The organism is Xanthomonas protegens (assembly GCF_038442435.1).
GTDB lineage: Bacteria > Pseudomonadota > Gammaproteobacteria > Xanthomonadales > Xanthomonadaceae > Xanthomonas_A > Xanthomonas_A sontii.
This window is the reverse complement of record NZ_JAQJCQ010000007.1, coordinates 1-114172: the sequence shown is the minus strand read 5'-3', so window position 1 is coordinate 114172 and position 114172 is coordinate 1. Positions and strand designations below refer to the sequence as shown.

Genomic DNA, 114172 nt, shown 5'->3' with positions numbered 1-114172 from the left:
CTGGATCCGCAGCGCATGTGCGTGCTCGGCGCCAGCTACGGCGGTTACTCGGCGCTGGTGATGACGATCCGCTGGCCGCAACGCTTCCGTTGCGCCGTGTCGATCGCCGGCGTGGCCGATCGCATCCTGTTCTACACCGCCAGCGACAGCGCGCGCAGCGCCGAAGGGCGGGCGAATCTGGAAAAGCACCTGGGCGATCCCAAGGCGGAACTGGCACAGATGATCGACACCTCGCCGCTGTACCACTACGACGTGATCAAGGTGCCGGTGATGCTGGCGCACGGGCTGGAGGATCGGCGAGTGGACTACGAGCACACCCGGCGCATGCTGCGCATGCTGGACATGGCCGGCAACGCGCCGGTGGGATTGAGTTTCAAGGACGAGGGCCACGGTTTCGGCGACGTCGAGCACCGCGTCGCCTTGTGGAGCGGCGTGGCCGGCTTCCTGCAGACGCATCTGTCCGGGCCGGCAGCCGCGCCGGTGCAAACGGGGGCGGCCGCCAGCGCACCCTGATCGCCGTGGCGGCGTCTGCACGCCGCCCGGCAGCGCCGGCTGCGTCCAGCCCACGGCTGCGGCGCAGAAACAAGACGCTCCCGTGTCCGCTGCGATCGCTCGCGTCCGCTGCCGACGCGCAGCGATGCGGCGCACCGCTCATGCGGGCTCGGCGCGCACCGCGGCATACACCGCATCACGCAGGTGTGCGACGAATGCGCCGGACATACCTTCGTAGAGCGTGTTGGTCAGCGCCACCACACTCAGTTGCCGCGCCGGATCGACGAACCAGCTGTGCCCATAGGCGCCGCCCCAGCGCCAGGTGCCGGGTGTTTCCGGGGTCGCGGTCGGTGCCGGGTCGCGCAAGACTGCAAAGCCCAGGCCGTAGCCCCAGCCCGGTGCGTCCGGCGGACCGTGTTCGCCGGCCTGGGCGCGTCCCATCTCTGCGACCAGCGCAGCCGGCAGCAGCGGCGCGCCACCGCCCCGCAGCGTCTCCAGCAGGCGCAGCACGTCGCCGGCAGTGCCGACCATGCCGGCGCCGGCCGACGCGAACGCGGTGCGGTCCAGCGCGCGCGAGGGATGGAAGACGATGCCGGCGACGTCGGGAACCGGCGCGACCACGTCGCCTTCGCCCAGACGGTGCGGTGCAGGCTGGCAGTTGACGTAAGGCACCGCCAGGGTGGAGGCGTCCTCGGCATGGAAGGCAGTGGCGTGCATCCCCAGCGGGGCGGTGACCAGATCATGGACCAGCTGCGCCAGCGGCTGGCCACCGGCCGCCTGCAGTACCGCGCCGGCGACGTCGATCGACAGCGAATAGCTCCAGCCGGTGCCCGGCGCATACTGCAGCGGCACCTGGGCGAGACGGCGCAGGTTCTCCTCCAGGCTCAGGCCGCTGGCGTCCATGCCATCGGAGACGCCAGCGCGCGCGAGCGGGCCGCCGGCGGGTTCAAGAAAGCGGTAGCCCAGCCCGGCGCTGTGGCTGAGCAACTGGCGCAGGCTGATGTCCGGCACCCGGCCGTCGGCCAGGGCGGGACGGAACCATGGCAACCAGCGTGCGATCGGCGCATCCAGGCTCAGGCGGCCCTGCGCCACCAGCGCCAACGCCGCGCTGGCGACGATCGGTTTGCTGACCGAGGCCAGGCGGAACCGGGTCTGCGCCTGTATCGGCCGCTGCGCCTCGCGGTCGGCCCAGCCGGCGGCGCGGCGGTAGACGCAGGTGCCCCGGTGCGCGACCAGCACCACCGCGCCGACCAGCCGCTGCTGCTGCAGGGCGGCGTCGATCGCGGCATCCAGCGGCGCGGCCTGTTGTGGCGACAGGGGCGGTAGCGCAGGGGACGGAACGGCGGAGGCGGTGGGCATGGGGGCAGCGCTCGGTGGAGGGGAACGACAGCGTGGACGCCTGCCGATTGCGGAAAAAGATGGGTAAAGTTCCTCGCTGCGAGGACGCGAATGTCCGCAATCGATGGCGCTGCGATGGACAGTCTGGGGAGCCTGCGTGGCTTCGTACAGGTGATGGAGAGCGGCGGCTTCGCCGAGGCCGGGCGGGCGCTGGGCCTGTCCGCATCGGCGATGGCCAAGAGCGTGGCGCGGCTGGAACAGTCGCTGGGGGTGCGTCTGTTTCATCGCAGCACCCGCAGCCTGACCCTGACCGCCGAAGGCCAGCTGTTCCTGCCGCGCTGCCGGCGCATCCTGGCCGAGGTCGAGGCGGCGCGCGGCGAGCTGGGAAGCCTGGCGGCGACGCCGAAGGGGCGGCTGCGGATCAGCCTGCCGATGAACAACAACGTGCTGCTGCCGGTGCTGGGCGACTTCATGCGCGCCTATCCGCAGGTGCAGTTGGACCTGGATTTCGACGATCGCCTGGTGGACGTGATCGAAGAGGGGTTCGATGCGGTGTTGCGCGTGGCCGAGCCGGACGATTCGCGGCTGGCCTCACGCCGCCTGGGCAGTTTCCGCCGCTGCCTGGTGGCCTCGCCCGATTACCTGCAGCGCTGCGGCACGCCGTTGCGGCCGGCCGACCTGCTGACACACCAGTGCCTGCACTACCGCTTCCGCAGCAGCGGGCGCCTGGAAGCCTGGCCGCTGGGTGCGGCGGCGGCTGACCTGTCGTTGCCGGTGTCGATGGTGTGCAACAACATCGAGACGCGGCTCAGCTTCGCTGTGCGCGGCTGTGGCATCGCGTTCCTGCCGGAGCACTCGGTGCGCGCGGAACTGGCGGCCGGCACGTTGCGCACGTTGCTCGACGACCATGTCGACTCCACCGGCACCTTCCATTTGCTGTGGCCGTCGAGCCGGCACATGCTGCCGAAGCTGCGCGTGTTCGTCGATTTTCTCGGCGAGCGATTGATGTTCTAGGCTACAGGAATCGCCCAATGGCGTTGGCAGCGGCATGGCCGGGTGCCGCACGCAGATCCGATGTGCGCGGCCTTGCGACTGCAGGCTGCGGCACCTGTGCCGCAGCCTGCGCAGCGGGTTCAATCCAGCGTCGGGTAGTCGGTGTATCCCTTGGCACCGCCGCCGTACAGCGTGTCGGCGTCCACCTGGTTCAAGGGCGCGTCGCGGCGCAGCCGTTCCACCAGGTCCGGGTTGGCGATGAACGGGCGGCCGAACGCCACCGCGTCGGCGCGGCCGGAGGCCACGGCGTCTTCGGCCAGTGCCTTGTCGTAGCCGTTGTTGACCAGCCACGGACCGTGGAACTTGGCGCGCAGCGCCGCGTAGTCGAAGGCGATGTTGTCGCGCGGGCCGCCGGTGGCGCCCTCGATCACGTGCACGAAGGCCAGGCCCAGGGGGTCCAGGCGTTCCACCGCGCGCTCGAACAGCGGCTGCGGATCGCTGTCGCGCGCATCGTTGGCCGGAGTCACCGGCGACAGGCGCACGCCGGTGCGGTCGGCACCGATCTCCTGCGCCACCGCCTGCACCACTTCGAACAGCAGGCGGGTGCGGTTCTCGATGCTGCCGCCGTAGGCGTCGTCGCGGTGATTGCTGCCGTCGCGCAGGAACTGGTCGATCAGGTAGCCGTTGGCGGCATGCACTTCCACGCCGTCGAAGCCGGCGGCGATGGCGTTGCGGGCGGCGCGGCGGAAGTCCTCGATCAGCGCGGGGATTTCGTCCAGGCGCAGTGCGCGCGGGGCGGAGACGTCGGTGAAGCCCTCGGCGGTGAAGGTCTTGGCATCGGCGCGCAGCGCGCTGGGCGCCACCGGCGCGGCGCCGCCCGGCAGCAGGCTGACGTGCGAGATGCGGCCGACGTGCCACAGCTGCAGCACGATCTTGCCGCCACGGCGATGCACTTCGTCGGTGACTTTCTTCCAGGCCGCGACCTGCGCGTCGCTGTAGATCCCCGGGGTGTCCTTGTAGCCCTGGCCCATCGGGCTGATCTGGGTCGCCTCGGCGATGAGCAGGCCGGCGCTGGCGCGCTGGCCGTAGTACTCGGCGGCCAGCGGCGAGGGGATGCGGCCTTCGCCTTCGGCACGGTTGCGGGTCAGGGGCGCCATCACGATGCGGTTGGCCAGTGCGATCGCGCCCAGGCGCAGCGGCGTGAACAGCGGGGAAGCGGTGTCGGTCATCGGTGGGTCTCTTGGTGGTGGGGTGGGGCGGCCGACCCTACAGCGGGGCGCTGCAAGGCGGCGTGCGTGCAGGACATGGGGGCGCGTGCGGCGGTTTCGCGGCGGTGCGGTGGGACAGTGCGTTGCTGCGGCGGCACCTTCGCGAGGGCATCGCCGCCCCGGGCGCCGCCAGCGGCACCACGCAACGCGGCGTTGCGCAGGTGGGGCTGCAGGGCTTGCTGCGATGCACAATAATGGGCGGCCCTTTCCTTCGGGACGTGCGCATGACCTCATCCGCCACGGCGCCGCTGTCGCGGCGCGGCTACGTGCTGATCCTGTTCGCGCTGGCGATGGGCGGTTTCGCGATCGGCACCAGCGAGTTCTCCACCATGGGCCTGATGCCGTACATCGGCCGTGGCCTGGTCATCGATGCGCCGCAGGTCGGGCACCTGATCAGCGCCTATGCGCTGGGCGTGGTGGTCGGTGCGCCGCTGCTGGCGATCCTCGGCGCGCGCTGGTCGCGCCGCGATCTGCTGCTGGCGCTGATGGGCTTCTATGCGTTCGGCAATCTCGCCAGCGCGGTGGCGCCGGACTATCACAGCATGCTGCTGGCGCGCTTCGTCGCCGGCCTGCCGCATGGCGCCTATTTCGGTGTGGCGACCCTGGTGGCCGCGTCGATCGGTCCGCCCGACCAGCGTGGCGCGGCGGTCAGCCGGGTGCTGCTCGGCCTCAACCTTGCGGTGCTGGTCGGCAACCCGCTGGCGACCTGGCTCGGCCAGGTGGCGGAATGGCGCTACGCCTATGCCCTGGTCGCGGCGATCGCGGTGCTGACGGTGGTGCTGGTGTGGCGACTGCTGCCGGCCGATCCGCAGGAGGCGCGGCCCTCGCCGTTGCGCGAACTGCGCGCCTTCAACCGCACGCAGGTGTGGCTGGCGCTGGGCATCGGCGCGATCGGTTTCGCCGGCATGTTCTGCGTCTTCAGCTATCTGGCACCGACCCTGATGGAGGTCACCGGCGTGTCCGAACACTGGATCCCGGTGGCGATGGGCGCATTCGGGCTGGGCGGGCTGCTCGGCAATCTTGCCGGCGGCTGGCTGTTCGACCGGATGCAGTTCCGCGCGGTGCCGCTGGTGCTGCTGTGGTCGCTGGCGGTGTTGCTGGTGTTCCCGCTGGCGGCCACTTCGCCGTGGGCGGTGCTGCCAGCGGTGGTCGCGGTCGGCAGCATGGGCGCGCTGGCGCCGGTGTTGCAGACCCGCCTGATGGACGTGGCCAGCGATGCGCAGACGCTGGCCGCCGCCTCCAACCATGCCGCGTTCAACCTGGCCAACGCGCTGGGGCCGTGGCTGGGTGGCATTGCGATCGGCGCCGGCCTGGGCTGGACCTCCACCGGCTATGTGGGCGCGGCGATGGCCGTGGGCGGCCTGCTGATCTACCTGTGGGCGCGCCAGGCGGCACGGCGTGGCGCCTGCGCGCACGCGGCCGGCTAGGCGAGGACACGCCCTGTGCTGCGCTAGCGCAGCGGCCGCGCGGCCGAGGACAGCCGCCGCAACGCGTCCAGCTTGCCCTGGTAGCGGGGTTGGGTCGCAGGATCGGCGTGCGCCATGGCCTCGCGCAGCGCCGCGGTGGCGCGGCGGGTGTCGCCGCTGTGCAGGTAGGCGCGGGCCAGGGCGAAGTACAGCAGGTGGGCGCCGTCGTACAGGTGCAGCGCGTGACGGTAATAGGCGATGGCCGCGGCGTAGTCCTGGCGTCGCTCGGCGTCGTTGCCGAGCAGGTATTGCTGGAACGGATCGCGCTGGCGCACGCGTTCCATCTGCCGCTGCAATGCGGTCTCGCGCGCGCCGTCGCCCAGGCGCCGGGCCAGGCCGACCGCATTGGACAGCGCCGGCAGATGCTCCGGATCGATCGCCAGCGCCTTGGCGTAGTCGCGCGCGGCGGCGGCGCTGTCGCCATCGCGCATCGCCAGCACGCCCTGGTTGTTCCAGGCCCCGGCAAAGCGCGGGTCCATCTGCAGCGCCATCGCCAGATGCGCGCGCGCGCCGGTGAGGTCGCCGTCGACCAGCAGCTCGGCGCCGCGGTTGTTGTAGTAGTGGGCGAGGGCGCGGCGATCGGAAATCGGCTGCGGCCCGCGCCGGTCCATCAGCACGCTGCGGTCCAGGTCGATGCTGCCGCGCCCGCTGTCCACGCGCACGCCGGCGTTGACGTGGCCGACGTTGTACAGCGCATTGCCGTCCTCGTACCAGCTCAGTACGCGGCGCACTTCCTGGACCTGCGCCTGCAGCCCGACGTCGCGCGCCATCGCCACGAACAGCAGGGTGAAGGACAGGCAGTTGACGTGGCGCGTGGCGTAGCTCTCGGCGACGCTGTGGGTGGCCTTGGGGTCGTACTGCAGGTCCAGGCCGTTGGCATCGAAGGCCAGCGCCACCAGTTGCTGCAGGCGGTGTTCGGCGTCGGCGCTCCGGTCGATGCGTTGCTGCAGCAGCGTATGCAGCGCCGGCGGCAGCTGCATGATCTGCTCAGGGGTCGGAACGGCGGCTGCCGCGGTAGTCGTCGCCGGAACCGGCGGGGTCGCGTCTCTCTGGACGGTCGCTGCCGTGTGCGAGGAAGGCCGCGACGGTGTGGGCGGCGACGGGGCGGCCGTGGCGGCGGCGAGCAGGGCGAACGCGGTCCAGGCGAACATGACGCACCTCGCGGTGCCCTGCAGTGGCGAGGGCTCGCCTGCACTATAGGCCCTCGCTGGCGAGACAGGACGGTCACCGTGACGGTGCCGACGAGCGGTCTTCGGCCGGCGCGATCGATGGCGGCGGTCATCCACAGCCGCTGTGGACGAACGTGGGCAACCATGTGGATAAGTCGCTGCCGCCCAGGCGCCGCAATACGCGCAGACAGGATGGTGAAAACTTCACCACATATCTGACTGCGCACTGCGGCCCATGAACGCGTGTTCACCACGGGCAATGCGGCGTGACGAGCGAGCGCCGATGGCTCACGTGCGCTTTATGCCGTTCTGCCCAGCATCGCCAGCACCACGCAACGCGGCAATCCTCTCGACCGCGCCGTGCGATATCCAGGTTCACCCCCGTGTGCCCGTTGCGCGATATCGCTGGCCTCGCCACAGGAGTTCCCCATGAGCATTCAGAGCAAGACCACGCATAGCCTCAACGACCTCATCGCCATTTCCCGCGACGGCAAGGACTTCTACGAAGAAGCCGCGAAGAAGGTGGGCGACGCCGAGCTGTCCGCGCTGTTTCTGCGCATCGCCGGCGTCAAGTCGGACATCGTCAGCAGCCTGAGCGCGGTGGTGCAGTCGGTCGGCGGCAAGCCGGAAGAGCACGGCACCATGGTCGGCAGCATGCAGCAGATGTACGGCAAGGTCCGTGCCGCGCTGGGCGACACCAAGTACGGCTATGTCGCCGAGCTGGAAGAGTCCGAAGATCGCCTGCTGAAGGCCTTCAACGAGACCATCGCCGACGCCGACACCCCGGTCGCCGCGCGCGATGCCGCCACCCGTCTGCTGCCGGAAGTGCGCGCCTGCCACGACGTGATGCGCACCCGCAAGCACGCGATGAAGAACGCGGCTTAAGCGCCGCCCGCCGCTGGCCCGGCGCGCCGCATCGCGGCGTTGTCCGGGTCGGCGCGCCGATGGTCTGCAGCGGGACGGTGCGCTTGCTACCATGCGTGCTCGACCGCTGCCCGACCTGATCGCGGCGTTTGCCGCTTCTGCCCATGTGTCCCGATGCTGCGCCTGCCGGCGCCCAGTTTTCGCTCGGTTTCGATGCGCCTGCCGCACGCGAAAGCCTGTTCTTTGCGCTGCTGCCCGACACGCAAACCGCGCAAGCGGTGCACGGCCTTGGCCAGCAACTGTGCCAGGCGCATGGTCTGCATGGGCGTGCGCTGCCGCCGGAGCGCCTGCATGTCACCTTGCACTATCTCGGCGAATACGCCGGCATCCCGCCACGACTGCTGCAACAGGCCTGCGCTGCCGGGCAGGCGCTTGCGGCCGCACCGTTCGCACTGGCATTCGACCAGGCAGTGACCTTCGACAGCCGCGCGCGCAGCCGGCCGCTGGTGCTGCGCGGCGATGGCGAACCCGCTCCGCTGCTGGCCTTGCGTCATTCGCTGCAACAGCAGTTGGCCCGACAGGGCGTGGCGCCGCGCGCCGACGGCGCCTATCTGCCGCACATGACTCTGGCCTATGTCGATCAGGCGCTGGCGCCGCAGCAGGTGCCGGCGCTGTATTGGCAGGCGACGTCGCTGAGCCTGATCCGCAGCGTGCAGGGTCAGGGCCGTTACCTGCACGAAGCCAGCTGGCCGTTGCGCACCGACCCTGCGCAGCGCGACCCATGAACGCGGCGCCGCTCACCCTGCCCGAGGCGCAATGGGCGCTGCTGCGCGCGGCCTACGCCGAGCCGCCGCGGGCGTACCACCATTTCGGCCACGTCGAGGCGGTGCTGGCGCACTACGCCGAGGTCGCCGCCGACACCGGCTGGCGGCAGCCGCGCGAGGTCTACCTGGCCGTGCTCTATCACGATGCGGTCTATCGCGCCGGCCGCGGCGACAACGAAGCGCAGTCCGCGCGCCTGGCCGAGGCGGCGATCGCGCAGTGGCTGCCGGACGCCGGGGTGGAGGCGGCGCGGGTGGCCGCGCTGATCGAACTCACCGCGCGCCACGGGCAACTGAGCATCGACTCGGTGGATGCGGACGCAGCGCTGTTCCTGGATTGCGACATGGCCATCCTCGGCGCCGCGCCGGAGGCCTTCGCCGCCTACGACCGCGCCATCGCCGAGGAGTACCGCGGCGTGGTGCCGGGCTGGTTGTACCGACGCAAGCGCCGCGCTTTCCTGCGCACCGTGCTGGCGCAACCGCGCATCTTCCTCAGCGAGCGCTTCCACGCGCGCTACGACGCGGCCGCGCGCGCCAACCTGCGTCACGCCATCGGCTGACGGGCCGCGGGCCGCGGCTTGCGCCGCCTTCTTCTACACTGCCGCGCCGGTCTGCCCCGGCCGCCACCACGGAGCCTCATGTCCGACCCTGCCGCCAACGCCGATCCCCGCCCGCAGGCGCCGCTGCCGCCAGGCCCCAGCGACTGCTGCGACAGCGGCTGCCCGCTGTGTGTCTACGACCTCTACCACGAGGAGCTGGAGCGCTACCGGCAGGCGCTGGCCGCCTGGCGGCTGCGCCATCCCGGCGCCGACGCGGAGGCCTGACAGGCCTGCCGGTGCAGGCGCTGGCGCAGGTCCGGCGTACCTGGCATGAACCGCAGGGCGCGCCGCGCTTCGCGCCGCCGCCGTTCGGGATTATCTTTACACGCCTTTTCAGGATTGCCGGATGATGCAGAAGCGTGGCGGTTGGATGTGGGGATGTGCATTGGGCGGACTGCTGGCGGCCGGTGTCGCCGGCGCAGCACCGGGCGCTGCGGCCACCGCCGCGCCGCGTGCCGGCGCACCGGCCGCGGCGCCGGAAAAGCTCAGCCACGGCCGCTTCGAGCAGGTGCCGGTGCTGTTGCCCAAGGGCAACGCGCAGCGCGTGGTGCTGTGGTTCGCTGGCGGCAAGCACGCCGACGCCGAGCGCATGCGCCAGATCGAGGCGCTGCGCGACGACGGCGCCATGGTCGCGGTGATCGACAGTGCGCACCTGCAGGCGGTGCTGGCCAAGATCGACGGCACCTGCGGCTTCTCCGCCGGCGACGTGGAGAATTTCTCGCGCTACGTGCAGGCCTATTTCCACGTGCCGACCTACCACCTGCCGTTGCTGGTAGGCGATGGCGACGGCGCCGCGCTGGCCTATGCGGTCGCCGCGCAGGCGCCCAAGCATCTGCTGGCGGGCCTGCTGACCGAGGATTTCTGCCCGGTGCAGGTGCTCGACGACCAGATCTGCGGTGCCGGCATCACCGCGCCGGCGCGCGCGCTGCAGCCGACCGGGCTGCCGGTGCCGTGGCTGGCGGCGCTCGACGCCAAGACCCGCCGCGACCGTTGCACCCAGCAGAGCGATGCGTTCCTGCAGAAGGTGGCGCAGGCGCGGCAGTTCCGCCGCAGCGCCAGCGGCGATGCGCTGCCGGGCCTGCGTGCGGCGGTGCGTTCGCTGGGCGACCGGCCCGGCGTCAGCCTGCCGCCGACCCCGGCCGACCTGGCCGGGCTGCCGGTGGTCGAAGTGCCGGCCGCCGCGGGCGCGGGCGATGCCGACAACGGCAACGTGTTCGCGATCTTCGTCTCCGGCGACGGCGGCTGGGCCGGGCTCGACCAGCAGGTCGCCGGCGCCCTGGCCAAGGCCGGCATCCCGGTGGTGGGCGTGGATTCGCTGCGCTATTTCTGGAGCGAGCGCACCCCGCAGGGCTTCGCCACCGACCTGGACCGCATCTACCGCCACTACAGCCACCTGTGGCAACGCGGCCGGGTGGTGCTGATCGGCTTCTCGCAGGGCGCCGACGTGCTGCCGGCCGCCTACAACCAGTTGCCGGAAGCGATGCGCGACCAGGTGCAGCTCACCGCCTTGCTGTCGGTCGGCAAGACCGCCGACTACGAGTTCCACGTGTCCAACTGGATCAGCTCCGGCGACGACGGCCTGCCGATCGCCCCGGAAGTGGCGAAGATGCCGCCGGCGCAGACCCTGTGCATCTATGGCGAGGACGACGACGACGCGCTGTGCCCGGACCTGCCCAAGGGCGGGGTACAACTGGTCAAGCTACCCGGCGACCATCATTTCCAGGGCGACTACGCGACGCTGGCCAAGCAGATTCTGCAGCGGATTCAGTAGGAGCCGGGATTGGGGAGGCGGGATTGGGGATTGGTGGGCTGGTCGTGGGTGCGGGCTTGCGCGCTCGCGTCGTTGGCCGCCGTACCCTCACCCCAACCCCTCTCCCGGGGGGAGAGGGGCTAGCGCTGTTCCTTCTCTCCTCGGGAGAAGGTGCCCCGAAGGGGCGGATGAGGGTACGGCGCGAAGCCTCGCAATGCCCGGGCAAACGGGGTAGCTGGGCGAATCCCCAATCCCAACTCCCCAATCCCCGCCTCACTCCGGCTTGCGTGGATCCAGCGAAATCAACCGGGTCACGTCCAGCAGGGCGGCGGGCAGGTGCATGCCGCCGGGGGCGGCGAGGTAGCGGGTGCGCCAGGCGGGGGCGAACTTGGACTTGAAGCGGCGCAGGCCGGTGAAGCCGTAGAAGCGTTCGCCGTGGCGCACGATCAGGTTGCCGAAGCGGTTCCAGCGGCCGGCCAGGCGGTGCTGGGCCAGGCCCGACAGCGGCGCCATGCCCAGCGAGAAGCGCTTGTAGCCCTGGTCGCGGCCCCACAGGAACAGCTCGATGAACAGGAAATCCATCGTGCCCTTCGGCGCATCGGCGATGTGCCGCATCAGGTCCACCGACAGCTCGTGGCCGGCCGGGGCCTGCCACAGGTTGGCGAAGGCCACGACCTTGCCTTCGAACTCCACCACCGCGATCGGGAAGCGGCGCAGGTAGGCGGGGTCGAAGCTGCCCAGCGAGAAGCCCTTCTCGGCACCGGCCTTGTCTTCCAGCCACTGCTGCGAGACCTCGGCCAGCACCGGCATCAGCGCGTCCACCGCGTCGGTCTCGACGATGCGGAAGCTCAGCCCGCTGCGCTTGCCGCGGTTCCAGGCCTGGCGCAGGTCGGCGCGGTCGCGGCCTTCCAGGTGGAAGCCCTCCAGCGACACCATCGCTTCCTCGCCGAGCTTGACCAGGGTCAGGCCCAGGTCCAGGTAGGTCTGCCAGTGCTGCTCGCCGACCTGGTAGAACACCGGGCGCAGGCCCATGCGGTCGGCTTCCTCGCGGAAGCGCCAGATCAGCGCGCGGGCCACTTCCGGCGCGCCGACCGGGTCGCCCATCGCCACCAGCGAGCCGCCGTAGCGCTGCATCATCACGAAGCCGGGGCCGTCCTCGGCCTGCAGCAGCGCCTTGTCGCCGGTCAGCACCAGGCAGGCCTGGGTGTCGGTGGCTTCGGCCAGCACCGGCGCCAGCGCGTCCAGCTGCGCGCCATCGGCCGGCGGCAACGGCGAGCGGGTGCTGTGCAGCAGCCGCGCCAGCCCGAACACCACCACCGCCACGCTGACCAGCAGCACCGCGCGCAGCGCGCGTGGCGCGTTGGCCGAGGTGGCGAACTCCCACCACAGCTCGTTCTGGTATTCGACGTGGCTGTAGACGAAGAACAGCAGCCAGATCGTGGCGATCAGCACCAGGCCGAGGTTGCGCAGCCACGGCCACGACCAGGCCTCGTCGAGCAGGGCGCCCTCGCGGTAGAACTCGCGGCGCGCGCCCCACAGGCCGACCGCCACCACCAGCGAGGACAGCGCCACCGAGACGTGGCCGCCGCGCAGCCAGGCCGGCAGCGGCAGCAGCACGCAGATGCCGATCGCCAGCACCCAGGCCGCATGGCTGCGCCGCTGCAGGCCCTGGCCGATCAGCAGCAGCACCACGCCGCCGAGGCTGGCCAGCAGGTGCGAGGTTTCCATGATCGACAGCGGCGCCATGTCCTGGCGACGCTTGGGCGTGGGCAGGGTGCCGTCGATGACCAGCGCCGCGCCGACCGCGAACACCGCCAGGGCGATGATCTGCGGCAGCCACGGGCGCAGCGTGCGCCAGGCAACGCGCACGCCGCCGGCACTGGCGGCCAGCGGCCGGCGCAGGCCTGACAGCGACGCCATCAGCACCGACAGCAGCAGCGGCACCACGTAGTAGGTGATGCGGTAGATCAGCGCCGCCGCCAGCACCGCCGCCGGGGCCACGCCGGGCAGCAGCTTGAGCAGGCTCCACTCGAACACGCCCAGGCCGGCCGGCACGGTCGAGACCAGACCCGCCACCACCGCGACCAGGTACAGGCCGACGAAGCCGATGTATTCGATGCCCGATTCATTGGGCAGCAGCACGTAGAACGCGGCGCTGGCCAGGCCCAGTTCGACCACGCTCAAGGCGGTCACGCCCAGGGTGGTGCGCCGGTCCGGCAGCCACAGTTCATGGCTGCGCCAGCGCAGGGTGCGGCCGTCGCGGCCGGCCAGCAGCAGCATCGTCGCGAAACCCGCCAACAGCGCGATGCCGATCACCCGCACCGCGGTCGCGCCGACCGGCAGCGCCAGCGCCGCCGCGGCCGGCTCCAGGGTCAGGGCCAGCGCCAGCAGCAGCCACGCGCCGAACACGAAGCCGAGCGTGCTCATCAGCACCACCTGGCCGATCTCGGCCAGGCTCAGTCCGACCCGCCCATAGCCGCGCAGGCGCACCGCGCCGCCGGTCAATGCGGCGAAGCCCAGGGTCTGCCCGACCGCGTGCGCCAGGAACGCGGTGATGCTGATCCGCATCGGGTGCAGCTTGCGCCCGCTGCGGCGCAGGCCGACGGCATCGAAGCCGATCAGGCAGGCGTAGCTGCTCAGGCCCAGCAGGAGCGTCAGCACGATCTGGCTGAGGCTCAGCTGGTTGAAGGCGTGACGGATCGCACTGTAGCCGTGGGTGCTGAACTCCGTGGCCAGCGCATGCAGCGCCAGGGCCAGGATCGCCAGGCTGGCCAGCACCGGCAGCGCACGGCGCCAGCCGGGAGTGGGCGCTGCAGTGGAGGGCGCGGCGTCGGTCATTGCGGACGGACGGCGGCGAGGCGCGACGGCGCACGGTGCGCGGTGCGCGACGCGGCCGGAGCGGAAGTGCGGGTGAAACGAAGACGGGCCATCGCGATACCGGTTGGGTGGGAGCGTGTTGCGAACATTGACAAGGCTATGGACAGGTGGCTACGACGCGGTGTGTGAGGTCCCGGGGCAAGGCGGGTTGCTCCGGCCTGTCGCGCAATCCCTCGATGCACGCAACGTGCCACGTCCCGGCAGCAGAGCGATCAGCGGCGCGAAGCCGGCCCTGCGCGGGTTGGCTTGGTGCCATCCCAGGCCGCGCGTCGCAGCGCATACCGATTCCCCCATCACCATGCCGCTCCTCTCACCGTGCATCACGCGCTCTAGGCTATACCGGCCGTGCCGGCGACGCGCATGATAGTGGAATCGCACGTCGCCACGGCGTCGGGACCGCGGCAGGGGCCGTGGCCGGTGCATGTGGCGACGGTCTGTGTCGGTTCCGGAGCCTGTCGATGCCGTTGTCCGCATCTCCCTTTCCCGCGCCGCCGCGCTGGACGCGCTTGGCCGGTGCCGCGGCGCTGCTGCTGGCGCTGCTGTTCCTCGGCGTGGCCATGGCATTGCAGGTCGTGCGCGCCGATCTGCACTGGCAGCAGGCCACGCTCAGCCAGTACCTGCATGGGCCCGGCGGCCTGCTGCTGCGCACCGTCTACGTCCTGCTGGCCGTCGGCGTGGTGGCGCTGGCGGCCGGGCTGTACGCGCAAGCGCCGCCACGCGCGCGCAGCGGCGCGCCGGTAGTGCTGTTCGGCTGCGCCGCGCTCGGCCTGTGCGGCGTGGCGATCGGCGACAGCTATCTGCCGCAGCGCGCGCCGCTGCTGGCGCCGCTGGTGCACGGGTTATCCGCGCAGACCGCGTTCCTGTGCGTGACCACGGCAATGTTGCTGCAGAGCGCGTGGCTGCGCCGGCAGGCAGCGTGGCGCGGCCGCGCCGGGCCGCTGTTGCTGCTGGCGGTGCTGGCGTTCGTGGCCCTGTGGGTGCACGTGCTGTGGCGCGCGCCGCCACGCGGGCTGACCCAGAAACTGCCGATCGTGCTGATCCTCGCCTGGCTGCTGCCGGTGGCGTACCGCGTGTGGCGGCCGGTGCCTGCAGCCGCGGCGCAATCGCGCGACAATGGCGCGGTCTTCCCACTACAGGACAGCGCATCATGATCCAGCGTTTCGATACCGGCCCGCGGATGTCGGAGATGACCGTGTACAACGGCGTGGCCTATCTGGCCGGGCAGATCGCCGACGATACCAGCGAAGACATCGCCGGCCAGACCCGCCAGGTGCTGGCCGCGATCGACCGGCTGTTGGCGCTCGCCGCCACCGACAAGAGCCGGATCCTGCGTGCGGAGATCTTCATGACCGACCTGGCCGAGTTCGCCGAAATGAACAAGGTCTGGGAAGAATGGGTCAGCCCGGGCAACACCCCGGCCCGCGCCACCGTGCAGGCCAAGCTGGCCGACCCGGCCTGGAAGATCGAGATCGTCATTACGGCGGCCGCCTGAGCGGCCGGGATTCGTGATTGGGGATTCGTCGTGCCCACCACGACGTCGCCTGCATATCCCCTGATCCTCGTAGGAGCGGCTTCAGCCGCGACGGGCATTACCGGTAAGGCCGGTCGCGGCTGAAGCCGCTCCTACACGCGGACGATCAGGCGGCAGCACGCCGCCTTTGCCAATCCCCACTCCCGACTCCCCAATCCCGGCGCCTCAGCGCCTGACGAACCGGTAATGCGCCACGCCCCACTGCTGGCCCTGTTCGTAGCCGAACAGTTCCGCGCAGGCCATCCAGAACATGCGCCAGCGTTGCCACCAGATCTTGGCGTCGGCGCCGTAGGTGGCCTGCAGCACCGGCATCAGCGTGTCGCGGTGGCGGTCCTGGTTGTGTAGCCAGGCGTTGGCGGTCTTCTCGTAATGCTGGCCGGACAGCAGCCAGCGGCGTTCGATCGCCAGGTCGTCCTGGAACTGCAGCAGGGTGTCGGCCGCCGGCATCAGGCCGCCGGTGAAGAAGTGCCGGCCCATCCAGTTGTCCTCGCCCTGCACCTCGAACGGGTAGGCCAGGTCGCGATGGCAGAAGATGTGCACGAACAGTCGCCCGCCCGGCACCAGCCAGTGGCTGACCCGCTTGAGCAGTTCGCGGTAGTTGCGCATGTGCTCGAACATCTCGATCGAGACCACGCGGTCGTAGCTCTCGGTCGGCAGGGTCAGGGTGTTGGCGTCGTGGGTGATCACCTTGACGTTGCTCAGCCCGCGCGCGCGGCACTGCGCTTCGATGTGCTCGCGCTGCGGCCGCGAGTTGGAGACCGCGGTGATGCGCGCGCCGGGGAACTGCTCGGCCATCCACAGCGTCAGCGAGCCCCAGCCGCAGCCCAGTTCGAGGATGCGCTGGCGGTCGCGCAACTGCGCGCGTTCGGCGTACAGCTGCAGCATGCGTTCTTCGGCCGCGTCCAGGTCCGGCGTGGTCGCATCCCAGTAGCAGCTGCTGTACTTCAGGCGCTTGCCCAGGCACAGCTCGAAGAAGCGCGGCGGCACTTCGTAGTGCTGGCGGTTGGCTGCGTCGGTCTCGATCGCGATGGCGCTCTCGCGCAGCGATTCGATCAGCAGGCGCTGGCGCTCCCAGGCCGCGTCGGCGCCGTCGGCGCGCTCGTCGCGCAGGCGTTGCGCGCACAACCGGCGCATCGCCGCGCGCAGGACGGCGTCGGGCAGCACGCCGGATTCGGCCAGGCGCGTGGCCAGCGGCTCGGCCGGCGCGGCGGGCGGGGAAGAGGTGGCGAAGGTGCTGGACATGGCGGATCTCCTGGCGCGGCTCAGTGCCGCGGCGGCATGGGGAAGAAGGCGCTGGTGCTGCGCTGGTAGTCGGCGTAGTCGTGGCCGCGCGAGCGCAGTGCTTGCTGTTCGGTGTAGGGAATGCCGGTGACGCGATAGAGGAAGGCGAACATCAGCAGCGGGCCCAGCGCGGCCACGCCGACCCACAGCGCGCCGCTGCCCACTGCCAGGAACACGTAGGCGAACCAGTGCACGAATTCGAAGAAGTAGTTCGGATGCCGCGAATAGCGCCACAGACCTTGGCGGCAGGTCTTGCCCTTGTTCGCGGGGTCGGTGCGGAACGCGGCCAGTTGCCGGTCGGCCAGGCTTTCCCCGCCCACCGCGATCAGCCAGGTCGCGACCGCCAACGCGGTCCACACGCTCCACTGCGGCTGCGGATTGTGCGCGGCCACCGACAGCGGCACCGCGAACGCCAGCACCACCAGCGCCTGGCCGAGGAAGAACGCCAGGAACTTGCGCTGGTCGCCGTGCCAGTGCTCGCGCAGGGCACGATAGCGGCCGTCTTCGTGCGCATCGCCGAACACGCGTACGCCCAGATGCCAGGCCAGGCGCGCGCCCCACAGCCCGCCCAGCACCGCGGTCAGTACCCGCGGCAGCAGCGCGCCATCGGCGCGCCAGGCGCAGTACACCGCGGTCAGCGCCATGCAGGCCGACCACAGCACATCGACCACGCCGGCATTGCTGGTATGTCGCTGCCAGGCCCAGCCGGCGAGCATGACCAGCACGGTGAAGATGCCTACATGCAGGAGCGGCCAGGCGTTCATCGCACCGCTCCGGTGGCCGGCAGCGCCGGCGTGGCGACCAGCAGGCGCCGCGTCGCCAGGCTCAGCAATGTCAGCGCCGCGGCCCAGCCCACAGCCAGCGCCAGCAGCGGTTGCGGCATGGGCGCCACCAGCGTCACCGCCTGCCAGCCGCGCGCGGCCAGCACATAGCCCAGCGGGCCGGCGGTGGCGCCGAACAGCGCCGCGCGCCAGGGATGGCGCATCACCCAGGCCAGCGAGTGCTGGAAGGTCAGCGCGAAGCCGGCCCACAGCGCCAGGATCCACAGCGGCGGCCACGGTGCCGGCGGCGCGGCGGCGTAGCGCACCCAGTCGCCGGCGCGCATGGCGGCATCGACACCGGCGCCCAGCGGCAACGCCAGGGCGATCAGCGCGGCGTCGCCGCGGGCGCGGCGGCGCGGCTGCAACTGGTACAGCGCGAACAGCGCCAGCGCCGCCGGGCCGGCCCAGGCCAAGCCGTGCGCGGCGCCGACGACGGCGGCCAGCCACAGCCCCTGCAGGGCGAGGTAGTTGATCAGGTTGCTCATGCGTCGCCCGCCAGCGCCGGCGCGAACTGCGCCGGCCGTGCGCGCGGCTTGCTCAGCCACAGGTGCACGTCGCCGATCGAGCGCTCCAGGAAGCCGCCTTCGCAGTAGGCCAGGTAGAACTCCCACATGCGGATGAAGCGTTCGTCGTAGCCGAGCGCGCGCACCTGCGGCAGCCTGGCCATGAAGCGCTCGCGCCAGGCGCGCAGGGTCAGCGCGTAGCTGGGGCCGATGTCTTCGAGGTTGAACAGGCGCAGGTCGCTGGCGCGGCCGATCGCACCGGTCATCGCCGCCACCGAGGGGATGAAGCTGCCCGGGAAGATGTGGCGCTTGATGAAGTCCACCGACTTCAGCGCCTGCGCGTAGCGGTGATCCTCGATGGTGATGGCCTGGATCAGCGCCTGGCCGTCGTCCTTGAGCAGGCTGCCGACCTTGCCGAAGTAGGTATCCAGGTATTGATGGCCGATCGCCTCGATCATCTCGATCGAGACCAGGCGATCGTAGCGGCCGTCGAGATCGCGATAGTCGCGCAGCAGCACCTCGACCCGGTCCGACAGCCCGGCGGCCGCGATGCGCTGCCGGGCCAGTTCGTACTGCTCGCGCGAGATGGTGGTGGTGGTGACGCGGCAGCCGTGGTGCTTGGCCGCGTGCAGCGCGAAGCCGCCCCAGCCGGTGCCGATCTCGACCAGGTGGTGGTGCGGCTGCAGGTCGAGCTTGGCGCAGATGCGCTGCAGCTTGCGTTCGGCGGCGCGTTCCAGCGCGGCCTCGCCCAAGGTGGCGTCGGCGTCGCGGAAGATCGCCGAGGAGTACATCAGGTTGCGATCCAGGAACAGCTCGAACAGCTGGTTGCCCAGGTCGTAGTGCGCGGCGATGTTGCGGCGGCTGCCGGCACGCGTGTTGCGCGCGAACGCGTGCAGGCCGCGCATCGCCAGGCCGCCGAGCCGGGCCAGGCCGGTTTCCATCGCGTCCAGGCGGTCGCGGTTGCGCACCAGCAGGCGTACCAGTGCGACCAGGTCGTCGCAGTCCCACAGGCCGTCCATGTACGCCTCGCCGACGCCGACGCTGCCGTTGAGCGCGGCCTGGCGGTAGAAGCGCGGGTCGTGGATGCGCAGATGCGCCTGCAGCGTGTCGGCGCCGACGCTGGGATCGCCCAGCGTGGTCAGCGTGCCGGCTTCCTCGATGCGCAACTGGCCCTCGCGCAGGCCATCCAGGGTGGCGAGCAGGCGCTGCCGCAGCAGGCGGTCGAGCCCGCGCAGCGGCGGTGCGGCAGGGGCCAGCGCGGCGGCGGAAGAGGGCGCGTGCGGAGCGTTCATCGGCGTTCTCGCGGAAGGGAGTGGTCGGGGTGGTCGTGCACCGGGTTGCCGCGCAGCCACAGCCGCAGCGCCTGCCAGTGGATCTTGGCCATGACTTGCAGGGTCATCGCCGGATAGCGCAGCAGCGCCTGCGCCAGGCTGGCGCCATCGAGGGCACGGCGTTCGAGCACCAGGGTGGCGTCGAAACGCCGTCGCGTCGCCGCCGGCGTGGGATCGAGCACGTCCATGTGCACGCGCAGTTGCGCGCCGGGTTCGCTGAAGCGCCAGGCGTACGTGTGCGCCATCGCCATGAACGGCGAGACGTGGAAGCGCTTGGCGAAGCGCCAGGCGTGCGTGGTGCCGTGACTGCGCGCCTCGGCCATCGGCAGCACGTAGGCGTGGCGCTGCCGCCACGGCGTGTTGGTGATCTCGGCGACGATGCTGTGCAGGCGCTGCTGCGCGTCGTGGCAGTAGTAGAACGTGACCGGATTGAAGCAGTGGCCGAAGTAGCGCAGGTGGGTGAGCATGCGCACCGGGCCCAGCGGACGCTCGCCGGTGTGCTGCTGCACGCGGTCGCGTACCGCTTCGTCCAGCGGCTGCGCGGGGTCGCCCAGGTAGTCGCTGCGGCGGAACTCGGCCAGGTTGCGCCGGTTCACCGACCACAGCCAGCGCCGCGCGAACACCTGCTCCAGTTCGTCCAGGTCCAGGTACAGCAGGAACAGCGGATAGCGGAACGCCAGCGCTTTCGGCGCGTAACGGCGATGCCGCACCCAGCCGGTGTACACCGCGCTGTGCAGGCCATGCAGGGTCGCGCCCGCCGCCGCCGACGTTGTCGAGACGGCGCCAGTCGGCGGGGCGGGCACGGCAGCACGGCGCATCAGCGTCATGACCAGGGTACCCCCAGCGCGGCGGCGACGTCGACCGCGCTGCGCAGGCCATCCTCATGGAAGCCGAAGCCCCAGCCGGCGCCGGCGAACCAGGTATTGCGCTGGCCCTGGATCTCGCCCTTGCGCGCCTGCGCCGCCACCGATGCCTGGGTCTGCAGCGGATGCCGGTAGCGCATGCGCCGCAGCACCTTGGCCGGATCGATCGCATCCGTGCGGTTGAGGCTGACGATGAACGGCTGCGGCGCCTGCAGCGACTGCAGCGCGTTCATCCAGTAGCTGACCGTGCACGGCGCGTCCGGATCCGCCGGTACATGCGCGTTCCAGGCGGCCCAGGCGCGGCGGTCGCGCGGCAGCACGCGCGCATCGGTGTGCAGTACGGTCTCGTTGTCCTGATAGCCGATCGCGCCGAGGATCGCGGTTTCCGCGTCGCTGGGGTCGGTCAGCAGGCGCAGCGCGTCGTCGGCGTGGCAGGCCAACACCGCATGGTCGTACTGCTGGGTGTCGGCATCGCAGGCGATCGCGACGCTGCCGTGGGCCGTGCGCTGCAGCGCGCGCACCGGCGTGCCCAGTCGCTCGCGCACGCGCCAGCGGCTGCGCAGCGCACGCACGTAGCTGTTAGAGCCGCCGCGCACCACCCGCCACTGCGGGCGGCCGCTGACCTGCAGCATATGGTGATTGGCCATGAAGCCGATCAGCTGGCGCATCGGGAAATCGAGGATCTGCCGCGACGGCGAGGACCACAGCGCCGAGGCCATCGGCACCAGGTGCGCGTCGCGGAAGACCTCGGAGTAGCGGTGGCGCTGCAGGAAGTCGCCGAGGGTGAGCTGCGCCAGCGAGGCGTCGTGCAGCACCTGTGGCGCCTCCCGGTAGAACCGCCGCAGATCGCGCAGCATGCGCCAGAAGCGCGGCGACAGCAGATTGCGGCGCTGGCAGAACAGCCCATCGAGCGTGCCGGCGTTGTACTCCAGCCCGGTGCGCTCTTCGTGCACAGAGAAACTCATCGTGGTCGGCTGCGACTCGACGCCGAGCCGCGCGAACAGCGCGCTCAGCAGCGGGTAGTGCTCCGGATTGAACACGATGAAGCCGCTGTCCACCGCGTACTCCGCGCCGTCCAGTTCGATCGCATGGGTATGGGTATGGCCGCCGAGATAGTCGGCCGCTTCGTACAGCGTCACCTCGTGGCGCTGCGACAGCAGCCACGCCGCGCCGAGGCCGGCGATCCCCGAGCCCACCACCGCGATCCGGCTCATCGGGCACGCGCCTGCGCACGCACCAGCCCGGCCGGCACCGGCTTGAGCTCGCGGATCACGCGGGTCCACGACAGCGCCTTCAGGCCGTACCAGGTCAGGTCCAGCTCCCACCAGCGGAAGCCCTGGCGCGCGGCGCCGGGGAAGAAATGGTGGTTGTTGTGCCAGCCTTCGCCAAAGGTTAGCAGCGCCAGCCACAGGTTGTTGCGGCTGTCGTCGCGGGTGTCGAAGCGGCGGCTGCCGAAGCGGTGCGCCAGCGAGTTGATGGTGAACGTGGCATGGAACAGCGCCACGGTGGAGACGAAGAAGCCCCACACCAGCAACTGCGGGCCGTCGGTGCCGAGCTGCGGCACGTGCTGCTGCAGCCACTCGCCGAGCAGGAACAGCGCCAGCGCCAGCAGCACCGGCAGCAACAGGTCGAAGCGGTCGAGGAAGCGCAGTTCGGGGAAGCGGCGCAGGTCCGGGATCGCCTCCCAGTCGGTGCGGAAGCCGCGTGGGGTCAGGAACCAGCCGCTATGGCTCCACCAGAAGCCATGCTGGCGCGGCGAATGCGGATCGGCCGGGGTATCGGTATGGCGATGATGGTTGCGGTGGTGGGCGGCCCACCACAGCGGCCCGCGCTGCACGCAGGTGGCGCCGATCGCGGCGAACAGGAACTGCACCGGGCGCGAGGTCTTGAACGCGCGGTGCGCGAAATAGCGATGGTAGAAGCCGGTGAGCGCGAACATGCGCACCGCGTACATCGCCACCGCCATGCCGACGGCGAACCACGACACACCGACCCAGAACACGCCCAGGCACGCCAGGTGCAGGCCGATGTAGGGCGCGGCACGCAGCCAGTCGATGCGGTCGGCACGCGCCGGATCCAGCTCGATCTCGGCACTGGTGTCGAACCAGCGCCGCAAGGTGCGCAGGATGCGGCCACGCGGCGCAGGTGGCGTTGTGGAAGGGCTGGGTTCCGGAACGGGACTCGGCACAAGCGCGTCTCATGGGGGGACTTGGGAGCGATACGGGCGAAACCGGAAGACGGATGCACCCGCGTCGCATTTCCCCTGCACGGCTGCGGGCGCGGCATGGCGGCCACGACGGCGCAGCGCAGGCGTCGCACGAATCGGAAGATCTGGCTGTCGTGCGGATGCGCGATGGCGGCGGGGATGTTGCCTGCGCACGAGTGGTGGGCGGGTGAATGCGCGCCCGGTTCTTGTAGACGAGCGCGGCATAGCCTGACCGCGGCCCGATCTCTCCGCGGCGCGTGCAAGGTGCGTGGTGCACTGCCCCTCTCCCATCGGGAGAGGGGTTGGGGTGGGGGTACGGAGCGAAGCCCTCGCGCATCCAAGTTGCGCTGCCGGACGCTGTACGAGGCTTCGCCCGTCCCCTCATTCGCCCCTTCGGGGCACCTTCTCCCGACGGGAGAAGGGAATCCATGGTCCCGATGGGAGAAGGGTTGTCTACGGCGCCAGCTGCAGTGTGCTGAGGCGTCATTGCCCCTCTCCCATCGGGAGAGGGGTTGGGGTGAGGGTACGGAGCGAAGCCCTCGCGCATCCAACTTGCGCTACCGGACGCTGTACGAGGCTTCGCCCGTCCCCTCATCCGCCCCTTTGGGGCACCTTCTCCCGACGGGAGAAGGAAATCCGCGGTCCCTATGGGAGAAGAGGTTGTCTACGGCGCCAGCTGCAGTGTGCTGAGGCGTCATTGCCCCTCTCCCGGCGGGAGAGGGGTTGGGGTGAGGGTACGGAGCGAAGCCCTCGCGCATCCAACTTGCGCTGCCGGACGCTGTACGAGGCTTCGCCCGTACCCTCATCCGCCCCTTCGGGGCACCTTCTCCCGGCGGGAGAAGGGAGAGATGTCTACGGCGCCAACTGCAGCGTGCTGATGCCGCCCTTGGCCACGACCGGACCGGTGGCCACGCCGCCGGGCGCGCCGCCGGGCGGTTCCATGGTCACCGCCAGCACCGCGCCGTCGCTGAGCAAGGGCATCAGCGCATCGGGAATGCGTGCCACGCGCGCCTTGGCCTCGTCGAACACGCCCATCGAGCGCGCCTTGCCGTCGGCCGGGATCAGCCACAGTTCCGGCACGCGGTCGGCGTCGCGGGTGCCGGCCAGCGGGGTGAGGGTGATGCTGCGCTTGTCGGCGTCCATCAGCGCCACGTAGCCGGGCTTGCCGTCGTCCTGCATCAGCGTGGAGGTCATCGCGATGCCGCTGGGCTTGGGCGTGGTGGTGGTGGCGACCGGCGGCGGCTGCGCGGCCGGCGGCGGCACCGGCGCACGCGCCAGCAGCAGCGCCAGCAGGCAGGCCGTGGCGGTGGCGAAGCCGCCGGCGCTGAGCCAGCGCCAGGTCCGCACGCTGTCCCAGAACCCGGGTGCGGCGGGGCGCGTGCGCGGCGCCGGCGCATCCAGGCCCAGCGAAGCGCGGATGCGGACCCATACGCGCTCGGGCACCGCCACCGGGGCGATCTCGTCGGCCAGCGGCATCAGGTGTTGCTGCCATTGCAGTACGGCCGCGGCGAATTCGCGGTCGCTGTCGATGCGTGCTTCGGCGGCGCGGCGCTCCTGCGCGTCGAGCACGCCGAGCACGTACTCGCCGGCCAGCACGTCGCGCGGCGGCGGGGTTTCCTGCGGATCGGGCACGGAGGCGTTCATCGTTCCAGGCACGCTTTCAGTTTGGCCAGGCCGCGACGGATCCAGCTCTTGACCGTGCCCAACGGCGTGCCGCTGCGCTGCGCCAGTTCTTCGTAGGTGATGCCTTCGAAGAACGCGGTGCGGATCAAGTCGCCGCGCGGCGGCTCCAGTTCGCCCATGCACACGTCCAGGCGCCGACCGGCCACCCGCCACTCGGTATCGGCGAGCGGATCGCGGCCTTCGTCCTGCAGTTCACCGGCATCGTCCAGCGCCACCGACTGCCGCGCCGGTGCGCGTGCGCGCAGATGGTCAATGGCCTTGTTGCGGGCGATCATGGTCAGCCAGGTCAGGCCGCGCGCGCGCTGCGGGTCGAACTGCGCGGCCTTGCGCCAGACCGAGGAGAACACTTCCTGCAGCACGTCCTCGGCTTCGCCGCGCTGCGGCACGATGCGCAGGCACACGCCGAACAGGCGCGAGGAGGTGGTGCGATACAGGCGTTCGAACGCGGCGCTGTCGCCGGTGGCGGTGGCCACCAGCAATTGTCCTGCTTCGTCGTGATCGGGCGACTCGGTCATGCCGGGAGACGGTGGCGAAGGTCGGCGCGATCCTACAGGCTTTCGCCGCGCCCGTCGCTCAGGCGCGCTGGCGCCGCCACAGCACGAGTGCGGTGAGCAGCAGGACGATCTCGAACGCGGCCAGGCCGGTCGTGGTCGGGCCGACCGGCCACAGCCGCAGCAGGCTGGCGCTGCGGTAGAGCACGATGGGCACGTAGAACGCCAGCGCCAGGAGCAGGCCGGTGCGCAGTTGTCCGGTGCGGGCGAAGTAGCCGAACAGGAAGGCCATGCCCAACTGCAGGCCGCCGTAGATGACCAGGTATTCGGACTGGCCGGAGCGGTCCAGGCCGACATAGCCCACCGCCGCGGCGGTCTGCGCCGGCAACAGCGTGCACCAGACGGCCAGGAGCGCGTACAGCGCGGCGTTGAACCACAGGTAGGCCTTGGCCATGAGGTGTCCTCGTCGATGCGCGGGCGATGCGCAGGCATGGTTGTAGCGGGTGCGGCGGGGGCCGACGTGAATGCGCTGGCGGCGCGGCTCAGCGCGCGCTGCATTGCGCGACCAGGGGTTGCTGCAGCGCCTGCTGCCAGGCGCCATCGTCGGCCTGGCCGCGCAGGCGTTCGGGAAAGTCGATGCGCACGCTCGGGTAGCGGCCGCGCGCGTCGCGGATGTTGCCGACACCGCGGAATTCGAGCAGACGCCGGTCCTTGCGCGTGTAGGCGACGCTGAGGTCGGGCAGCAGCGTGCCATACCAGGCGGCCAGGCTCAGGGTGTAGCGCTGCACCTCGGCATCGGCCGGGCCTGGGGTGATGCGGAAGTCGAGCGTGCGCAGTTCGCTGGGCAGCACGAAGGCGATGCGCTGCGGCCCGCCGCTGCCCAGGCTGTCCCAGCGCTGGCGCAGGTAGGCGTCGAAACCGGCGTCGATCACCTGCGCATCGGGGCTCTTGGGCAGCGGCGCGCGGCGCTCGGCCTGGCCCTTGGCCTGACTGAACATCTCGCGCCCGCTGCCGCTGCGGCGCACGCCCTCGCGGTAGCCGCTGCGCGCATCGATCAGTTCGAAGTCCGGCGCGGCGCTGCCGTCGTCCACGCGCTTGCGCGCGAACGCGGCGCCGTCGGTGCACTGGTACAGCACCAGGCGCGCGCCATCTTCGCGGACCCAGTGGCTTTCGCGGTACAGCACCTGTTTGCCGTCGGCGGCATAGGCGATGCCCTCGTAGTGCAGCATCGCCTGCGCAGGCGCGGCGGCGACCAGGGCGGCGGTGCCGAGGGCCAGGGCCAGCGGCAGGTGCGCTCGGATGAGCGGGAAGGCGGCGGTCGACGTCGGCATGCACGGCGCTCCGGTGGGATGACACCAGGACATACGCGGCGGGTGCCGATCCGGATGCGCCCGCCGTGGCGGCCGCGCTGAAGCGGCTGTCTCAGCGCAGGACGATGCAATCCACCGGGCAGGCCGGCAGGCACAGTGCGCAGCCGGTGCACAAGGGCGCCAGCACCGTGTGCATGTGCTTGGCGCCGCCGACGATGGCGTCCACCGGGCAGGCCTGGATGCATTTGGTGCAGCCGATGCAGTCGGCTTCGACCACCCAGGCCACCTGCGGCGGCGCGTGCGTGCCGCGGCTGCGGTCGTAGGGCAGGGCGGGGACGCCGAGCACCCGCGCCAGGGCGCGCGCGCCGGCATCGCCGCCGGGCGGGCAGCGGTCCACCTGCGCCGTGCCGGCAGCCATCGCCTCGGCATAGGGACGACAGCCGTCGAACCCGCACTGGCCGCATTGGGTCTGCGGCAGCAGGCGATCGAGGCGTTCGAGCAGGGCGGCGTGGGCGGGCGTCATGGCGGAGGCGGCGCACGGTAGCGCACGGCGAGGAGCAGGGGTGGAGAAGCGGAAGCGCCGGCGTGGCCAGCCGGCAGAGTGTAGCGCGGCGTCCGCTGCTGCCCGAGCCTAGCGCGCGCTGTAGGTGTCGATCACGACCTGGACCGCGATGCCCGGTTCCAGCCTGGCGGGCGCGGCCTGCGCGCGGTCCAGCACGATCCGCACCGGCTGCCGCTGCACGCGCCGGACATGGTTGCCGGCCTGCGCTGTCGTGTCGAGCGGCACGTCCGCCTCCTGCACGGTGGCGCCGATCGCCTGCACGTGACCGACCCAGGTCATCCCCGCACCGTCGGCCAGGCGCACCTGCGCGGCCTGGCCGACCCGGATCGCCGGCAGCACGTCCTCGCGGAACCGGGCGATCACCGTGATCGCGTCGTCCTTGGGCGCATGCGTGGAGACGGCGGCCGGCGCGCCGGGCATGGCGCCAGCGGGGCGCGACGCCGGCCTCGCCACCCAGGCATCGTCGCTGCGCGCCGCGGGGTAGGCGCGCCACCCCCACACGCTGATGGCGAATGCGATGCCGAGCAGGATCGCCAGCGCCACGATCGACAAGGCGATGACCGCGCTGCGGTCGCGCGGTGGCGTCGCCTCGGCGTCGCGGCGTGCCGCGGAGGCGGCCATGCGCTGCGCAGCGGACGGCAGGGGCGGCGGTGGCTGGCGCAGCGTCATCGGCTCAGGCGATCCGGCGCCCGCAGTACCAGCGCTCGTGCGCCAGCGCCAGCATCGGCCGATCCTCGCGGCTGTCGCCGTACGCATAGATGCGCCGATAAGCGTTCAGGTCGTACTGCATGCGGATCAGCGCGGCCTTGCGGGGGCCGCAGTCGCCGTGGCGATAGCGGCCGGTCAGGCGCCCATCCTGCACTTCCAGGCGGTTGCAGATCAGGCCCAGCCCATGTTGCGTGCACCAGGGCCGCAGATACAGATCCAGCGAACCGGAGACCAGCGCCACGCTGTGCCCCTGGGCCTGGTGCCAGGCGATCCGCTGCATCATGTCCGGTCGCAGCAGCGGCGGCAGCGCCTGCTGCGCATAGTGCTCGGCCTCGCGGGCGATCTCGTCTGCGTCGCGGCCGGCGAACACCAGCCGGGTGACCCGCGTGCGCAACGTCGCCGCCGACACCAGGCCCAGCCGATAGCCGGCCAGCCACGGCCCGACCGCCCAGCGCGCCCGCGCCTGCTGCGCCGGCGTGGCCACACGGCGCAGGAATCCCGAATAGGTATCGGCGGTGGTGACCGTGTGGTCGAAATCGAAGAGAGCGAGGGATTGGGGATTCGGCATTGGGGATTCGTCACCGCGTCATGGGCCATCGGCGCCGAGAGTGGCTCAACCAATCCCCAATCCCGACTCCCCAATCCCCGCCGTCAACGCACCGGCATGCCGGGCTGCGCGCCGCTATCCGCGTCGAGCAGGGCCAGGGCGCCGCCGTCGAAGCCGGCCGACAGGATCATGCCTTCGCTGAGGCCGAAGCGCATCTTGCGCGGGGCGAGGTTGGCGATGAACACCACGTTGCGGCCGACCAGCTTTTCCGGTTCGCCGTAGCTGCCGCGGATGCCGGAAAAGATCTGCCGCTTGCCCAGCTCGCCGGCGTCCAGTTCGAAGCGCAGCAGCTTGTCCGAGCCTTCGACGAACTCGCAGGCCAGTACCTTGCCGATGCGCAGGTCGAGCTTGGCGAAGTCGTCGATGCCGATGACGCCGGGAGTGGGGAGTGGGGATTCGGGATGCGCAGCGACCTTCGTTTCGGTCTTGGCCGGTGCCGGCTTGGTTGCGGCCGGGGCGGGTGCGAGGGTGTCCTTGGAGGCGTCGGTCATGGCGTCGAGCAGCTTGGGGTCGATACGGGTGAACAGGGGGGCGTAGGGTTGGATCACGTGCGCCAGCAGCGGGGCGTCGAGGTCGTCCCAGGCGCCGAGCGGGGCCGACAGGAACGCCTCGGCCTCGGCGCAGGTGCGCGGCAGCACCGGCTTGAGTGCGGCGGCCAGCACCCGGAACAGGTTCAGGCCCTGCGTGCACACGGCCTGCAGTTGCGCCTCGGCGCCGTCCTGCTTGGCCAGCACCCAGGGCTTGTGTTCGTCGATGTACTTGTTGGCCTCGTCGGCCAGGGCCATGGTCTGGCGGATCGCGCTGGCCGGGTCGTTGCGCTCGTAGGCCTCGCGGATCGGCGCCAGCGCGGCGACGAAGCGCGCGTACTGCGCCGGGTCCGGCAGCGCGTCGGCGAGCGTGCCGCCGAAGCGCTTGTCGATGAAGCCGGCGCAGCGGCTGGCCAGGTTGACGAACTTGCCGACCAGGTCCGCATTGACCCGCGCCACGAAGTCGCCCAGGTTCAGGTCGAGATCGTCGACGCCGCCGGACGACTTGGCCGCGAAGTAATAGCGCAGCGCTTCCGGCTCCAGGCCCACGTCCAGGTAGGTGCGGGCCATGACGAAGGTGCCGCGCGACTTGGACATCTTGGCGCTGTCGACGGTCAGGTAGCCGTTGACGTGCAGCCGGGTCGGCGCGCGGTGGCCGGTGCCGTGCAGCACCGCCGGCCAGAACAGGCCGTGGAAGTTGACGATGTCCTTGCCGATAAAATGGTGCAGCTCGGTGGCGGTGCCGGCGGCCAGGTGCGGCTCGAACGCTTCGCCCAGGCTCGCGCACAGGGTCTGGAAGCTGCTCAGGTAGCCGATCGGCGCGTCCAGCCACACGTAGAAATACTTGCCCGGCTGGCCCGGGATCTGGAAGCCGAAGTACGGCGCGTCGCGGGAGATGTCCCAGGCGCGCAGGCCGCCTTCGCTGTCCAGCCATTCCATCAGCTTGGCCTTGACCCCGGGCAGGGCGACGTCGCCGGCCAGCCACTGCCGCAGGAAGCCGTCGAAGCGGCCGACCTCGAAGAAGAAGTGCTCCGAATCGCGCAGCTCCGGCGTGGCGCCGGAGATCACCGACTTCGGCTCCTTCAGTTCGGTCGGGGAATAGGTGGCGCCGCAGACCTCGCAGTTGTCGCCGTACTGGTCGGCGCTGCCGCAGTTCGGGCAGATGCCCTTGATGTAGCGGTCGGGCAGGAACATGCCCTTGGCCGGGTCGTAGAACTGCGCCACCGAGCGCCGCGCGATGTGGCCGCCGGCGTCGAGCTTGGCGTAGAACGCCTCGGTCAGGGCGCGGTTGGCCGCCGAGTTGGTCGAATCGTAATGGTCGAAGGCCACGCCGAACGCGGCGAAATCGCGCTCGTGGCTGGCCTGGATGGCGGCGATGAAGCTCTCCGGGGTGACCCCGGCTTTCTCCGCGGCGAGCATGATCGGCGTGCCGTGGGTGTCGTCGGCGCACACGAACCAGGTGCGGTCGCCGCGCAGCCGCCGCGCGCGCACCCAGATGTCGGCCTGGATGTAGCCGACCAGATGCCCCAGATGCAGCGGTCCGTTGGCATAGGGCAGGGCGGTGGTGACGAGAGCGGTGGTCATGGCGGCCGGCGATGCTGGGGGCCGGGGATTATTGCATGGAGCAGGGATTCGGGATTGGGGAGTCGGGATTGGTCAAGCGCTTGGTCGGCGTCTGCAAATCCGCGCGCCCATTAAAAAGGCGCCCTTGCAGGCGCCTTCAATAGAGTGTTTGCAGAATGGAAATCAGGCAGCGACACCGCTTCTGCGAATCCCCAATCCCGACTGCCGAATCCCGGCTTCCGTCACTCCCTGATCCAGGTCTGCGTCCGGCCCAGGGCCTCAATGCCGATATAGCCGCGCATCTGCAGCTTCTTGCCGCCATCGGTGAGGGTGACCTTGGCCTTGTAGGTCTTGCCCTTGGCCGGGTCCAGGACCGAGCCGCCGTCCCACACCGCGGTGCCGTCGGGCTTGAGGCCCCACAGGATGGTCATGCCCTTGATCGGCTTGCCCTTGCGTTCGCCGTCGCACTTGTCGCACATCGGGTTGGGGCCGTGGTTGGACTGCAGGATCTCGACCACCTTGCCGCTCAGCGTGCCGTTGGCGGCCTGTTCGATCTGCACGATCGACTTGGGCTTGCCGGTTTCGTCGTCGATGGTCTGCCAGCGGCCGACCGGCGAGGTGTCGGCGGCGTGCGCCATGAATGCCGCCGCGCTCAGCGGCAGGGCCAGCATCAGGGTCTTGAAGGTCGTGCGCATGTTCCCCTCCCGAGGGATGTCCGGTGCGGCCGGCGCGATGCCGGCCTGATCCGACTGTATACCCAAGCGTATGGTGCTGGGAATCCGCACTGCGGCATGCGGTTCAGCGTGGTCGGCCGCCGGCGTTCAGCCGTGCTCGTACAATTCCAGCGGCAGGTCGTCGGGGTCGGCGAAGAAGGTGAAGCGGCGGCCGGTGTACTCGTCCACGCGGATCGGTTCGACTTCCACGCCGTGCGCCTGCAGGTGCGCGACGGCTGCGTCCAGGTCGCGCACGCGCAGCGCCAGGTGGCGCAGCCCGCAGGCTTCCGGACGGCTCGGTCGCGGCGGTGGCGCGGGGAACGAGAACAGTTCGATCTGGCTGCCGTCGGGCAGGGCCAGATCCAGTTTCCAGGAGTCGCGCGCGTCGCGGTAGACCTCGGCGATCACCGCCAGGCCCAGGATGCGGCAATAGAAGTCCTTGGACCGCGCGTAGTCCGACGCGATGATCGCCACGTGGTGCAGGCCGTCCAGGGTCAGGCTCATCGGCACAGCGCCTGGCCGAACTGCAGTACATGGCCGTCCGCATCGCGGATCGCGAACTCGCGCATGCCGTAGTCGAAGTCTTGCAACGGATAGACGATGCGCCCATGCGGATGCAGCCGCTGCCACCAGGCATCGACCTCGTCGGTGCGGAAGTACAGCGAGCAGGCGGCGCTGGCAATGGAGGTGTCGGCCTCTGTGTGGTGCGCGGCCAGCATCAGTGCCAACGGGCCGTGCCGCAGCGACACCCAGCCCGTCGCCACTGCGCCGCCCTCGAGGCGAAACGCCAGGGTTTCGGTATAGAACGCCAGTGCCGTGGTCAGGTCGGCACAGCGCAGCATCGGGGTCAGCGTCGTGAAGGTCATGCGCTGAGTCGGGGCGAGCGAAACGGGGCAATCCATGGAAGAAGCATAGCGCAGCGGTGCGGCCGCACCGCTGCGCGTGCCGTCTGCGACACTGCGCATTCCGTCGCTGCGAGGCCGCGCCATGCCGCACAACCCGCTCGCCGCGCTGCTGGCCGAGGACCGGTGCCTGGTGCTCGACGGCGCGCTGGCCACCGAACTGGAGCGTCGCGGCTGCGATCTGCGCGATCCGCTGTGGTCGGCGAAGATCCTGCTGGAACAACCGGACCTGATCCGCCAGGTGCACCAGGATTATTTCGCCGCCGGTGCGCAGTGCGCGATCACCGCCAGCTACCAGGCCACGCCGCCGGGCTTCGCCGCGCGCGGGATCGACCTCGCGCACTCGCAACGCTTGATCGCGCGCAGCGTCGAACTGGCGCAGCAGGCACGGCAGGCGCAACTCGCGCTGCATCCGCAGGCGGGCCCCTTGCTGGTCGCCGGCTCGGTCGGTCCGTATGGTGCATATCTGGCCGACGGGTCCGAGTACCGTGGCGACTATGTGCTGACGCCGGCGCGAATGCGCGATTTCCATCGCCCGCGCATCGCGGCCCTGGTCGCGGCCGGCGTGGAGTTGCTGGCCTGCGAAACGCAGCCGTCCTTTGCGGAAATGGCGGCCTTGCTGCAGGTGCTGGAGGAGTTTCCTCGAATTGTCGCCTGGTTCGCCTGCACCCTGCGCGATGCAGCCCACCTCAGCGACGGCACGCCGTTGCGCGAGGTGGTGGCGTTGCTCGAAGGCCACCCGCAGGTGGTCGCGCTCGGCGTCAACTGCGTCGCGCCGTCGCTGGCCACTGCGGCGTTGCGTCATCTGGCGACGCTGACGCGCTTGCCGCTGGTGGTGTATCCGAACGCGGGCGAGCGCTACGACGCCGAGCGCAAATGCTGGCAGGCCGACAGCGCCGATGCCGGCACCCTGGTCGACCACCTCGCCGCCTGGCGTGCGGCCGGCGCCCGCCTGATCGGCGGCTGCTGCCGCACCACGCCGCGGGACATCGCGCAGCTGGCGCGGCGTCTGGCATCGTCTTAGAGAGGGCGGGTCGCCTTGCACGCGACTGCCCGATGGCTTCGCCGTCGGTTTTCAGTGGGTGTCGGCGCTGGTCAGTCGCCTTGGCCGTTTGTGGGAGGGACTTCAGTCCCGACGCCCTTCACTGCAACGCGTCGGGACTGAAGTCCCTCCCACAAGGGGTTCATGCGCCCAGTGCCCTGATGGAACGGGTGTGCGATCCGCACCGAGTGGAATGGGCGCAACGGGATGGCCATTGCATCAACGGGACATCGCTGCAGTTCCCACTGCCGTCGCGCTGCACTTGCAGCAGCCGGCATGCCAGGGAACTGCACTGTGGGAGGGACTTCAGTCCCGACGCCGTTCACTACAACGCGTCGGGACTGAAGTCCCTCCCACAATGGGTTCGTGCGCGCTCATGTCCTAGTGGAACTGGCGTGCTATCTGCCTCCCTGCGGCTGCTGCTTTCCCGTAGGAGCGGCTTCAGCCGCGACCGGGCTTCACCAGGAAGGCCCCATCGCGGCTGAAGCCGCTCCTACCACGATCCCGCGACGTCTCAGGTCGCCTATTCCGCGGGAGGAGCGGCTTCCCGCTCACCCCTGCTTCTTGCTCGCCACCCAGCGCTCGATCTTTTCCTGCAGCACGTTCAGCGGCACCGAGCCGTCCTTCAGCACTTCGGCATGGAATTCGCGGATATCGAACTTGTCGCCGAGTTGCGCGCGCGCGTAGTCGCGCAGCTGCATGATCTTCATCTCGCCGATCTTGTAGGACAGCGCCTGGCCGGGGATGGCCATGTAGCGCTCGGCCTCGGCTTCGGCGTCGGTGCGGCTGGTGGCCGAGTTCTGCAGCATGTAGTCGATCACCTGCTCGCGGGTCCAGCCCTTGCTGTGCACGCCGGTGTCCACCACCAGGCGGATCGCGCGCCACAGCTCGTTCTGCAGGTAGCCGAAATAGTTGTAGGGATCCTGGTACAGGCCCAGGTCCTTGCCCAGCGATTCGGCGTACAGGCCCCAGCCTTCGATGAAGGCGGTCTCGCCGCCGAAGCGGCGGAACTTGGGCAGGTTGGTCAACTCCTGCTGCAGGCCGAGCTGGAAGTGGTGGCCGGGAATGGCCTCGTGCAGGTACAGGTCTTCCGCATCCCAGGTCTTGCGGCTGGGCAGGTCGTAGGTGTTGACGTAGAAGATGCCGGGGCGACCGTCCTCGCTGGGGCGCATGTACGAGCCGCTGGCCGCCGACTGCGCGCGATACGGCTCCACCGGGCGGATCTCGAACGCGGCCTTGGGCTTGAGCGAGAACATGCGCGGCACCGCCGCGTCGACCCGGCCTTCCAGCCCGCGGTAGTAGGTCAGCAGCTCGTCCTCGCTCTTGAAGGTGAAGCGCTTGTCGGTCTGCATGAACTTGAAGAACTTCTGCATCGAGCCGCGGAAGCGCACCTGCTTCATCACTGCCTGGATCTGGCCTTGGATGCGCGCCACTTCGTCCAGGCCGATCTGGTGGATCTGGGCGGGGGTCAGGTCGGTGGTGGTGCTCTGGCGCACGTTCCAGGCGTACCAGGCATCGCCGCCGGGCAGGGCGCCGACGCCGGCGGTGCTGCGCGTGGCCGGCAGGTATTCGGTGGCGATGAAGCCGCGCAGGGAGCGGTAGGCGGGCATGATCCGGTACTCGATCATGCGCTTGTACTCGGCGGTGATGCGCTGCCTCTCGGCCTCGGGGATGTCCGCCGGCAGGTTGCGCACCGGGCCCCAGAACAGGCTCTCCTCGGCGGTGGGCTTGATGATCGCATCCAACTGCGGCAGCACCTTCTCCATCAGCGCGCGCGGCTGCACCACGCCGGCCTTCATGCCTTCGCGCATGTTGGCGATGGCCTGGTCGAACAGCGCCGGAATGCCGAGCGCGCGCCGCGACCAGTTGTCGTAGTCCTTGACCGTGCGGAACGGCTGCGCGCCGGTGCCGGAGCCGAGCATCACCATGATGCTGCCGACGTTGTAGAACTGGTTCACCGGCTGCATCCAGCTCGGGTACTTCTCCGCCTCCAGCGCATTGCGTGCGTCGCCGACGAAGATCTCGTAGCTGAGCAGGTCCTGCCCGGTCAGGCCATCCTTGCCGATCGCCTCGGCCTTGCCCAGCCACTCCACGGTGAAGTCGTGCGACTGCTGGCGGAACGCAGCCGAGAGGAAGTTCGGCAACTGGTCGTTGTAGCGGCTGTCGCCCTGGAAGGTCGCCTGCAGCGGATTGAGCTTGAGCGAGGCTTCCCAGTAGTCGTCGTACAGCCGGTTCAGTTGCTGCGCCTTGGTCAGCACCACCGGGGCCGGCGCCGGCCGCGCCTTGCGGGCCTTGCTCGCCTTGGCGCGGGTCTGCGCGGTGGTCTGCTTGGTGGCCTTCTTCTTGGCCGCGTCCGCCGGGGCCGCCAGCGACAGGCTCAGGGCGGTGGCGATGGCCAGGGACAGCAGGCGGGAAAAGCGGGGCGGCATTGCGGGCTCCAACGACAAGCGAGCGGGGAGCTTGCCCGATCCGCACCGCCGAGGCCACCCATGGCCGCTGCCTGCGGGCGCCCAACGCCCTGTCGCGGGCGGGCGCCGTGCCGCGACGGGCCAGGCGGCACCGGCGTCTGCGGCGCTGCACGACGGCCGCGCGCAAGCGCGTGCGGGGCGCTCGCGCGTGTGCCGGCGTTCAGTCGGCGGCGGCTTCCTCGCGCAGTTGTTCGGCGCGTTCGGGGCTCAGGTAGTCGGTGATCAGCCGCCGCATCAGGTACAGCAACGGGATCAGCAGCACCGCCAGCAGCATCTTGCAGATGTAGTTCAGCGTGCTCACCGCCAGGAACAGCGGCATCGACCAGTGCTGCGGGCCGAGCACGAAGGCGATGTAGATCACCACGAAGCTGTCGATCAGCTGCGAGACCGCGGTGGAGCCGGTGGCGCGCAGCCACACGTGCTTCTCGCCGGTCACGCTGCGGATGCGGTGGAACACCGCCACGTCGATCAGCTGGCCGGCCATGAACGCGACCAGCGAGCCGGCGATGGTCCACATGCCCTGGCCGAACACCGCGGCGAACGCGGCCTGGTAGTCGGGCACGCCCTGGTGTTGCGCCGCGGTGATCCAGAAGCCGGCCGGGGCCAGCGCGATCGCGGCGAACGCGAACAGGAAGCCGTAGCCGATCAGCGCCACCGCCAGCCAGGAGATGAAGCGCACGCCACGGCGGCCGAAGAACTCGTTGATGGTGTCGGTGAGGATGAACACCAGCGGCCACAGCAGGGTGCCGGCGGTGAAGTTCATCGAGCCGGTCTGCCCGAACAGGTTCCAGTTCAGCGGCGCGATGCCCAGGGTGTCTTCCAGAGCGAAGATCTTGACCCCGATGAACTCGGCCAGCGCGGCGTTGACGCAGAAGAACGCCGCCAGGGCGATGAACAGCCGGACCGCGCGATCGTCGAGCGTGCCGCGGCGCATCGGCGTCAGCGGTCCACGGTGCGGGTGAAGGGCACGCTCTCCGGCGATACCGCGCCGCCGGAGATGATGAAGCTCATGGCCTGGTCCACGCTCCAGTCGGTGGGCGTGAGCAATTCCACCGGCACGATCTCCAGGTAACCGGAGGTCGGGTTGGGCGTGGTCGGCACATACACCGCTGCCAGCTCGCGGCCGGTGCCGTGTTCCTTGATCACACGCGTCACCAGGCCCACCGACTTCATGTCCCGGTGCGGGAAGTCGATCAGCACCACGCGCTGGGTGCTGCCGGGCTGGGTCTGCAGGATGTCCACCAGCTTGCGCACGCTGTCGTAGACCACGCTGGCCAGCGGGATGCGGCGCATCACGGCCTCGAACCAGCGCAGTAGGCGCTGGCCGATCATGCGCCGGCTGAGGATGCCCACCAGCAGGATCACCGCCAGGGTGGCGATCAGGGCGATGGTGTTCTGCACCCATTGCGCGGTGGCCCAGCCCAGCTCGCGCGGGAACGAGGCGGCGATGCGCGCCGACAGCGGCACCACCCAGGGGCTGCTGATGCCCGAGAGCAGCACGAACACGAACTTGACCACGACCCAGGTCAGCCAGATCGGCAACAGGGTCAGCAGGCCGGTGAAGAACAGCCGTTGCAGGGACGGGCGGGGGGCGGGAGCGGAGAGATCGGGCGACATCCGCGTAGTGTAGCGGCGCGTGATGGCCGTTGGTGCGGCGCCGCATGGTCTCGCGGCGCGGCCGTGCAGCTGCGATTGGGCCGGGCCCCGCCCATGCGGCCCGCCTCGCGGCGCCGCGCACGCTGACGGCGCGGCCGGGATCGCATGCGATGTGTGTCGGCCTGCGCGGAGGCGGCGCCGGCCTTGGCGAACACGCGGGCGGCAGGCGCGCTAGCGCGGCGGCTTGCGCTTGACGTACAACTGCTTGCGCGTCCGCGCCACCACCTCGCCCTGGGCGTCGACGACGTCGGTCTCGAACCAGCGCAGATGCTTGTCGCCGCCGGCGGTGGCCGCGCGCAGTTCGTCCAGCAGCGCCTGGTCCAGATCGAACTGTGCGCTGACCGTGCCGCGGCCCGGGCGCACGAACTCGATGCTGCCGGCCTTGTCCCAGACGTAGTAGTCGCGCCCCAGGTTCTGCATGGTCAGCAGCATCCAGAACGGGTCGGTCATGGCGAACAGGCTGCCGCCGAAATGGGTGCCCACGTAGTTGCGGTTCCACGGGCGCATGCGCAGTTCGACCCGCGCGTGGCGGTAGTCCGCGCTCAGTTCGGTCACATGGATGCCGGCGCACAGGAACGGCGGCCACAGGTTCAGGCCCAGGCGGAACAGCGATGGCTTCATTGCGTGGCGGTGGGTGGATCGGAGTGTGGCAGGGTGCCAGACGCATGCGTATGGTGTGCTGTCGCGTCGCTGAGCGCGTAGCCGTCGCGTCCGTCGCGCTTGACCCGGTACAGCGCCGCGTCGGCGGATTCGAAGAACGCGCGCTCCGACGTGAGCGTTGTCGCCGTGGCGCTGTGCACGCCCAGGCTGGCGGTGATGGCGACGCTGCCGTTCGGCGCGCGCAGCGACAGCCCGCGGATCTCCTCGACCAGCGCCGCGGCGATGCGGCCGGCATCGGCGGCATCGGTGGCGGGCAGGATCATGGCGAACTCGTCGCCACCAAAGCGCGCGGCGACCTCGCGCGGATGTCGCGCATGCCGCGCCACCGCGGCGGCCACCAGCTTCAGCGCGCGGTCGCCGGTGCGATGGCCCAGGGTGTCGTTGTAGCGCTTGAAATGATCCACATCGACGATGATCAGCGTCAGCGGCCGGCCGCTGCGCCGCGCCTCGTCCAGCGCCTGCGCGAACGCCTGTTCGAAGCCGTGGCGGTTCACCAGCCCGGTCAGGGCGTCGCGATGCGCCTGGCGGCGCCAGCGTGCCGCGTGCAGGTACAACTGGCCGGCGGCGAGGATGGCCAGGGCGACCAGGGCCGCCCCTGGCGCGAACCAGCGGCTGCCGAGCAGCAGCCACAGCAGGCTGCCGCCGGCGACCACCGCCATGCTCGCCAGCGGCACCAGCCAGCGCCGTCGGCGCCCACCGGCGCACTGCGCGCCCAGGCAGGCCAGCAGCACCAGCAGCGCGGACCCGGCCACCTGGGCAGTGCGCGACGACGGCAGGATCGGGTCGCCGCGCAACAGCATCGCTGCGACGTTGGCCTGGTATTCGGGCGCGCTCATCCAGCGCGCATCGGACATCGGCGTCATCACCCGCTGCCCCAGGCCGGTGGCGGTGACGCCGACGATCGCCAGGCGTCCGCGCAGCGACTGCAGCGGAATCCGGCCCTGCACGACGTCGACGTAGGACACCTGCGCGAACGGTGCCGACGGCGCGGCGAAACGCAGGCCGACGTAGTCCGCGCGATGCCAGGCATAGGGCGCGTCGGTGGTGGCCGGCGCCGGCGGCAGCACGCGGCCGGTGAGGGCCGCGGCCAGCGCCGGCCAGTGCGCACTGCCCAGCCCGGCGCGCAGGTAGACGCCGCGCGCGATGCCGTCGGCATCGACGGCGAGATCGGTGTGCGCCAGCGCCGCCGCGGCGGTGGCGATGGCGGGGGTCGGCAGCAGCTCCTGCGGCATGTCCGCACCGCTGGCGCTGCCGATCACCGGCAGCACGGTGCGGCCATTGCGCCGCAGCGCCGCGGCCAGGCGCGCATCGTCGTCGGCGTGTTGCAGGTCGGGTTCGCTGAACAGCAGGTCCAGCGCCACCCGCTCGGTGCCCGCTGCGCTGAGCCGGTCGAGCAGGCGCGCGTGCAGGTCGCGTCGCCATGGCCACTGGCCCAGTGCCTGCAGGCTGCGGTCGTCGATGGCGATCAACAGCAGGCGCGGATCGGCCGGGCGCGGCGCCTGCGCGATCGCCGCGTCGTACAGCGCGTTGTCCAGTCGCGCGGTGACATCGCCCAGGCTCAGTGCCGCGGCCAGTGCGGCCGCGGCGAGCGCCACCAGCACGTGTCGCAACAGCGCGCCGTTCACAACGCCAGCCACAGCAGCAGCGCGCCGCCGGCCGTGCCGAGCTTGCAGTAGCGGCAGGGCAGGTCCAGCGTCTGCGGCGTCGAGAACGGCGCGGCCTCGCCGTCGGCGTCCAGGGTCTGGATGCGTACGTACCAGGTGCCGCGGCGCGGCCGCGGCAGCGCGACCTGCGGCTGCGTCACGGTGCGTTCGAGCAGGCCGCGGCGGAACCCGGGATCGCGCGCCAACTGCACCCGGTAATGGCGCGCGTCCGGATCCGGCTGCCAGCGCAGGGTCAGCGTGCCGCGCTCGGCCTGCGCCGGCACCAGCCCAGGATCGACCGGCGTATCGCTGAGATGCAGCGTCAGTGCCTGCCCGAACGGGCCTTGCCGGCCTTGCGCATCGCGCGAGGCGAGGCGCCAGAAGTAGGTGCCGGGCGGCAGGGGCTGCGGCGCGCGCAGATGGGTCGCGTCGGTCTCCTGCTCCAGCAGCAGGTCTTGGAACTGCGCATCGCGCGCCACTTGCAGCACGCTGCTGCTGGCCTCCGGGTTGCGGGTCCAGGCGAAGCGCGGCCGCGCAATGCGCAGGTGCTGCTCGTGCAGCGGCTGCACGGTCAGCGGCGGCAGCGGCGTGGCCGAGACCTGCAGCGGCTGCTCGGCGTCCTCGCCTTCCACGCCGCTGGCGGTGACGCCGCGCAGCAGCAGCCGCAGGTCGCCGGCCGGCAGCGCGTCCAGCGCCAGTGCGGTGGCCTCGGTTTCCTGGGCGAAGCGCAGCACCTCGCGTTGCTGCGCGTCCACCGCCTCGAGGCGGTAGTGGCTGGCGCCGGCCAGCGGCGCCCAGGCGAGCAGGTAGGGCGGGCGCTGCAGGCGACTGTGCGCCAGGTCCAGGGTCGGCGCCGGCAGTAGCGCTTCCTGGCGCGGCGTCGACCCGGTGGCGACCCGCGCCGCCTCGCCTGGCTGCAGCAGGCGCTGGCCGCCCTGGCCGGCGACGCGTACCGCGCCCTGCAGCACCTCGGTGCTGGCGAACGCGCTGTCGCTGCCGGCGCCGACCCGGAAGCGGGTGCCGCGCACGCTGCTGGTGCTGGACGGGGTCTGGATGATGTAGCGCGAGGCGGGCCCGGTGGCGGGGATGACGTCGTTGCTGGTGCGGCCCTTCTCCAGCCGCACCCGGGTATCGACCATGCCGGTGGCGCCGTAGCGGACGAGCTGGTCGAAGCGCACCAGGCTGTTCTCGCGCAGCTGCATGCGCGAACCGTCGGCGAACTGCACGGTGGCGCTGGCGTCGGCGCCGGTCTGCAGCGCGCTGCCGATCGGCAGCGGCATGCCTTGCTGCGCCGACAGCGTTGCCTGGTCGGCGGTCTGCACGCTGATCTGCCCACGCAGAGCGACCAGCCGCGCCGGCGCCGGTTGCACGCGCAGCCAGGCGATCGGAAACCGCAGGCGCGATCCCGGCACCAGCCGCTGCGGATCGGCGACCTGGTTGTGCTGGCCCAACCGTGTCCAGTCCATGCCCGGACGCAGATACAGCCGCCCGAGATCCCACAGCGTATCGCCGGGGCGCACCCGGTAGTGCCAGTCCTGCGCCATCGCGGTGGGGGCGAGCAGCAGGCCGATCCAGCACAGCAGGCCGGCCAGCCTGCGTGCGCCTGCCCACGAGGTGCGGGTGGGCGAGGCCATGCGGCGATCGAACTGGTTCACGGCATACATCCGGCAAAAGACCAGGCCGGCGCTGCCTGCGGGGCTGCAGGCAGCGTTCGTCCCTGATCGCGGCATCCTGGGGTCAGGCCGGGTCGCGTCCGTCCGTCGCAGCGGCTGGAGACGCCGTAGTCAGCCGCTGGACCTGAGATTGTAATCTCAGAACAACAGGGCGGACATCTTGCGGCGGTACTGCCCGACCAGGTCCTCGTCCTCGATCACCCGGAACGCATCGATCAGCGCCTTCTTGGGCAGGCCGTCCTCGAACGTGCGGTCCTGGCGCAGCATTTCCAGGAACTGCTCCAGCGCGGCCGCGTCGTCGCCGCCGACAAGGTGGCGCACGCCCAGCAGGTAGCGCGCCTTCAGGTCGCCCGGATCCTGCGCCAGCGTGGCCTGCAGGGTCTCCAGCGGCGGGGCGGCCTGCAGCGCGCCGACAAAGCCCAGCCGCGCCCGTGCCCGCACCGCGCGCTCGTCGGTGGCCAGGTTGGCCGGCAGTGCGTCGATCAGGGTCTCGGCCTCGGCGGCGGCGCCGACCTTGACCAGGGCCAGGGCCAGATCCAGCTTCAGTTCGTCCTTGTCCGGCTCGGCCGCCACCGCCTCGCGCAGGCGCTGCACCTCGGCCTGCGGATCCAGCGGCGCCGCCGGCACGTCCTCGGCCGGTTCCTGCGCCGCCAGCGGCGCGATCCCGTGCTGGGTCAGGAACTCGCGCAACTGGCCCTCGGGCAGGGCGCCGGGGAAGCCGTCGACCAGTTGCCCGCCCTTGACCAGGAACACCGTCGGCACCGAGCGGATCTGGAACGCCGCGGCGATCTGCTGCTCCTGGTCCACATCGACCTTGGCCAGCACGAAGCCGCCGTTGTACTCGGCCGCCAGCTTTTCCAGGATCGGGCTCAGGGTCTTGCACGGGCCGCACCAGGGCGCCCAGAAGTCCACCAGCACCGGGGTCTGCAGCGAGCGCTGCAGCACGTCGGCTTCGAAGGTCTCGGTCTTGGCGTCGAAAACGTGGGGCGTGTCGGACATGGGCAGTGTCATCGCAGGCGAGAGGACGCTCTGTATGGAGGCGCGGCGGCGCCGATGCAAGGGCGGCGGCGTCGCGCCACGGATGCTGGCCGCGGCCGCAGCGGCGACAATGCCGGGTTTCAGGCGCCGTGGCGGCGCGAAAGGAAAGTAACGGATGGGCGAGGTGAGCGAACGGGGGGTGCGCTGGATCGGGCCGCTGCTGGCGGTAGCCGCGGTGGCGGCGATGCTGGGCTTCGGCGCGGTGCTGCCCGGCTATCTGCCGTGGTCGCATCCGCTGGCCCTGCTCGGTGCGCGCGGCATCCCGCATGCCTGGGCATTCAACCTGCTGGCATTCGTGCTGCCCGGGTGCCTGGCGCTGGCGCTGGCGCTGCGGCTGCTGCGCCGCGCCGGCCGCCATGCGCCCTGGTCGCTGCGGGTCGGTGGGCAGTTGCTGCTGTTGGCCGGCCTGGCGTTCGCCGGCATGGGCCTGCTGCCGCTGGACCCGACCGACCTGGACGCGCGCTCAACCCAGTTGCATGCCAGCGCCTGGTTGCTGTGGGTGGTGGCCCTGGTGGCGGCCGCGGCCCTGCTGGGGCTGGGCGCGCGCCGCGATCCGGCCGCGCGCGGCTGGGCCGCGCTGGCGCTGGCGATGGCGCTGCTGGTGACACTGGGCGCGTTCGCGCTGGATCGGCTGCTGTCGCCGGCGCTGGCGCAGCGGCTGGTGTTCCTGCTGTGGTGGGGCTGGCTGGCGTTGCTGGCCTGGTGGCCGGGGCCAACGAGGGTCCCGCACCGCGGCTGACCCGGTCGGGCTTGCGCAGTCGGCCGTCGAGGCGGGCTGCGGCAGGGGCGATGCCGGCGTGCGCCTCGGCCGCGCCAATCGCGTTGCAGCCGCGGTTCCGGCGCCTGTCAGGCGCCGCCGCGGCGTCCCGCGCCTTTGCCGCCTGTCGCCGGGATTGGAGCGGCTTGCCGCGCTACGGTACCCTTGGCCGCTTTGTTGCCGCCTGGCCCTTGCCCGTTTCCATGTCCGCCGTCGAGCCCACCGCCTACGACCCGCAGCAGGTCGAATCCTCCGCCCAGCAGTTCTGGGACGCCACCCGCGCCTTCGAGGTCGACGAGACCTCCGACAAGCCCAAGTTCTACTGCCTGTCGATGCTGCCGTACCCGTCCGGGGCGCTGCACATGGGCCACGTGCGCAACTACACCATCGGCGACGTGATCAGCCGCTACCAGCGCATGATCGGCAAGAACGTGCTGCAGCCGATGGGCTGGGACGCGTTCGGCCTGCCGGCCGAGAACGCAGCGATCAAGAACAAGACCGCGCCGGCGAAGTGGACCTACGCCAACATCGACCACATGCGCAGCCAGCTCAAGTCGCTGGGCTATGCCATCGACTGGTCGCGCGAGTTCGCCACCTGCCGGCCCGAGTACTACGTGCACGAGCAGCGCATGTTCACCCGGCTGATGCGCAAGGGCCTGGCCTACCGCCGCAACGCGGTGGTGAACTGGGACCCGATCGACCAGACCGTGCTGGCCAACGAGCAGGTCATCGACGGCCGCGGCTGGCGCTCCGGCGCGCTGGTGGAAAAGCGCGAGATCCCGCAGTGGTTCCTGCGCATCACCGACTACGCACAGGAACTGCTGGACGGCCTGGACCAGCTGCCGGGCTGGCCGGAGTCGGTCAAGACCATGCAGCGCAACTGGATCGGCCGCTCCGAGGGCCTGGAGATCCAGTTCGACGTGCGCGACGCCGACGGCAGCGCGCTGGATCCGCTGCGCGTGTTCACCACGCGCCCGGACACGCTGATGGGCGTGACCTTCGTGTCCATCGCCAGCGAGCATCCGCTGGCGCTGCATGCGGCCAAGTCCAATCCCGAGCTGGCCGCGCTGCTGGCCGAGCTGAAGCAGGGCGGCGTCTCCGAGGCGGAGCTGGAAACCCAGGAAAAGCGCGGCATGGCCACCGGCCTGACCGCGGTGCACCCGATCAGCGGCGAGCAGGTGCCGGTGTGGGTCGCCAACTTCGTGCTGATGGGGTACGGCACCGGCGCGGTGATGGCGGTGCCCGGCCACGACCAGCGCGATTTCGAGTTCGCCAGCAAGTACGCCCTGCCGATCCGCCAGGTGATCGCGCTGAAGGCGCCGAAGAACGACGACGAGCGCAGCTACGACCCGACCCGCTGGCAGGACTGGTACGGCGACAAGACCCGCGAGCTGGAACTGGTCAATTCCGCCGAGTTCGACGGGCTGGACTTCCAGGGCGCGTTCGAGGCGCTGGCCGAGCGCTTCGAGCGCAAGGGCCAGGGCCAGCGCCGGGTCAACTACCGCCTGCGCGACTGGGGCGTCAGCCGCCAGCGCTACTGGGGCTGCCCGATCCCGGTGATCTACTGCCAGAGCTGCGGCGCGGTGCCGGTCCCCGAGGACCAGTTGCCGGTGCTGCTGCCGGAGAACGTGGCCCTGAGCGGCACCGGCTCGCCGCTGAAGACCGACCCGGAATGGCGCAAGACCACCTGCCCGCAGTGCGGCGCGGCGGCCGAGCGCGAGACCGACACCTTCGACACCTTCATGGAGTCGAGCTGGTACTACGCGCGGTATACCTCGCCCGGCGCCAAGGACATGGTCGACAAGCGCGGCAACTACTGGCTGCCGGTGGACCAGTACATCGGCGGCATCGAACACGCGATCCTGCACCTGATGTACTTCCGCTTCTTCCACAAGCTGCTGCGCGATGCGCGCCTGGTGGACAGCGACGAGCCGGCGACCAACCTGCTGACCCAGGGCATGGTGATCGCCGAGACCTTCTACCGGCAGAACCCGGACGGCTCCAAGGACTGGATCAACCCGGCCGACGTGGACGTGCAGCGCGACGACAAGGCGCGGGTGATCGGCGCGGTGCACCGCGGCGACGGCCAGCCGGTGCTGATCGGCGGCACCGAGAAGATGTCCAAGTCCAAGAACAACGGCGTCGATCCGCAGGCGATGGTCGGCAAGTACGGCGCCGACACGGTGCGTCTGTTCTCGATGTTCGCCGCGCCGCCGGAGCAGTCGCTGGAGTGGAACGAGGCCGGCGTCGACGGCATGGCGCGGTTCCTGCGCCGGTTGTGGGCGCAGGTGCACAAGCACGTCGCCGACGGCGCCGCCCCGGCGCTGGACCCGGCCGCGCTGGACGCCGAGCACAAGGCGCTGCGGCGCAAGACCCACGAGACCATCGGCAAGGTCGCCGACGACTACGGCCGCCGCCACAGCTTCAACACCGCCATCGCCGCGGTGATGGAGCTGACCAACGCGCTGGCCAAGTTCGACGACACCGGCGCGCAGGGCCGCGCGGTGCGCCAGGAAGCGCTGGAGGCGGCGGTGCTGCTGCTCAACCCGATCACCCCGCATGCCAGCCACGCGCTGTGGCAGGCGCTGGGCCATCCGGCGACGCTGCTGGAGGACGTGCCGTTCCCGCAGCCGGACCCGGCCGCGCTGGTGCGCGACGCGGTGACCCTGGCGGTGCAGGTCAACGGCAAGCTGCGCGGCACCATCGAGGTCGGCGCCGATACCCCGCGCGAGCAGATCGAGGCGCTGGCCCAGGCCGAGCCGAATGCGGCCAAGTTCCTGGAAGGGCTGAGCATCCGCAAGATCATCATCGTCCCCGGCAAGATCGTGAACCTGGTGGCGGCGTGAGCCGGCGCGCCGCGGCGGCCGCATCGCGGCCGCGCGGTGCGGCATCAGGTCTCAACCCGCGTTCACGCGGCGTACGGCAGGCTAGCCGCCTGTTGCCGCGCCCAGCCGGCTCCTCCAGACTGTGTCCATGACCCGACTCCTGCTCGCTTTCGTCTTCGCGGCGTCCCTGACCGCCTGCGGTTTCCATCTGCGCAACAAGCTGACCCTGCCGGCGGATACGCCGTCGGTGAAGGTGGTGTCCTCGGCGCCGTACAGCGAGCTGGCCAAGCTGCTCGAGCGCGGCCTGCGCGCGGCCGGTGCGGAGATCGCGCCCAAGGACGTCAACACCGGCGTGGCCCGCCTGGAAGTGCTGTCCGAGCGCTGGGGCGACCTGCCGATCGCGCTCGATGCCGAAGGCCGCGCCCAGGAATACAGCCTGCGCTACGCAGCGATCTTCCTGTTCCGCCGCGCCGACGGCAGCGTGCTGGTGCCGCAGCAGGTGATCGAGCTGTCGCGCGACTACGTCTCCCCGCCGACCGACGCCACCGGTACCTCCACCGAGCGCGAGATACTGGCCGACGAACTGCGCCGCGAGATGTCGGCCTCGATGCTGCGCCGGATCGACAGCGTGGTGCGCGCGCAGGTGCGCGACGGCAAGGACGTCAACGCCGCGCCGCCGTCGACCGACGGCACGCCGGTGGAAGGCAAGCCGGCCGACGGCACCCCGGCCGCAGGCAAGCCGGCGACCACGCCGCAGCCTTGAGCGTGGCCCTGCTGCCTTCGCCGCCGCGCGCGGCGGCCATGCCGTTCGCTGCTGGCGCGTGGCGTTCGCCGTCTCCGCCTGCAGCAGCGTAGGCTGTCGCCATGGAACTGCGTCCCGAACAACTCGCCACCCAGCCGGCGTCGCAGCCGCTGCAGCCGGTCTACCTGATCGCCGGTCCGGAAACCCTGCGCGTGCTCGAAGCCGCCGATGCCGTGCGCGCCCGCGCGCGCGCCGCCGGCATCGGCGAGCGCGAGGTGTTCGATGCCGACGGTCGCGATTTCGACTGGGGCCAGCTGTATTCCAGTTTCAACGCGCCCAGCCTGTTCAGCGCGCAACGCCTGATCGAACTGCGCCTGCCCAGCGGCAAGCCCGGCAAGGAGGGTGGCGAGGTCATCAGCGCGTTCTGCGCCAACCCGCCGCCGGACGTGGTGCTGCTGATCACCTGCAACGAGTGGAGCAAGGCGCACCAGGGCAAGTGGGCCGACGCCGTCGCGCGCATCGGCACCATCGCCGTGGCCTGGGCGATCAAGCCGCACGAACTGGGCGACTGGATCGAGCGGCGCCTGCGCAGCAAGGGCTTGCGCGCCGACGCCGGCGCGGTGCAGCGCCTGGCCGAACGGGTGGAAGGCAACCTGCTGGCGGCGGCGCAGGAGATCGACAAGCTGGCCCTGCTGGCCGACGGCCAGGGCCTGGACGTGGCGGCGATGGAGTCGCTGGTCGCCGATGCCGCGCGCTACGACGTGTTCCGCCTGGCCGAGGCCACGCTCGGCGGGCAGGCGCCGGCGGTGCGGCGCATGCTCGCCGGCCTGCGCGCCGAGGGCGAGGCGGTGGCCGCGCTGCTGCCGATCCTGATCAAGGAACTGCTGCGCACCGCCGCGCTGGCCAAGGTGCAGGCCGCCGGCGGCAACCTGGCGGCGGAAATGAAGGGGCAGGGCATCTGGGAATCGCGGCAGGCGCCGTTCAAGCGCGCCCTGCAGCGCCACGCCGAGCCGCGCCGCTGGGAACGCTTCGCCGCCGAGGCCGGACGCATCGACCGCATCGCCAAGGGCCGCGCCGACGGCGACGCCTGGATCGCCCTGGAACGCCTGCTGCTGGCGATCGCCGAGGCGCGGGCGGTGCGGTTGTTGGTGGTATGACGGCCGGGAATGGGGAGTCGGGATTGGGGATTGGCAACAGCGGCGATCCGAGGATGCAGGATGCGCGCGCAGAGCTTCCCGCCGTTGACGAATCCCCAATCCCGACTCCCGAATCCCGTCCTCTCACCCTCGTCTACGGCGGCACCTTCGACCCCATCCACAACGGCCACCTGGCGATCGCGCGGGCGGCGCGGGATGCGTTCGGGGTGCCGGTGCGGCTGATGCCGGCGGCCGATCCGCCGCATCGGCCGGCCCCCGGGGCCGATGCGCAGCAGCGCTGCGCGATGCTGGCGCTGGCCATCGCCGATACGCCGGGGCTGGTCCTTGACCTGCACGAAGTGCGGCGCGCGCAGGCCCGGCCCGGCGTGGCGTCCTACAGCATCGACACGGTGCGCGAGCTGCGTGCCGAACTCGGCGCCGACGCGCCGCTGGCGCTGCTGATCGGCAGCGACAGCTTTGTCAGCTTCAGTGGGTGGCGCGAATGGCGGGCGCTGCTCGAGGCGGCGCACCTGATCGTCGCCGACCGCGCCGGCAGCGGCTGGGAGCGGGCGGTGCCGGCGGAACTGGCGCAGGCGGTGGCCGGACGCTGGGCCGAGACGCCGCAGGCGCTGGCCCGTGCGCCGGGCGGCCGCCTGTGGTGCCTGCGGCAGCCGCTGCGCAGCGAATCGGCCAGCCTGGTGCGGGCGCGCATCGCCGCCGGCGAGGACTGGGCGGCACTGCTGCCGCCGGCCGTGGCCGCCTACATCCGCGACCACGGTCTGTATGCGCCCGGCGCGGCCGCGGCTGGCTGAATACGCGTCCTGCCGGGGTCGCCTATAATTCGCCCCATTCCTTCGAGTTCGCCGCTTTGTCCAGTCAAGCCCACGTCATCAAGACCCAAGTCCCCAATCCGCCGCCGCCGCTGCCGGTCCTGCTCGCCCACGTCCGCGAGGCAGTCGAGGAACTCAAGGCCAAGGACGTGGCGGAAATCGACGTGCGCGGCAAGTCCAGCGTCACCGACTACCTGGTCATCGTCTCCGGCACCTCCACCCGCCACGTCAAGTCGATCGCCGACGAAGTCATCAAGTACGCCAAGCGCCTGGACGTGATGCCGCTGGGCGTGGAAGGCGAGCGCGAGGCCGAGTGGGTGCTGGTCGACCTCGGCGACGTGGTGGTGCACGTGATGCTGCCGCGGGTGCGCGAGTTCTACGCGCTGGAGCGGCTGTGGACGGTCGGCGACCAGCCGCCGGGTGACGACGACGGCGACGACACGGCACGCGATGCCTAAGCGGCAGGCCGGGCTGCCGGCGGGCGGCTTCGAGCTCGCGCCGTCCGCCCGGATCCGCGCCGGTACCGGCGCCGCGACGCAGCTGCTGGCCACGCCGGCACGCAAGCGCTTCGATGCGCTGATCGAACGCCTGGAGCGGACCCGCGAGGAGTTGCGCGACTGGCGCGAGGCGCTGCCGCGCTGGGAACAGCGATTCCACGCGCAGGTCGAGCCGTTGCTGCAGGCGCGCGACGCCGCGCAGGCGCACCTGGTGCACGACCTGGATGCCGCGCATGCCGCACACAAGCTGGGCAAGCGCGAGCGTGCCGACCTGTCCGAGGTGCTTTGCGCGTTGGCCGCGCCGTTGCTGGAGCAGCCCGGGTTCGACGCGCTGAAGCCGATCCATGCGCGCCATCGCGGCGCGCAGGGCGACGGTGATGCCCTCAGTGGGGACGCCGCGATGCAGGCGGCGCTCGCCGCCGAGTTCGGCCTGACCATCGACGAATTGCAGCACCTGCCGTCCCCGGAAGCCCTGTACGCGCAGTTGCAGCAACGCCAGCACCAGCAGCAGGCGCACGCGGACGGACGCGCGCAACGGCATGCCAAGCGCCGCCGCGCCGGCGCCGCGGCTGCGAGCGGGTTCGATGCGCAGCAGGCACGGCGCACGCTGTACCGCACCCTGGTCGCGGCGCTGCATCCGGACCGCGAACCTGATGCGCGGCAGCGCGAACGCAAGACCGCTCTGATGCAGGAACTCAACCGCGTCTACCGCCAGGACGATCTGCTGGGCCTGCTGGAACTGCAACTCGAGATCGGCCAGCTGGACCACGTCGGGATCGCGGCCATGGCGGAGGAGCGCATCGGCGACTATGCCGCGATGTTCGCCACGCAACTGCAGCAGGTCGAACGGGAGCTGGCGCAGGTGGTCGATGCGTTCGTGGCCGACTATGGGCTGGCCCTGGAGCGCCGCCCGCAGCCGCATCGCCTGGATGCGCTGATGGCGCAGATCAAGCGCCAGTTGCAAGACGAGATCGCCTATTGCGAGCAGGACCGGCGCGCGCTGCAGCAGCCCGCCACCCTCAAGCAGTGGCTGCGCCAGCAGCGTGCCGCACTCGAGGCGCAGGACGCCGCCGAGGCGTCGGCGCCGTCTGCAGTAGGCATGGCGGCGGAGCGCGGGTGATGCGCGTGCGGCGAGCGGCACCATGAAGGCGCGCCTCATCGCCACCGGCGAGCGCGCCCCGACCTGGGTGGCGCAGGGTTTCGCCGAGTACCGCAAGCGGCTCTCGCACTGGCTGCCGCTGGATCTGGTCGAGATCGAGCCTGGACTGCGCGGCAAGGGCCGCGATGCGCAACGCGCGATCGAGGACGAAGGCCGCCGGGTCCTGGCGGCGCTGCCGAAGAACGCGCTGGTGGTGGCGCTGGACGTGCCCGGCAAGCAGCACAGCTCCGAGCAACTGGCGCAGCGCATGGAGCACTGGCGCGGACAGGGGCGCGATCTGGCGTTCCTGATCGGCGGTCCCGAGGGCCATTCGCCGGAGGTGCTGGCGGTCGCCAGCGAATCCTGGTCGCTGGGGCCGCTGACCCTGCCGCATATGCTGGTACGGCTGGTGGTGGCCGAGCAGCTCTACCGCGCCGCGGCGATGTTGGCTAATCATCCTTATCATCGCGCCTGATCGCCTGATCGCTTACTGTGCGCGCCCGCAAGGCGGGAATGTGGGCCTGAATGTCGATGCTTGTGAGCCGATCACTGCAGCAAAAAGCCCGGGCTTGCGCCCGGGCTTTTCGTTAGGGCCTTGCGACGTTCGCGATCAGTTGAACGTGTACTTCGCGCCCACCGTGAAGTAGCGACCGATCGCGCCGCTGACGTGCAGCGGGTTGTAGTTGACCGCACCGTAGGTGGTCGGATCCAGCGGCGCGATCCGGTCGAACACGTTCTCCACCGACGCGCTCAGCTCGAACGCCTCGGTGATGTTCCAGCGGCCCGACAGATCGAAGGTGGTGAACGAGGCGATCTTCTTGACCGGCGTGCCGTCGGCGTAGAACGCCTGGTACTCGCCACCACGGCTGTCCTTGTTCTCGATGCTGTCGATGTAGTTCAGCACGCCGCTCACGCTCCAGCTGCCCTGCTTCCAGGTGGTACCGAAATTGATGCGGTCCTGCGGCGTGCCGATGCAGTTGGTCACGTCGCAGTTGCCATGCGTGCCCACGTAGTCGACGGTGCTGCCGCCTTCGGTACGCTCGAACTTGAGCAGGTGGCTCCACTGCGCGTCCAGTTCCAACTGGCCCGGGCCGATCGCGAAGGTCTGGCGGATGTCGGTGTCGATACCGCGCACGCGCGAGGAGTTCGCGTTCACGTAGCCAGTGTTGACCGCCAGGATGGTGCCGCTGTTGGCGACGCCGCCGATGTTGTTGCTGTCGCGCAGCACGTTGCCGGCAAGGATCGCATCGCGGGTGCTGCTCGGGGCGATCTCGTTGGTGCGCTTGATCTCCCAGCCGTCCACGGTCAGCGAGGTTGTCGAGGTCGGCTGCAGCACGAAGCCCACCGAGTAGCTCTTGGATTCCTCGGGCTTCAGCGCCGGGTTCGGGCGGGTGATGATCGCCACCGAACGCGTGCCGCACTCGCTGGCACTGATCGCACAGCGCACCGGATCGGCCGCATTGGAGAATGCGGCCAGGCCGCCGTTGCCGTTCTCGGCCGGGTTCGGCGCACGGAAGCCTTCGGCATAGCTGGCGCGCAGCGCGATCCACTCGGCCGGCGTCCACTTCACCCCCAGCTTCGGCGTGGCCTTGCCGTCGCCGCCGTCGTACTTGTCGTAGCGCAGCGCCGCCGACAGTTCCAGTTGCTCCAGCACCGGCGCCGACAGCTCGACATAGCCGGCATACACGTTCTGGGTACCGTCGTAGGCCGAGTAGCCCAGGCCGATGATGTCGCCGATATCGGTGTAGGTCTGCGGGGTCAGGCTGTTGCTGGTCTTGCGCCATTCCGCACCCAGCGCCAGGCCCAGCGGCCCGCCCTTGAGGTCGGCCAGGCTGCGCGAGACGGTGAAGTCGAACATGTCCAATGCGGACTTGGCGCGCGCGCTGATGGTCGGCGAGATGTAGTCGTACAACGCCTGCGAGTTGAGGTTGGCGTTGTCGCCGATGCGCCAGGTGCCGGCCGGGCAGGCCGGGTTGCCGAGCACGCAGCGCACGGCGCTGTAGCGCAGGAAGCCGGTGCGCTTGCTGCTCAGGTCGGTGCCCGAGTGCAGGTAGCCGGTGTCGTAGGTCCAGTCGCCCCAGTTGCCCTTCACGCCGACCAGGAAGCGGTTGAATTCGTTGGTGTTGTCGGTGACGCGCGGGCCCACGTCCCAGGCGCTGTAGCGCACGCGCGCGGCGTAGGGCAACGGGTTGTCCGGATGGCCGGCATAGAGCACCGTGGCGCCAGCACCGCTGTTGGCGTTGACCGGGCCGCCCGGGTAGCCCCAGCCGCCGGACACGTTGGACGGGGTATTGGAAAAGACCGTGTTCTTCTTCGAGTAGCCGATCTCGGTGTAGATCTCGCCGCCCTCGCCGAAGGCGAAGCTGGCGCGGCCGAACACATTGACGTACTTCTCTTTGGGCGACAGGTCGCGGAACTGCTGCACCGGATCCCACAGGCAGCCCTGCGCCTGCGAGGTGGTTTCGGTCTGTCCTGGGATGGTCGTCAGGCCGGCGCAGCCGGGCAGCGCGACCAGTTGTCCGGTGGTGTCGAACACGGAGCCGTTCGGGCCGTTCAGGCTGCCGATGTTGGTGCCGCCGCTGCGGTAGGCGCCACCGAGAAACTGTGCGTCCTGCGCGGCGTAGCCCCAGCGACGGATGTCGCCGGTACCGATCCACTTGCGGTCCTTGCGGTCGCCGATCTTGATCGCATCGGTCTTGCCCACGTCGAGGCTGAAGAACGCGTTCCAGCCATCGCTGGAGAGGTCGCCGGTGCCGGCAGTGAGGGTCGCTTTGCGCGCATCGCCATCACCGTCGCCGGAGATGCCGTAGGAGCCGCGCAGGATCGCGCCCTGGAAGTCGCTGCGCAGGATGATGTTGACCACGCCGGCGATGGCGTCGGAGCCGTAGATCGCCGAGGCGCCGTCCTTCAGCACTTCGACCCGCTCGACCGCATCCAGCGGGATGGTGCTGAGGTCGGTGAAGACCTTCTGGCCGTCGTCGGCCAGGCCATAGGTGGCCATGCGGCGGCCGTTCAACAACACCAGGGTGGAACCGGCGCCCAGGCCGCGCAGCGAGATGCCGGAGCCACCGCCTGCGAAACCTTGGCCGAAGCTCTTCGGCACCGCGCCGGCGCCATTGGCGGTCAGGGTCTGCAAATACTCGCCCAGCGAGGTCTTGCCGCTGCGGTCGATTTCCTGGCGGCTCACCACCTGCACCGGCGCCGGGGTCTCGGTGTTGGTGCGGGGAATGTTGGAGCCGGTGACGGTGATGCGGTCGAGATTGGTGGCCGCTTCCTGGGCGAGGGCGGCAGGGCCCGCGAGGGTGGCGAGAACGCCGGCGACGGAGGCGCACAACAGGGTACGGCGGGTTGCACGCCGTTGGGTCGAGGTGTTCACAGTTTCTCTCCTAACTGGAAACGCAGGTTGTGACTTTGTGGCGAAAGCGCCGACCTTTTGACGGTCAGCTGGTTTCCATCTAGGTGTATCTATCGTGAATAAACGGTGAATTTTTGCCTAACGCGCACGGCCGGGCGGTGCCCGGCCGGCGCATCACAGCCCTCAGCGGTCCATCGAAAAATCGACCGGTACCAGCCCGTACGCCTGCACCGGCGTGCCGTTCTGCAGCGCAGGCTTGAACGCCCAGCGCTTGAGCACCTGGTCGCGTGCGGCCTGGTCCAGCACCCGGTGGCCGCTGCTCTTCTCGACAGTGACCTGCAGCGGCTGCCCGTCGGTGCCGACCAGCACCCGCAGCAGCACGCTGCCCTGCAGGCGATCGCGCAGCGCGTCGCGCGGATACGGCGGCGCCGGCGCGCGCAGGTACTGCAACTGCATGCCGTCCACCGGCGCGCTCATGCTCGCCGGGGGCAGGCTGGGCGCGGCGATGCTGGGCGTGGGGTCGATGTTGGGCGCACTATCCAGCGCCACCGGGCTGCTGTCGAACGCTGGCGCCGGCGTCGAGGTCGGCACCGGCACCACGGTTGGAGTGCGCGGCTGCGTCGGCGTCTGCTTCTCGATGGTGGGAAGGACCGGCGGCGGCGGGGTGACCTGGACCACCACGGGTTGCTGCCAGCGCGGCTGCACCTGCGCCGGTTCCGGCGGCGCGGTCACGTGCGAGAGCGGGAGCAGCAGCAACAGGGCGGCCAGCAGGTGCAGGGCGATCGCGGTGCTGTAGGCCAGGACCCGGGACAGGTCGATGCGGAAGGACGGGGCGGGGAGTTGCGTGCGAACCATGGATCCACCTCTGCGATAGGAGTGTCGTGGACTGCGGTACGGCAAAAACGCACGGGCGCGGCGGATGGGGTCAGCGCGCCCGTCCGCGTTTCGACAGTGCGCCGGTCGCGGTGGCTTTGGCAAGAGGGCAGGGGCCAGCGCTGGGCGCGATCGCGACCAGGGCAGGGTGCCGCTGCAGCCGGACACGACGACGGCGCCCGCAGGCGCCGTCGCGAGGTGAGGGTCGGGACAGGGCTTACTTGCCCAGTTCGAACACCACGTCCAGGTTGACAGAGACGCTGCTCTCGCCCGGCGCGACCGGGGTGCTGTCCATCTCCGCCTTCATCGCCATCGTGCGCATCATCGGCATCGGCGGCCGCACGCCGCCGCTGCTGCCTTCGGAAATGCTGACGATGCGCCGCACCTGCAGGCCCAGTGCCTTGGCGTAGGTCTGCGCGCGTGCCTGCGCCTTCTTCAGCGCATCGACCCGCGCCTGGTCGTACAACGGTTCGGGGTTGTCGATCTCGAAGGTGGGACCGTTGATCTGGTTGGCGCCCTGCGCGGCCAGCGCGTCGAGCACCTTGCCGAGCTTGGCGATGTCGCGCACCTTGAGGTTCACCGAGTTGCTGGCCTGGTAGCCGATGATCTGCGGGGCCTGGTTCTCGGCGTACTTGTACTGCGGGTTGAGGCTGACCCCGCTGGTCTGCACGTCCTTGTCGGCGATGCCGGCGGCGCGGATCGCGGCCAGCACCTTGGTCATCTGCTCGGCGTTCTGGCGCATCGCCGCGGCGCTGTCGGTGGCCTGGGTGACCACGCCGGCGGAGATGGCGGCGACGTCGGGCGCGCGCTTGGCCTCGGCCTGCGCGGCGATGTTGAGCAGGGTGCCGTCGGCGGGCACGGCGTAGCCGGGCGCGGCGGATTGGGCGTGGGCGGTCATCGTGCCTCCTAGGGCGAGGGACAGGGCCAGCAGCAGCGGGCGGACGGACAATGCGCGCATCGATGTTCTCCTTGTGAAGATTGGGCGAGGGTGTTGCCGCGACGATGAACGCGTCGTGATCTTCGCCGGGGTCGAAGCGATCGTCCCGCAATTAGCGATCGTTCAGTCAGTCCGGTCGGGTTATCCTTCGGCCATGCTGTATCTCGCGTCCCGTTCCCCTCGCAGAAACGAACTGCTGACCCGCCTCGGCGTGCCGTTCCGGATCCTCGATCTCGAGGTGCCGGAAGTGCGCGCGGCCGACGAGTCGGCGCAGGCCTATGTGCGCCGGGTGGCGCTGGACAAGGCCCGCGCCGGGTTGGCGCAACTGGCCGATGCCGCCGATGCGGTGGTGCTCGGCGCCGACACCGAAGTGGTACTGGACGACCGCGTGTTCGGCAAGCCGGCCGATGCCGAGGATGCGGCGGCGATGCTGGCGGCCCTGTCCGGGCGCACCCACCAGGCGATGACGGCGGTGGCGCTGGTCGCCGCCGGCCGCGAAGAGCTGGTGCTGGTGCCGACGGCGGTGACCTTCGCCGACTTGTCCGCACGCGACATCGCCGACTACGTGGCCAGCGGCGAGCCGATGGGGCGGGCCGGCGCGTATGCGATCCAGGGCGGCGCCGAACGTTTCGTCAGCCGTCTCGACGGCAGTTATTCCGGGGTGATGGGCCTGCCCCTGCACCAGACCCACCACCTGCTGCGCACCTTCGGAGTGCTGTGATGTCGCAAGAGATCCTGGTCAACGTCACACCACGCGAGACCCGGGTGGCCGTCATCGAGAACGGCATGCTGCAGGAGCTGCACATCGAGCGCGGCTGGCGCCGCGGCGTGGTCGGCAACATCTACAAGGGCCGCGTGCAGCGGGTGATGCCGGGCATGCAGGCCGCCTTCGTCGAGGTCGGGTTGGAGCGCGCGGCGTTCCTGCACGCCAACGACGTGGTGCGGCCGGCACCGGTCGGCAACGGCGACACCGAGGAAGCCACGCCGCTGCCGGTCTCGGCGGCGGTGCCGATCGTGGAACTGCTGCGCGACGGCCAGGACATCGTGGTGCAGGTGGTCAAGGACCCGATCGGCAGCAAGGGCGCGCGGCTGACCACGCAGATCAGCATTCCCTCGCGCTATCTGGTGCTGCTGCCGCAGTCGCGGGTGATCGGCGTGTCGGCGCGGATCGAGGACGAGGCCGAACGGCAGCGCCTGAAGACCCTGGTCGCCGACCTGGCCGCCAGCCACGGCGGTTTCGGCTACATCATCCGCACCAATGCCGAGGGCCAGCCGGCCGAGGCCCTGGCCGAGGACATCGCCTACCTGTCGCGGGTCTGGAACGTGGTCGAGCGGCGCGGCCGCGACGGCGCCCCGGCCAGCATCATCTACGAGGACCTGAGCCTGCCGCTGCGTGCGGTGCGCGACCTGATCCGCAAGGACGTGGAGAAGGTCAAGGTCGATTCGCACGAGACCTTCGAACGGCTGCAGGCCTTCGTCGCCAAGTACATGCCGGTGCTGGCCGAGCGCCTGGAGCTGTACACCGGCGACCGCCCGATCTTCGACCTGTACGGGGTCGAGGACGAGATCGCCCGCGCGCTGGACAAGCAGGTGCCGCTGAAGTCCGGCGGCTACCTGGTCATCGACCAGACCGAGGCGATGACTACCATCGACGTCAATACCGGCTCGTTCCTGGGCCAGCGCAACCTCGAGGAGACGGTGTTCCGCACCAACCTGGAGGCGGCGCAGGCGGTGGCGCGGCAGCTGCGGCTGCGCAACCTCGGCGGCATCATCATCATCGACTTCATCGACATGGACGATGCCGAGCACCGCCGCCAGGTGCTGCGCACGCTGGAGAAGGCGCTCTCGCGCGACCACGCCAAGACCACGGTGTACGAGTTCTCGCCGCTGGGCCTGGTGGAGATGACCCGCAAGCGCACCGTGGAGAGCCTGGAGCGGCAGCTGTCCGAACCGTGCCCGGAATGCAGCGGGCGCGGCTCGATCAAGACCGCCGAGACCGTGACCTACGAGATCTTCCGCGAGATCACCCGCGCGGTGCGCCAGTTCGACGCGGCGCGCCTGCTGGTGATCGCCTCGACCAAGGTGGTGGCGCGCATCACCGACGAGGAATCGGCGGCGGTGGCCGAGCTGGAGGAATTCCTCGGCAAGACCATCCGCTTCCAGGCCGACGAACAATACCTGCAGGAGCAGTTCGACGTGGTGTTGTTGTGAGGCTGGGATTCGGGATTGGGGATTGGGGATTGGTTGAGCGGCTGGATCGCGACCGGTTACCGTCCGCGCGCATCGCGTTGGCTGTTGCGAATCTCCAATCCCGACTCCCCACTCCCCGCACCTGATGCACACCCCCCTGCGCCGCCGCCTGCGCCTGGCTCGCCGTTTCGCGTTCTACGCGGTGGCGATCGGGCTGGTGTGCGTTGCACTGGCGGTAGGCGCGCTGAGCCAGGCGCTGCCGTTCGTGGAGCGGCATCCGCAGCAGGTGGCGGCGTGGCTGAGCGAGCGTGCCGGGCGGCCGATCCGCTTCGACCGGCTGGAGACCGCCTGGACCCGGCGCGGCCCGCTGTTGCGCCTGGACGGGCTGCGCATCGGCGCAGGCGACGGCGTGCGCATCGGCCAGGCCGAGGTGCTGGTGTCGATGTACGCGGGGCTGTTGCCCGGGCGCTCGTTCACCGAACTGCGCCTGCGCGGCCTGGCGCTGACCCTGCTGCGCGCCGACGACGGCAACTGGAGCGTGCAGGGCCTGCCGACCTCGGGGCAGGGCGGCGATCCGCTGAATGCGCTGGAGGGACTGGGCGAGCTGCAGGTCATCGATGGCCGCCTGCGCGTGCACGCCCCGTCGCTGGGCCTGGAAGCGCAGGTGCCGAAGATCGACCTGCGGATGCGCGTGAACGGCCAGCGCCTGCAGGTGGGAGTGCAGGGCTGGAGCGATCTGCAACAGGCGCCGCTCACCGCGGTGCTGGAGCTGGACCGGCGCAGTGGCGATGGCCAGGCCTACCTGGCGGTGCGTCCGGCGGAGCTGGCGGGCTGGGCCGGCCTGCTGCATGCGGCCGGCATCGAACTGCAGGGCGGCGTCGGCGACGTCCAGGCCTGGCTGGACCTGCAGCAGCGCCGGGTCGCCGGGGTGACCGTGGACGCCACGCTGCGCGAGCTGCGCCTGCGCGGTGCGCCGCTGGCCGACGGGCGCACCCGGCCGCAGCTCGCCTTCACCACCTTCCGCGCCAAGGCGCGCTGGCGCCAGATCGACGGCGGCTGGCGGCTGGATGCGCCGCAACTGCAGTTCGGCCAGGCCGGACAGGCACTGCAACGCCTGGACGGGCTGACCGTGGCCGGCGGACGCCGTTTCGCCCTGTACGGCGATCGGCTCGACCTGGCGCCGCTGATCGCGGTGGCCGGGCTCAGCGACCGGCTTTCGCCCAGCCTGCGCAGTTGGTTGGCGGTGGCACGGCCGCGCCTGCAACTGACCCAGGTGGCGGTGAGCGGGGTTCCCGGCGGTCCGCTGTACGGCCAGGGTCGTCTGGCCGACCTGGCGTTCGCGCCGGCGGGCGGTGCGCCCGGCGTGAGCGGGTTGCGCGGCCGCTTCGACGGCGATGCCCAGGCCGGCGAACTGGCGCTGGACGCCGGCAGCCCGGTCCGCGTCGACTGGCCCAGCGGCTTCGGCGTGGTCCACCAGGTCCAGTTGGCCGGGCGTATCGTCGCCTTCCGCGATGGCGACGGCCTGCGCGTGGCGACCCCCGGGCTGCGCGTGCAGGGCAGCGACTACGGCGCCGACGTGCGCGGCGGGCTGCGCTTCCAGAATGATGGCTCGCGGCCGTGGATCGACCTGGCTGCCGACCTGCAGGAGGCGCCGGTGGTGGCGGCGAAGAAGTTCTGGGTCCACTCCAAGATGAGCAAGGCCGCCACCGACTGGCTCGACGCCGCACTGCAGGGCGGGCGCCTGCGCGACGGCCATGCGCTGGTTTCCGGCGACCTGGACGACTGGCCGTTCGCCGACCACAACGGCCGCTTCGAGGCGACCGCGCGGCTGGAGGACGCCAAGGTGCGCTTCCAGCACGACTGGCCGGCGGTGGAGAACGTGGACGCCAGCGTCGCCTTCATCGGCAACGGCTTCGAGGTGCACGGCCGCGGCAGCATGGGCGGGGTGCCGGTGGAGCAGCTGTCGGCGGCGCTGCCCGACTACAAGGAAGGCCAGCTCAGCGTGCTGGCCAGTACCCGCGCCGAGACCGGCAAGTTGCTGGCGATGCTGCGGCAGAGTCCGCTGCACGCCCATTACGGCGACACCCTGGATGCGCTCAGCGCGTCGGGGCCGGCCGATGTCACCTTCGACCTGCTGCAGCCGCTGCGCGCCGACATCGGCACCCACCACCTGCGCGGCACGGTCGACCTGCTCGGCGCGCGCATCGCCGACAAGCGCTGGGACCTGGCCTTCGACGACATGCGCGGCAGCGCCAATTACAGCGATACCGGGTTCGCCGCGCAGAAGCTGAGCGTGGCCTACCAGGGCCACCAGGGCGAACTGGCGCTGCGCGCCGGCGACGGCGTGCAGGATCCGCAACAGGCCTTCGAGGCCGCGCTGAGCGCGTCGCTGGACGCGAACGAACTGCTCGACCGGGTGCCGGAAATGGCCTGGCTCAAGCCGTACGTGCAGGGTCGCTCGCGCTGGAACATCGGCGTCGGCCTGCCCAAGACGCCCGACGGCGGCGCGCAGCCGCCGACCCGGCTGCAGCTGCGCTCGGACCTGGTCGGCACCCAACTGCTGATGCCGGCGCCGATGGACAAGGGGCCGGCCACGCCGCTGGCGACCTCGGTCAACGTGCCGCTGCCGGTCGGCAGCGGTCGCATCGAGGTGGCCTTCGGCAAGCTGATGGCGCTGGCGGCGCGTAGCCAGGGCGGCAAGACCGGCGTGCGCGTGGTGATGGGCAGCGACCACGTCGCCGACGAACCGCCGGCCAGCGGCCTGGTGGTCAGTGGGCGCACCGCGGCATTGAACGCCATCGACTGGATCGGCGTGGTCAGCCGCCCCGATCCGAACGCCGCCGCGGCCAACGGCGGCGAAGATCCGATGCCGCTGCGTCGCATCGAGATCCTGGCCGACCATCTGCTGCTGCTGGGCGGGGTGTTCGACAACACCCGCCTGCGCCTGCTGCCGCAGGCCGACAGCATCGACGTGCACCTGGACGGCCCGGCCCTGGCCGGTGACCTCAGCGTGCCGACCAAGGATGGCGGCGTGCTCGGCGGACGCCTGGCGCGGGTGCACTGGCGCTCGGCCACGGCCACATTGCCGGTGGCGAACGGCACGCCGACGGCGGTGGTCGCCACGCCCGCCGACAGCGGGGCCGCCGGCAGCGCCGGCCCGGTCCCGGCCGGCCCGTTCGCCGACAGCCTGGACCCGGCCACGATCCCGGCGCTGGCGCTGGACGTGGACGACCTGCGCTTCGGCGCGATGACCCTCGGCGCGGCTTCGCTGCGCACGCGCAAGCTCGCCGACGGCATGCAGGTGGACCAGCTGCACCTGCGCTCGGACAAGCAGAAGATCGACATCAGCGGCGACTGGCGCGGCAAGGGCGCCACTGCCCGGACCCAGCTCAACGCCAGCGTCGACAGCCGCGACCTCGGCGAACTGATGCAGAACCTGGACTTCGGCGGGCAGGTGCGCGGCGGCGAAGGCCAGCTCACGCTCAGCGCGGCCTGGCCGGGCACGCCGGCCGGCCTGCAGCTGGCCACGGTGCAGGGCCAGCTCGATGTGGCCGCGCGCAATGGGCAGTTGCTGGAGTTGAACCCGGGCGCCGGGCGCGTGCTCGGCCTGCTCAGCGTGGCGCAGTTGCCGCGGCGGCTGATGTTCGATTTCCGCGACTTCTTCTCCAAGGGCTTCGCCTTCAACCGCATCGACGGCCAGATCCGTTTCGGCAACGGCCTGGCGCGCAGCGACAACATGGTCATCGATGGCCCCGCCGCGGAGATCAAGGTGCGCGGCGAGGCCGACCTGCGCGCCCAGCAGTTCGACCAGACCATCGACGTCAATCCCAAGTCAGGCAACCTGCTGACCGTGGTCGGCGCGGTGGCCGGCGGGCCGGTCGGCGCGGCGGTCGGCGCCGCCGCCAACGCGGTGCTGGGCAAGCCGCTGGGCAACATCGGCGCGCGCACCTACCGGGTCACCGGGCCGTGGAAGGATCCCAAGGTGGACGTGATCGAGCGCGAGTCGGCGCGGCCGCCGGCGCCGTCGGGTACACCCTAGATGCGCGCCGTCGGTAGGAGCGGCTTCAGCCGCGACGGGCATCATCGGTAACGCCCGTCGCGGCTGAAGCCGCTCCTACGGAAGGGGACGTGGTGATGACAGAGACCCACGGCGCGCTGTCCATTCGCGTTCGGTGCCGCCCGCCGCTTGCACTGCGCGCCTTCGTCCCCCATGTTGAGCCCATGAACGATCACGCCCTGAGTCTCGCCGAAACCCGCCTGTTGCTTCCCGCCGGCCTGGATGCCACCAGCCTGGAGCGCGCCTTCGGCACGCTGCTCGGCCCCGGCATCGACTTCGGCGACCTGTATTTCCAGCATTCGCGGCGCGAGAGCTGGAGCGTGGAGGACGGCATCGTCAAGGATGGCGCCCACTCCATCGAGCAGGGCGTGGGGGTGCGCGCGATCTCCGGCGAGAAGACCGGCTTCGCCTATTCCGACGACATCCACCGTGATGCGCTGCTGGCTGCGGCGCAGTCGGCGCGGGCCATCTCCCGCGACGGCGGCGCGCAGCCGGCGCACGCGCTGCAGCGCGGTGGCGGCCGCGCGCTGTATCCGGCGCTGGACCCGGTGGACGCGATGGACAACGCGCACAAGGTGGAACTGCTGCGGCGGCTGGACCAGTACCTGCGCGCCGCCGATCCGCGCGTGCAGCAGGTGATGGTGAGCCTGTCCGGCGGCGTGGACACGGTGCTGGTGGCGCGCAGCGACGGCGTGCTCGCCGCCGACGTGCGCCCGCTGGTGCGGTTGAACGTGCAGGTGATCGTCGAGCAGCAGGGCCGCCGCGAATCCGGCTATGCCGGCGGCGGCGGCCGCTACGACTACACCACGCTGTTCGCCGACGGCCGCCCGGAAGCCTTCGCCCGCGAGGCCTTGCGCCAGGCGCTGGTGAACCTGGAGGCGGTGCCGGCGCCGGCCGGGGTGATGCAGGTCGTGCTCGGGCCGGGCTGGCCCGGCGTGCTGCTGCACGAGGCGGTCGGCCACGGCCTGGAAGGCGACTTCAACCGCAAGGGCACCAGCGTCTATGCCGGCCGCATCGGCCAGCGCGTCGCTTCGCCCGGCGTCACCATCGTCGACGACGGCACCCTGGACGGCCGCCGCGGCTCGCTCAACGTCGACGACGAGGGCACCGCGACCAACTGCACCACCCTGATCGAGGACGGCGTGCTGGTCGGCTACATGCAGGACACGCTCAACGCGCGGCTGATGGGCGTGGCGCCGACCGGCAACGGCCGCCGCGAATCGTTCGCGCACCTGCCGATGCCGCGCATGACCAATACCTACATGCGCGCCGGCCAGCACGATCCCGAGGAGATGATCCGTTCGGTGAAGAAGGGCCTGTACGCGGTCAACTTCGGCGGCGGCCAGGTCGACATCACCAGCGGCAAATACGTGTTCTCGGCCACCGAGGCCTACCTGATCGAGGACGGCAAGGTCACCGCGCCGGTGAAGGGCGCCACCCTGATCGGCAACGGCCCGGAGACCATGCAGAAGGTGCGCATGATCGGCCACGACCTGGCGCTGGACGAAGGCGTCGGCGTCTGCGGCAAGGACGGGCAGAGCGTGCCGGTGGGCGTCGGCCAGCCGTCGCTGCTGATCGACGGGCTGACCGTGGGCGGGACGGCCTAGGAGCCGGGAGTGGGGATTCGGGAATCGGGAATCGGTAAAGCTGCACTCGGTTGCTGTGGCGATACCGATGCGTGTGGTCGGCGTCGCCGCTCAGCGCGCCGAAGTGGTCGCGGGTGGGTCACCTTGCGTGGCCCGCGTCGCGTCGCCTCAGTCGCGCGTGTCGTCTTCGAACGCCGCGTCGTCGTCCGCGTCATCGGGTCCCAAGTCCCGGGTCCCGGGTCCCGCCGCCTCCAGGATCATCTCGCGCAGCTCCCGGAACAACTCGCGGTAGGCGTGCGGCGGTTTGTTCTTCAATCGCTCGTCCTTGGCGTTGCGGACCAGCTGGCGCAGCCGCTGGCGGTCGGCGTCGGGATGCTCGGCCAGCAGCTCGGCCAGCGCGGTGTCGCCTTCGGCGAGCAGCCGCTCGCGCCAGTCCTCGACCCGGTGCATGGCCGCCACTTCGCGGCGCGCGCTGTCGCTGTTGACGTCCATCGCCTCGCGGATCGCCTCCAGCACCGCCTCGTCCTCGCGTCGCATCTGCTTGGCCAGGAACGCCAGCTGCCGCTTGTGCGCGATGTGCGAAGTGATGCGCTTGGTCTCGGCGATGTGCGGCAGCAGCGACTCGGGCACCGGCAGCTTGGCCAGTTGCGCCGGGGTCAGCGCCACCAGCTTCTCGCCCAGGCTCAGCACTTCCAGCGCCTCGCGGCGTTGCTGGCTGCGGCTTTCGCCGCGGAATTCACCGGTGTCTTCGTCGCGTCCGCGCATGCTCGTACTACTCGATCGGGCTGGAAATCAAATCAACACATCCGGCCAGGACGGCCGGACAGGGGCGAAGGGATTCGCACAACAAGGATAAAGCATTGAACGCGATCACCCCCGATTTGCACCGCGACGACAGCCAGCAGCGCCTGGAGCGCCTGTCCGACATCGCCGAGCGGCTGCTGGCGCGCGCCCGCGCGCTCGGCGCCAGCCAGGCCGAGGTCAGCTGCAGCGAAGACCGCGGGCTGGACGTCAACGTGCGCCTGGGCGCGGTGGAGACGGTGGAGTCCACCCGCGACCGCGGCATCGGCGTCACCGTCTATTTCGGCCAGCGCAAGGGCAGCGCCAGCACCGCCGACCTGCACGAGTCCAGCCTGGAGGCCACCGTGGCCCAGGCCTGCGCGATCGCCCGCTACACCGAGGACGACGTGGCCGCCGGCCTGGCCGAGGCGGCGCTGATGGCCCGCGAGCAGCCGGATTTCGACCGCTGGCATCCGTGGCCGCTGCAGGCCGAGGAGGCGATCGACCTGGCGCTGGCCTGCGAGGCCGCCGGCCGCGACGCCGATGCGCGGATCAGCAATTCCGACGGCGCCTCGGCCGGCAGCAGCGAGAGCCTGTCGGTCTATGCCAATTCGCACGGCTTCGTCGGCTGCGAGCGCAGCACCCACCATTCGATCGCCTGCACGCTGATCGCCGGGCAGGGCGACGGCATGCAGCGCGACGGCTGGTACAGCAGCGCGCTGGCGCGCGAGGACCTGGAGCGCGCGTCGGCGATCGGCCGCCGCGCCGCCGAGCGCACCGTGGCGCGGCTGCAGCCACGCTCGCTGCCGACCGGCGAAGTGCCGGTGCTGTTCGCGCCGGAGATGGCGCGCTCGCTGATCGGGCATCTGCTCGGCGCCGTGTCCGGCGGCGCGCTGTATCGCCGCGCCAGCTTCCTGCTCGACAGCGCCGGCACCCGCCTGTTCCCGGAGTGGTTCGCGATCGACGAATTGCCGCACCTGCGCCGCGGCCTGCGCTCGGCCGCCTTCGACGGTGAGGGCGTGGCCACCCGCGAGGCGCCGCTGGTGCGCGACGGCGTGCTGCAGCGCTACGTGCTGGGCAGCTACTCGGCGCGCAAGCTGGGCCTGCAGACCACCGCCAATGCCGGCGGGGTGCACAATCTGCAGGTGGCGGCCAATGCCACCGATCTGCAGACCATCGTCAAGGGCCTGCCGCGTGGCCTGCTGGTCACCGACCTGATGGGCAACGGCGTCAACCCGGTCACCGGCGACTACTCGCGCGGTGCCGGCGGCTTCTGGATCGAGAACGGCGAAATCGCCTATCCGGTGGACGAAATCACCATCGCCGGCAACCTGCGGCAGATGTTCCAGGACATCGAGGCGGTCGGCGCCGACATCGACGTGCGCTCGCACGTGCACATCGGTGCGGTGCTGGTCGGCAGGATGACGGTGGCCGGCAACGACTGAGCGCCGCAACGCGCACCGATCCAGGTGCGCGCGTCGGCGGCCACGCACGCGTGTAGCGCGCGGCATCGCCGGTCACGCGTTTGAGTGGGGCGAGCGCTGGCGGTTTCTGCGGACCTGTGAACGTCGCGATGGGCGGCGCCCGATCGTCCAGGCGATGCCATGCACGTCGATGCGCGCGCGATCCGCCGCCGTATGGGGCGATGGGCGGGTAGGCCGCGCACCGTGGTGCTTTCCCGGCGCACCCGGCCTCGCTTGACAGCGCCGCGCCGGCCGCCGAGAGTGACGCGCCAAACGTCTTGTCCCCCTCACCACCAAAGGAACGGAATACCGATGAGCGAATTCGACAACGTCACTGCCCCGCCGCCGCCGCCGGCCTCGGCAGGCCCCCAGGAAGATCGCACTGTCGCGCTGATCACCCATCTGTCCGGGATCATCGCCGGCTTCATCGTGCCGCTGATCATCTGGCTGGTGAACAAGGACAACCCGGCCAAGTCCTTCCTCAACGACCAGGCCAAGGAAGCGCTGAATTTCCAGATCACCGTCGCCATCGCATACGTGATCTGCGTGGTGCTCAGCGTGATCGTCATCGGCGGACTGCTGATGCCGGTGGTGTGGGTGGTGAACCTGGTGTTCTGCATCCTGGCCGGCATCAAGGCCAACGACGGCGTCGCCTACCGCTACCCGTTCGCGCTGCGCCTGATCAAGTAAGCGCGCCCCCGACGCGTCCCCGAAGGCCCGGCCGCTCACCGGGCCTTTTTTGTGCCCGCGCCGCGCTGCGGCGGGAGGCCGCAGGGCGGCCAGGCGCAACGCCGCCACCGGCCGGTCAACCGCGGCCCGTGCTGCGCGTTTGCAAGGCTGTCGCCATCACCGGAGCGCTGCATGATCCGCCGCGAGAGCTTGAGCGCCGCCAACCGCTTCGGCCTGGGTGCCCGTCCCGGGGACCTGGTTGCCATGGGCGAGCCGCGCGCCTGGCTGGCCGCGCAACTGCAGTCGCCGCCGCTGGCGCCGGCGCTGCAGGGCCTGCCCGACAGCCTGGCCTACCTGCGCCGCGAGGCCGACTACCAGCGCGAACGCCGCCAGGCGCGGCAGCAGGCGGCCGGCGATCCGCAGCAGGCCGCCCAGCAGGCGCAGCAGGCCGCGCGCGGGCTCTATCGGCAGGCACAGGCGCAGGAACTGGCGGCGCGCTACCGGGTCGCGGTGTCCAGCCCGGCCGGATTCGCCGAGCGCCTGGTGCAGTTCTGGTCCAATCATTTCGCGGTCTCGGTCGACAAGCGTGCGGCCGCGCTGTACGCGGCGCCGATGGAGCGCGAGGCGATCCGCCCGCACTGCATGGGCCGCTTCGCCGACCTGCTGCTGGCGGTGGAGCGGCACCCGGCGATGCTGCGCTACCTGGACAACGCCAATTCGGTCGGCCCCGACTCGTTGCTGGCGCAACGTGCGCAGCGCCGGGCCCTGCGCCTGGATCCCGAACGTCCCGTGCGCCGCCTGGGGCTCAACGAGAACCTGGCGCGCGAGATCCTGGAACTGCACACGCTGGGCGTGGACGGCGGCTATACCCAGGCCGACGTCACCGAACTGGCGCGTGCGATCACCGGCTGGGGCGTGCCGGCGCCACGCGATTTCGAGCAGGGCGCGCCCGCCAGTGCCTTCGTGTTCGGCGCGCCGGCGCATGCCGCCGGCAGCCGCCTGGTGCTGGGCCGGCGCTATGCCGAGGACGGCGTGGCGCAGGGCGAGGCGATCCTGACGGCGCTGGCGCGCCACCCGGCCACGGCGCAGCACGTCTCGTTCAAGCTAGCCCGGCATTTCGTCCGCGACGATCCGCCGCCGGCCTTGGTGCAGCGCATGGCGGACGCGTGGCGGCGCAGCGATGGCGACCTGCGCCACGTCTACCGCGCGCTGATCGACAGCCCCGAGGCCTGGGACGCGCAGGCACGCAAGTTCAAGCCGCCACAGGATTTCGTGGTGTCGGCACTACGAGCCGGTGGTGCCTGGCCCGAGGCGCTGCCGCAGCAGAAGACCGTGCTGACCCTGCTGGCGCGGATGGGGCAGCCGCCGTTCACGCCGCGCTCGCCGGCCGGTTACGCCGACGTGGCGGCGGAATGGAGCGGTGCCGACGCGCTGTGGAAGCGCGTGCAGGCCGCCGAGGCGCTGGCCGGGATGGCCCCGGGCGAGCCGTTGGCATTGGCCGCGACCGCGTTCGGCGACGGTCCGGACGCGGACACGCTGACCGCCGTGCGGCGCGCCGAATCGCCGCGCGAAGGCGTGGCGGTGCTGCTGGCCAGCCCGGCCTTCCAATGGCGCGCCTGAGCGGCGCGCGGTCCGATCCGCGATGGGAGAAGCTCCGATGCAACTGACACGCCGTCGTTTCCTTGCCGCCAGCGGTGCGGCTACCGTGTTGAGCCTGTGGTCGGGCAGCGGCCTGGCCGCGCCGGGCGCCGACACGCGCCTGCTGGTGGTGCTGCTGCGCGGCGCGCTGGACGGGCTGCATGCGCTGGTGCCGAGCGCCGACCCCGACTACGCACGCCTGCGCGGCGCGCTGGCGCCACAGCAGACCCTGGCCCTGGACGGCAGCTTCGCGCTGCATCCGGCGCTGGCGTTCGCGCAGGAGCTGTACGCGCGCAAACAGTGGCTGCCGGTGGTGGCGGTGGCGCCACCGTACCGCGAGCGCTCGCACTTCGAGGCGCAGGATTGTCTGGAGAACGGCACCGCGCGACCCAGCGGTGCCTCCAGCGGCTGGCTCAATCGCTGCGCGCTGGCCCTGCACGGTGCCGAGGCGGTGTCGGTGAGCGCGGTGACGCCGCTGATCATGCGCGGCCCGGGCGCGGTGAACAGCTGGTCGCCGCCGCTGCCGAGCGCGGTCAATCCGATCCTGCTGCAGCGCCTGCAGCCGCTGTATGCCGCCGATCCGCACCTGGCCGGCGATTTCGCGCGCGCGCTGCGCGAGCAGGGCATGCAGGTGGACAGCGTCAAGGGTGGGCAATTGCCGCAGGCGATGAGCGCGGCGGCCAGCTTCATGGCCAAACCCGACGGGCCGCGGATCGGGTTCGTCGAGGATGCCGGCTGGGATACCCACGGCAACCAGGCCGCGGTGCTGCAGCGCAAGCTGGGCGAACTGGATGCGGGGCTGCGCGCGTTCCACGATGGCGCGCAGGCCTGCTGGTCGCGCAGCGTGGTCGCGGTGGTGACCGAATTCGGCCGCACCGCGGCGGTGAACGGCACCGGCGGGACCGACCATGGCACCGGCGGCGTGGCGTTCCTGGCCGGCGGCGCGGTGCGCGGCGGGCGCATCGCGGGAGACTGGCCCGGCTTGTCGCCGCGGGCCTTGAACGAGGGCCGCGACCTGCGCGCCACCAGCGACCTGCGCAGCCTGTTCCGGCACGTGCTCGGCGCGCATCTGGGCGTGTCCGAGCGCGCACTGGACACCCAGGTGTTTCCCGGCAGCGCGGGGCTGCCCAGGTTGGAGGGTCTGGTGGCCTAGGACACCAAGCGGGCACAGAGCGTGCGGCCTGGGCCGCACGCGAACCGGGCGCCGACGGGAGGTCGGCGCCCGGGGACATCACCGGCGTGCCGGACTCAGTTCTGCGACGGATTGTTCTCGGCGAAGTACTCGTGGCTGTCGGCGTTCTTCACCGCGCGCGCCGGATCGCTCTTGGCCAGGCTCTTGGCCGCGCTCTGGCCGTACGCGGTGTCCTGCGTGCCGGCGACCACGCTGAAGTGGCTCATTTCGTGGATCAGGGTGCCGGCCTTGGAGTCGGTGCCGGTCAGCGGTGCGCTCCAGAACGCATTGCACACGTAGATCTGGTACGGCTGGTTCGGATACACGTAGGCGTAGGAGCTGTCGCTGCAGCCGCAGTTGATGGTGATCTGGCCGTTGTTCTGGTCGATCGCCGAATCGATGTTGACGAAGTTGGAGGTGGCGGTGCTGTAGCGGCTGGCGTTGTAGGCGCCGAACCAGGTGGTGTAGCGCGCGCCGGTGCTGCCGCCGTTGAGGTAGGTCTTGGCGTTCTGCGAGTAGGTGCGCGCCGCGTTCACCGCACTGCCGATGGTGCTGATCTGGCTGGTGCTGCACGAGGCGTAGTTGACGCCGTTGACCACCGCCTGCGGGCCGACCATCAGGTCGTTGCGCACCGCATGGCCGCGGCCGCCGTCCAGCCATACCGTCAGCGGCGCGCTGGACAGGGTCTGCGGCTCACCGTCGGCGCGCAGCATGCGCGCGCCATCGGCGAGCGCGGCGCCCTGCAGCGGCGCGTCGAGGCGGATGCTGTAGTTGCCGCTGCGGGTCAGGTCGTAGGCGCGGCTCAGGTCGATCTGCGCCTGCTCCGCTTCGCCCGGCTGCAACACCACCATGTCCTCGGCGCGCGGCGCGGCGCGCTTGACCAGGCGCCCGACGTAATCCACCGGCTTGCCGTCGCGCTGCACCTGGAACAGCGCGTTGTCGAGATCGCCCAGCGGCAGTTCCCACTTGGGCACGCGCGCGACCTGCGTGCCGGTGTTGCGCACGGTCACCGCCATCTGGCCGCGCTGCTGGCCGTCGGCATCGGCGACCGGGGTCAGTTCGACCTGCAGCGGCGCGGGCGTACGCGTGAGTTGCGATTGCGCAGTGGCCGCCGAGATGATGCCGACCAGGCTGAAGCCGATCGCTGCCGAGATCCGGGATGCGTGTTTCATGCAGTCTCTCTCCGTCGAAAGTGGGCGCCCCATGACAGGGGCCGAAGCAAACTAGCCCGGTGCTGCGCGCGTGCGCGTCGCAGGTGCGTTTGTCTTCGATTTCGTCCAGCGAAGCGCGCGCCAGGTCTCAGTATCGGCATCGCGGACAGACATCGCCGCGTGTGCGTGTCGCGCTGCAGCGGCCTTGCCGCAGCGGCACGCGCTGGATCGAGTGCAACGTTGCGATCGGTCATGTGGCGATTACGCTCGCACCGTGCGTGTGCGTGTGCGTGTGCGTGCAGTGCATGGAGATCGTGCTGGTGGCGGCGTTTGCCGAAGGCGATGAGGATGTCCGGGATCTCCATTCGCCGCAGCCGGCGTCATCGCGATCTGCAGCGGTATGCGCGGCTTCGGAGTTTTTGCGACAACGCGGGTTGCCGTGGCGTGAGATGCGCCTGGTTGCCTGGTGTGGGAGTCAACTGTCATGCATCCGCGACGATCGGCGTAGCGGACGATCGGACCGCGAAAGCAGTCGGGACTGAAGTCCCTCCCACATTGCCCCAGACACCTCACCTACAGCGCCTGTAGGAGCGGCTTCAGCCGCGACACATGTCATCGGTAATGCCTGTCGCGGCTGAAGCCGCTCCTACGACAGCGCCTCTGGTCATCAAGGGCTACGCGCGGCCAGCACCAGCATCCATCCCTGGTTTCGCGGATGCGGTGCAGCGCCTGCGCGGCTAATGACGCGTGCGGCCCAGCCGCAACCATCGCACGCGTCGAGCGCGGCGATCAGTGCGCGCGATCGACCGCGAGCCGCGCCAGCGCCGCCAGCGCATCGGCGTCGGTGCCATAGCCGTGCAGGCTGTCCTGCATCGCCTGCGCCAGCTCGGCCAGCTTGGCCTTGGCGCCGTCCATGCCCAGCAGCGCAGGGTAGGTGGACTTGGCCTGCGCGACGTCCTTGCCGGCGGTCTTGCCGAGCTGTTCGGAACTGGCTTCCACGTCGAGGATGTCGTCGCGCACCTGGAAGGCCAGGCCCAGCGCGGTGGCGAAGCTGTCCAGTTGCGCGAGCGCGGCGGCGTCGGCGCCGCCGCCAAGCGCGCCCAGGCGCACGCTGGCGCGGATCAGCGCGCCGGTCTTCAGCGCATGCATGCGTTGCAGGTCGGGCAACGCCTGCACGCGGCCGGTGGCGTCGATGTCCAATGCCTGGCCGCCGCACATGCCGGCCGCACCGGCGGCCTCGGCCAGGGTCTGCAGCCACTGCACGCGCAGCGTCGCCGCCGCGTCCTCGGCATTGGCCAGCAACGCGAACGCCAGGCTCTGCAGCGCGTCGCCGGCGAGGATCGCGGTGGCTTCGTCGAAGGCGATGTGCACGGTCGGCTGGCCGCGGCGCAGGGCATCGTCGTCCATCGCCGGCAGGTCGTCGTGGACCAGCGAATACGCGTGGATCAATTCCACCGCCAGCGCCGGTGCATCCAGGCGCGCGGCGTCGGCGCCGAACAGCGCGCCACTGGCGTAGACCAGCAGCGGGCGCATGCGCTTGCCGCCGCCGAGGGTGGCGTGGCGCATCGCTGCGTGCAGGCGCTGCGGCGCCAGCGTGGCTGCCGGCAACTGCGCCTGCAGGCCGGCTTCCACCCGTTCGCGCCAGCGCGCGAACGCCGCGTCAGCCGCCATGGGGCGGCACGGGATCGAAGGGTTCGGCGCTCTCGGGCTGCTCGGGATCGCTGAGCAGGCGCACGCGCAACTCCGCCTGCTCCAGCGCCTGCTGGCATTGCCGGTACAGGCCCACGCCGCGCTCGTAGGCGCTGAGCGACTGTTCCAGGCTAAGGTCGCCGGCTTCCATCTTCTCCACCAGCACTTCCAGCTCCTCGAGCGACTGCTCGAAGCGCGCGACCGGGGAGGCATCGTCTTGGGACTTCTTGGGCATGGCGAAAGTGTGCGCGGCGGCGGCGGCAGGGTCAATGCGAGGCGGGTGCAGCCACCGGCAGCGGATCCAGCGCCAGGTGCGCGGCGTGCGCCTGCAGCCAGGCGTGCAACGGCGCGGCCAGCAGGTCCGGGCCGGCGGCCAGCAGTTGCGTGGCGTCGAACAGCAGCGGCAGGCGCAGGCGCTGCCACGGCGGCAACGCCTGCGTCTGCAGCAGGTGCTTCAGTGCCTGCGACTGCGTCCGCCCCGGCAGGCGCAGGCGTTCGCCGCCGCGGCGCGCGCGCACCAGCAGCGGCGTATCGAAGGCCAGCGTGGTGTCGGCGCGCAGGTGCAGGCGGCGACCATCGGGCAACGGTAGCGGCGCGCGGCCGTCCCACTGCGCCTGCCAGTCGGCAGGCCAGGGCGCGAGGTCGCGCTCGGCGTAGAGCGTGTCGCGCCAGCTGCGCACGCAGGCGCCGTGCCAGGCGAACTGCGCCGCGGCATCGGCGCGCGGCTGCAGCAGGTCACGTTCGATCGCGGCCAGCCCGGCCGCCGGCAACGGCGGCAGGCCGGCCTGCGCGACCCAGCGTCGCAGCACGCGCGCGCGCCGCGCCGCGGGCAGGGCGCGCAGCGGCGCGAGCGGCAGCGGGGCGCCGGGGGCGTGCTGCAGCGCATCGAGCGCCATGCGGTCGTCCACCTCCAGCAGTGCACTGGCGTCGGCGCATAGCTGCGCGCTGCGGGCGAGGGCGGCGTCGGCATGCGGCCAGCGCTGGCGCAGCAGCGGCAGCACCTGCAGGCGCAGGAAATTGCGGTCGAAGCCAGGATCGGCATTGCTGGGGTCGTCGATCCACTGCAGGCCGTGCTGCTGCGCATAGGCGTGCAGCACGCTGCGCGGCTGCGCCAGCAGCGGCCGCCACAGGTGGCTGCCGGCGAAGTCGGACAGCGCCTGCATCGCCGCCAGGCCATCGGGCCCGGAGGCGCGCAACGCGCGCAGCAGGAAGGTCTCGGCCTGATCGTCGCGGTGCTGCGCCAGCGCCAGCCATTCGCCGGGCTGCATGGCCTGTGCGAAGGCGTGGCGGCGCGCCTGCCGCGCGGCTGCTTCCAGGCCATCGCCGCTGTCGCGCGGCACCTGCACCCGCACCACCTGCAGCGGCACCGCCAGCGCCGCGCACAGCTGCGCGCTCTGCGCGGCCCAGGCGTCGGCGTCGGCATGCAGGCCATGGTGCACGTGCAGCGCGCGCAGGCCCGCGTGGCGGTACGACGGCTGCTGCGCGAGCAGGTGCAGCAGCACGCTCGAATCCAGCCCGCCGCTGAGGCCGATCAGCAGCGGCGCCGGCGCCGGATCGGGCAGCACGGCGGCGAGTGCGGACAACGGGGGCGTAGAGGCATGCGGCGGCATCGCGTCACTGTAGACGCAAGCGCACTTCAGTGCGAAGTGCGGCATGGCGAGGTCTTTGAGCACGAGCAGCGTTGTGGGAGAAGTTCAGTCCTGACGCCTTTCAGTTCAATGCGTCGGGACTGAAGTCCCTCCCACAAGAGCAGATCCGTGCACTCGGGACCATCACGGTTGCCTGCTCAGCCCGGCGGCCGCTCGATGTTGGCCGCCAGCACCTGACACCCGGTCTGCGGCCAGCGCGCGACGGCGTCTGAAACAGCACGAACGTTGGTTGGCGCGCTGTGGGAGGGGCTTCAGTTCCGACGCCTTCCAGTTCAATGCGTCGGGACTGAAGTCCTTCCCACAAGAGAAGTTCCGTGCACCCGGGACTATCTTGGTTGCTTGCTCAGTTCGGTGGCCGCTCGATGTCGGACGCCAATACCTGACACTCGGTCTGCGGCCAGCGCGCGACGGCGTCCGAAACAGCGCAACCATTGGCTGGCGCCCTGTGGGAGGGACTTCAGTCTCGACGCGGGGATGTCTCACCTCGCGGACGAGACGATTCACCGGACATCGCGGAGATGCAGCAGGAGACGCGTTGCAAGAGAACCAGCCTTGGCGAGCTTCTCCGCAACACCGCGGCCATGCCGCACACGGTCATCGGCTCAGCGCGTCGGCGCCGGCACTTCGCGGTTATGGCGGTCGATGGAGTACCAGCGGCCACCCTGCATCGGCGTGTGGCCGTCGGTGTCGGGCGTGCCCGCGCTGCAGCCGTCGCAGACCGCGGCGACGCCGTGCTCGAACGGCCAGGCGAAGTCGTGAACCGGCGCGATCACCTCGCGCAGCTGCCGGTCGTAGAAGCCGATGCGGCCGTGAAAGATGCCGCGGGTCAGCCCTTCAGCGAAACCATCCGGACCGTTGTCCCAGGTGATCACCGGCAGGCTGCGTCCGTCGGCGCGCACGTAGTAGAAGCGTGCGCCGACGCTCAGCAGCGCCAGCCCGTCGCGATCGAAGGACAGGCGCCGCAGCGCCTGTGGCGTCAGTACCAGGCGTTCGTCGGCGCCGAGCCGGCAGCCCGGCACCACCGGCCGATCGGTATTCGGGTCGCCGAGTCGACAGGCCTCGGTGGCCGGTTGCGCCGCAGCCGCCGGCACCGTGCCGAGCGCGGTAAACGCAGCGAACCCTGCGAGCACCGCAACGGCCACGCACAGGCGGCCGCGGTGCGGCCGACGCCGCCTCATTGCGCGGTGGCGGCGCTGGTCATGAATGCCGCCGGCTTGGGCAGCTCCACCGGCACGCCGTCGCCGTTGCAGGTGCCCGCCTGGCACAGGCGCGCGCGCAGCGTCGGCGTGGCCTGCACGATCACGTGGTAGATCACGTTTTCTTCCAGGCTGCCGCGGAACGCGTTGCTGCCGGGGCCGCGCGCCCAGATACCGACGTCGTCGCCGCCATGGGTCTCGGCCTTGGTCGGCACCAGCGCTTCCTGCATGAAATCCGGGCTTTCGGTGTCGACGTGGGTCAGGTCCGGGCGGCCGTTGGCCGGCTCGAAGTTGCTCGGCGCATGCGGGAAGGTCTTGACCCCGGCCGGCTGCTGGTTGCTGGCGCCGGTGTAACCGGGACCGTTGGCGTAGCTGAGCGTGGCGTAGGGCTGGCCGTTGCCGTCCAGCGCCAGGTCGCCGGTGTTGGCGTCCTCGCCGCTGGTGCCGCGCACCTTGCCCAGGATCGGGTTGCCGCGCTGCGGGTAGCCGACGAAGTTCAGCGTGTGCGAGTGGTCGGCGGTGACGATGATCAGCGTGTCCTCGGCCGAGGTCGCATCCGCCGCGGCCTGCACCGCCTGCGACAGGGCGATGGTCTCGTCCAGCGCGCGATAGGCGTTGCCGGCGTGGTGCGCGTGGTCGATGCGTCCGCCTTCGACCATCAGCACATAGCCGTTCTTGTCCTGCGACAGGGTGCGGATCGCGGCCTTGGTCATCTCGGCCAGGCTCGGGTCGCCATTGGCGCTGCGGTCGCGGTCGTGGTCGAACTGCATGTGGTCCGGCTCGAACAGGCCCAGCAGCGCCGGCGCGTTCTGCGCCGCTTCCAGTTGCCCGCGGGTCCACACGTAGGCGCCCTGCGGATGGCGCTGGCGCCATTCGCCGACCAGATCACGGCCGTCCAGGCGCAGGCCGACCTTGTCGTCGTACTCGGGGTCGCGCTGCTCGACGGTGGTGAACTGGCCGCGGCCACCGGCCAGCATCACCTGCGGGCCGCGCCCGAAGCGGGCGCTCACCATCTGCTGGGCGATGTCGCGGCAACCCTCGGCCACCGCCTTCTCCGGCAGGTCGGCATCGCTTTCCCAGTTGCGCTCGGGCACGTGCGCGTAGGTCGCGGCCGGGGTCGCGTGGGTGAGACGGGTGGTGGTGACGATGCCGGTGCCCATGCCGGCGCTGTCGGCCAGTTCCAGCCAGCTCAGCAACTGCTTGCCGAGGCTGTCGGCGCAGGCGTCTCGCTTGCCGGCGGCCACGCCGATCGCGCCCATGTGGGTCTTCACCCCGGTGGTGATCGAGGTCATGGTGCCGGCCGAATCCGGCGTCTGCGAATCGGTGTTGTAGGTTTTGCTCAGCGCGGTGGCGGGGAACGCCTCCCACGACAACTGGTTCTCCTCGCCCGAGGCGCCCTTGCGCTGGCCGTCGAGGATGCGCGCGGCAGCAACCGTGGTGAGGCTCATGCCGTCGCCGAGGAACAGGATCACGTTCTTGGCCTTGCCGCGCATCGCACCGTTGTTGGCGGCCTTGGCGGCGCCGCTGCGGTACCACCAGGCCGGAGTCTCGCCGGCCGGATGGGCCACGGCGGGGACGACGATCGGCGCGACGTTGGCGCTGGCGGCCGGCGCGTGCGGCGTGCTGGCGCAGGCGCCCAGCAGCAGGGTGGAGGCGGCGGCGAGGGCGGAAACGGGAAGGCGCATACGCAGAACTGGTCCTGAACAACGAAGTCCCCCGCATTATGCCGGCTGCGACAAGGCATGCCGATGACATCGCGCCTTTCCAGCCATGGCGTCGTCGCTGCTGCCGGGGTGCGCTATCGTGCGAAACCCCCGATCTCTCTGGACAGCGTCGATGAAACTGGTGACGGCCTGGTTACGCATTCCGTTCTGGCAGCGCGTGGTCGCCGGCTTTCTGCTGGGCGCCCTCGCGGGCTGGGCGCTGGGCCCGACCGCCGAAACCTGGTTCAAGCCGCTGGGCGACCTATACGTCACCCTGATCAAGATGATCGCGGTGCCGCTGGTGTTCTTCGCCGTCATCAACGCGATCTCGGCGCTGCACGGGCAGCAGTCGGTGGCCAAGCTGGGCGGGCGCACCTTCCTGTGGTTCATGGTCACCGCGGCGCTGGCGGTCGGCGTCGGCCTGGCCGTGGGCACGGTGCTGCAGCCGGGCGCCGGCCACCTGGGCCTGCGCGTGGACAGCGCCTGGACCCCGCGCGACGTGCCCAGCCCGGTGCAGGTGCTGCTGGACGTGGTGCCGTCCAACCCATTCTATGCGCTGACCGGCATCGGCACCAAGACCAATGCCGCCGGCGAGACCGTGCTGGCGGCCGGGCGCGGTTCGATCCTGCCGGTGATCTTCTTCGCCGCGCTGCTGGGCTTTGCCATGGTCAAGCTCGGCGAGCGCGTGGCCGAGGCGCGCAAGCTCACCAAGCAGATGAGCGAGATCATGATCCAGGTTACCCGCTTCGTGCTGGAGATGACCCCGCTCGGCACCTTCGGCCTGATCGCCGCGCTGGTCGGCGGCTATGGGTTCGGCAAGCTGCTGCCGTTCGGCAATTTCGTGCTGGCGCTGTACCTGGCCTGCGCGATCCACATCGTGGTGGTGTACAGCGGCCTGCTGCTGGTGCACGGGCTCAATCCGTGGAAGTTCTTACGCGGTGCCGCGCCGGGCATGCAGGTGGCCTTCGTCAGTTCCTCCAGCTTCGCCGCGATGCCGGTGGCGCTGCGCTCGATCACCCACAACCTCGGCGTCAACAAGGACTACGCCGCGTTCGCGGTGCCGCTGGGCGCCAGCATCAAGATGGACGGCTGCGGCGCGATCTTCCCGGCGCTGTGCGCGGTGTTCATCGCCCAGTACACCGGCGTGCCGCTGACCGCCAACCAGTATTTCGTGGTGCTGATCGCCTCGGTGCTGGGCAGCTTCGGCACCGCCGGCGTGCCCGGCACCGCGGTGGTGATGGCCACGGTGGTGCTGAGCGCGGCCAACCTGCCGCTGGAGGTGATCGGCTACCTGTACGCCATCGACCGCGTGCTGGACATGATGCGCACCATGACCAACGTGACCGGGCAGATGCTGGTGCCGGTGCTGGTGGCCAAGGAGACCGGCCTGCTCGATCGCAGCATCTACGAGGCCGCCCCGAGCAATGTCGGCCTGGAAGATCCGCCGGTCGACGGTTCCGGCCAGGTGCGTTGATGCGTCCGTGAGTACGCCTGCCGAGAGCCTGCGCGCGCAGCTGCGACAGTTGCCCGGGCTGACGCTGCACGAGGGTGTGCTGGTGCACTACGCACTGCCGGACGACCCGTTCGAGCAGCGCTATCTCGACGTGCGCCGCCGCGAAGGCCGGCTCTACAGCGACGCCCAGGTGCGCACGTTGCCGCAGCCGCCCGGCGCGCTGGGCGCCAGCCACGAATGGCGGGTGCGTGCCGAATCGTGCCGGCGCCTGCTCCGCCATCTGCGCGCGCGCGGCGGCGACGGGCCGCTGCTGGAATTGGGCTGCGGTAACGGCTGGCTGTCGCATCGCCTGGCCAGCGGCCTGCAGCGCGAAGTCTGCGGTGTCGACGTCAATCGCACCGAACTGGCGCAGGCGGCGCGGGTCTTCGCCGACGCGCCGCGGTTGAGCTTCGTCGCCGGCGACGTCCTGCGTGTGCCGCTGCCGGCGCAGCGGTTCGATGTGGTGGTGGTGCCGGCCTGCATCCAATACTTCGCCGATCCGCGTGCGCTGATCGCCCGCCTGCTGCAGCTGCTGCAGCACGACGGCGAACTGCACATCCTCGACAGCCCGTTCTACGCCGACGCTGAGAAAGCCAGGGCCAGCGCCGCGCGCAGCCTGCGCTACTTCAGCGACCTGGGCTGCGCCGAACTGGCGCAGCAGTACCACCAGCACACCGAGGCGGTACTGGACGGCATCGTGCTGCGCCGGTTGTTCGACCCACGGCGGTTGTCGGTGCGCTGCCTGCGGGCGTTGCGCTGGCGCCAGCCGCATTTCCCGTGGCTGTGCATCCGCAAGCGCGACAATTTCGCGCTGGCCGCGGCCTAGCCGGCGCCGCCGGCGCGTCTGCGGCGACAGGTCATTGCGACGCCGTTGCGATTGGCGGCGGCGGCGCATGGCAGACTGCCGCCTCCTTCCCCTGCATGGACTCCCGATGAGCGGCACGCAACGCGAACTGACCTTCCGCTTCCTGGCCGAACCGATCGACGTCAATTACGGCGGCAAGGTCCACGGCGGCGTGGTGATGAAGTGGATCGACCAGGTCGGCTATGCCGCGGCGGTGGGCTGGAGCGGTCACTACAGCGTGACCGTGGCGGTGGGCGGCATCCGCTTCGTCTCGCCGATCCGCATCAGCGACATGGTCACGGTCAGCGCCAAGCTGGTCCACACCGGCACCAGCAGCATGCACTTCGCCATCGAGGTGCGCGCCCGCGATCCGATGGGCGGCGAGCCGCGCCTGTGCACGCATTGCATCATCGTGTTCGTGGCCCTGGACGGCGTCGAAGGCCGGCCGACTGCGGTGCCGGCCTGGCATCCGGACACGCCGGAAGACCATCGGCTGGCCGAGTACGCACAGAAGGTGATGGAGCTGAGCAAGGGCATCGAAGACACCATCGCCCACTACCACGGCTGAGCGCGCGCGCCCGCGCGCTGGCTCAGGCGCGCCAGTCCGCGGGCGCGGTGCGGCAGTCGCCGTCGAACAGACGGCCGCCGTGCACGGCCAGTTCCTGCTGCGCCAGTGCCAGCACCGGCGCACAGTCGGCGTTGGCGAACAGCGCGGCGAAGGCCTGGTCGAAGCGTTGGTCCAAGTCCGGGTCCATCCGTGCCAGCAGGCGCGGCACCCACTTGCCGCTGCCGTACCAATGGCCGCGTCCGCGCAGCGCCAGTTCCGCCAGGCGCGGATGCAGCAGGGCGCCGATGGCGAGGATCTCGGCGGCGCTGCGCTCGCCGCACAGGTCGTCGACCAGATCAGTGATCTCGTAGCGCAGCGCGTCCCGTTGCGCCTGCGTCAGCGGCGGCGGCCCGGCCCGCAGCCGTGCGGCGACTTGGTCTTGCAGGCTGCGTGCGGATTCGGTCGCGGTGCCGATGACGCGGCCCTCGGCGATCATGTGCAGCAGGCTGGGGCGGCCGCGGGCGGCGTCTTCGTCGACGAACCAGGCCAGCGTGCCCGGGTCGTGCACGAAGGCTTCGACGGGCATGCCCTCGGCGAGGAACGATTCGCGGCGTGCCGCCGGCAGGCGCTCATAGACCACGACCAGGTCGAGATCGGACAGATGCGTGCCTTCGCCGCGCAGGATCGAGCCGGCGGCGAAGCCGAAGGCCGCGTCGCCGTAGCGGGTGGACAGCAGCGATTGCGCGATCGCCAGCGCCTGGGCGGGCGTGGGCAGGGTGTGCTCGGCCGGCATCAGCGCAGCGCCTGCAACTGCGGCCAGGACGCGACCCGGCGGACGGACTGATCGGCACGGCAGGACTGCAAGGCAGGCGAGGAGCGTGATGTCATCGAAGTCCCGTGACGCGATCGAGGCCCGCCAGCCTAGCGTGCCGGCGGGCAACGCGGACAGCGGCGATGACGCCCCGGACAGGCAGCGCGGAACCGCAGTGGCAATCCGGCGGCACCGCCCACAACAAAAAAGGCCGCTGTCGCCAGCGGCCCTTCTTCAAGAGTCTGCAGAATCTAGAGTGGCTTACATCGCCACGCGGCGCGCCTGCACGAACTTCTCGCCCCAGTAGCCGGAGGTCAGCGTGTCCACGCGCACGTCCTTGCCGCGGCTGGGGGCGTGCAGGAAGCGGCCCTCGCCGACGTACAGGCCGACATGGTCGACGCGGCCCTTGCGACCGAAGAACACCAGGTCGCCCGGCGCCAGCGCGTCGCGGTCCTTGATCAGCTGGGCGTTGGCCTCGCGGGCCATCTCGCGCGACACGCGCGGCAGCTCGATGCCCAGCGCGGTGCGGAACACGTAGCCGACCAGGCCGCTGCAGTCGAAGCCTTCGGTGTCCTCGCCGCCCCAGCGGTACGGGGTGCCCAGCAGCGCCATGGCGCGCTTGAGCACGGATTGGACCTTGTCGCCGCCCGGCACCACGCCTTCGCGCGGGACCGGCTGGGACACGTCGTAGTTGGCCAGCAGGCGGCTGATGTCGCCGGCGAACATCGCCGAGCGGTCCATCAGCGGAATGGTGTCGTTGGCGGCCAGGTGCGGCAGCAGGGCGGCCAGGGTGGCGGTGGCGGCGGCGTCGGCCTTGCTGCGCGACGGTGCGGGCGCCTGGGCGGCGGCCGGCTTGGCCGAGGTGGCGGTATTGGAGGTCTGCGCGGTCGCCTGGGCGGTGGTCGCGGTGGCGCTCACCTGGGCGGGAGCGGGGGCGACGGTCGCGATCGCTTCCGGGACGACGGTGTCGGCGGGAGCGGTCTGGGCCAGGGCCGGGAGGGCCGAGAAACAGAGCGAGGCGGTGCAGAAGAGGCGGAAAGCGGTCCGGCGGGGAACGGCGGGCTTGCCTGGAGAGGTCTGGGCTTCGGTCGTCACGCTTGGATCACAAAATAAAACGATGGGGGATCATGCCTTGTAGACAGAAATAGGAAGTTCAAATAAGGTTAAATTTTCGTAATTATGAATGTGGGTGAAATCACAGTTCAGCGCAAAACCCGCTTTGCGCCGGTGTAATGGTCCCGCCAGTAGGCTCCGTCCAGCGAATCCAGGCGCACCGTTCCGCCCGTGCTGGGAGCGTGCACGAAGCGGCCTTCACCGACATAAATTCCTACGTGCGTCACATTTCCCGCGCTGCCGAAGAACACCAGATCACCGGTGCTCAGGCGCTGCGGGTCGATCCGCGGCCCCTGCACCGCGGCCAGTTCGCGCGAGGTGCGCGGCAGCCGCAGGTCGAGCATGTCGCGGTAGACGTAGGCGACCAGGCCGCTGCAGTCGAACCCGGACTCGGGGGTGTTGCCGCCGTAGCGGTAGGGCGTGCCGACCAGGCCCAGCGCCCGCATCAGCACTGCGTTGGCCGCGCCCGGGTCGGCCGGCGCCACCTGCGGCCACTCGCGCACCGCCACCGGTGCCGGCCGGGTGTGGCGGACCTCGTGGCGTCCGCAGGCCGCCAGCGCGGCGGTGCACAGCAGCGGAAGCCACCACGGGAACGCGCGGCGGCCGCGCGGCGAAACTGGCGTGTTGTGCATGGAGCCGGGATAATGCGCGACCTCAGAAGGCCGCCATCATGGCGGCGCTCCCGGCGGCCGACAAGCCGCCCATCCCGTCTGCCCCCGGCAGCCACAGCGCAGAGTGCACATGAAGATCGAAAAAGACCGCGTCGTCCGTTTCCACTACACCGTTTCGGAAGTCGGTCAAGAACCGATCGAAAGCTCCAAGGACCGCGATCCGCTGGTGATCCTGGTCGGCCACGGCAACATCATCCCGGGCCTGGAGAACGCGATGATGGACAAGGCCGCCGGCGACAGCTTCGGCGTCGACGTGGCCGCCAAGGACGCCTATGGCGAGTACCGCGAGGGCCTGAGCCAGCGCGTGCCGAAGAAGCATTTCGGCGCGGCCAAGCTGCAGCCGGGCAGCCAGGTGGTGCTGCAGACCAACTTCGGCCCGCGCGCGGTCACCGTGCAGAAGGTCGGCATGAGCGTGGTCGACGTCGACCTCAATCACCCGATGGCCGGCAAGGACCTGCACTTCGACGTGGAGATCGTCGACGTGCGCGAGGCCAGCGCCGAAGAGATCGAGCACGGCCACGTGCACGGCGACGGCGGCCACCACCACTGAGTGCGTTTGCGGCGGTGCCGGTTGCGCCGGTGCCGCCAGCCCTGGCGCCGCGCGCAGCGGCGCCATCGCGCCGCCGCGGACGCCGGCGGCCTTCCTGATCGCGGCGAGGGACATCGCCGGCCTTCCGCCCGGTGCCGCCTTGGCCACTTCCGCCCCCGTGTTGCAGCCCGTCGCGCCCGCCGAGCGCATCGCCACGCTGGACGTGCTGCGCGGCTTCGCCCTGCTGGGCATCCTGCTGATGAACATCGAGGGCTTCGTCGGCCCGCTGGACGCGGCGATGACCGGCCTGGATCCGGCGCTGCGCGGCGCCGACCGCATCGCCGACGCCCTGGTCTACATCCTGGTGCAGGGCAAGTTCTACACCTTGTTTTCGCTGCTGTTCGGCATGGGCTTCGCGGTGATGGCGCAGCGCGCCGAGACCGCGCGGCGGCCGTTCGGCGGTTTCTTCCTGCGCCGCAGCGCGGGGCTGCTGCTGATCGGCCTGCTGCACGCGCTGTTGTTGTGGTCCGGCGACATCCTGGTCAGCTACGCGCTGTTGGCGTTCATGCTGCTGGCGTTTCGCGAGGCGCCCACGCGCTGGCTGCCCGGCATGGCGCTGGTGGTGTACCTGTTCGCGCCGGCGCTGTGGCTGTTGATCGGCGCGGCCTCCTGGGCGGCGCAGGCCGATCCGCACGGCGCGGCGCAGTGGCAGCGCGAGATGGCCGAGCAGGCACAGCACGGCGCGGCGGCGCTGGCGCAGCAGCGTGAGGTGTTCGGCCACGGCAGCTATGTCCAGGCCACCGCGCAGCGCGCGCGCGACCTGGTCGAATCGCTGGGCGTGCTGGTGTTCAACGCGCCGACCATCTTCGGCATGTTCCTGCTCGGCGCCTGGTGCGTGCGCAGCGGCCTGGCCGCGCAACCGCAGCGCTTCCCGCGGCTGCTCGCCGTGCTGCGCTGGGGCGTGCTGCCGCTGGGCCTGGCGCTGATGCTGCTGAGCTTCCGGCTGGAGCCGTGGATGGATCCGGCGCGGCTGGATCTGCGCCTGACCTGTGCCTATGCCCTGGCCAGCATCGCCAGTGGTCTGATGGCGCTGGGCTATGCGGCCTGGCTGGTGCGCGCCGCGCCCGCGTTGCAGTGGCTGGCGCCGGCCGGGCGCATGGCGCTGAGCAACTACCTGCTGCAGTCGCTGGTGTGCACCACGTTGTTCTACGGCTACGGCTTCGGCTATTTCGAGCAACTGCCGCGCGCCTGGCAGATCCCGTTCGCGTTCGCGCTGTTCGCGCTGCAGGTGGCGCTGTCGCACTGGTGGCTGCAGCGGTTCCGCTTCGGCCCGGTGGAGTGGCTGTGGCGCTCGGCCAGCTACCTGCGCTGGCAGCCGATGCGCCGCCGCGACGCGGCTTGAGTTCAGGCGCTGCGGCGGCGTCCTCACATCTGCCGCGCGGTCGCCCATGGCATGCTCCGCGGCGACCGAGACATGCGACAGGACAGCCGATGGACGATGTGAACCGCGCGCACCGCGCCGCGCCCGATGCGACCCCGCCGCGCGCCGAGCGTGCGCCGTGAACGGGTCGATCCGCGATTACGACCTGCTGGTGCTGGGCGGAGGGTCCGGCGGCCTGGCCACCGCCTTCCGCGCCGCCAGCCATGGCGCACGAGTGGCGATCCTGGAGCCGAGCGCGCTCGGCGGTACCTGCGTCAACGTCGGCTGCGTGCCGAAGAAGGCGATGTGGCTGGCGGCGGATCTGGTCGAACGCATCGACCTGGCGCGCGCGGTCGGCTTCGCCATTCCCGAGGCCACGCTGTCCTGGGCGGAACTGGTGGCGCATCGCCAGGGCTACATCGGCAACATCCACGCCAGCTACCGGCGCCGGCTGGATGCCGACGGCGTGGTGCTGATCCCGCGGCGCGGCCGGCTGGTCGATGCGCACACCGTCGAATGCGACGACGGCGTGCGCGTCAGCGCCAAGCACGTGGTGATCGCCACGGGCGCACACGCGCTGCGGCCGAACATCGAAGGCGCCGAGCTGGGCCTGGTCTCGGACGACTTTTTCAACCTGTGCGAGGCGCCGCCGCGGGTGGCGATCGTCGGCGGCGGCTATATCGCGGTGGAACTGGCCGGGCTGCTGCAGGCGCTGGGCAGCCGGGTGGAACTGTACGTGCAGGGCGAGCGCCTGCTGGAGCGGTTCGATGCGGAACTGGCGCGGCAGCTTGCCGACAACCTGCGCCACCAGGGCGTGCGCCTGCATTTCGGCTACCGCGCCAGCGCCTTGCGCCGCAGCGGCGAGGGCCTGTGCGTGGTCGATGCGCAGGGGCAGCCCGGCGAGCGCGTCGACAAGGTGTTCTTCGCGATCGGGCGCCGGCCCAACACGCGCGACCTCGGCCTGGAAGCGCTGGGCGTGCGCCTGGGCGACAAGCACGAGATCGTGGTGGACGCGTACCAGAACACCGACGTGCCGGGGCTGTATGCGATCGGCGACGTGGCCGGCAAGGTCGGCCTGACCCCGGTGGCGATCGCCGCCGGGCGCAAGCTGATGGACCGCGTGTTCGGCGACCGGCCGCAGGCGCGGCTGGACTACGAGAACGTGCCCAGCGTGGTGTTCTCGCATCCGCCGCTGGGCCAGGTGGGATTGGGCGAGGAGCAGGCACGCGAGCGCTATGGCGCCGACGCGGTGACCGTGTACCGCAGCAACTTCCGGCCGATGCTGCAGGCGCTGGCCGATTCGCCGCAGCGCAGCCTGTTCAAGCTGGTGTGCGTGGGCGCCGAGGAGCGCGTGGTCGGCTTCCACCTGCTCGGCGACGGGGCCGACGAGATCCTGCAGGGCTTTGCGGTGGCATTGAAGCTGGGCGTGACCAAGCAGCAACTGGAAGACACCGTGGCGATCCATCCGACTTCCGCCGAGGAAGTGGTGCTGATGCGCTGAGGTCGCCGCGATCCGGCGGCTGGTTCGCTGTGGCGCCGTAGAATGGCGGCATGCACGTGTTCTCTTCTCCCTGCCGCGGCGCTGCGCGATGAGCGCGCCCGGCACCTCCGCCGCCGTCGCCCCCACCGCCACCCAGGCCAGCCTCGGTGGCGTGCTGCTCGCCGCCGGCGGCGCGATCGCATTTTCCGGCAAGGCCATCATCGTCAAGCTTGGCTACCGCTACGGCGTCGACGCGGTGACCCTGCTGGCCTTGCGCATGCTGGTGGCATTGCCGTGCTTCGCGGCGATGGCGCTGTGGGCGGCGCGCCGCGCGCCGCCGCTGCAGGCGGGCGACCGTTGGCGGATCGTCGCCCTGGGCGTGCTCGGCTACTACCTGGCCAGCTTCCTGGACTTCCTCGGCCTGGCCTACATCACCGCGACCCTGGAGCGGCTGATCCTCTATCTCACCCCGACCCTGGTGCTGCTGATCGGCGTGCTGCTGTGGCGGCGACGGCCGCAGCGACGCCAGCTGTGGGCGCTGGCGTTGAGTTACCTGGGCGTGTTGCTGGCGTTCGGCCACGACCTGCAGATCGGCGGCGCGCGTACCGCCTGGGGCAGCTTGCTGGTCTTCGGCAGCGCGCTGGCCTATGCGGCCTATCTGGTCGGCAGCGGCCAGTTGGTGGCGCGCGTCGGTGCGGTGCGGTTGACCGCCTACGCCAGCCTGGTCGCCTGCGCGCTGTGCATCGCCCAGTTCCTGCTGCTGCGGCCGCTGCACGCGCTGGTCCTGCCTGCACCGGTCTACGCGCTGTCGCTGCTCAACGGCACGCTGTGCACGGCGGTGCCGGTGCTGGCGACGATGCTGGCGGTGCAGCGCATCGGCTCGGCGCTGGCGTCGCAGATCGGCATGCTCGGCCCGGTCTCCACCATCGTGCTGAGCGTGCTGGTGCTGGGCGAGGCAATGGGGCCGTGGCAGATCGCCGGCACCGTGCTGGTACTGGGCGGGGTGCTGCTGGTGTCGCGGCCGGTGCGGGCACGGCCGGCATGAGTCCACGGCGGCCGCCCACAGCGAGCGCGTCTGCGCCGGTCGCGACGGCGGCGGCCGAGGCGCATGCGCGGATCCTGGCGACGATCCGGGCGATCCCGCCGGGCCAGGTGCGCGGCTATGGCGAGGTGGCGATGCTGGCCGGGTTGCCGGGACGCGCGCGCCTGGTGGCGCGCCTGCTCGGCGGCAACACCGACGCCGCGCTGCCCTGGCATCGGGTGCTGCGCAGCGACGGCCGCATCGCCTTTCCGGAAGGCTCGCGCGGCTATCGCGAGCAATGCCAGCGCCTGCGCGCCGAAGGCGTGGCGGTGCAGGGCGGACGGGTGAAGCGTGCGCCAGCGTCGGCGCGCGATCTCGATGCCGAGGTGTGGGGGCCTCGGTAGCGAGGCGCGCCAGAACTGCGGGGCTCGTGTCTCGAAGAGCAGAAGACGCCGGCTGTGAATGGCTTAGCCCCTCTCCCCCCGGGAGAGGGGTTGGGGTGAGGGTAGGGGCGCGAAGCGCGTGTGGTGTTTCCGCTGCACGAGGCTGCGCGCCGTACCCTCATCCGCCCCTTCGGGGCCCCTTCTCCCGGAGGGAGAAGGGACGTACAAGCCCCTCACCCTTCGAGAGAAGGGTTGGGGTGCGGGTCGGAACGCGAAGCGCATGCGGTGTTTCAACTGCACGAGGCTGCGCCCGTACCCTCATCCGCCCCTTCGGGGCAGCTTCTCCCGGAGGGAGAAGGGACGTACAAGCCCCTCTCCCTGCGGGAGAGGGGTTGGGGTGAGGGTACGGACGCGAAGCGCATGCTGCATGTTGACTGCGCGAGGCTTCGCCCGCGCCCTCGTCTGTCTCTTCGGCGCACCGCGCTCGCAATACCTCTTGGAAGAGCGTCGTTGGTCATGGCATGCCTTTGCATTGGTTGGGGTGCATGTTCTGGCGAGCGGCTATGATGGAGACAGTTGCCACGGACCCGACCATGTTCCCCAGACTTCCGCCCGTCACCCAAGCGCTGCTGATCGGCAACGTCGTGGTGTTCCTGCTGCAGATGCTGCTCGGCATGGACACGTTCTCGCCCTTCATGTTGTGGCCGATCGGTGCGTTCGATGCGTTCTCGCCTGGGCAGAACTTCCAGCTCTGGCAGTTGCTGACCTACGGCTTCCTGCATGGCAGTTTCTCGCACCTGCTGTTCAACATGCTGGCGCTGTACATGTTCGGCGGGCCGCTGGAGCAGACCTGGGGCAACAAGCGCTTCCTGACCTACTACCTGGTCTGCGTGGTCGGCGCCGGCCTGTGCCAGTTGCTGGTCGGCTGGTGGATGCTCAGCAACGGCAACGAGCCGTATCCGACCCTGGGCGCTTCCGGCGGCATCTTCGGCCTGTTGCTGGCCTTCGGCATGCTGTTCCCGAACCAGCGGGTGGTGCTGCTGTTCCCGCCGATTCCGATGAAGGCGCGGACCTTCGTGATCGTGTTCGGTGCGCTGGAACTGCTGATGGGCTTCACCGGCTGGCAGCCGGGCGTGGCGCATTTCGCGCATCTGGGCGGCATGCTGTTCGGCTGGCTGATGATCCGCTACTGGCGCGGCCAGCCGCCGTTCGGCAAGCGCAAGCCGCCGCGTCCGCGCATCGTGCGCTGAGCGAAAACGCCTGCCGTTGCTGCGCTCCGCAAGCGCAGCGCCAGCGACACGTTTTCCCGACCCCTGAACGCAAGACGGCGCGGTTGCCCGCGCCGTCTTGCTGTGTGTGCCTGGCCGGCGGCTAGCGCCGGCACCGGCTCACGGCCACAGGTGGATCTGTTCGGCCTCGCTGCGCACCATCGGCTGGCCGGGCTTGCAGGTGAAGGTCGCGGCGAAGGCGGGCAGGTTGGCCAGTGCGCCGTTGGTGCGCCAGCGGCCGGGCGCGTGCACGTCGGCAGTGACCCGCTGCACGGCGTCGGTCGGCGACAACTGCTGCGCCCACAGGCCGGCCCAGGCCTTGTAGAACGCCTGCTTGCCGGCCTCGCTGGCGGTCGGCTGCGCGGCGCTGTAGGCCTGCCAGGCCAGTTCGACGCTGCCGATGTCGGTCAGGTCCTCGTCCTGGGTCAGCGGGCCGTTGACCTTGGCGCCCTTCACGCCCGGGAAGTCGTAGGCGCCGTACTGCGCGGCGGTACGGGCGGCCAGCGCATTCCAGGCGCTCTTGTCCTCCGGCGTCCACCAGTTGCGCAACTGACCCTGCGCGTCGACCTGGCTGCCCTTGCTGTCGATGGCGCCGATCAGTTCGTGCGCGACCATCGCGCCGTAGGCGCCGTACAGCGTCGCGGCGTCGCCGCCGGCCGCGTACACCGGCGGCTGCAGCACCGCGGCGGTGACGATCAGGCGGTTCTGGGCGATGTCGTAGGTCAGCGCCGGCTGCTGCGGCAGCACGTCCCAGCGGCGGTCGGCATTGCCCTTGCCGATGCGCTTCATCTCCTCGCGGTGGCGCCAGGTGGAAGCGATCAGCATGTTGCCGCCGAAGCTGCCGCGGCCCATCGGCTGCAGGGTGTAGTCGAGGTCGCGGCGCGGCGCGCCGACCTCGATCTTCAGTGCGGCCAGCTTGGCCTGCGCCTCGGTGCGCGCCGGCTCGCTCAGCCAGGTGCTGCGCTTGACCGCGGCGATCTGCGCGTCGCGCACCTGGTCGGCGATGGTCTCGGCCTGGCGGCGGGTATCGGCCGACAGGTAGCGGGCCACGTACTCGCGGCCCAGCATCGGGCCGGCGGCGACGTTGATCGCGTCCAGCACCTGCGCCCAGCGCGGCGGCGGCGCGACCTGGCCCTGCAGCACGCGGCCGCGGAACTCGAAGCTGGCGTCGCGGAAGCTCTTGGACAGGTACGGCGCCATCGCATCGCCCACGCGCCAGCGCAGGTAGGCCTTCCACTGCTCGGGCTTGATGCTGACGATCATGCCGTCGAGCTGCTTGAACATGTCCGGGTCGGCCATCGACACCAGGTCGTCGTTGACGCCCTGCGCCTTGAGGAAAGCGTCGAGCTGCAGGTTGCGGTACTGCTTGTTCAACTCCTTGGTCGAGATCGGCGCGTAGTTGTTGAACGGGTTGTTGATGCCGGACAGCGACTTGGCGCTGCGCGCCAGCGCGGTCTCGATCTGCAGCACCGACTGGGCGTCGGCCTCGAGGCGGTCGGCCGGGGTGCCGGTCAGGGTCAGGATCTGCTTGACGTAGGTGCGGTAGCGGCCCATCAGCGCCATGGTGTCGGCGTCGGTGCGGGTGTAGAAGGCCGGGTCGGGCAGGCCCATGCCGCCCTGCATGAAGTAGCCGATGTGGCGGTCCAGCGCCTTCAGGTCGACGTCGGCGCCGAAGTTGAACGCGACCGGGATGCCGATCTGGTGCAGCGCGGCGATCGAGGCCGGCACGTCCTTGGCCTTCTTGATCGCATCGATGCGGCCGAGCAGCGGCGCGATCGGGTTGGAGCCGTCCTTCTCGACGGCGGCCTCGTCCAGGCCGCTGGCCCAGAAATCGCCGAGCGCCTTCTGCACCGCGTTCTGCGGCGACTGCATGGAGGCGTCGAGCAGGTCGCGCTGCTGCTGCTGGGTGCGCTCGGCCAGCTGGCCCAGCGCGGTGACCGCGCCGGTCTGCGGCACCGGGTTCTGCTTCAGCCAGTCGGCATTGGCGTCGTCGTAGAAGTCGCTGCAGGCGGCGCTGATCGGCGGGGCCTTGGGCGCGGCGGCGCGCTTCTTCTTGGGGGCGGCATCGGCGGCGGAGGCGAGGGCGATCAGGCCGAGGGCGACGGCGAGGGCAAGCGGACGGGCATTGGGCATCGGGAACGCATCCGGTCAGGATTAAAGTCGGCGGAGTTTAACAAGGCGCGGTGTGCAACTGTGGCGATGACGTGCATCCACCGCCCAACCGGATTCAGCGAGGGGCGCCGGCCACCACGAGTGCGGGCGGACTGGATGGGCGATAGGCATCGCCACCGCCGTCGCAGGCCGACGCCCACGCAAAGAAAAGGCCCGGACAAGCCGGGCCTTTTCGCGAGACGGCAGTGACGCCGTCGCTTACCAGATCACCACGCGCTTGTCGCCGCTGCGCACCATCGGCGCGCCCGGCTTGCACTGGAACGCGGTGGCGAAGGCCTCCAGGTTCGACGGCGCGCCGATCGCGCGGAACTGCGCCGGGGCGTGCGGGTCGGTGGTCAGGCGCACCATCGCGTTCTGCGGGGTGTACTTGGTGCGCCACACGGTGGCCCAGTTGATGAAGAAGTTCTGGTCGCGGCTCATGCCGCCGACCTTCGGGTCGTCCTTGCCCTCGGTGGCCTTCTTCATGGCGTCGTAGGCGGTGGTGATGCCGCCCAGGTCGGCGATGTTCTCGCCCAGGGTCAGCTTGCCGTTGACGTGCTTGCCGTCGACCTCGTAGCCGTCGAACTGCTGCACCAGCTTGCCGGTGAGCGCGGAGAACTTCTTGGCGTCGGCCGGGGTCCACCAGTTCTCGAAGTTGCCGGTCGGCCCGAAGCGCGCGCCCTGGTCGTCGTAACCGTGGGTCATCTCGTGGCCGATCACCGCGCCGATGCCGCCATAGTTGAACGCGTCGTCGGCCTTGGGGTCGAAGAACGGCGGCTGCAGGATCGCCGCCGGGAACACGATCTCGTTCTGCAGCGGGTTGTAGTAGGCGTTGACCGTCTGCGGGGTCATGCCCCACTCGGTCTTGTCCACCGGCTTGCCGATCTTGCTGAGGTTGTACTTGTAGTTGAACGAGGTGGCGGCGCGCACGTTGTCCAGGTAGCTGTCGCGCTGGGTGCTCAGGCTGGCGTAGTCGCGCCACTTGTCCGGGTAGCCGATCTTCGGGGTGAAGGTCTTCCACTTGTCCAGGGCCTTGGCCTTGGTCTCGTCGCTCATCCAGGTCAGCTTCTCCAGGCGCGCCTTCAGCGCCTGGCTCAGGTTCTCGACCAGTTGCTGCATCTTGGCCTTGTCGTCGGCCGAGAAGGCGACCTTGACGTACATCTGGCCCATCGCCTCGCCGGCGCCTTCGTTGATGCTGCCGAGCACGCGCTTCCAGCGCGGCTTCATCTCGGCCTGGCCATTGAGTTCCTTGCCGTAGAAGGCGAAGTTTTCCTGCGCGAAGGCGTCGCTCAGGTACGGCGAGGCGCTGTCCACGGTGTGGAAGCGCAGGTAGGCGCGCCACACCGACGGGTCGGTGTCGCCCAGCGCCTTGCTCACTTCCTGGTGGAAGGCCGGGATCGCCAGCGAGAACTTCTCCGGCACGGCCACGCCCTGCGACTCGAAGAACTTGGTCCAGGGGAAGTTCGGGGTCAGCTTGTCGGCGTCGGCCGGGGTGACCGGGTTGTAGGACAGCTCGGCGTCGCGCGAGAGCTGCTCGCTGGACTTGGACACCTTGGCCAGACGGGTTTCCAGCGCCACCACGTCCTGCGCCTGCTTGGCCGCGTCGGCCGCCGGCACGCCGGCCAGCTCCAGCACCTTGGCCACGTGCGCCTGGTAGGCCTTGAGCTTGTCCTGCTTGTCGGCGTCGAAGTAGTAGCTGCGGTCGGGCAGGCCGAGGCCGCCCTGCATGGCGTAGGCCATGTTCATCGCCGAATTCTTGAAGTCCGCCTCGGCGCCGAAGCCGAACAGGCCGTTCTCGCCCTTGGCCGCGCTCTGGCGCAGGTACTCGGCCACTGCCGGGCCGTCCTTGAGACCGTCGATCGCGGCCAGGTCGGCCTTCAGCGGCGCAATGCCCTGCGCGTTGATCTTGGCTTCGTCCATGCCCGAGGACCAGAAGTCGCCGACGATCTTCTCCACGCCCTGCGGGTTGGCCGCGGCGGCGGCCTGTTCGGCCAGCTGGTGCTGCGCCGCGACCGAGCGCTCGTCCAGGATCGAGAACGCGCCCCAGCTGCTGCGGTCCTTGGGGATCTCGTTGGCGGCCAGCCACTTGCCGTTGACGTAGCCATTGAAGTCGTCGCAGGCGTTCTTGCTGGCGTCCAGGTCGTCGACGTTGAAGGCGTTGTAGGCCGGCAGCTTGCTGGTGTCGAGCTTGAGGTCGGTCGACGCCGCGGCCGGGGCGGCGGCCGGCGCGGACTTGGCGGCGTCGGCGGCGGGCGCGGCGCTCTCGGGCTTGTTGCAGCCGGTCAGCGCGGCGCTCACGGCCAGGGTCAACAGCAGCATCTTGGGATTGCGAAGGGTCACAGGCAGGCTCCAGGCCGACGTGGATAAAGGAATGGCCCACACGGGCCGTGGCGAGACTCTACGCCGCCACTGCAGGTTTCAGGGGTGTCGAAGGTCATGGGTGGCCTTGGCCATTGCGCCGCAGGACGGCGTTGCCGCCTGCCGTCGGCAGGCCCGCCGGCGCTGGCTTACCATGCGGCCATGACCCGCGAACCGCCATGCGATGCCCTGATCGTCGGCGCCGGCCACAACGGCCTGGTCTGCGCCGCCTACCTGGCGCGGGCCGGCTGGAAGGTGACGGTGCTGGAGCGGCGCGGCGTGGTCGGCGGCGCCGCGGTGACCGAGGAGTTCCACCCCGGCTTCCACAACTCGGTGGCATCCTACACGGTGTCGCTGCTGCAGCCCAAGGTGATCGCCGATCTCGACCTGGCCGGGCACGGCCTGCGCGTCGTGCCGCGCCGGCGCAACAACTTCCTGCCGTTGCCGGACGGGCGCTACCTGTTGACCGGCACCGGCCACACCCAGGCCGAACTGGCCAAGTTCTCCGCGCGCGACGCCGCGCGCCTGCCGGCCTACGAGGCGCGGCTGGAGGGCATCGCCGACGTGCTGCGCGCGCTGGCGCTGCAGCCGCCGCCCAACGTCACCGACGGCGGCTGGCTGCAGGCACTGCCCGAGCTGCTGCGCGCCGGCCGCCTCGGGCGCCGCCTGCATGCGCTGGATGCGGAGCTGCGCCAGGACCTGCTGGACCTGTTCACCATCTCCGCCGCCGAGTACCTGCAGCGCTGGTTCGAGAGCGACGCGGCGCAGGCGTTGTTCGGCTTCGACGGCATCGTCGGCAACTACGCCAGCCCGTACACGCCGGGATCGGCCTACGTGCTGCTGCACCACGTGTTCGGCGAGAGCAATGGAGTGAAGGGCGCCTGGGGTCATGCGCTGGGCGGCATGGGCGCGATCACCCAGGCCATGGCCCGTGCCGCGACCGCGGCCGGCGCGCACATCCGCACCGATGCCGGCGTGCGCGAGATCCTGGTCGAAGGCGGACGCGCGGTCGGCGTGGTCACCGAGCAGGGCGAGCGCCTGCGGGCGCGGCACGTGGTCGCCAACGTCAATCCCAAGCTGCTGTACGAGCGCCTGCTCGATCCGGCGCACGTGCCGGCCGCCACCCGCGAGCGCATGGCGCACTGGCGTTGCGGTTCCGGCACGTTCCGCATGAACGTGGCGCTGTCGCGGCTGCCCAGTTTCAGCGCGCTGCCGGGGCCGGGCGACCATCTCACCGCCGGCATCGTGCTGGCGCCGAGCCTGGAGTACATGGACCGCGCCTACCACGACGCGCGCCGGCACGGCTGGTCGCGCGAACCGATCGTCGAACTGCTGATTCCCAGCACCCTGGACGATGGCCTGGCGCCGCCCGGCCAGCACGTGGCCAGCTTGTTCTGCCAGCATGTGGCGCCGCAGTTGCCGGACGGGCGCAGCTGGGACGCGCACCGCGACGAGGTCGCCGACCTGATGATCGCCACCGTCGAGCGCTACGCGCCGGGCTTCGCCGCCTCGGTGCTGGGCCGGCAGGTGCTGAGCCCGCTGGACCTGGAACGCATCTTCGGCCTCGTCGGCGGCGACATCTTCCACGGCGCGCTGAGCCTCAACCAGTTGTTCAGTGCGCGTCCGATGCTCGGCCAGGCGGCGTACCGTGGCGCGATTCCCGGCCTGTTCCTGTGCGGCTCCGGGACCCATCCGGGCGGCGGCGTGACCGGCGCACCCGGCCACAACGCGGCGATGGCGCTGCTGCGCGGCTGAGCGGCGAACCGCAACGGCAGGACAAAAAAAACCCTGGCATGGCGACCAGGGCGAGGGAAAGGCGCGGCGCGTGCAGCGCGCCGCGCGTGCCACGGCGGCGCGCCGTGGCGTTGTCTGCGCCAGCGTCAGGGCGCGCCGGCCTGCGCGGATGCGCCCGGTCGTGCCGCGGAACCGCCCAGGTGCGCGTCGAAGAACCCCAGCATCCGGGTGTAGAGGTTGAGATTGTTTTCCTCCTTGTAGAAGCCGTGGCCTTCGCCGGACTGCACGATCACGCCTTCGGGCGGATGCCCGGCCGCCTGCAACGCCTTGGCCAGTGCCTCGGTGTGCTCCGGCGGGCAGCGGTCGTCGCGGGCGCCGGCGGCGAGGTAGATCGGCAGCGTCAGCGCCTGCACGTGGTTGATCGGCGACATCCGCTCCTGCTCGGCACTGGTGCTGCCGAAGGCGCGCAGCAGATAGCGCCTGCCGCTCTCGCTCTTGCTGGTGTCGCTGAGCCGCAACTGGATCTTGGCGTCGTACATGCCGACGTAGCCGAACGCGCAGCGGAACAGCCCCGGCGCGCGCACCGGCGCCATCATCGCGGCGTAGCCGCCGAAGCTGCCGCCGTAGATGCAGATCCGCTCAGGATCGGCCAGACCTTGCTGGATGGCGTACTGGGTGCCGTCGACGATGTCGTTGAGGATGCCGCCGTCCCACTGCCCGTAGGCGCGGTCCATGAACGCCTTGCCGAAACCGCCGGAGCCGCGGTAGTTGAGTTGCAGCGTGGCGTAGCCGCGGCTGGCGAACAGTTGCGCCTCCGAATGGAACCCCCAGTTGTCGCGCGGCCCCATCGGTCCGCCGTGCACGTTGACGATCAGCGGCAGGTGCTTCGCCTGCGCTCCGGCCGGCACGGTGAGGTAGCCGTGGATGCGCAGCCCGTCGCGCGCGGTGAACTGGATCGGCGTGATCGTGGCCATCTTCGCCGCATCGATCCAGGGCCGGCTCTTCATCAGGAAGCGCGCCTTGCCGGTGGCGCGCTGGTACAGGTACAGCTCGCCGGGATTCTGGTCGCTGCGCACGCTGACCACGATGGTGTCGCCATTGCGGGTGGCGCTGGCGAAGTCGACGTACTGGCCGGGAAAGGCCGCGGCCAGGCTGGCGTACAGCGCTGCGTCCGGATGCGCCTCGTCGATCAGCTTGACCTGCGGCGCGCCGGCCTCGGTGACCACCGCCAGCGCGGTGTCCGAGCCGTCGGTGGCGGTGATGGTGCGCGCGACCTCGCTGGTGGGGTCCTGGAACAGGGCCACGAAGCCGCCGCTGCGCGGATCCAGGTAGCCGAACGCGCCGGGCGCCTTGCCGTCGTCGCGGGTGGCATAGACGCGGCCGTTGGCGGTGGACCAGGCGATGTCCAGGCGCGCGCCATCGGCCTTGCTGGCGTTGATGAGCTCCCACTTGCCGTCCTTCAGCGCGTACACCTCGCTGTGGCTGTCGTAGCCGGTGTCCTCGTCCTTGTCGCTCTGGCAGGTGGCGAACGCGGGCTGCTTGGCCGCGTCCAGGGCGATGGAGCAGTTCGTCTTCGGCGCGCGGCCCAGCGACTTGCGACGCCCGCTGAGGGTGTCGATCATCACCACCTCGGTGCCGGCGCCTTCCGAGGAGCGCGGGTAGCGCACCTGCATGATCACGTTCTGCTCGTCGTCGCGCAGCGTGTCGAGCAGCCCGAACGATTCGCGGCCGACGCTCTTGCCGCGCTGGGTGACGCCCTGGGTGCCGTATTCGATCAGGGTGCGCGGCTGGCCGCCATCGGCGTCGACCGCGAACCACTCGCCGGTGCCCATCGGCCGCTCGAACGAACCGACCTTCTTGACCGCGGTGAACAGCAGACGCTTGCGGCCGGTCCAGTAGAACGCGCCGACGCTCTTGCCGTCCGGCAGCACGTTGACCTTGATCGGCTTGAGGTCGCGCGTGCCGAGCACGGTCAGCACGTCCTGCTCGCCGCGGTCCACGGTCAGCGCCAGGTATTCGCCGTCCGGCGAAATCTTGACCGCGCTGTAGGTGGGACGTTTGACGAAATCCGCAATGGGCGGGGGAGCGGCCGCGGCGATGCCGACGTGCAGGCACAGCCCCAGCGCGCAGAAAGCAACGAGTCGTTTCACGAGAATCCTTTTTGCGTGATTGAACACAGCGAGAGCCCGATGCCGGGCTCTCGCTGACCTCCAGTGCGCGTGCTGCGGCTCAGCGGAAGCGGTACTGGAACTCCGCCGCCACCTCGCGGCCGTACGGGCTGTAGGCGCGCCAGAAGTACGGATACGTGTTGTAGCCGCTGTCCTTCGGGTGGGTCTTGTCGAACACGTTGTTGACGTAGAAGTTGACCGTCAGCTTGTCGGTCAGCTTCTTGCCCACGTTCGCGTTCCAGATGAAGTACGGCGCGATGCGGCCGGTCTCCTGCCAGTTCGGCAGGCTGCCGTAGCGGATCATGAACACCGCCGCCTGCCAGTCGTTCTTCTGCCAGGTCGCGGTGGTGCGGATGCGGCTGCGGAAGTCGAAGTTGCCCAGGTCGTCGCGGTAATCGAGGATCGGATCGCCCTTGAACTCGGCCGACTTCTGCTCGAGGGTGTGCGAGTAGCCCACCTGGAAGCGGAAGTCGCCCAGCCGGTCGGTGTCCAGGCGGTAGTCCAGCGACGCATCGATGCCCTTGGTGCCGAGGAAGGCGCGGTTGATCGGACCGCGGCGGATCTCGGTGATCTGGCCGTCGTTCGGCGTGCCCGGCGCGCTGAGGCGGGTGACCCGCGACAGCATGTCGTTGCAGAACGCCGAGCCCGGCGCACCCAGGGTGAACGGGTTGCGGTTGCGGGTCAGCCCGGTCACGCAGCCGGCTTCGCCGTCGAGGATGTAGGTGGAGGTGATGTCGGCCACCACGTTCTTCAGGCGGATGTCGTAGTAGTCGGCGGTGACCGACAGGCCGTCGAGCACGTCCCACACGAAGCCGGCGGTCCACGACGTGCCGGTTTCCTCGGACAGGTTGGTGGTGCCCTGGCGCACGCCGTATGCGGTGTAGTTCACCGTGGTGTCCGAGGTCGGGCACTGCGCCGCGGCGCGTCCGCTTTCCAGGCAGCGACGGGTGTCGAAGATGCTGGAGAACGAACCGCTGCGATCGGCGAACACGTAGTGCAGGTCCGGCGCGCGGAAGCTGGTGGAGTAGGAGCCGCGGAACAGCAGATTGTCCAGCGGACGCCATTCCAGGCCGGCGTTCCAGGTCTTGGCGTCGTCCACCGCGGTGACGTCGTCGTACTTGTCCAGGCGTCCGGCCAGGTGCGCCTTCAGCGAGCTGAGGATCGGAATCGACAGCTCCACGCCCAGCGCGTAGCGGTCGCGCTTGCCGCCGCCGCCGGTGCCGGTGAGGTTGTACGGACGGTCGGTGCCGGTGTAGTCGGGCAGGATGCGCGGGTCGGCGTTGAGCTTGTACTCCTGCTGCGAGGCTTCGACGACGCCGGCGAAGCCCAGCGCGCCGGCCGGCAGCTCGAACAGGTCGCCGGAGAGCACGAAGCTGCCCTGGTTGACGTGCGAGTTGGCATCGGTCTTGACCGTGGTGCTCAACGCCGCGAACTGGTCCGGGGTCAGTGCGCTGTAGTAGCGCTGCTGGTTCAGGCGATACACCGGATAGGTGACGCCGCCGACCACGCGGGTGCCCAGTTGCTGGCCGAGGAAGTAGTCGTTGACCGCCGAGGCCATCAGGCGCGGACGATCGACCTTCACCTTGTACTCGGCGCGCGACAGGGTCAGGTCCCAGTCGAAGCGGTCGCCCAGCTTGCCGCGCAGGCCGGCGGCGAAGTCGTAGGACTTCTCCTTGTTGCGCGCCATCAGGTGCTCGACGCCGCCGGCTTCCTGCGGGGCGAACACGCGCTGCGCGTCGACCAGCGCGTTGAAGCCCGGATCGAACCACAGCGCGCCATTGGTGCGGCCGGACCAGAACTGGGTGCCCGAGGTGTACTTGGACTCGGACGACCAGGCTTGCAGGCTGGCCCAGCCCTGCATGCCGCCTTCGAAGTCGAAGGTGCCGTAGGCGTAGCCGGACAGGTCGTTGTTCTCGTTGCGGATGGTCTGGTAGGCCGGATCCTTGAAGGTGCCGCAGGCCTGGCCGAGGTTGGTGATGGCGCCGGCGGCGCTGGCGGTGCGGTAGTTCCAGCGCACCCACTCGTCGCCCAACTGTTCGCAGGCGCCGGCCGGCGGCGCGAAGTAGGAGTTGGTGGTCGAGCCGGTCCGGCGGCGCACGCGCATGGTGCCGGTCGGCTGGATGCCGACGAAGGCCGGCGGGAACGGGTTGTCCAGCGCCGAATCCATGAAGTCGCGCTGGTAGCCGTACAGCGGCTCGCCGGCGGTGTACTCGAAGGCGTAGGTCAGGCTCCAGCGGTCGCCGGTCTTGCCGCCGATCCACTGGAAGTCGCCGACGTCGCCGCCGCCGCGGGTCAGGGTGCTGCCGCGCAGCTTGACCAGGTCGCCCTCGTAGTTGGTCTTGAGGATGACGTTGACCACGCCGGCGACCGCATCGGAGCCGTAGATGGCCGAGGCGCCGCCGGCGAGGATCTCGATGCGATCGACCGCCGCGGCCGGGATGTTGCCGAAGTTGGCGAAGTTGCTCTGGCCGTTGTACGGCAGCGGGTAGTCCGCGGCGCGGCGGCCGTTGATCAGCAGCAGGGTACGGCCGGGGCCGAGACCGCGCAGGTTGATCACGCTGGCGTTGGGGGTGAAGCCGCCCTGGAACAGCTCGTTCTGGGTGGAGCCCGAGGCCTGGGTGAGCGTGCTCAGCGCGTCGAAGACGGTGTTGAAGCCTTCGCGCTCGATCTGGGTGGCGGAGATGATGGTGACGGGCGAGGGGCCCTCGACTTCGGTGCGCTGGATGCGCGAACCGGTCACCGTCACCTTCTCCAGGGTATGCGCCTTGGCGCCGGTGGCCTCGGTCAGTTGTTCCGTTTCCGATTCCTCGCTCGGGGTCTGGCTTTGCGCCAGCGCCGGTGCGACGGGCAGGGCCAGAATGGCGGACACAGCAACGACCAGAAGACTCCGCTTGGGAGTCGGTGCTTTGACTGACATTGACAAATTTCCCCTAGATGCATGTGCAGTACCCGGGTCCCTTCCTGGACAGGTACGTGTAGAGAGTGTGAGGTCCGTTTCACGTTTCTTGACCGTAGCATGAACGAATCGGAAAAGTAACGAAAAATTTGCGTTACATGACATGTTTTTGAAGCGGGCTTGCTGTAGAAGAGGCCGCCGCGGCGGTTGCGCTTGCACGACACGTGACGCAAGCCCTTGTCGCCGCGTGGTTTGCACCAGGGCGAGCCCGTTTCGTTCCGCGCTCGCCTTGCGGCCGGGTGTGCGGCGAGCCGCCGGCGGCAGCCACCGCGCATGCGCGCGAATGCTGCGCTGCGGTCATAATCGGAGTCCGCCGCGCCTGCCTGCCTGCCGCCGCGGCCAGCCTTCCAGGGGAGATCGGGCGCATCCATGAGCGAACAGGTTCAGCTCTACAACCAGGCCATCGCGGCGCTCAACCGCAGCGACTGGCCGCACGCGCTGCGGATCGCGCAGCATCTGCTGCAGGCCTTGCCGCAGCATCCGGGCGTGCATTTCGTCGCGGGCGTGGCGGCGCTGGAATTGCAGCAGATGCAGGTCGCCGCGGCGCATCTGCACCAGGCCGCGACCCTCAATCCCGAACGCGCCGACTACGCGGCGCAACTGGCGCGCGTGTTGGCGATGGGGCGGTTCCTGCAGGATGCGCACCGCTTCGCCGATCAGGCGATGGCGCTGCAGCCCACCGACGCGCATACGCTGGACACGCTGGGCGTGGTCTACAGCCAGGTCAACGAACATGCCGCCTCGCTGCAGGCGTTCACGCGTGCGGTGCAGGCGGCGCCGCAGCAGGCCAGCTTCCGCTACAACCTGGGCACCTCGCTGCTGTTCTCCGGACGGCTGCAGGAGGCCGAGGCCGAATACCGCGCCTGCCTGGCGCTGGAGCCGCGCTACTGGAAGGTGTACCTGTCGCTGTCGCAACTGCGCAAGTGGACGCCGGAGGAGAACAACCTGGCGCTGCTGGGCGCCGCGCTGGCGTCGGCCGGCGACGATCCGGACGCGGTGCTGCACCTGAACCTGGCGCTGGCCAAGGAGTACGAAGACCTCGGCGACTACCGCGCGGCGTTCCGCGGTTATGTGCAGGGCAAGTCGGTGCACAAGCGTGCGCGCGGCTACACCTCCGAGCGCGATGCGCGCCTGTTCGAGGCCCTGCATCGCAGCTTCCGCGCCGATGATGCGCCGGTGGCGGGCTTCGAGAGCGAGGAGCCGATCTTCGTGATCGGCATGCCGCGCAGCGGCACCACGCTGGTGGACCGGATCCTGTCCAGCCATCCGCAGGTGCACTCGGCGGGGGAACTGCAGAACTTCTCGGTGGTGCTCAAGCGCCTGACCGGCACGCCGTCGCCGGAGATCCTCGACGAAGCCACGCTGAGCCAGGTGCAGGGGCTGGACTGGCGCGCGCTCGGCCGCGGCTATGTCGAGTCCACGCGGCCCGGCACCGCGCTGAAGCCGCGCTTCGTGGACAAGCTGCCGCACAACTTCCTCTACGCCGGCCACATCGCGCGCGCCCTGCCGAAGGCGAAGATCGTGTGCCTGCGGCGCGATCCGATGGACACCTGCCTGAGCAATTTCCGCCAGCTGTTCGCGCTGTCCTCGCCGTACTACGACTACTCGTTCGACCTGATGGATGTCGGCCGCTACTTCCTGATGTTCGACCGGCTGATGGCGCACTGGAACGCGGTGCTGCCGCAACGCATCCTGCAGGTCGGCTACGAGGACCTGGTGAACGCGCAGGAGCCGACCACGCGCCGCCTGCTGGAGTTCTGCGGCCTGCCATGGGACGACGCCTGCCTGCGCTTCGAGCAGAACCAGGCGCCGGTGGCGACCGCCAGCGTGGTGCAGGTGCGCACGTCGATGACGCGTTCCTACATGGGCCGCTGGCAACGCTACGGCGAGGATCTGCAGGACCTGAAGGCGCTGTTGTCGGCGTTCTATCCGTAACCACTGGACCCGCCCGCGCGGCCGGTCTCTACCACTCCGTGATCGGTCGCTGTGGTATCCGGCGCGCACGCTGGCGCGTGGTGCAGGCGTAGCGCGGAGCGGTGAGCGCTGCGCGCTTCTTGCGTGGCGCTCCTGCGTGCGACGACCTTGCCGCAACGCGCGCGGCTGGCCTCGCCTAGTCCAGATCGGTCTGGATCCAGGTCGGCGAATGATGGATGTCCCGCGTCTGCAGACGGCCAGGACCCAGGTTCTCGAACCGGTGCGGCACGCCGGCGGGACCGAAGACCACGTCTCCGGCCGTCGCCTCGAGCGTGCTGTCGCCGACGAAGAACCGCGCGCGTCCAACCAGCACCACGAAGGTTTCGTCGTACGGATGGACGTGGCGCGGCGGGCCGTCTCCGATCGCATCGGTGCCGTAGGTCAGGACGGTGACTGCGCCACCCAGGGCTGCGCCGGCGACGACGCCGTGCCACGGCGGCGGCGTGTCCGCATCGAACAGCCGTGCCTGGGTTGCCGGCCGCCCATCCGCGGCGAAGGTGGCGGGATCGAAGTCGCGACGCGGCATGTCGGGTATCTCCACGGGATGCATTGCGGCATCGGATGCGGCGACGAGGAGGGGGCGTCTCGGCGACGACGGATGCGCTGGGCGCGATTACAGCATGGGCTGACGGCGCCAACGGCCACGGCGCCGGAACGCTGTCGTGCGCAGATCACGCGTGCCCGATGCAGCTCGCCGACGCGCAGCGCGGGAGGACGCCTGCAATGGATGGAATGACCGGGCAGACCGCGAATGCGAGGCAAAAAAAAGCCCACCCTTGCGGGTGGGCTCTGTGAGGACATGCGCGTCGGCTTACTTGCCGAACGAGTAACGCATTTCCAGGTAGTACGCACGGCCGTACACGTCGAAGTTGTAATCGTTGTACGCCCACTGCGCGCTGCCCGGGTAGGACTTGTCCAGCGGCGGCATCTTGTTGAACACGTTGGTCATCATCAGCGACAGCTCCATGCCCTCGAACGCCTTGTAGGTCACGCTGGCGTTGTGGGTGATGTGCGACGGCAGCTTGCCGGCGCGCGGGGAGGCATAGCCGGCCGGTGCGACGGTCGCCGCGTAGTTCGGGGTCTTGTCGAACCAGCTCGCGTACCAGGTGGTCGAGAACTTGCCGATGTCCCAGGTCAGCGACGCGTCGGCCTTGCGCTTCGGGTCGGTGCTCCAGTACGGATCGTTCAGCAGGTCCACCGGCGTATCGCCCGTGTAGCGCACGTACTTGTGGCGCAGGTTCTCGCTGTAGCTGGCGATGGTGCTCAGGTCGCCCCAGCGACCGAAGTCGTAGCCATAGCGGAACGAGGCGGTGACCGCTTCCAGCTTCTGGTTGGAGACGTTGATCTTCGGCGTGTAGATGTTGGTGATCTGGCCGGCGGCGTTGCGGGTGACCTGGGAGAACGTGGCCTGGCACAGCGCCGAGGCGGCATCGTCGATACCGGCGCGGCAGCGGTAGTCCTGCAGGCTCAGGCCGTCGGCGCTCTGCTGGGTCACCTCATCGCTGATGTCCCAGTTGAGGTAGTCGACGGTCAGCGCCATGCGGTCCACCGGCGACCACACGAAGCCCGCGCTCCACACATCGGCGTTGATCGGCTTCAGGTCCAGGTTGCCCGACTGCGTCCCGCGGAACTGACGGCTGGAGAAGGCCGCCGGGCAGTTGTCGGTGTTGCCCGGCAGATAGCCGCGGCGCGCGCACTGGTAGTAGTCGACGACGCTGTTGTAGTAGCCGCTCTGGCCCTGGTACAGGTCGGACAGGGTCGGCGCGCGGAACGCGGTGCCGTACTTGCCGCGCAGCAGCAGGGTTTCGAACGGACGGTACTCCAGCGAGATGCTGTAGGTCGGCTTGTCGATGGTGCGGCCACTTGCCTTGAACGCGTCGTAACGGCCGGCCAGGGTGATGGTCAGCGGGTCGAACACCGGCATGCGCAGTTCCGAGGTCAGCGCGTAGCGGTCGCGCTGACCGCCGCCGGCCACCGAGGTCAGGCCCCAGACTTCGCCGTTGAGGATCACCGGATCCGGCGCGTAGTCCCACTTCTGCTTGCCGTACTCGCCGACCACGGCCAGGCCCGCGTCGCCGCCGGGCAGGCTGAACAGCTTGCCGTTGGTGGCCTGCACGCGAATCATGCCGTCGGAGGTCTTGCTCTTGTTGGTGGCCTGGCCGGTGAAGCTGGCGAAGTCCGCCTGGCTGATCGGCGAGTAGAACGCCGCGTAGTTCGGCGAGTACACCGGGTAGGCGCCGTACAGCGGATCCAGGCCGAGCTGCGGACCCAGCACACGGTTCACGAAGAACTGGTCGATCGCGTTCTTGTAGCGGACCAGCTGGCGCTCTTCCAGCTTGTACTGGGTGTAGGTGACGCCGGCATCGTAGTCCCAGCTCGACTGGCCGAGCTGGCCCTGGGCGCCGAAGGTCACGCGTACCGAGTCGCTCTTGTTGCGGCTCATCGTGTCCTTGATGCCGTTGATGCCCATTTCTTCCGGCGCGAACGCGCGCTGCAGGTTCAGCAGGTCGCCCACGTTCGGATCGTAGTAATAACCGAAGTCGGCAGCGGTGCCCCACCAGATGTAGTTGGAGCCGGCGTTGTACTTGACCTCGTCGTGGCTGTAGAGCACGTCGCCGTACAGCTGCACGTTGTCGTTCAGGTCATGGGTGCCGTGCAGGTAGGCCTGCAGCGACTTGGTGCCGCTGTCCAGGGTGCGGTAGCCCGGGGTGTACTTGGAGCCGCAGTAGTACTCGTCGCCGAAGCCCCGACGCCGCTGCAGCCCTTCCGTGCCGCCGAACAGGCCGGACACGTTGTTGCAGTTGTTCGGGTCGAGGAACTTGTAGCTGGTGAACGGGCTGTAGACCAGGAAGTCGCGGCTCGGCAGCTGGGCGTTGTAGCCCTGCGTGTTGAACTGCTTGGTCTGGCTGCGCTGGTAGGCCCAGATCGGATCCTTCTCTTCGTACTGCACGCCGCCCAGGATGCTGGTGCGGCCATCGGCCGAGGTCCAGCCGTCGGCGAAGGTGGTGCGGAAATTGCTGCCGCCGCCCTCGGAGAAGCCGCCGCCGCGGATGCTGAACACCGCGCCGTCCATCTTCTTCTTCAGGATGACGTTGATCACGCCGGCGATCGCATCGGAGCCGTACAGCGACGACTGGCCGCCCGGCAGGATTTCGATGCGGTCGACCAGGTCGATCGGAATGCCGCTGATGTTGTTGAACGTGTCGCTGCCGTTGTACAGCGCCGGGTAGTTCGACATCGGACGGCCGTCGATCAGGTACTTCACGTAGCCCGGCGGCAGGCCGAACAGGCTCACCGTCTTCGCGCCCTGGGTGAAGGTGCCCGAGCTCTGCCCGCCCTGCACGCCGCCGGTGGCGAACGAGCTCTTCTGCAGCACGTCGGCGACGGTGCTGAAGCCGCGCGCCTTGATTTCTTCGGCGTTGATCGTGGTGACCGGGGTGGCGGTCTCGATCTCGGTCTGCGGGATCAGCGATCCGGTGACGGTGATCTTGTCGAGATTCGTCGCTTTATCGGTCTTGTCGTCGGTCGTGGCGTCCTGCGCGAAGGCGGCGAACGCGGCCGGGACAAGCATGGCGGAGGCCAGCGCGGCACTCAGGTGGCTGTGCTTGAAACTACGAGTATGACGGACAGTCATCTTTCTCTTCCCCGAAAATCAATCGATAAGGCGAGGGGCCTCGTGCCGCGACGTGTGCCTTGAAAGTGGGATCGCGTCCTGCGATCAACCCAAACGTAACACGGACTTAACGCGGTTTGTACATGGGTGTCACTTTTTTCGTCTACCAACAAAAACTGCGGCGATCAGGCAGGAAATGTCGGCGAACGCCGGGCCGTGGCAGCGGCGTAGACAAGTTCCGCGTTGCTTTGCACCATTGCGGGGCATTCGTTGTATAGGTTGCTGAACGAATGTGGGGCGTGGCGGGGCGTGCCGCTGAAGGCCTGCGACGACGGGGCGATCCCGGCACCGCCGGCAGCGCGGCGCGGTCGCCGACGCACCATTTCGGTGAGCGCGACTCGCCATCGTGGGGCGTGCAAGTACGGGTGATCGCCGCATCGGCATAGCGCGCCGCAATCCCGGCGTCTGCGCGGGCCGGTGTCCAAGCGCGCGATGGCGGAGGCGAAAGGTCTGTCGCAGGCCGCACCGCGCGGCATTTGCGCAAAATCCGCCAGCGCTCGCGTCGCCCGCGGCGCAGGACCGTGCGTCGGTGCACTTGTATAGTCATGTGTCTGTGCGGCCCGCGCCGCTGCCGCTGCCCGCGGCGCCGTGTGCGGTCCATGGTTTCCTTTCCGTCGCGCGCATGCCTGGCCTGCGTCGCCGACGCTTTCTTGTTGAGTTTTCCGATGACCGATCGCCCGCGTCTCCCCGCCCACGCCGTCCAGCCCAAGCTCGCCCCGCACCCGCGCATCCGCAATGTCGTCGCCGTCGGCTCCGGCAAGGGCGGGGTGGGCAAGTCCACTACTGCCGTGAACCTGGCCCTGGCCCTGCAGCGCCAGGGCGCGCGCGTCGGCGTGCTGGATGCCGACGTCTACGGCCCCAGCGTGCCGGCCATGCTCGGCCTGAGCGGACGCCCGGACAGTCCGGACGACAAGAGCATCGAGCCGATGCGCGCCTTCGGCATCGAGGCGATGTCGATCGGGCTGCTGGTGGACCAGGACACGCCGATGATCTGGCGCGGCCCGATGGCGACCTCGGCGCTGACCCAACTGTTCGCCGACACCCTGTGGGACGACCTGGACTACCTGCTGATCGACCTGCCGCCCGGCACCGGCGACATCCAGCTGACCCTGGCGCAGAAGATCCCGGTGGCCGGCGCGGTGATCGTCACCACCCCGCAGGACATCGCCACGCTGGATGCGAAGAAGGCGCTGAAGATGTTCGAGAAGGTCGAGGTGCCGGTGCTGGGCATCGTCGAGAACATGGCGGTGCACACCTGCAGCCAGTGCGGCCATGTCGAGCACCTGTTCGGCGAGGGCGGCGGCCAGCGCATGGCGCAGCAGTACGGCGTACCGCTGCTGGGGTCGCTGCCGCTGGCGATCGCGATCCGCGAGCAGGGCGACGCCGGCACTCCGGTGGTGGCCGCGGCACCGGACTCGGCCGCGGCGCAGGCCTACCTTGCCACCGCGCAGCGCCTGACCGAGGAACTGCGCAAGCGCCCGCGCGCCGCCATCCCGATCTCCGCGGCGTTGCGCTGAGCGGCGCGCGGCGCCTGCCGCGAACGCCCCGCGACCGGCTAGAATCGCCGGTCATTGCGGCCGGCCCCATCGGTCGGCCGCGCTCCCGGCGCGCAGGCTGCGGCCGCCGCCACCGGCATCAGGAACCCCCATGAGCATCAAGAGCGACCGCTGGATCCGCCGCATGTCCGAACAGCACGGCATGATCGCGCCCTACGAGCCGGGCCAGGTCAAACAGGTCGACGGCCAGCGCATCGTCAGCTACGGCACCTCCAGCTACGGCTACGACGTGCGCTGCTCGCGCGAGTTCAAGGTGTTCACCAACATCAACTCGACCATCGTCGACCCCAAGCACTTCGACCCCAAGAGCTTCGTCGACATCGAGGCCGACGAGTGCATCATCCCGCCCAACAGCTTCGCGCTGGCGCGCACGGTGGAATTCTTCCGCATCCCGCGCGACACCCTGGTGGTGTGCCTGGGCAAGAGCACTTACGCGCGCTGCGGCATCATCGTCAACGTCACTCCGCTGGAGCCGGAGTGGGAAGGCCACGTGACCCTGGAGTTCAGCAACACCACGCCGCTGCCGGCGCGCATCTACGCCAACGAAGGCGTGGCGCAGATGCTGTTCTTCCAGTCCGATGCCGACGACGTCTGCGAGACCAGCTACAAGGACCGCGGCGGCAAGTACCAGGGCCAGACCGGCGTGACCCTGCCCAAGACCTGATCTCCCACTCCCTTCTTTCCGACAGCACAAGGAGCGCGCAATGAACGACCCCAATCCCTACCAGGCCCCCGACGCGGCATTGCCGCCCGCGCTGCCGGGCATCGCCGACGGTGAGGTCCTGGCCGGACGCGGCGAGCGCCTCGGCGCGGCGCTGATCGACGGCGTGATCTCGATCGCGACGTTCCTGCCGGTGGCGGCGCTGACCGGCTATTTCGGCAAGGTCATGGACGCCGCGCGCAGCGGCGTGCAGGTGCCGTTCCTGACCACCCTCGGCTACGGCGTGCTGGGCATGGTGATCTTCCTGCTGGTGCAGGGCTACCCGCTGGCCAAGAGCGGCCAGACCTGGGGCAAGAAGCTGCTGTGGATCCGCATCGCCGACCTGGACGGTGGGCAGCCGCCGTTCTGGCGCCTGATCGCGCTGCGCTATCTGCCGACCCAGGCGATCTCGCTGGTGCCGATCGTGGGCGGCATCTACGCCCTGGTGGACGCGCTGTTCATCTTCCGCCAGGACAAGCGCTGCCTGCACGACCTGATCGCCGGCACCCGCGTGGTCAACGTCCGCCGCTGAGCCAGCGGCCGCGACACGGCGGCCCTAGGGGGCGCTCCAGCAAGCCGCTCGCGCGACACATGTGGCTGGAGTGGGGATCGCTCTCACGAATCCCCACTCCCAAATCCCCAATCCCGGCCCCACCTACTTGCCGCGGCCGAACAGCATGCCGACGCCGACCGCGACCAGGATCGCCGGCCACCAGGTGGCGATCAGCCGGCCCAGGCTCAGGTTGGTCCAGCCCAGGTTGTTGGCCAGGAACACCAGGCCGATCACGATCAGCACTATGGCGGCGATCACATTGGATTTCATGGGGGCGCGGCTTCCGCAAAAAGGGCGCCTATCGTAGCCGCTGGCGCCACGCCGCAACACGCGCCTGCAGTTCTTCGGCGGGCAGGCGCTGCGCCGTGCCGCTGCCCCACACCGGGCCGGGCCACGCCGCATCGTCCGGGTGCCGCCCCAGCACATGCACGTGCAGCTGTTGCACCACGTTGCCCAGCGCGCCGATGTTGAGCTTCTGCACGCCCGGCTCCTGCCGCAGCAGTTGCGAGAGCTGGTTGATCTCGGCCAGCAGCAGGCGCTGCTGGCCACCGTCCAGGTCGATCCATTCGCTGGCCTCGGCCACTCGCGGCACCAGCAGCAGCCACGGGAAGCGGGCATCGTCCATCAGCCGCACCTGCGACAGCGGCCCGTCGGCGACGAACGCGCTGTCGGCCTGCAGTCGCGGGTCGAGGACGAACTCGGCCATGGCGCGGCTCAGCCCAGGTGCTCGGCGAGGAACGCCAGGCTGCGTTCGCGGGCGAGCTCGGCGCTGTCGGCGTCGTAGTGGTTCGGGTCCACATGGCGGTCGAAGCCGTGCCCGGCCGGGTACACGAAGGTCTGCATCTGCGGCAGCTTTTCGCGGTGCTGCTGGATCGACTCCGCCGGGATGCTGCCGTCCTGTGCGCCGAAGTGGAACAGCACCGGCGCCTTCGGCGTTTCGTCCAGGAATTGGGTGTTGCGGCCGCCGTAATAGCTCACCGAGGGCAGGCCCAGGCGCAGCGCCGACAGCAGCGCGACGCTGCCGCCCCAGCAGTAGCCAAGCGTGCCGACCTTGCCGGCCGGCGCCAGCGCCTGCGCGGCCGCCTGCACGATGTCCAGGGCGCGGTCGAAGCCGAGCGCGCCGACCAGCTCCAGGCCCTTGTGCACGCCGTCCTGGTCGTAGGCCAGTTGCGCGTCCTTCTCGACCGGATCGAACAGCGCCGGCGCCAGCACCTCGTAGCCGTGCGCGGCGTAGCGGTCGGCGACCTCGCGGATGTAGTCGGTCACTCCGAAGATCTCCTGGATGACGACCAGGCCGCCGCGCGGCGTGCCCTCGGGCAGGGCGTGCCAGGCGGAAACCTGGCCGTGAGCGTTGTCGAGGGTGGTCCAGTGGCCCATGCGGGGAGTCCTGTGGAGTGGGGGAGCGGCGATTATCCATCGCCCAGGCTAAGCCGGGGTGAGCGGGCGCACAGCCGGTCGCCGCCGCGCCGGCGGCCACGGCCCGGTATACTTCGCGCGCTGTTTTTCTCCCAGGCCCCCGGACCCCGGCCCCAATGTCTCTCGCGACCCCCAAAGTCGGCTTCGTCAGCCTTGGCTGCCCGAAGGCCCTTGTCGATTCCGAACGCATCCTCACCCAGCTGCGCGTGGAGGGCTATGCGATCGTGCCCAGCTACGACGCGGCCGACGTGGTGGTGGTCAACACCTGCGGTTTCATCGATTCGGCGGTGGCCGAGTCGATGGAGGCGATCGGCGAGGCCATGGCCGAGAACGGCAAGGTCATCGTCACCGGCTGCCTGGGCAAGCGCTCGGAGCAGATCCGCGCGGCCTATCCGGACGTGCTGGCGGTGTCCGGTCCGCAGGACTACCAGAGCGTGATGGAAGCGGTGCATGCGGCGCTGCCGCCGCGTCACGATCCGTTCGTGGACCTGTTGCCGCGCGGTCGTGGCAGCAACGAGGACGACATCGGCGTCAAGCTGACCCCGCGCCACTACGCCTACCTGAAGATTTCCGAAGGCTGCAATCACCGCTGCAGCTTCTGCATCATTCCGTCGATGCGCGGCGACCTGGTGTCGCGGCCGGTCGACGAGGTGCTGCGCGAGGCCGAACGCCTGGTCAAGGGCGGGGTGCGCGAGTTGCTGGTGGTGTCGCAGGACACCTCGGCCTATGGCGTTGACCTGAAGTACGCCGAGCGCGAGTGGCGCGGCCGCAGCTACCAGACGCGGATGAAGGCGCTGTGCGAGGGCCTGTCGGAACTGGGCGCGTGGGCGCGTCTGCATTACGTGTATCCGTACCCGCACGTGGACGACGTGATTCCGCTGATGGCCGAGGGCAAGCTGCTGCCGTACCTGGACATCCCGTTCCAGCACGCCAGCCCGCGCATCCTCAAGCTGATGAAGCGGCCGGGCGCGGTGGAGCGCACCCTGGAGCGCGTGCAGCGCTGGCGCGCGCTGTGCCCGGAGATCACCCTGCGTTCGACCTTCATCGTCGGCTTCCCCGGCGAGACAGACGCCGAGTTCGAGCAGTTGCTGGATTTTCTCGACGAAGCGCAGCTCGACCGCGTCGGTGCGTTCGCCTATTCGCCGGTGGAAGGCGCCAGCGCCAACGCGTTGCCGGATCCGGTGCCGGAGGAACTCAAGCAGGAGCGGCTGGCGCGCTTCATGGAGCGGCAGGCGGCGATTTCCGCAGCGCGCCTGGAAGCCAAGATCGGCAGCGTGCAGGAGTGCCTGGTCGACCTGCTGGAGGACGGCATCGCGGTGGCGCGCTCCAAGGCCGATGCGCCGGAGATCGACGGTCTGGTGCATATCCAGAACGGCGGCGAACTCGGGTTGAAGCCGGGCGATCTGGTGCAGGTGGAGATCACCGACAGCGACGAGCACGACCTGTTCGGCGATGCGCTGCCGGCGCAGGCGTTGTCGGCAAAGCCGCTGGATCTGCGGGTGCTCTGACGCTGCAGTCGGCGGCATGCGTGGCGCCACGGCGCCGCGCGCTCACGGCGCGGCGTAGTCCACCGCCACCACCACGAAGCTGTGGCGGCCGCCGGGCAGCTGCGCTTCCACTTCGTCGTCGACGCGCTTCTTCAGCAGCGCCCGCGCCAGCGGCGAATCGATGCTGATCCAGCCGCGCGCCGCGTCGGTCTCGTCCGGGCCGACGATGCGGTAGCGGCGCAGTTCGCCGCTGTCGGCATCCTCCAGTTCGATGTGCGCGCCGAAGAACACCGCCTGCGGGTCGGACGGCGCCTCGGCGACCACGCGCAGCGCTTCCAGGCGCTTGCTCAGGTAGCGCACGCGGCGGTCGATCTCGCCCAGTTGCTTCTTGCGGTAGGTGTACTCGGCGTTCTCCGAGCGGTCGCCCTCGGCCGCCGCCGCGGCCAGCGCCTTGACCACCTCGGGGCGGCGCACCCGCCACAGTTCCTCCAGCTCGGCCTTGAGCCGGGCATGGCCTTCCGGGGTGATCAGGGCGGTGCTTTTTTCGGCAGGGGGACGCCAGCGGCTCATCGGTGCGACTGCGGTGGAGCGGGGTGGCGATGCTAGCGCGTGCCTGCGGCTTGCGCACCCGCGGGCGATGGCCGAAGCTGGCGCGGCCCCGCACATGGACGTTCTTCGATGTTGATCCTGCCGCTGCACAAGCCGCTGTCGCGGGAGAATTTCCCGCTGGTCACGCTGCTGCTGATCCTGCTCAACGTCGCGGTCTACGTCGGCTGGCAACGCCACGACGCGGCGCAGCTACGGCAGGCGCTGCGCGTCTACCTGGACTCCGGACTCGGCGCGCTGGAAGCGCCGGCCTATGCGCGCTATCTGGAGCACAGCGGTCAGCGCGACGCGCTGGCACGGCTGCAGCAGGTGCCGGCGGCGGAGCGGCCGGCCTTCGTCGCCGCCGCCACCGTGCACGACGTGCGCTTCGTGCAGGCCATGCGCGACGGCACGGCGTTCGCGGATGCGGATGCGCAACAGGCCTGGGCGCCGTTGCGCGCGCGCTACGACACGCTGCTGCAGCGCGTGTTCACCCTGCGCCATGTGGAGCGCAGTTCCGAATGGGCGCCGGCTCGCATGCTCACGTCGGCCTTCCTGCATGCCGACGTCCTGCACCTGGTCGGCAACATGGTGTTCCTGCTGGCGCTGGGCACCTTGCTGGAAGGCGCGATCGGCGGCTGGCGATTCCTGGCGGTGTACCTGCTCGGTGCGTTCGGCTCCAGCGCGGTGAGCCTTTGGTGGCGCTGGGGCGAGGCAGGGGCGGGCCTCGGCGCCTCCGGCGCCATCGCGGCGCTGATGGGCGCGTTCTGCGTGGTCTGGGGACGGCGGCCGGTGCGCTTCTTCTATTGGGTGGCGGTGCTGTTCGACTACGTGCGTGCACCGGCGATCGCGCTGTTGCCGCTGTGGCTGGGCTGGGAGCTGTACAACCTGCTGTTCAACTACGATGCCGGCATCGGCTTCGACGCGCATGCCGGCGGCCTGGTGGTCGGCGCGCTGCTCGGTGCTGTGCTGGTGGCAACCGGACAGACGCGCGAGGCCTTTCTGCGCGACGATGGCGGCGCAGCGGTCGACGACCGCTGGGCGCGTGCGCAGGCGCACCTGGGCCGGCTGGAGCACGTCCAGGCCGGTGCATTGCTGGACGCGCTGGCCGTGGAAGCGCCGCGGCGCTTCGATGTGGCGCTGGCACGCTACCGCCTGGCCGCCAATGCCGGCCAGGCCGCGACAGCGCGGGCACGGGCGCTGGAGCTGTTGCGCCTGTCGGCCGCATCACCCCAGGAGGCGCGGCAGCAGGCGGGAGTGCTGCACGCGGCCGGCGATCTGGATGCGCCGACGCGTGCGGCGTTGTTCGCGCGCTGGATGGCGCTGGGGATGCTGGCCGAGGCCGAGACGCTGCTGGCGCAGGATGCGGTCTCGCCGCGCGAGCAGCAGGCGCAGGCCTGGTTCCGGCTCGCGCTGGGCCATGGCGAACGCCAGGCCACGGCGGAGTGGCGGCGCCTGCTGGAGGGGCTGATCGTGCGCTATCCGGATCTGCCGCAGGCGGACAAGGCGCGGTTCCTGTTGGCCAACGCCTGAGCGCGCTGCCTGGTGCGTGCGGGGCGCTTGCCGCGTCCCGCTCCGCGCACCGCAGGACGCGCTAGACCGGCGCGATCGTCACCGCACGCAACGCCGCCTGCAGCTTGCCGCGTTGCGCCTCGTCGTCGCAGCTGCTCAGCGCGTGTTCCAGCAGGCCGCGCGCCTGCGCGTCCTCGCCGAAGCGTTCTGCAAGCAGCAAGGCGGCCTGCAGCGACCAGGCGCTGTGTTCCGGTGCCCTCGGCCAGGCACGCAGCGCGGCCTGCAGGCCGTCGGCGGCGAGCCGGAACTGGCCCGCCAGCTGCGCGCGTTCGGCCAGCAGCGTGGCCTGTTCCGGCAGCAGCGGCGCGAAGTCGGGATCGGCATCCAGCGCCTCGCGCTGCAAGGCCAGTGCACGCCGTTCCTGCTTCTCTTGCAGCAGCCGGTGGATGTACTGGCGGGTATGTTCGCGGCGTTCGTCGTGGCGCGCACTGCCGCGCAGCAGGCGCTGGTACAGCTCGTGCACGCCCAGGCTCACCGCGCGGGTGCGCACTTCGCTGCGCAGCACCTGCAGCGCGTCGTCGGTGTGGCCGTCGCGCACCAGTTGTTCGGCCTCGTCGAGCACGCGCTGGTCCGGGTCGTGGCGGGCGAAGGCGTTGGCCGCAGCGGTGGCCGGTTCGTAGCCCAGCACGGCGTGGTACTGGTAGACCAGATAGCCCATCAGGTGGAAGGCGGCGAACAGGCCCCAGATCGTCACCACGGTGACCGCCAGGTCGGCGACCAGTGGCGGCAGGGCGCGCTGCAGCCAGGCGGCGGCGCCCAGCGCGCTGGCCTGGATCACGAACAGCAGGCCGAACGCGGCCAGGTACGGCCAGCCGATGCGCAGCGCCAGGCCGATCGACACCGCCGGGTTCAGCGCGCGGCGCAGGCTGCCGTCCATCGCCAGGGAAATCAGGATGCCCGGCTGCAGCAGCACCACCGCCAGCAGCATCAGCAGGCCGCCGACCGGCCCGGTCAGCAGCAGCGCGGCGAACACCGCCACGCCGAGCAGGATCATCATCGCCAGCAGCCGCAGCACCACACCGTCGCCGATGTCGAAGCCGCGTTCCGGCGCGTCCAGGTAGCCGTCGGCGGTGTGCCGCAGGATCTCGAAGGCGTACTTGTAGATCGCCAGGGTGGTGACGATGCCCAGGATCCAGCCGATGCCGGGCAGCATGCCCAGCAGGCTGCACAGGGTCAGCGCGATCAGCGCGTACAGCGCGCCGCCGCGCAGCGGATACAGCGCGATGGCGCGGGTGCGCGCCCAGAACGGTTCGGGTGTGCTGCGGTGTGCGCGGCCTGCGCCCACGCGACGACGATCTTCCATGACGCCCCCTGTCTACGAAGTGTGACGATTGTGCGGGTCGGCTGCGGCGCACGCAATCGGGAGCCTGGCTGGGGGCGGCAGCCCGATGCGGACGGCGGCACCGAGGCAGTGTGGTCGGCTGCGCAAAGCGCACCCCGTGCCGGCGCGCACGTGTTCGTGCTGGCTACACTGCCCGGTCGAACGGCGGCAGAGGTGTGGCGGGTGCCGCGCCTGCGGCCTGCCGTGCCCCTTGTCCCTTGGAGTTTCGCTTGGACCCTTCCTTCGTTTCCGGCAACCCACGCGTGCGCGTCACCAACATCGAAGTGCTGTCGGACAACTGGTACGTGCTGCGCAAGGTCAGCTTCGATTTCCAGCGTCACGACGGCAGCTGGCAGGCGCTCACGCGCGAGGCCTACGACCGCGGCAACGGCGCGACGATCCTGCTGTACAGCCGCGCCAAGGGCACGGTGATGCTGACTCGCCAGTTCCGCTTGCCGACCCTGCTCAACGGCAATCCCGACGGCATGCTGATCGAGGCCTGCGCCGGCCTGCTCGATCGCCATGATCCGGAGACCTGCATCCGCAAGGAAACCGAAGAGGAAACCGGCTACCGGATCGAGAACGTGCGCAAGGTGTTCGAGGCGTTCATGAGTCCCGGTTCGGTGACGGAGCGGCTGTACTTCTTCGTGGGCGAATACGTGGACCGCGACAAGGTCGGTGCCGGCGGTGGCGTGGCCGCCGAGGGCGAAGAAATCGACGTGCTGGAGCTGGCGCTGGATGCCGCGCTGGCGATGATCGACACCGGCGAGATCGCCGACGCCAAGACCATCATGCTGCTGCAGTACGCCAAGTTGCACGGCTTGCTCGCGTAGCGCTGGCGTTGCGGGATGGCGCAGATACCGTAGATACCGTCTTACCCCCTAGCAGGCAAGGCCTCTTTTCGGGTCGAACGCAGTGCCCGATTTGAGAACGCCGTA

The 114172-nt window shown here is 70.3% G+C and carries 97 protein-coding genes (1 of these 97 cut by a window edge); 44 read left to right on the top strand and 53 right to left on the bottom strand.

The window, feature by feature from the left end; all coding sequences use genetic code 11:
• On the top strand, positions 1-513 hold the final stretch of the coding sequence (locus tag PIQ37_RS10140; RefSeq protein WP_342073371.1) for an alpha/beta hydrolase family protein. 2013 nt of this gene lie to the left of the window's left edge; only the last 513 of its 2526 coding nucleotides appear in the window; its start codon lies off the left edge, out of view; it ends in the stop codon at positions 511-513.
• A gap of 138 nt (positions 514-651) precedes the next feature.
• Here the strand turns inward: PIQ37_RS10140 and PIQ37_RS10135 are convergent, their stop codons facing one another.
• Positions 652-1851, bottom strand: a complete 1200-nt coding sequence (locus tag PIQ37_RS10135; RefSeq protein ID WP_342073370.1) for a serine hydrolase domain-containing protein — start codon at positions 1849-1851, stop codon at positions 652-654.
• A gap of 90 nt (positions 1852-1941) precedes the next feature.
• On the opposite strand from PIQ37_RS10135, the gene PIQ37_RS10130 reads away from it, so the two are divergent.
• A complete protein-coding gene (locus PIQ37_RS10130; protein ID WP_342073369.1) occupies positions 1942-2844 on the top strand; it encodes a LysR family transcriptional regulator in 903 nt (300 codons plus the stop codon).
• Positions 2845-2963: 119 nt separating this feature from the next.
• Here PIQ37_RS10130 and PIQ37_RS10125 read toward each other — a convergent pair whose 3' ends face one another.
• Positions 2964-4052, bottom strand: coding sequence for an alkene reductase (locus tag PIQ37_RS10125; RefSeq protein ID WP_342073368.1), 1089 nt, complete (start codon positions 4050-4052; stop codon positions 2964-2966).
• Between the two features lie 263 nt (positions 4053-4315).
• Between PIQ37_RS10125 and PIQ37_RS10120 the strand changes: the two genes are divergently transcribed.
• A complete protein-coding gene (locus PIQ37_RS10120) occupies positions 4316-5518 on the top strand; it encodes an MFS transporter (protein WP_017914391.1) in 1203 nt (400 codons plus the stop codon).
• A gap of 23 nt (positions 5519-5541) precedes the next feature.
• Here the strand turns inward: PIQ37_RS10120 and PIQ37_RS10115 are convergent, their stop codons facing one another.
• On the bottom strand, positions 5542-6537 hold the full coding sequence (locus PIQ37_RS10115; RefSeq protein ID WP_342073367.1) for a tetratricopeptide repeat protein: 996 nt from the start codon (positions 6535-6537) through the stop codon (positions 5542-5544).
• A 618-nt stretch (positions 6538-7155) separates the two neighbouring features.
• Between PIQ37_RS10115 and PIQ37_RS10110 the strand changes: the two genes are divergently transcribed.
• The 5 genes from PIQ37_RS10110 (at position 7156) to PIQ37_RS10090 (ending at position 10781) form a co-directional block, all read left to right on the top strand.
• Positions 7156-7611 carry a PA2169 family four-helix-bundle protein gene (locus PIQ37_RS10110; RefSeq protein ID WP_041500455.1) on the top strand — a complete coding sequence of 152 codons (456 nt, stop codon included), beginning with the start codon at positions 7156-7158 and terminating at the stop codon, positions 7609-7611.
• Between the two features lie 143 nt (positions 7612-7754).
• Complete coding sequence (thpR, locus tag PIQ37_RS10105; protein ID WP_342073366.1) at positions 7755-8375, top strand: RNA 2',3'-cyclic phosphodiesterase; 621 nt, start codon at positions 7755-7757, stop codon at positions 8373-8375.
• Complete coding sequence (locus tag PIQ37_RS10100) at positions 8372-8971, top strand: HD domain-containing protein (RefSeq protein ID WP_342073365.1); 600 nt, start codon at positions 8372-8374, stop codon at positions 8969-8971. Before thpR ends, PIQ37_RS10100 begins: the two co-directional genes overlap by 4 nt.
• 78 nt (positions 8972-9049) lie before the next feature.
• Positions 9050-9235, top strand: a complete 186-nt coding sequence (locus PIQ37_RS10095; protein WP_342073364.1) for an oxidoreductase-like domain-containing protein — start codon at positions 9050-9052, stop codon at positions 9233-9235.
• A 145-nt stretch (positions 9236-9380) separates the two neighbouring features.
• Positions 9381-10781, top strand: coding sequence for a virulence factor family protein (locus PIQ37_RS10090; protein ID WP_407136588.1), 1401 nt, complete (start codon positions 9381-9383; stop codon positions 10779-10781).
• Between the two features lie 252 nt (positions 10782-11033).
• Here the strand turns inward: PIQ37_RS10090 and mprF are convergent, their stop codons facing one another.
• The gene (gene mprF / locus PIQ37_RS10085; RefSeq protein ID WP_342073362.1) at positions 11034-13598 is read right to left on the bottom strand and encodes a bifunctional lysylphosphatidylglycerol flippase/synthetase MprF; all 2565 of its coding nucleotides are present in this window, start codon (positions 13596-13598) and stop codon (positions 11034-11036) included.
• Between the two features lie 497 nt (positions 13599-14095).
• Between mprF and PIQ37_RS10080 the strand changes: the two genes are divergently transcribed.
• On the top strand, positions 14096-14788 hold the full coding sequence (locus PIQ37_RS10080) for a DUF998 domain-containing protein (protein ID WP_342073361.1): 693 nt from the start codon (positions 14096-14098) through the stop codon (positions 14786-14788).
• Positions 14785-15129, top strand: coding sequence for a RidA family protein (locus tag PIQ37_RS10075; RefSeq protein WP_017910151.1), 345 nt, complete (start codon positions 14785-14787; stop codon positions 15127-15129). Before PIQ37_RS10080 ends, PIQ37_RS10075 begins: the two co-directional genes overlap by 4 nt.
• 204 nt (positions 15130-15333) lie before the next feature.
• On the opposite strand, the gene PIQ37_RS10070 is transcribed toward PIQ37_RS10075, so the two are convergent.
• The 18 genes from PIQ37_RS10070 to PIQ37_RS09985 form a co-directional block, all read right to left on the bottom strand.
• On the bottom strand, positions 15334-16410 hold the full coding sequence (locus PIQ37_RS10070; protein ID WP_342073360.1) for an SAM-dependent methyltransferase: 1077 nt from the start codon (positions 16408-16410) through the stop codon (positions 15334-15336).
• 20 nt (positions 16411-16430) lie between these two features.
• Entirely contained in the window at positions 16431-17213 is a 783-nt protein-coding gene (locus PIQ37_RS10065; RefSeq protein ID WP_342073359.1) for a DUF1295 domain-containing protein, read from the bottom strand.
• Entirely contained in the window at positions 17210-17755 is a 546-nt protein-coding gene (locus PIQ37_RS10060; RefSeq protein ID WP_342073358.1) for a DUF2878 domain-containing protein, read from the bottom strand. The genes PIQ37_RS10065 and PIQ37_RS10060 overlap by 4 nt, the downstream gene beginning before the upstream one ends.
• The gene (locus PIQ37_RS10055) at positions 17752-19065 is read right to left on the bottom strand and encodes a cyclopropane-fatty-acyl-phospholipid synthase family protein (protein ID WP_342073357.1); all 1314 of its coding nucleotides are present in this window, start codon (positions 19063-19065) and stop codon (positions 17752-17754) included. The genes PIQ37_RS10060 and PIQ37_RS10055 overlap by 4 nt, the downstream gene beginning before the upstream one ends.
• Entirely contained in the window at positions 19062-19931 is an 870-nt protein-coding gene (locus tag PIQ37_RS10050) for a DUF1365 domain-containing protein (protein ID WP_342073356.1), read from the bottom strand. Before PIQ37_RS10050 ends, PIQ37_RS10055 begins: the two co-directional genes overlap by 4 nt.
• A complete protein-coding gene (locus PIQ37_RS10045; protein ID WP_342073355.1) occupies positions 19928-21181 on the bottom strand; it encodes an NAD(P)/FAD-dependent oxidoreductase in 1254 nt (417 codons plus the stop codon). Before PIQ37_RS10045 ends, PIQ37_RS10050 begins: the two co-directional genes overlap by 4 nt.
• Entirely contained in the window at positions 21178-22155 is a 978-nt protein-coding gene (locus PIQ37_RS10040; RefSeq protein WP_026143427.1) for an acyl-CoA desaturase, read from the bottom strand. The genes PIQ37_RS10045 and PIQ37_RS10040 overlap by 4 nt, the downstream gene beginning before the upstream one ends.
• An 870-nt stretch (positions 22156-23025) precedes the next feature.
• Complete coding sequence (locus PIQ37_RS10035) at positions 23026-23817, bottom strand: anti-sigma factor (RefSeq protein WP_342073354.1); 792 nt, start codon at positions 23815-23817, stop codon at positions 23026-23028.
• Positions 23814-24371: a sigma-70 family RNA polymerase sigma factor gene (locus PIQ37_RS10030; RefSeq protein WP_017917756.1), complete on the bottom strand. Its 558-nt coding sequence runs from the start codon at positions 24369-24371 to the stop codon at positions 23814-23816. Before PIQ37_RS10030 ends, PIQ37_RS10035 begins: the two co-directional genes overlap by 4 nt.
• Before the next feature lie 58 nt (positions 24372-24429).
• Positions 24430-24801, bottom strand: coding sequence for a hypothetical protein (locus PIQ37_RS10025; protein ID WP_043092665.1), 372 nt, complete (start codon positions 24799-24801; stop codon positions 24430-24432).
• 88 nt (positions 24802-24889) lie between these two features.
• Positions 24890-25678, bottom strand: coding sequence for a hypothetical protein (locus PIQ37_RS10020; protein ID WP_342073353.1), 789 nt, complete (start codon positions 25676-25678; stop codon positions 24890-24892).
• A gap of 91 nt (positions 25679-25769) precedes the next feature.
• The gene (rnfB, locus tag PIQ37_RS10015) at positions 25770-26180 is read right to left on the bottom strand and encodes an Rnf electron transport complex subunit RnfB (protein ID WP_342073352.1); all 411 of its coding nucleotides are present in this window, start codon (positions 26178-26180) and stop codon (positions 25770-25772) included.
• Positions 26181-26288: 108 nt separating this feature from the next.
• Complete coding sequence (locus tag PIQ37_RS10010; RefSeq protein WP_342073351.1) at positions 26289-26888, bottom strand: HlyD family secretion protein; 600 nt, start codon at positions 26886-26888, stop codon at positions 26289-26291.
• Between the two features lie 4 nt (positions 26889-26892).
• Positions 26893-27495 carry an HAD family hydrolase gene (locus PIQ37_RS10005; RefSeq protein ID WP_342073350.1) on the bottom strand — a complete coding sequence of 201 codons (603 nt, stop codon included), beginning with the start codon at positions 27493-27495 and terminating at the stop codon, positions 26893-26895.
• Between the two features lie 83 nt (positions 27496-27578).
• Positions 27579-29645, bottom strand: coding sequence for a methionine--tRNA ligase (gene metG / locus PIQ37_RS10000; RefSeq protein ID WP_342073349.1), 2067 nt, complete (start codon positions 29643-29645; stop codon positions 27579-27581).
• Positions 29646-29866: 221 nt separating this feature from the next.
• A complete protein-coding gene (locus PIQ37_RS09995; protein WP_017910211.1) occupies positions 29867-30319 on the bottom strand; it encodes a DUF2147 domain-containing protein in 453 nt (150 codons plus the stop codon).
• Positions 30320-30445: 126 nt separating this feature from the next.
• Complete coding sequence (gene gloA2, locus PIQ37_RS09990; protein ID WP_342073453.1) at positions 30446-30835, bottom strand: SMU1112c/YaeR family gloxylase I-like metalloprotein; 390 nt, start codon at positions 30833-30835, stop codon at positions 30446-30448.
• Positions 30836-30837: 2 nt separating this feature from the next.
• Positions 30838-31203, bottom strand: a complete 366-nt coding sequence (locus PIQ37_RS09985) for a VOC family protein (RefSeq protein WP_342073348.1) — start codon at positions 31201-31203, stop codon at positions 30838-30840.
• A 121-nt stretch (positions 31204-31324) separates the two neighbouring features.
• On the opposite strand from PIQ37_RS09985, the gene mmuM reads away from it, so the two are divergent.
• A complete protein-coding gene (mmuM, locus tag PIQ37_RS09980) occupies positions 31325-32263 on the top strand; it encodes a homocysteine S-methyltransferase (RefSeq protein ID WP_342073347.1) in 939 nt (312 codons plus the stop codon).
• A gap of 569 nt (positions 32264-32832) precedes the next feature.
• Here the strand turns inward: mmuM and PIQ37_RS09975 are convergent.
• The 7 genes from PIQ37_RS09975 to trxA all read right to left on the bottom strand — a co-directional run bounded on the left by PIQ37_RS09975 (position 32833) and on the right by trxA (position 41380).
• Positions 32833-34710, bottom strand: coding sequence for a DUF885 domain-containing protein (locus PIQ37_RS09975; RefSeq protein ID WP_342073346.1), 1878 nt, complete (start codon positions 34708-34710; stop codon positions 32833-32835).
• A 199-nt stretch (positions 34711-34909) separates the two neighbouring features.
• Positions 34910-35683 (bottom strand): queuosine precursor transporter, encoded by a 774-nt coding sequence (locus PIQ37_RS09970; protein WP_407136585.1) that lies wholly within the window; start codon positions 35681-35683, stop codon positions 34910-34912.
• Positions 35684-35688: 5 nt separating this feature from the next.
• Entirely contained in the window at positions 35689-36366 is a 678-nt protein-coding gene (locus tag PIQ37_RS09965) for a DUF502 domain-containing protein (protein WP_342073345.1), read from the bottom strand.
• 210 nt (positions 36367-36576) lie between these two features.
• Positions 36577-37026 (bottom strand): DUF4442 domain-containing protein, encoded by a 450-nt coding sequence (locus PIQ37_RS09960; RefSeq protein ID WP_295913265.1) that lies wholly within the window; start codon positions 37024-37026, stop codon positions 36577-36579.
• Positions 37023-38690, bottom strand: coding sequence for a sensor domain-containing diguanylate cyclase (locus PIQ37_RS09955; RefSeq protein WP_342073344.1), 1668 nt, complete (start codon positions 38688-38690; stop codon positions 37023-37025). The genes PIQ37_RS09960 and PIQ37_RS09955 overlap by 4 nt, the downstream gene beginning before the upstream one ends.
• The gene (locus PIQ37_RS09950; RefSeq protein WP_342073343.1) at positions 38687-40363 is read right to left on the bottom strand and encodes a FecR family protein; all 1677 of its coding nucleotides are present in this window, start codon (positions 40361-40363) and stop codon (positions 38687-38689) included. Before PIQ37_RS09950 ends, PIQ37_RS09955 begins: the two co-directional genes overlap by 4 nt.
• Positions 40364-40519: 156 nt before the next feature.
• On the bottom strand, positions 40520-41380 hold the full coding sequence (trxA, locus tag PIQ37_RS09945) for a thioredoxin (RefSeq protein ID WP_342073342.1): 861 nt from the start codon (positions 41378-41380) through the stop codon (positions 40520-40522).
• 154 nt (positions 41381-41534) lie between these two features.
• On the opposite strand from trxA, the gene PIQ37_RS09940 reads away from it, so the two are divergent.
• The 8 genes from PIQ37_RS09940 to rlmH all read left to right on the top strand — a co-directional run bounded on the left by PIQ37_RS09940 (position 41535) and on the right by rlmH (position 49819).
• On the top strand, positions 41535-42158 hold the full coding sequence (locus tag PIQ37_RS09940) for a DUF998 domain-containing protein (RefSeq protein WP_342073341.1): 624 nt from the start codon (positions 41535-41537) through the stop codon (positions 42156-42158).
• A gap of 221 nt (positions 42159-42379) precedes the next feature.
• On the top strand, positions 42380-45022 hold the full coding sequence (gene leuS / locus PIQ37_RS09935) for a leucine--tRNA ligase (protein ID WP_342073340.1): 2643 nt from the start codon (positions 42380-42382) through the stop codon (positions 45020-45022).
• 127 nt (positions 45023-45149) lie between these two features.
• Positions 45150-45764, top strand: a complete 615-nt coding sequence (locus PIQ37_RS09930; RefSeq protein ID WP_342073339.1) for an LPS-assembly lipoprotein LptE — start codon at positions 45150-45152, stop codon at positions 45762-45764.
• Positions 45765-45865: 101 nt separating this feature from the next.
• A complete protein-coding gene (holA, locus tag PIQ37_RS09925) occupies positions 45866-46900 on the top strand; it encodes a DNA polymerase III subunit delta (RefSeq protein WP_342073338.1) in 1035 nt (344 codons plus the stop codon).
• A complete protein-coding gene (gene nadD, locus PIQ37_RS09920; RefSeq protein WP_407136586.1) occupies positions 46897-47691 on the top strand; it encodes a nicotinate-nucleotide adenylyltransferase in 795 nt (264 codons plus the stop codon). The genes holA and nadD overlap by 4 nt, the downstream gene beginning before the upstream one ends.
• Positions 47692-47747: 56 nt before the next feature.
• A complete protein-coding gene (gene rsfS / locus PIQ37_RS09915; RefSeq protein ID WP_160961088.1) occupies positions 47748-48167 on the top strand; it encodes a ribosome silencing factor in 420 nt (139 codons plus the stop codon).
• The gene (locus PIQ37_RS09910) at positions 48160-49326 is read left to right on the top strand and encodes a J domain-containing protein (RefSeq protein ID WP_342073336.1); all 1167 of its coding nucleotides are present in this window, start codon (positions 48160-48162) and stop codon (positions 49324-49326) included. Before rsfS ends, PIQ37_RS09910 begins: the two co-directional genes overlap by 8 nt.
• A 22-nt stretch (positions 49327-49348) precedes the next feature.
• Positions 49349-49819 (top strand): 23S rRNA (pseudouridine(1915)-N(3))-methyltransferase RlmH, encoded by a 471-nt coding sequence (rlmH, locus tag PIQ37_RS09905; protein WP_160961086.1) that lies wholly within the window; start codon positions 49349-49351, stop codon positions 49817-49819.
• A 135-nt stretch (positions 49820-49954) separates the two neighbouring features.
• Here the strand turns inward: rlmH and PIQ37_RS09900 are convergent, their stop codons facing one another.
• The 3 genes from PIQ37_RS09900 to PIQ37_RS09890 all read right to left on the bottom strand — a co-directional run bounded on the left by PIQ37_RS09900 (position 49955) and on the right by PIQ37_RS09890 (position 54530).
• Positions 49955-52681: a TonB-dependent receptor gene (locus PIQ37_RS09900; RefSeq protein ID WP_407136589.1), complete on the bottom strand. Its 2727-nt coding sequence runs from the start codon at positions 52679-52681 to the stop codon at positions 49955-49957.
• A 201-nt stretch (positions 52682-52882) separates the two neighbouring features.
• The gene (locus PIQ37_RS09895; RefSeq protein ID WP_342073334.1) at positions 52883-53554 is read right to left on the bottom strand and encodes an energy transducer TonB; all 672 of its coding nucleotides are present in this window, start codon (positions 53552-53554) and stop codon (positions 52883-52885) included.
• A 235-nt stretch (positions 53555-53789) separates the two neighbouring features.
• Positions 53790-54530 carry an SIMPL domain-containing protein gene (locus PIQ37_RS09890; protein ID WP_342073333.1) on the bottom strand — a complete coding sequence of 247 codons (741 nt, stop codon included), beginning with the start codon at positions 54528-54530 and terminating at the stop codon, positions 53790-53792.
• Positions 54531-54663: 133 nt separating this feature from the next.
• Between PIQ37_RS09890 and PIQ37_RS09885 the strand changes: the two genes are divergently transcribed.
• From PIQ37_RS09885 to tldD, 4 genes are all read left to right on the top strand, one after another.
• Positions 54664-55230, top strand: coding sequence for a Maf family nucleotide pyrophosphatase (locus PIQ37_RS09885; RefSeq protein ID WP_043092635.1), 567 nt, complete (start codon positions 54664-54666; stop codon positions 55228-55230).
• Positions 55230-56720 carry a ribonuclease G gene (gene rng, locus PIQ37_RS09880; protein ID WP_010340444.1) on the top strand — a complete coding sequence of 497 codons (1491 nt, stop codon included), beginning with the start codon at positions 55230-55232 and terminating at the stop codon, positions 56718-56720. The genes PIQ37_RS09885 and rng overlap by 1 nt, the downstream gene beginning before the upstream one ends.
• A 124-nt stretch (positions 56721-56844) precedes the next feature.
• Positions 56845-60738: a YhdP family protein gene (locus PIQ37_RS09875; protein WP_342073332.1), complete on the top strand. Its 3894-nt coding sequence runs from the start codon at positions 56845-56847 to the stop codon at positions 60736-60738.
• A gap of 182 nt (positions 60739-60920) precedes the next feature.
• Complete coding sequence (gene tldD, locus PIQ37_RS09870) at positions 60921-62363, top strand: metalloprotease TldD (RefSeq protein ID WP_104609472.1); 1443 nt, start codon at positions 60921-60923, stop codon at positions 62361-62363.
• Between the two features lie 147 nt (positions 62364-62510).
• On the opposite strand, the gene yjgA is transcribed toward tldD, so the two are convergent.
• The gene (gene yjgA, locus PIQ37_RS09865) at positions 62511-63107 is read right to left on the bottom strand and encodes a ribosome biogenesis factor YjgA (RefSeq protein WP_342073331.1); all 597 of its coding nucleotides are present in this window, start codon (positions 63105-63107) and stop codon (positions 62511-62513) included.
• A 95-nt stretch (positions 63108-63202) separates the two neighbouring features.
• On the opposite strand from yjgA, the gene pmbA reads away from it, so the two are divergent.
• The 4 genes from pmbA (at position 63203) to PIQ37_RS09845 (ending at position 68045) form a co-directional block, all read left to right on the top strand.
• Complete coding sequence (gene pmbA, locus PIQ37_RS09860) at positions 63203-64567, top strand: metalloprotease PmbA (RefSeq protein ID WP_342073330.1); 1365 nt, start codon at positions 63203-63205, stop codon at positions 64565-64567.
• 330 nt (positions 64568-64897) lie between these two features.
• Positions 64898-65275: a DUF4870 domain-containing protein gene (locus PIQ37_RS09855; RefSeq protein ID WP_017910613.1), complete on the top strand. Its 378-nt coding sequence runs from the start codon at positions 64898-64900 to the stop codon at positions 65273-65275.
• Positions 65276-65446: 171 nt separating this feature from the next.
• On the top strand, positions 65447-66874 hold the full coding sequence (locus PIQ37_RS09850) for a DUF1800 domain-containing protein (protein WP_342073329.1): 1428 nt from the start codon (positions 65447-65449) through the stop codon (positions 66872-66874).
• A 37-nt stretch (positions 66875-66911) separates the two neighbouring features.
• Positions 66912-68045 (top strand): DUF1501 domain-containing protein, encoded by a 1134-nt coding sequence (locus tag PIQ37_RS09845; protein ID WP_342073328.1) that lies wholly within the window; start codon positions 66912-66914, stop codon positions 68043-68045.
• A gap of 95 nt (positions 68046-68140) precedes the next feature.
• Here the strand turns inward: PIQ37_RS09845 and PIQ37_RS09840 are convergent, their stop codons facing one another.
• The 6 genes from PIQ37_RS09840 to PIQ37_RS09815 form a co-directional block, all read right to left on the bottom strand.
• The gene (locus PIQ37_RS09840; protein ID WP_342073327.1) at positions 68141-69235 is read right to left on the bottom strand and encodes a M35 family metallo-endopeptidase; all 1095 of its coding nucleotides are present in this window, start codon (positions 69233-69235) and stop codon (positions 68141-68143) included.
• 768 nt (positions 69236-70003) lie between these two features.
• Positions 70004-70885, bottom strand: a complete 882-nt coding sequence (locus PIQ37_RS09835) for a polyprenyl synthetase family protein (protein WP_342073326.1) — start codon at positions 70883-70885, stop codon at positions 70004-70006.
• Positions 70875-71138, bottom strand: coding sequence for an exodeoxyribonuclease VII small subunit (locus PIQ37_RS09830; protein ID WP_152182836.1), 264 nt, complete (start codon positions 71136-71138; stop codon positions 70875-70877). The genes PIQ37_RS09835 and PIQ37_RS09830 overlap by 11 nt, the downstream gene beginning before the upstream one ends.
• A 31-nt stretch (positions 71139-71169) precedes the next feature.
• Positions 71170-72513: a tRNA lysidine(34) synthetase TilS gene (gene tilS, locus PIQ37_RS09825; RefSeq protein ID WP_407136590.1), complete on the bottom strand. Its 1344-nt coding sequence runs from the start codon at positions 72511-72513 to the stop codon at positions 71170-71172.
• A 641-nt stretch (positions 72514-73154) separates the two neighbouring features.
• On the bottom strand, positions 73155-73682 hold the full coding sequence (locus PIQ37_RS09820) for a WG repeat-containing protein (protein WP_342073324.1): 528 nt from the start codon (positions 73680-73682) through the stop codon (positions 73155-73157).
• A gap of 44 nt (positions 73683-73726) precedes the next feature.
• Positions 73727-75433: an alkaline phosphatase gene (locus tag PIQ37_RS09815; protein WP_295950644.1), complete on the bottom strand. Its 1707-nt coding sequence runs from the start codon at positions 75431-75433 to the stop codon at positions 73727-73729.
• Positions 75434-75584: 151 nt separating this feature from the next.
• On the opposite strand from PIQ37_RS09815, the gene PIQ37_RS09810 reads away from it, so the two are divergent.
• The 3 genes from PIQ37_RS09810 to PIQ37_RS09800 all read left to right on the top strand — a co-directional run bounded on the left by PIQ37_RS09810 (position 75585) and on the right by PIQ37_RS09800 (position 78355).
• Positions 75585-76925, top strand: a complete 1341-nt coding sequence (locus PIQ37_RS09810; RefSeq protein ID WP_342073323.1) for a dicarboxylate/amino acid:cation symporter — start codon at positions 75585-75587, stop codon at positions 76923-76925.
• A 7-nt stretch (positions 76926-76932) separates the two neighbouring features.
• Positions 76933-77769 (top strand): class I SAM-dependent methyltransferase, encoded by an 837-nt coding sequence (locus PIQ37_RS09805; RefSeq protein WP_342073322.1) that lies wholly within the window; start codon positions 76933-76935, stop codon positions 77767-77769.
• Between the two features lie 106 nt (positions 77770-77875).
• Positions 77876-78355, top strand: a complete 480-nt coding sequence (locus PIQ37_RS09800) for an acyl-CoA thioesterase (protein WP_010341292.1) — start codon at positions 77876-77878, stop codon at positions 78353-78355.
• A 22-nt stretch (positions 78356-78377) separates the two neighbouring features.
• Here the strand turns inward: PIQ37_RS09800 and PIQ37_RS09795 are convergent, their stop codons facing one another.
• From PIQ37_RS09795 to PIQ37_RS09785, 3 genes are all read right to left on the bottom strand, one after another.
• Complete coding sequence (locus PIQ37_RS09795) at positions 78378-79127, bottom strand: nucleotidyltransferase domain-containing protein (protein WP_342073321.1); 750 nt, start codon at positions 79125-79127, stop codon at positions 78378-78380.
• Between the two features lie 279 nt (positions 79128-79406).
• A complete protein-coding gene (locus PIQ37_RS09790) occupies positions 79407-80240 on the bottom strand; it encodes a C40 family peptidase (protein ID WP_342073320.1) in 834 nt (277 codons plus the stop codon).
• 107 nt (positions 80241-80347) lie between these two features.
• Positions 80348-80890 (bottom strand): C40 family peptidase, encoded by a 543-nt coding sequence (locus PIQ37_RS09785; RefSeq protein ID WP_017909248.1) that lies wholly within the window; start codon positions 80888-80890, stop codon positions 80348-80350.
• A 109-nt stretch (positions 80891-80999) separates the two neighbouring features.
• On the opposite strand from PIQ37_RS09785, the gene PIQ37_RS09780 reads away from it, so the two are divergent.
• The 6 genes from PIQ37_RS09780 to PIQ37_RS09755 all read left to right on the top strand — a co-directional run bounded on the left by PIQ37_RS09780 (position 81000) and on the right by PIQ37_RS09755 (position 87012).
• Entirely contained in the window at positions 81000-81479 is a 480-nt protein-coding gene (locus tag PIQ37_RS09780) for an FKBP-type peptidyl-prolyl cis-trans isomerase (RefSeq protein WP_043092617.1), read from the top strand.
• A 139-nt stretch (positions 81480-81618) separates the two neighbouring features.
• Positions 81619-82860 (top strand): DUF418 domain-containing protein, encoded by a 1242-nt coding sequence (locus PIQ37_RS09775; RefSeq protein WP_342073319.1) that lies wholly within the window; start codon positions 81619-81621, stop codon positions 82858-82860.
• 157 nt (positions 82861-83017) lie between these two features.
• Complete coding sequence (gene gorA / locus PIQ37_RS09770; RefSeq protein ID WP_342073318.1) at positions 83018-84379, top strand: glutathione-disulfide reductase; 1362 nt, start codon at positions 83018-83020, stop codon at positions 84377-84379.
• A gap of 88 nt (positions 84380-84467) precedes the next feature.
• Positions 84468-85403 carry a DMT family transporter gene (locus PIQ37_RS09765; protein ID WP_342073317.1) on the top strand — a complete coding sequence of 312 codons (936 nt, stop codon included), beginning with the start codon at positions 84468-84470 and terminating at the stop codon, positions 85401-85403.
• Positions 85400-85783 carry an MGMT family protein gene (locus tag PIQ37_RS09760; RefSeq protein ID WP_342073316.1) on the top strand — a complete coding sequence of 128 codons (384 nt, stop codon included), beginning with the start codon at positions 85400-85402 and terminating at the stop codon, positions 85781-85783. The genes PIQ37_RS09765 and PIQ37_RS09760 overlap by 4 nt, the downstream gene beginning before the upstream one ends.
• Positions 85784-86355: 572 nt before the next feature.
• Positions 86356-87012: a rhomboid family intramembrane serine protease gene (locus PIQ37_RS09755; RefSeq protein ID WP_342073315.1), complete on the top strand. Its 657-nt coding sequence runs from the start codon at positions 86356-86358 to the stop codon at positions 87010-87012.
• Positions 87013-87150: 138 nt separating this feature from the next.
• Here the strand turns inward: PIQ37_RS09755 and PIQ37_RS09750 are convergent, their stop codons facing one another.
• Positions 87151-89163, bottom strand: a complete 2013-nt coding sequence (locus PIQ37_RS09750) for a M13 family metallopeptidase (protein ID WP_342073314.1) — start codon at positions 89161-89163, stop codon at positions 87151-87153.
• A 237-nt stretch (positions 89164-89400) separates the two neighbouring features.
• A complete protein-coding gene (locus PIQ37_RS09745) occupies positions 89401-91500 on the bottom strand; it encodes a M13 family metallopeptidase (protein ID WP_267099201.1) in 2100 nt (699 codons plus the stop codon).
• 201 nt (positions 91501-91701) lie between these two features.
• On the opposite strand from PIQ37_RS09745, the gene PIQ37_RS09740 reads away from it, so the two are divergent.
• Positions 91702-93294, top strand: a complete 1593-nt coding sequence (locus PIQ37_RS09740; RefSeq protein ID WP_342073313.1) for a phytoene desaturase family protein — start codon at positions 91702-91704, stop codon at positions 93292-93294.
• A 125-nt stretch (positions 93295-93419) separates the two neighbouring features.
• On the opposite strand, the gene PIQ37_RS09735 is transcribed toward PIQ37_RS09740, so the two are convergent.
• Positions 93420-95423: an alpha/beta hydrolase family protein gene (locus PIQ37_RS09735; protein ID WP_342073312.1), complete on the bottom strand. Its 2004-nt coding sequence runs from the start codon at positions 95421-95423 to the stop codon at positions 93420-93422.
• Positions 95424-95502: 79 nt separating this feature from the next.
• A complete protein-coding gene (locus tag PIQ37_RS09730; protein WP_342073311.1) occupies positions 95503-98310 on the bottom strand; it encodes a TonB-dependent receptor plug domain-containing protein in 2808 nt (935 codons plus the stop codon).
• A gap of 456 nt (positions 98311-98766) precedes the next feature.
• On the opposite strand from PIQ37_RS09730, the gene PIQ37_RS09725 reads away from it, so the two are divergent.
• Entirely contained in the window at positions 98767-100332 is a 1566-nt protein-coding gene (locus PIQ37_RS09725; protein ID WP_342073310.1) for a tetratricopeptide repeat-containing sulfotransferase family protein, read from the top strand.
• Positions 100333-100507: 175 nt separating this feature from the next.
• On the opposite strand, the gene PIQ37_RS09720 is transcribed toward PIQ37_RS09725, so the two are convergent.
• Together PIQ37_RS09720 and PIQ37_RS09715 are read right to left on the bottom strand one after the other, a co-directional pair.
• Entirely contained in the window at positions 100508-100897 is a 390-nt protein-coding gene (locus PIQ37_RS09720) for a cupin domain-containing protein (RefSeq protein WP_342073309.1), read from the bottom strand.
• 285 nt (positions 100898-101182) lie between these two features.
• The gene (locus PIQ37_RS09715; protein WP_342073451.1) at positions 101183-103942 is read right to left on the bottom strand and encodes a TonB-dependent receptor plug domain-containing protein; all 2760 of its coding nucleotides are present in this window, start codon (positions 103940-103942) and stop codon (positions 101183-101185) included.
• A 767-nt stretch (positions 103943-104709) separates the two neighbouring features.
• Between PIQ37_RS09715 and apbC the strand changes: the two genes are divergently transcribed.
• The 3 genes from apbC to PIQ37_RS09700 all read left to right on the top strand — a co-directional run bounded on the left by apbC (position 104710) and on the right by PIQ37_RS09700 (position 106832).
• The gene (gene apbC / locus PIQ37_RS09710) at positions 104710-105561 is read left to right on the top strand and encodes an iron-sulfur cluster carrier protein ApbC (protein WP_267099148.1); all 852 of its coding nucleotides are present in this window, start codon (positions 104710-104712) and stop codon (positions 105559-105561) included.
• Positions 105562-105691: 130 nt separating this feature from the next.
• Entirely contained in the window at positions 105692-106264 is a 573-nt protein-coding gene (gene dcd / locus PIQ37_RS09705) for a dCTP deaminase (protein WP_010340509.1), read from the top strand.
• Positions 106265-106304: 40 nt separating this feature from the next.
• Positions 106305-106832 carry an RDD family protein gene (locus PIQ37_RS09700; RefSeq protein WP_342073308.1) on the top strand — a complete coding sequence of 176 codons (528 nt, stop codon included), beginning with the start codon at positions 106305-106307 and terminating at the stop codon, positions 106830-106832.
• Between the two features lie 123 nt (positions 106833-106955).
• Here the strand turns inward: PIQ37_RS09700 and PIQ37_RS09695 are convergent, their stop codons facing one another.
• Genes PIQ37_RS09695 through PIQ37_RS09685 form a run of 3 tightly spaced genes read right to left on the bottom strand, consistent with a single transcriptional unit; the run spans position 106956 to position 108230 of the window.
• Positions 106956-107123, bottom strand: a complete 168-nt coding sequence (locus tag PIQ37_RS09695) for a LiaI-LiaF-like domain-containing protein (RefSeq protein ID WP_003467495.1) — start codon at positions 107121-107123, stop codon at positions 106956-106958.
• A gap of 28 nt (positions 107124-107151) precedes the next feature.
• On the bottom strand, positions 107152-107559 hold the full coding sequence (locus PIQ37_RS09690) for an HIT family protein (protein ID WP_342073307.1): 408 nt from the start codon (positions 107557-107559) through the stop codon (positions 107152-107154).
• 8 nt (positions 107560-107567) lie between these two features.
• On the bottom strand, positions 107568-108230 hold the full coding sequence (locus tag PIQ37_RS09685; RefSeq protein WP_342073306.1) for a dienelactone hydrolase family protein: 663 nt from the start codon (positions 108228-108230) through the stop codon (positions 107568-107570).
• A gap of 155 nt (positions 108231-108385) precedes the next feature.
• Between PIQ37_RS09685 and rimO the strand changes: the two genes are divergently transcribed.
• Entirely contained in the window at positions 108386-109777 is a 1392-nt protein-coding gene (gene rimO, locus PIQ37_RS09680; protein WP_342073305.1) for a 30S ribosomal protein S12 methylthiotransferase RimO, read from the top strand.
• A 42-nt stretch (positions 109778-109819) separates the two neighbouring features.
• On the opposite strand, the gene greB is transcribed toward rimO, so the two are convergent.
• Entirely contained in the window at positions 109820-110326 is a 507-nt protein-coding gene (greB, locus tag PIQ37_RS09675; RefSeq protein WP_017911327.1) for a transcription elongation factor GreB, read from the bottom strand.
• 108 nt (positions 110327-110434) lie between these two features.
• Between greB and PIQ37_RS09670 the strand changes: the two genes are divergently transcribed.
• A complete protein-coding gene (locus PIQ37_RS09670) occupies positions 110435-111874 on the top strand; it encodes a rhomboid family intramembrane serine protease (RefSeq protein WP_342073304.1) in 1440 nt (479 codons plus the stop codon).
• Between the two features lie 61 nt (positions 111875-111935).
• Here PIQ37_RS09670 and PIQ37_RS09665 read toward each other — a convergent pair whose 3' ends face one another.
• Positions 111936-113216, bottom strand: a complete 1281-nt coding sequence (locus PIQ37_RS09665) for a tetratricopeptide repeat protein (RefSeq protein ID WP_342073303.1) — start codon at positions 113214-113216, stop codon at positions 111936-111938.
• A 248-nt stretch (positions 113217-113464) separates the two neighbouring features.
• Between PIQ37_RS09665 and nudK the strand changes: the two genes are divergently transcribed.
• Entirely contained in the window at positions 113465-114067 is a 603-nt protein-coding gene (gene nudK, locus PIQ37_RS09660; RefSeq protein WP_342073302.1) for a GDP-mannose pyrophosphatase NudK, read from the top strand.
• Positions 114068-114172: the final 105 nt, after the last annotated feature.

Bases quoted from the DNA above. Each gene is read 5' to 3' on its own strand.
- PIQ37_RS10135 (WP_342073370.1), bottom strand. From the start codon at position 1,851: ATGCCCACCGCCTCCGCCGTTCCGTCCCCTGCGCTACCGCCCCTGTCG.
- PIQ37_RS10130 (WP_342073369.1), top strand. From the start codon at position 1,942: ATGTCCGCAATCGATGGCGCTGCGATGGACAGTCTGGGGAGCCTGCGT.
- PIQ37_RS10125 (WP_342073368.1), bottom strand. From the start codon at position 4,052: ATGACCGACACCGCTTCCCCGCTGTTCACGCCGCTGCGCCTGGGCGCG.
- PIQ37_RS10120 (WP_017914391.1), top strand. From the start codon at position 4,316: ATGACCTCATCCGCCACGGCGCCGCTGTCGCGGCGCGGCTACGTGCTG.
- PIQ37_RS10115 (WP_342073367.1), bottom strand. From the start codon at position 6,537: ATGCAGCTGCCGCCGGCGCTGCATACGCTGCTGCAGCAACGCATCGAC.
- PIQ37_RS10110 (WP_041500455.1), top strand. From the start codon at position 7,156: ATGAGCATTCAGAGCAAGACCACGCATAGCCTCAACGACCTCATCGCC.
- thpR (WP_342073366.1), top strand. From the start codon at position 7,755: ATGTGTCCCGATGCTGCGCCTGCCGGCGCCCAGTTTTCGCTCGGTTTC.
- PIQ37_RS10100 (WP_342073365.1), top strand. From the start codon at position 8,372: ATGAACGCGGCGCCGCTCACCCTGCCCGAGGCGCAATGGGCGCTGCTG.
- PIQ37_RS10095 (WP_342073364.1), top strand. From the start codon at position 9,050: ATGTCCGACCCTGCCGCCAACGCCGATCCCCGCCCGCAGGCGCCGCTG.
- PIQ37_RS10090 (WP_407136588.1), top strand. From the start codon at position 9,381: ATGTGGGGATGTGCATTGGGCGGACTGCTGGCGGCCGGTGTCGCCGGC.
- mprF (WP_342073362.1), bottom strand. From the start codon at position 13,598: ATGACCGACGCCGCGCCCTCCACTGCAGCGCCCACTCCCGGCTGGCGC.
- PIQ37_RS10080 (WP_342073361.1), top strand. From the start codon at position 14,096: ATGCCGTTGTCCGCATCTCCCTTTCCCGCGCCGCCGCGCTGGACGCGC.
- PIQ37_RS10075 (WP_017910151.1), top strand. From the start codon at position 14,785: ATGATCCAGCGTTTCGATACCGGCCCGCGGATGTCGGAGATGACCGTG.
- PIQ37_RS10070 (WP_342073360.1), bottom strand. From the start codon at position 16,410: ATGTCCAGCACCTTCGCCACCTCTTCCCCGCCCGCCGCGCCGGCCGAG.
- PIQ37_RS10065 (WP_342073359.1), bottom strand. From the start codon at position 17,213: ATGAACGCCTGGCCGCTCCTGCATGTAGGCATCTTCACCGTGCTGGTC.
- PIQ37_RS10060 (WP_342073358.1), bottom strand. From the start codon at position 17,755: ATGAGCAACCTGATCAACTACCTCGCCCTGCAGGGGCTGTGGCTGGCC.
- PIQ37_RS10055 (WP_342073357.1), bottom strand. From the start codon at position 19,065: ATGAACGCTCCGCACGCGCCCTCTTCCGCCGCCGCGCTGGCCCCTGCC.
- PIQ37_RS10050 (WP_342073356.1), bottom strand. From the start codon at position 19,931: ATGACGCTGATGCGCCGTGCTGCCGTGCCCGCCCCGCCGACTGGCGCC.
- PIQ37_RS10045 (WP_342073355.1), bottom strand. From the start codon at position 21,181: ATGAGCCGGATCGCGGTGGTGGGCTCGGGGATCGCCGGCCTCGGCGCG.
- PIQ37_RS10035 (WP_342073354.1), bottom strand. From the start codon at position 23,817: ATGAACGCCTCCGTGCCCGATCCGCAGGAAACCCCGCCGCCGCGCGAC.
- PIQ37_RS10030 (WP_017917756.1), bottom strand. From the start codon at position 24,371: ATGACCGAGTCGCCCGATCACGACGAAGCAGGACAATTGCTGGTGGCC.
- PIQ37_RS10025 (WP_043092665.1), bottom strand. From the start codon at position 24,801: ATGGCCAAGGCCTACCTGTGGTTCAACGCCGCGCTGTACGCGCTCCTG.
- PIQ37_RS10020 (WP_342073353.1), bottom strand. From the start codon at position 25,678: ATGCCGACGTCGACCGCCGCCTTCCCGCTCATCCGAGCGCACCTGCCG.
- rnfB (WP_342073352.1), bottom strand. From the start codon at position 26,180: ATGACGCCCGCCCACGCCGCCCTGCTCGAACGCCTCGATCGCCTGCTG.
- PIQ37_RS10010 (WP_342073351.1), bottom strand. From the start codon at position 26,888: ATGACGCTGCGCCAGCCACCGCCGCCCCTGCCGTCCGCTGCGCAGCGC.
- PIQ37_RS10005 (WP_342073350.1), bottom strand. From the start codon at position 27,495: ATGCCGAATCCCCAATCCCTCGCTCTCTTCGATTTCGACCACACGGTC.
- metG (WP_342073349.1), bottom strand. From the start codon at position 29,645: ATGACCACCGCTCTCGTCACCACCGCCCTGCCCTATGCCAACGGACCG.
- PIQ37_RS09995 (WP_017910211.1), bottom strand. From the start codon at position 30,319: ATGCGCACGACCTTCAAGACCCTGATGCTGGCCCTGCCGCTGAGCGCG.
- PIQ37_RS09985 (WP_342073348.1), bottom strand. From the start codon at position 31,203: ATGACCTTCACGACGCTGACCCCGATGCTGCGCTGTGCCGACCTGACC.
- mmuM (WP_342073347.1), top strand. From the start codon at position 31,325: ATGCCGCACAACCCGCTCGCCGCGCTGCTGGCCGAGGACCGGTGCCTG.
- PIQ37_RS09975 (WP_342073346.1), bottom strand. From the start codon at position 34,710: ATGCCGCCCCGCTTTTCCCGCCTGCTGTCCCTGGCCATCGCCACCGCC.
- PIQ37_RS09970 (WP_407136585.1), bottom strand. From the start codon at position 35,683: ATGCGCCGCGGCACGCTCGACGATCGCGCGGTCCGGCTGTTCATCGCC.
- PIQ37_RS09965 (WP_342073345.1), bottom strand. From the start codon at position 36,366: ATGTCGCCCGATCTCTCCGCTCCCGCCCCCCGCCCGTCCCTGCAACGG.
- PIQ37_RS09960 (WP_295913265.1), bottom strand. From the start codon at position 37,026: ATGAAGCCATCGCTGTTCCGCCTGGGCCTGAACCTGTGGCCGCCGTTC.
- trxA (WP_342073342.1), bottom strand. From the start codon at position 41,380: ATGTCCGACACGCCCCACGTTTTCGACGCCAAGACCGAGACCTTCGAA.
- PIQ37_RS09940 (WP_342073341.1), top strand. From the start codon at position 41,535: ATGGGCGAGGTGAGCGAACGGGGGGTGCGCTGGATCGGGCCGCTGCTG.
- leuS (WP_342073340.1), top strand. From the start codon at position 42,380: ATGTCCGCCGTCGAGCCCACCGCCTACGACCCGCAGCAGGTCGAATCC.
- PIQ37_RS09930 (WP_342073339.1), top strand. From the start codon at position 45,150: ATGACCCGACTCCTGCTCGCTTTCGTCTTCGCGGCGTCCCTGACCGCC.
- holA (WP_342073338.1), top strand. From the start codon at position 45,866: ATGGAACTGCGTCCCGAACAACTCGCCACCCAGCCGGCGTCGCAGCCG.
- nadD (WP_407136586.1), top strand. From the start codon at position 46,897: ATGACGGCCGGGAATGGGGAGTCGGGATTGGGGATTGGCAACAGCGGC.
- PIQ37_RS09910 (WP_342073336.1), top strand. From the start codon at position 48,160: ATGCCTAAGCGGCAGGCCGGGCTGCCGGCGGGCGGCTTCGAGCTCGCG.
- rlmH (WP_160961086.1), top strand. From the start codon at position 49,349: ATGAAGGCGCGCCTCATCGCCACCGGCGAGCGCGCCCCGACCTGGGTG.
- PIQ37_RS09895 (WP_342073334.1), bottom strand. From the start codon at position 53,554: ATGGTTCGCACGCAACTCCCCGCCCCGTCCTTCCGCATCGACCTGTCC.
- PIQ37_RS09890 (WP_342073333.1), bottom strand. From the start codon at position 54,530: ATGCGCGCATTGTCCGTCCGCCCGCTGCTGCTGGCCCTGTCCCTCGCC.
- PIQ37_RS09885 (WP_043092635.1), top strand. From the start codon at position 54,664: ATGCTGTATCTCGCGTCCCGTTCCCCTCGCAGAAACGAACTGCTGACC.
- rng (WP_010340444.1), top strand. From the start codon at position 55,230: ATGTCGCAAGAGATCCTGGTCAACGTCACACCACGCGAGACCCGGGTG.
- PIQ37_RS09875 (WP_342073332.1), top strand. From the start codon at position 56,845: ATGCACACCCCCCTGCGCCGCCGCCTGCGCCTGGCTCGCCGTTTCGCG.
- tldD (WP_104609472.1), top strand. From the start codon at position 60,921: ATGAACGATCACGCCCTGAGTCTCGCCGAAACCCGCCTGTTGCTTCCC.
- yjgA (WP_342073331.1), bottom strand. From the start codon at position 63,107: ATGCGCGGACGCGACGAAGACACCGGTGAATTCCGCGGCGAAAGCCGC.
- PIQ37_RS09855 (WP_017910613.1), top strand. From the start codon at position 64,898: ATGAGCGAATTCGACAACGTCACTGCCCCGCCGCCGCCGCCGGCCTCG.
- PIQ37_RS09850 (WP_342073329.1), top strand. From the start codon at position 65,447: ATGATCCGCCGCGAGAGCTTGAGCGCCGCCAACCGCTTCGGCCTGGGT.
- PIQ37_RS09845 (WP_342073328.1), top strand. From the start codon at position 66,912: ATGCAACTGACACGCCGTCGTTTCCTTGCCGCCAGCGGTGCGGCTACC.
- PIQ37_RS09840 (WP_342073327.1), bottom strand. From the start codon at position 69,235: ATGAAACACGCATCCCGGATCTCGGCAGCGATCGGCTTCAGCCTGGTC.
- PIQ37_RS09835 (WP_342073326.1), bottom strand. From the start codon at position 70,885: ATGGCGGCTGACGCGGCGTTCGCGCGCTGGCGCGAACGGGTGGAAGCC.
- PIQ37_RS09830 (WP_152182836.1), bottom strand. From the start codon at position 71,138: ATGCCCAAGAAGTCCCAAGACGATGCCTCCCCGGTCGCGCGCTTCGAG.
- tilS (WP_407136590.1), bottom strand. From the start codon at position 72,513: ATGCCGCCGCATGCCTCTACGCCCCCGTTGTCCGCACTCGCCGCCGTG.
- PIQ37_RS09815 (WP_295950644.1), bottom strand. From the start codon at position 75,433: ATGCGCCTTCCCGTTTCCGCCCTCGCCGCCGCCTCCACCCTGCTGCTG.
- PIQ37_RS09810 (WP_342073323.1), top strand. From the start codon at position 75,585: ATGAAACTGGTGACGGCCTGGTTACGCATTCCGTTCTGGCAGCGCGTG.
- PIQ37_RS09800 (WP_010341292.1), top strand. From the start codon at position 77,876: ATGAGCGGCACGCAACGCGAACTGACCTTCCGCTTCCTGGCCGAACCG.
- PIQ37_RS09795 (WP_342073321.1), bottom strand. From the start codon at position 79,127: ATGCCGGCCGAGCACACCCTGCCCACGCCCGCCCAGGCGCTGGCGATC.
- PIQ37_RS09785 (WP_017909248.1), bottom strand. From the start codon at position 80,890: ATGCACAACACGCCAGTTTCGCCGCGCGGCCGCCGCGCGTTCCCGTGG.
- PIQ37_RS09780 (WP_043092617.1), top strand. From the start codon at position 81,000: ATGAAGATCGAAAAAGACCGCGTCGTCCGTTTCCACTACACCGTTTCG.
- PIQ37_RS09765 (WP_342073317.1), top strand. From the start codon at position 84,468: ATGAGCGCGCCCGGCACCTCCGCCGCCGTCGCCCCCACCGCCACCCAG.
- PIQ37_RS09760 (WP_342073316.1), top strand. From the start codon at position 85,400: ATGAGTCCACGGCGGCCGCCCACAGCGAGCGCGTCTGCGCCGGTCGCG.
- PIQ37_RS09755 (WP_342073315.1), top strand. From the start codon at position 86,356: ATGTTCCCCAGACTTCCGCCCGTCACCCAAGCGCTGCTGATCGGCAAC.
- PIQ37_RS09750 (WP_342073314.1), bottom strand. From the start codon at position 89,163: ATGCCCAATGCCCGTCCGCTTGCCCTCGCCGTCGCCCTCGGCCTGATC.
- PIQ37_RS09745 (WP_267099201.1), bottom strand. From the start codon at position 91,500: ATGCTGCTGTTGACCCTGGCCGTGAGCGCCGCGCTGACCGGCTGCAAC.
- PIQ37_RS09740 (WP_342073313.1), top strand. From the start codon at position 91,702: ATGACCCGCGAACCGCCATGCGATGCCCTGATCGTCGGCGCCGGCCAC.
- PIQ37_RS09725 (WP_342073310.1), top strand. From the start codon at position 98,767: ATGAGCGAACAGGTTCAGCTCTACAACCAGGCCATCGCGGCGCTCAAC.
- PIQ37_RS09720 (WP_342073309.1), bottom strand. From the start codon at position 100,897: ATGCCGCGTCGCGACTTCGATCCCGCCACCTTCGCCGCGGATGGGCGG.
- PIQ37_RS09715 (WP_342073451.1), bottom strand. From the start codon at position 103,942: ATGCTTGTCCCGGCCGCGTTCGCCGCCTTCGCGCAGGACGCCACGACC.
- apbC (WP_267099148.1), top strand. From the start codon at position 104,710: ATGACCGATCGCCCGCGTCTCCCCGCCCACGCCGTCCAGCCCAAGCTC.
- dcd (WP_010340509.1), top strand. From the start codon at position 105,692: ATGAGCATCAAGAGCGACCGCTGGATCCGCCGCATGTCCGAACAGCAC.
- PIQ37_RS09700 (WP_342073308.1), top strand. From the start codon at position 106,305: ATGAACGACCCCAATCCCTACCAGGCCCCCGACGCGGCATTGCCGCCC.
- PIQ37_RS09695 (WP_003467495.1), bottom strand. From the start codon at position 107,123: ATGAAATCCAATGTGATCGCCGCCATAGTGCTGATCGTGATCGGCCTG.
- PIQ37_RS09690 (WP_342073307.1), bottom strand. From the start codon at position 107,559: ATGGCCGAGTTCGTCCTCGACCCGCGACTGCAGGCCGACAGCGCGTTC.
- PIQ37_RS09685 (WP_342073306.1), bottom strand. From the start codon at position 108,230: ATGGGCCACTGGACCACCCTCGACAACGCTCACGGCCAGGTTTCCGCC.
- rimO (WP_342073305.1), top strand. From the start codon at position 108,386: ATGTCTCTCGCGACCCCCAAAGTCGGCTTCGTCAGCCTTGGCTGCCCG.
- greB (WP_017911327.1), bottom strand. From the start codon at position 110,326: ATGAGCCGCTGGCGTCCCCCTGCCGAAAAAAGCACCGCCCTGATCACC.
- PIQ37_RS09670 (WP_342073304.1), top strand. From the start codon at position 110,435: ATGTTGATCCTGCCGCTGCACAAGCCGCTGTCGCGGGAGAATTTCCCG.
- PIQ37_RS09665 (WP_342073303.1), bottom strand. From the start codon at position 113,216: ATGGAAGATCGTCGTCGCGTGGGCGCAGGCCGCGCACACCGCAGCACA.